The organism is Tropicimonas sp. IMCC34011 (genome assembly GCF_003390865.1).
Lineage (GTDB): Bacteria > Pseudomonadota > Alphaproteobacteria > Rhodobacterales > Rhodobacteraceae > Tropicimonas_B.
In genome coordinates, this window is record NZ_QMEJ01000004.1 from 281,933 (window position 1) to 394,379 (window position 112,447).

The following is a 112,447-nucleotide window of genomic DNA, read 5'->3' on the forward strand; positions in this document are numbered from 1 at the left end:
TTCATGGACGCGGAGCTTGGCAGGAGTATCGGGGGTGCCGTTCATCATCTCTCAGTTTCCGCCGGCGACATTATTTTCCGGCGGAAGCGCCGCGGTGACGATGAACTCGACGAGGACATCCGGCGCCCCCATCTCGCACTGGGCCGTTGCCCGGGTCGGAGCCGCGTTCGGCGCAGTCCAAGCATTCCAGACCTCGTTCATCTCGGCGAAGTCCCGGGTGATGTCCTTGATCCAGATCTGCGCCGTGAGCAGGCGGCTCTTGTCCGTCCCCGCCTCCGCGAGAAATTCCTCAACTTTCGCAAGAGCATCCCGGGTCTGCCCCGCGATCCCCTGAGAGCGATCGCTCGCCGTCATTCCGCCCACGAAGACCATGCCGTTGTACACAACCGCCCGGCTACGCCTTGCGTCGGTTTCGATACGGCGAATTTGACCGTTCATAAGATTTGTCCCTGTCTTTGAATTGTTGTTCGCACGGCAGTTGCGACCAGTTCACAAAGCGAGGTCCCGGATTGGACAATGCCGCTGATTTTCTTGACGATACGAACGGGGTCAGAGCCCGGCAAATATAAATGCTGATGGGGTATATACTATTCTGATATGCCACCTCTCTCCGCTGTCGGAGGCCTGTTTCGGACCGGCTTCACGCCGCGCGGTAGCGAGATTCGAGGCAGCGCGTCCCCCTCATGGGAGCCCTTTTCACCGGCATCACTGGAGGTTCCGAAGCCAAGATTTTCAGTCCCGAGGGCCGTCAGGTGACCGCCGCCCGCTATGAGGCGTAAGGCTCCAGGATCGGGCCCCGCGGACCTGCCCGGCTTTTGCGGAGAGCGTTCAGCGCACTTTCCGGGCATTTCTCTCGCAGCAGCCGCGCCGGCCGGTGCCTCCCGACCTGGTGGCCTCATCGACAAGGTCACGATGCATGCGCGGGCTGCCATAGGTCTCGTTCGACAGCGAGAAGATGGTGCGGATATGCGCCAGATCGACCATGTCCTGCCGCTGGCGGCGACAGGCCGGGCGGTCCTGCCAGACGGAGAGCCTATAAAATCAAAACTGAATAGGCCGCCAGATCAGGGCTGACCTTCATACAGCGCTGCTTGCGATTCGATTTGACTCGAGAACTCGCCGCAATTCATTCGGCAGCAACGGTTTTGACAGCATTGCCAGCGGGCGGATCAGAGCCGCTTCCGCTTCCGTCATCTCATGCAAGCTTCCGCTTACAATGACGGATGGCACCCGCATTTCGTTTCGCAGCACCAATGCAGCGTCCTGTCCGCGACTCCCATCGGCAAGCTTCAGATCAACCAATGCAAGGTCCGGAAACGTCTTGCGCGACATCTCGACTGCTTTGCTCGCTGTGGCGGCAATTCCGACGACGACATGGCCCATCTCCAGAATCTGAGCTTCAAGGTCGAGCGCGATAAAGGCATTATCTTCAACGATAAGCACTTTCAGGACCGCTGGCTCCTCATTCGGGAAATATGATCCGTGTTCGCCAGCCATTCGTCTTACCTTCCTCGATCGAGCCCCCCAACTGCGAGGCCATGCCCGCAATCAGGCGCTGTCCCAGACCTGACGATGCACTGGTGTCCCTTGAACGGCTGGCACTCTGGCCTGTTCCGTCATCTGATACTTCGAGAGCGATCATGGCGTCGCCGTCTCGCTTCACGCTCACCAGTACGGTGCCCTCGCCCTCCCAGCAGGCATGCTTGAACGAGTTGGTGACCAACTCATTCACCGCGAGTGACAGCGTCACCGCCTGGTCGCTTCGCAACCGGATCGGCTCCACATCGAGCGAGATCTGCACGTCTTGTTCGTCGCTCGACAAGGAACCTTGAAGATGCTCGCTCAATCGCTCCAGATACCGATCGATCTGCACCGTGGCGACATCCGCGTCCTGATAGAGCGAAGCATGTATTGCCGCGACAGCGTTCACCCGTGCCGTTGCCGCTTTGAGTGAAAGTCGCGCCTCGGGGTTCTTTGCCCCTGAAGCTTCAAGGTTCAGGATACTGGTCACCATCTGGAGTGAATTCTTCACCCGGTGGTTCACCTCTGCGATCAGCAAGTCACGGGCTTCGAGGGCGTCACGCAGGTTCGCCTCGTTCTCACGGATGGCGGTGACATCGAGTACGATGCCAACAATCCGCACGCTTCGCGTCTCGGGATCGCGGACCGACTCTCCTCGTCCGATCAACCAACGTATGGCCCCATCGGGCAGAACGACACGGAAGTCGAGCTGGAGATCGGCTCCGATCGTACGGGAGACCCGTTCCAGCTCGCTGAGCGCCAGTTCGAAATCATCAGCGCGCAAACGGTCATAAAAGGGTTGGACGGCAGGGCCGGTCTCGTTCGGCTCGAAGCCGAACAGTGCATCGATCTGAGGGGACCGGAGCAGGGTGCCGGCTTGGGGATCGAACTCGAAATAGCTCAGGTCAGCACCGCGCATCGCAGCCCTGCGCTTGGCGGCTTCGGCACGGTCTCCAAGAACGCTCCGAGTGACATCCTCGGCGGTATGGATCACATGAGTGACCCGACGTGGCGCGTCCGGGTCAGCGAAGATGGGAGAGTTCAGGATGCGCCAGTATCGGGTCCCGTAGTGGCCATCGGCTTCCAGCACGTCGTGCTGCCGCAGCGGCATTTCCTGTGCCTCGCCCGTGGCGACCACCGCGTCCGCCGACGCTTGCAGTTCTGCTTCCGCATCGGCCTCGGGATCGTCGGGATTGGCGGGAAAGGCTTCGAAAACACGCCGGCCGACGAGCTCCGCGGCCTGCCGATCAAGCAGCGCGCAGTAGAGCTTGTTCGCCGCCACGATCCGCAGGTCCGGCGTGAATACCAGCTGTGCCGTCGGTGCGTCGTTGAAAATCACACCAGGATCGATGCGGCTGGCGTCATGCATGGCGCATTCCTTCAGGCACGTTTCAGATCAAGTGCGGGCTACTCGCGTCGCTTGGCACATCCGTTCGCCAACGAGGTATGGTATCTTTACGCCCGGCGAAGGTGGCCAGTGGCCACTCTGCCAGCTTCCCGGTTTGAAACCCGGCCATCGACCTGTATCGTCGTTTGAGTTCGGGCACCATGATCGGATTCGCCTGGTAAGGGGGGGCCGCCATCAACGTCGCCATGCTACAGCAGATCGACCCTGCCGAAATTGTTGCCAGCTTGCGGGAAAGCCTTTTGGTGCTGACCGAGGATCTGGTCGTCGAATACGCCAACGACCGTTTTCTCCGAACGTTCGACGTCGACGCGGACAAGACCATCGGGTGCCGGCTCGCCTCACTCGGAGACGGACAGTGGAGTATCCCTGCTCTGCTCGAAGAGCTCGGAAAGATCCTGTCCGGCGGCGACGAGGTCGAGGACTTCGAGGTCGATCACGTGTTCGAACGGATCGGACGCAGGGTCATGCGGCTGAACGCGCGCAAGACCGTTCGGCCCGGCAACGGCTCCCGGCGCATCCTGCTTGCCATCGAGGATGTGACCGCGGAACGCGACGCGGCAACGGCGCTCGAACGCGAGCGTCTTCTTTCGGTTGGTATCGTCGAGACACTTCGCGAGCCGCTTCTCGTACTGGACGAGCGGCTCACCGTCGTCTCGGCAAGCCGGTCCTTCTACGCGACGTTTCAGGTCGACCCCGGCGCAACCGTTGGTCGCCGGCTGGACGATCTGGGCAACGGGCAGTGGGCGATCCCGGAGTTGCTCACGCTACTGACCGACATTGTTCCGAGAAATACAGTCGTCGATGACTTCGAGGTGCGGCATACCTTCCCCGAAATCGGCGAAAGGGCCCTTCTGCTCAACGCCCGCAAGGTTTTCCGCGAGGGCAACCACACTCACATGCTCCTTCTGGCGATGCAGGATGTGACCGAGGCGCGTCGATTGCAGAAGGAACGGGAGGCCGCGCTCGACCATGCCGACAGGCTTCTGGAGGAACTGAACCATCGTGTGATGAACAGCCTTTCGATGATTGGCAGCATCATAGCACTGGAAGGCCGCACTCTGAGCGATGCGGCTTGCAAGGCGGCATTTGCGCGGATGCGGGCCAGGATCGACGCCATTGCCAGTCTCTATCGCAGCCTCACGCAGACCAGTTCCGTCGATACGGTAACAGCCGGGTCCTATCTGACGGCACTCGTCGAGAATGTCGTCGCATCCTCCCAACAGGCTGACACACTTGCAGTGGAGTTCGACATCTCGGACGTACGCCTATCAACCCGGATCGCCGTACCGCTCGGACTGATCGTGAACGAACTGGTCACGAACAGCCTGAAATACGCCTATCAGGGAAGATCGGGCGGGCGACTGGGCCTGAGCCTGGCCATCGAAGATCAGACAATGGCGGTATCTGTCTGGGATGACGGCCCGGGAATTGATCCAAATGCGCGAGTGGATTCCGGATTGGGTCAGAAGTTGACTGATGCCTTCACCACGCAACTCAATGGAAGAATCGACGTCGACAGCGGAGCGGCCGGCACGCGACACACATTGGTCATGCCTCTGTAGAGACGCTGACGAAGATACACTCCGGCTTGAGTTTGAGGACAAACCTCTGCTTTCAGCAATCACCACCGTCGATCTCTCACCCGCGCCGGACGTCTTCTCTCCGACCGTTCTGAGGCTTGCTGTGGCAGCTTAGACAAGAACGTGGGTGTCATCACTCCGAGCAGAAGACTTCAGAGAAAGCGCCGGTAGTGACGCCGAATGGCTCGATGGTGCACCGCCGTTGCGGGGCAATGGTCTCTTCGCACCGCCATGCATCTCGCGAGCCGAGACAAACCAAGGTTCCGCAATCCGTGCACGCGCCCAAGACGCATCGCGGCGTCCCGGGTACGGGATAAGAGCCAACCCATTCAAAATACAAGATGTATCCAGATGGTCAGCGGCGACGGCGCAAAAAGCTATCCGCGCGCCTACATCGCCTGTAGGGGCGCGCGTAGTGCTTCGCTACGCCCCTTGAGATTTGAATGGGTTAGACCATCCTTTGCGCACAAAGGATTTCGCGGACTACGCACAAAGGTTTTCGCCGTCAGGTTTCAGCACGCACCGGCTCCCATAGTGGCTCTCCATCCCTACATTTTAGTCCTTTCACAGCGAGCATGGAAGCCCAGTACGCCTCGCGGCAGCTTCCCGGTCTTCATGAGAAATGGCAGGAGACACTCCGGGCCTGCATGCATTGGCTGAGCGGGATCCTCCCGGCGCTCGTCGCGCGTGCGCGCTTGTATCCGCATCCACCACGGCAATCTGGGTTAAGGCGGGCGGTGCGCGGTCATTCACTGTATCCGCATCCCCCGCGTCAGCCTCCCGGCTGACTTGGCGGACATGGAGACCTAAGGCATGTGCAGAAGCTACAAGTGTCTTCGCTGAACTGCGCATGCAGCATCTTGGCCCTAGCTCGCACCGTAGATGTCCATAAGAAGATCCGGATTTGTCCCTTGGCCGAGCAATTCCTCCTTGAGATCCCGTAGAATCGGCAAGATCTTGTCGCGTCGCCGCTGGAGGTTGGCACTCGGTTTACGGCGGCCAATAAGATCAACTTCGACTTTCTCGATGATCGCCAGGAAATCTTCGGCCAGGGGATCAATGCCAGACACCAGGGCCGTGGGGTCCTTGAGGCGCCACCTGAGAAGACCCGCGAGCAGAAAGGGCGCGTAGTTGAACATGGTGTATTCTTCACCGATGTTGCGCTTGAAATCCGCCAGTGTGCGGCTTGCCAATCTGTCCACGTCCTCACGAGACAGGAGCATCGGCGCCATGTCCGACCGCGACAGCAGAAAGGCCATGCACGCGCTTTGTCGGTTCCACACCCAGTTCTCGACGTCCGAGGACAGAAGCATCTGCACGACGCGCTCGACGGCCTCTTCATCGCGAAGGATCCGTCCCAGCCCCTGGTAGACGAGGACCCAGCTCATCTGGTGGCGCACGAAGGGGTGGGCTCGCCCACGCGTCTCGATGCACTCTGTCAGCCATTTGACCACGTCGGTCGGACAGCGCCGGAACTGCCAGGTCAGGAACTTCAAGGCCGCGTTGTCCTCGGTCCCTTGGCCCGTTTTGCCGGCGAGGCGTCTGCGTGTAACGGCCAGCGCCTTGTCCGTCAGGATATCGAGTCGCTCAATTTCCTCCCGGCCGATCTCGGCGGGAAGATCTCCATCGCTGGAGATGCAGTATTGCCCGAACGGCCGTTGCGACAGCTTCGCCGCGAGCGTTTCCCAATCGGGGTTGATGCGGAAGGGTTCCGATTGGAGGAGACTGAGCAGCCCATCGGCGCGAGCGGTGTCTTCCCATGCGGGCATCCCGCAGGGAAGAACCAAGCGCTGCGGGATTGAGACATGGTGCTGTTGGCTTTCGATGATCTCATCCCAAGATCGGGCATCTTCTTGTGCATCGTCCCAGTCGACCGTGAAGCTCCGACCCAATATTGGCGCTTCCATCAGGATCCTTGCCCGACCGGCCGCCGGCTTCTGCTCGACCCAGAGCGACACGGCCGCCTGTTCCTTCAGCGGCGTGCCGATCGCGATGGTCGCCTTTCGCGGTGGTGGTGAAGCTTCCTTCCGAAGATACACGGAGACATTCTCCTGCCCCGCCGGTATCGCCAGCGTTGCCGGGTTAGGGCTCCGATAAGTGCGGCCGGCTTCAAGCGTCTCTTCCGGTCTAATAAGGTCGAAATTCGCCGCGCCATCAGCCCCGTAGACAATGGTGGACAGCCTGGGCAAGAAGTCGAAAAAGATCGGCGCCCCGTTCCCGGCCCTATGCGCCGCAAGCAAGGCGCCGTGTGCCACGGCCGGTGCCGGCAGCACGCTAACGGAAACGGGCGACGAGCTCCCGAGACTTGCGGCGATGCGGTCCTTGAGAGCCCCTTCGGTCAGCGTCTCCAGAAGCACCACGTCGCAGCCCTGCAGGTCGAGAACCTCGTTGAATTCCGTCACCTTGTCGGCAGCTTGGTATCCGCTTAAATCGAGGAGCTCCCAGTCCCCGTTCTGGACCCGAACCATCTCGGGCGGACAAGTGAGTCCCAAGGCCATCTTTCCGACTGAACGTGCGATGGCGCGATGGGCTGTTCTCGATGTGAGGCCGACCTGACCGATTGCGGCCTTACGCGCGGCATGCACGAGATTTTCGTATCCGATACTCCCTGGCGTATGCGTCGCAGCCTCGCGCCTTTCCGGTGCCAGGACGCCGCGTGCCCCCCTGATGAGAAGGTGTTGAACGGCCAAGCCACGCCGGTCCTGGCAGACCACACCCAAGCGCTGTCCTTCCGCCACAAGACCATGCTCGATTGCATAGAGCGCTGCGAGAACAGGACGCCAGACAAGCAGGCCGTTCCGATACTTGCCGGCGGACAGTGCAGCGAGCAGGTGTTCCTGTGCCGTCTCGGACCCGTCGGGGCCTTCGTCGATTGACGCGATGTTGTAGGCGGCCCCCTGGGCCGATCCCGCGAAGCAGGACGCCAACTTTGTGACGTCCTCGTCCTTCATTTCGAGGAGCTCCCGGACCGAAATGCGGCGCTCTGGTGCTCCGACTTCACCCCACCCCCCACCAAGTCCGTGAGGGGCGGCGTCTGCCTGAGCGCCTCCGATCCAACGGCTTGTGCCAGCATTTCCGACATTAACAACAGAAGTGAGCGGGCCACTTGGAACGACTTCGACGGGGCCGACCTCGTCTTCCTCCCCCGGCCTTGAGCGCCAATTCCTGGCAACGAAGTCGCGCCAACCGTTTACGTCAAACCCGCAGAACTTCCTGGCTGTCATTTCGATGTCTCGTGGATCTCGCCCTGCACGAAATCGCGCACCGCCTGAAACCCCTGCGCAAGGTCATTGCCGGAAGGTCCGAGCGCAATGGCCCTGACTGCGACCTTGCCGCGAGTAACGCTCGTGGTTTCAGGTCGGCCCCGAGCGGGAGTAATGATGAGCCCATGGCGAAGCACCTCGGTCAGGGCCAGCGGCTGCATCTGGTTCAGAAGGGATGCCGCCTCGATGACGCATTCGTCGAGCTCCAGCCGTCGCATCGCGTGGGGCGTCCAGACCGCAACGCGTCGAGGCAAATCCGTTCGACTGGGATCGGAGATCCGCAATGCCACGTGAGATCGCGCGACGCTGAGCAGAGCTCCCGGTTTCTCGGGACGAGCCTGGACCTCCACGATCCGGTTCGTGTCGCGGAGCCAGAATACCGCGATCGGTCTATCCTGATCGAACCAACGCCCCCCTGCCGCTTCCTCGTTCCAGGATATCGGGGACTGAGCGACCAGTTCCGCTTCGTCCAGTTCATCGATGGCGAGGATGATCGCGAGGACGGCAAAATCGGTCCACGTCTCCGCCTGCCACGCCCACAGACCGTCTTCGGTCCTGCGCCGCAGCAGAAGCCGGAGCCAACAATCGTGAACCTCCCTATAGCTGCGGTCCTGCATCAGGACGTAATTGGGGGTGATGCCGGCAGGCGCGATCGCGACCCCGAGATCCGCAAGCGTTCTCGCCAGGGTCCGGCAAGATTTCCGGAATGCGTCGACCTGACCGTAGCGCGCGCTGGACTTGGCGCTTGGATGTTCCCGTATCCATTGCCGGGCCGCATCTACGGCCAGACGCGCATAGGCATGAAGAACGCGGTTTTCCAGAGTATCAAAGTTCTCGCGTCTCACGGTCGCAAGGATCCGCTGCGAGGCCCCTGCACGCTCCGGAATGTTTCGGCCGGGTTGCCGGCTGAGCCAGACCATGGATGCGCGGTCCATCTCTTGGACGCGGTCGAGAGGCGTCAGTTCCCGGTGTCTACGCAAGACCCGTCGAACCCTTTTCTCAAGGTCCCGAAGCACGGGTTGCATTCGCCGCGCCTGCCGAACGATTTCAGCCATCCTCGGGTCGGCCTCGTCCTCGGCGCGCTTCCAAGCCTCACGCAGGCGCTCCCACAAAATAGCTGGAACTTCGAGCGCTTCCTCCAACTCCTGGATGCGGGCGAGGACTTCGTTCATATGCTGAAGCGCGGCCGCTCCCTCTTTCTCGGCTTCCGTTACCGGGTCGTGGCCGAAGCGGGGGCGAATAGGGAAGCCTTCGCGCTCGGGTGCCACAGCACGGTCGCGCTTGGGATAGGGGACCAGCGCCAGGCCCGTGGGCGTGTTCCTCACCACGCCGCTGAGAAGCGTCGCGTATTCCAGGCCGCGCGGAGCCTGCCCCTGGAACTCGCCGAGCAGGCAATCGTTCGGCCCGAACGCTCCGCCTTCGCCCAAGGACTTGGCTGACCACGGCCGAGTTATCAGCCGCATCAACGCGAGACCCCTCTCCACACGAACTGCCCCGTGGCCTCGGACAGTCGCACAGACTCGTCGATCGCCTCGGCCAGTGGAGCATCGCCCAGATCGCGATCGACAAAGGTCATCAAGTTGGAGAATTGCGGAGCCGCCATGTCGACTTCGACGCCACGGAGCTTGGGCAGGAGGCGCATCTCGACCTGGTCAGCCAACGCGTCGTCGACGCCGCGACCGCCCTCGACCTCCGGGTAATTCGCCGCGTAGGCCATAATCGCGCGGCCCAGGCGATGACCGAAGGGACGCTGAAACTCACGCATTAAGTCGACCATCTGCTCGACCCTTGCGGTCACCCGGGCATCCCCGTCAACGTGGGCGCTCGAGTGGCCCCACCTCGTCCAGGTTTCTCGCGATAGAGCCTTGGTCGGTTCGACGTCGCCTTCCGCATGACCTTCTTTGATTTTCTTCGGCGCCGCGAAGCGCAGGATGTTCGCTCGGTCGACGACCTTGTCGGACAGGGACTGCGTGCTTTCGTCTTCGTTCATCGTGCCGGCGAACAGAAGGTTGTAGCCAGGGAAGATCCGGGGCGGCATCTGCATGTTTGGGATTTCGAGCTCAATCTCGGCATCCTTGCGCTCGTTCGCATCGCCGACATCACTCGGGCGCGGGCGGCTTTCCAAGCGGCTCAGGAAATCCGAGAAGTAGTATTCGACCCGCGCAAGGTTCATTTCATCCAGAAGGATCATCATCATGCGGTCCCGGTCCGCTTGATCATTGTGGAGTTCATCGACCGCCCAGAGCGCGCGCGCCATGTCCGTGGGCCGGAACTTGCCTTCGATGTAGTTGTAGAACCCCATGAGGTCCTGCGGGCTGTCCCAGCGCGGTTGAACCGGCACCTGTAGAAAGCCGATACCCATTCCGGCAGCGTATTGCCGTGGCAACTGGCTCTTACCTGTCCCGGAGATGCCGGCGAGCACGGCCATTTGCGTTGTCTCGTTAACCTTCATGGCGGTATGGAAGGCGCGCAGCGTCCGCGCTGGGTAATCGAGTCCTTTCGCGCGAAGCCGCCGCTCCACTCGCATGATTGCATCCGCCTCGTTCTCGCGCGGCGCAGGATCCCAAGTTCTCATTGCCACGACGACCGGCGGTGTTTCCTTCAGTTCGCGGAGCGGATCGGCATCACCTGTTTCACCATCTACGGAGCGCCCCTCGCTGCGCGCGATCTCGCCCTTCAGGTAAGCCAGCCGGGCATCGAGCGTGCTGCGCGTCCCCTCGAGCGTTTCGATCTCGCCGGTGATGCGGCGGACCTCCTGACCTTGCGCCGCGAGATCGGCCCCCAAGCGTCCGTGTTCGGTCTGAGCATGAGCCAATGCCTCGCGTTCGGACGCCACCCGGGTTTGCAGATTTGCCAGCTCGCTCTCCTCGGATGCCATGCGGCCCTCGAGGCGCGAAATGGTCGTCTCGAGTTCCTGAGCCCGGCTCTCGAGACCTGAAATCCTCTCTTTGGCCTCCTCAAGCTCCCGCTTTCTTTCGCGAAGTTCATTGACCTGTTCGGAAATCTCCTCGTATTCCCTTTTGAGCGCCTCGGTGCGCCCAAGTAGCTCCTCCGCCTTTTCCAGCCTTTCCTTAATGGCCAGGTATTCCGCGCGAAGTGGAGCGATCTCGCTCTCGAGCTGCTGACGTTCGATCACAGCCGCTTCGGTCTCCTGCCGCACGGCAGCGACCTCGTCCCGCCGTTCCCGTAGGCTCTCCCATTCCGCGAGCAGCTCCTCCTTCTGTCGCCGCAATCCGTCCACCTCGGCTTGCAGATCGGCAACCACCGCCATGGCTTGGCGCCGCTTCTCAAGCTCGTTCTCCAGCTCGTCGACGAGACGCTGCTTCTCCTCGAGACGTCTCTCGTAGATGGCGAGTTCCTCGATCGGGCCTGCGGCCGTCACCGCACGATCATGGCGCGCAGCGAGGAGCAGTTGCACCACGGCGAGCAATATGAGGACGCCCGCGATCGCGAGCACAAGTATCGTATTATCCGTTAGCATCTTCGATTACCTCACTCGTCCTCGGTCGCTGCAGCGGGCTCCGAATCCGGCACACCCCCCGGACTCTGGTCCCGCTCTTCGACGACATCCTCCCGCGGCTCAGCAGCGCGATCCCGATCCGGCCGCTCAGCGTCTTCCGGCTCCGGCGCCGCAGCAGACCGCGGGGCGGATGGCAGGGCCGCCCTGGCCGCCTCGGTCCGCTCCCGCAGTTCGGCGAGTCGCTCCTGTCTTTCAGTGAGGAGTTCATCCAAGCGTGACAGCTCGTCGCGTCGTGCTTTCACGAGTTCATCAAGCCGAGCTTGATCGGTCCGCAGCTCTGCCAAGGCTGCACGGGCCTCTTCGTTGGCCGTCTCAGCGGCCTCGGTCGCGACCTCAAGCGCGTCGCGGCGCTCCTGCAGTGTCTCAATGTCCGTCTCGAAGCTCGAGGCTCGCCCGGCAAGCTCCGCAACGCGCTCCTGTTCCGTCGCCGCATCCGCGCGTGCCGACGCCAGTGAGGAACGAGCCACTTGGGCCCTCTCTTCGAGATCAGGTAGGGATCCTTCCAACTCAGCCTGGCGGGCCTCCAGCCGATCAACCTCGGCCTGAAGGCGGTTCATTGCCGTGCGCCGCTCATCGAGCCCGGCCAGTTCCTCCTCGGCCGTTGCGATCTGATCTTCGAGGGTGGAAAGATCGGCGCTGCGCGTCGACAATTGTTCTCGCGCAGTGTCCAGAGCTTCTGCGGTCTCGGTGCGTTGTGCTTCTATCCTGCTCAATGCGCCCTGTGCCACGTCGGCTTCGTTTTGCAGTCGAGAAAGTCGCGCCTCTGCTCCAGAAACGCTGGCATCCAGATCGGACCGCTGTGCTTGGAGGCTTTCGATCTCAGATGTAATCGCGTCGACATTGGCTTCGGCCGTGGCGAGGTCCTGTTGGCGTTCACTTACTGCGTCGGCAGCCGATTTGCGCTCTTCCTGCAGGGCAGCCAATTCGTTGCGGATCTCCGCCTCGTTTTCCGAAAGCTCTGAAATGCGCTCCTCGAGACGCGCTTCATCTTGCCCCAATTGCTCAACACGGCGCTGCTGCGCGCGAAGATCTTCGACTTGCGGTGCGAGTCTGTCCACTTCGCTCTGGAGCTCGTCGCGCCTGACCCCGAGAGCTTCGATAGAAGTTTCGGCCTGGGTCCGCTGCACGACCAGTTCGTCTCGCCTTTCCTCAAGGCCCTGAACTTCCTCTTCGAGACTCGCAACCTGGCCTTCGAGATTGTTCCGTCGTGACAGTGCTTGTGTATTTTCGCGTTCGAGCCGCTGGGCCTGGGCAATTGTCTCCCGTGCCTGGGCCAAGCGGTCCTGAATCGATGTCAACTCGTTCTGACTCGCTTCAAGCCTGGCCTGCGCAGCCGCCTCACGTTGCGCCGCGCTTTGGCGGCTGCTTTCAGCAGTGGCGACCTCTTCCGCAAGGTTCTGACTTCGATCAGATAGCTCACGAAATTGCTCTCTGGCTTGTTCCAGCTGCTGCTGCGCTGATTGCAGTTCGCCTGTGTAGTAGCCGAGGTTTTCTTCGATACGTCCATATCTGCGGTCGAGGGAATTTACTTGCAGCACCAAAAATCCGGACGCGAGGATGGCTGCCCCAGCCAGGCCGAGAGCGATCACGGTATTTCTGGTAGATTTACGATAGGTCCTGTTCGACTCGGTCAAGGCATCCCTCCATGTCCCTCGAAAGTTCGTCCACCCAGAACCGGCGAACGCGCCATCCGAGAGACTTCAATTGATGATCCCGCCAGAGGTCCGACGTCTTCCGCCGGCCGTCCGGACTTTCGTGCCACCGCCGCCCATCCACCTCGAGATCGAGCTTCGTCCCATTTGCACCGAACAGCGCAAAATCGAGCCGCCGCCCTGCGATCTCGTATTGGGGGTGCGGTTCCAGGCCGCGCTCTTTCAGCGCGTGGTAGACCTTGCGCTCCCAATCGCTGTCGAAGACACCCTCGCCTTTTCTGGTCCGCGGCTCAGTGGCCACCGCAGCGAGCTTCCCGAGCGCCTTCGACTGACCGGTCCGCGCGAAACCGAGATCACCGAATACGATGGCAACGGCGCGAGCGCGAGAAATGGCGACATTGAGGCGACGGGTGTCCCTCTGGAAAAACGTCATCCCGGATTGCGGACTGCGTGGCCCGACACAAGGTGAAAAAAGGATCAGATCGCGTTCCTGTCCCTGGAAACCGTCGACCGTTCCGACCTTGAAGTCGCAGGCCGTCAGCTTGGGCCGGTCGATGGCCGCCAAAATCGCGGTCTCGAGCGCGAGAACTTGTGCTCGAAAGGGGGTGATTACACCAATGCTGCCACCGTATTCTTCGTCCTCCAGGAGCTTTCGCAAATGCCGCACGATCGCGGAGACTTCGGCGGGGTTGACATTACCAATCTGTGGGATCGCCGGCGCCGGCACATCCTCCCACGTGATGCCCGGTTTGACACCGGCCGGCACCACCAGCCCTCGCGGATCATGCGAGGTCTGCAGCTGGCCCCCGTAGAAGGTCTCGCTGATATAATCGACGATTGGCCCGGCTGACCTGTATTGATGGCGCAGCGTGATCCTCCGGGCGTCCGGAACCCGCGACGCGAACTCGAACAACGACCTACGGCTCTGCGCGAACCGCCCCATCCTGGAGACGGGCAAGCCCTGGGCTTGCATCAGGTTGCGATCTTGGGCCTGGCCGAGCTGGGGGATGAAGGACAGCTGCCTGTCGTCGCCCACCACGACCGCCCTTTTCGCTCGAGCGAAGAGGGGGATCGCCGTTGCGATATCGCACTGGCTCGCTTCGTCGAAGATCACGAGATTGAACAGGCCGTCGTCGAGCGGAATGCGCCGAGGCGTCCCGAGTATCGATGCGAGCCACAGGGGCCGATGGCCCATCAAGGCCATCGACAGGTCGGACGGCGGATGTCCCTTGCCGCCGCTGAAAGTCCAATCGTCGTAGATTTCGGATAAATCCCGCCGCTCCTCCTCGGACAGGCGGCACCGGGCCGCCAGGATCACGGGCAAGAGCTTACCTGTCGCCTCGCGGATCCTTTCGCCCAACTCGATCGGATCTTCCGGATCGCCGAGCCTTTCTCTCATCGAGCGCAGGGTCGCCAGTGTTCGCCGAAGGTCTGAAAGACTCATGCCGCGACGTTCGAGGTTGTCCGGGATAGCCGCTTCCCCCCGAACGGCTCGGTCGGTGAAGACTGATCGGAGCCAAGAAATCAGGCGCCGCAGGAGACCCGTGGACGCCTCTCGGGCTTGTGTTGGCGTGACCTCATCTCGGCCATGCGCTTCATGCAGGTCAATCCGTTCGAGGACGTCCGATATCTCGCATTCGAGCTCGGCAATACGATCGATCTCATCGACCGCATCCGTCCGCCGGTGCGCCGTATCGATCAGCTTGCCCAAGGCCAATTCGTCTACGGAGGTCGCCCGCGATCGGCTCTCGTTCTCCAAGAGTTTCCTGAGCGCATCCGAAAATCCAGTGTCCGTCTCGTCATTGGGATTGAGCGTGCGAACCGTGAACGGCACGTCCGGCGCGAGAGACCCGAGGCGATCCTCCACCGCATCAAGGGCCTGGTGGTTCTTGGACGCGACCAAAACGCTCCCGCCGGCCGCAAGGACCGAGGCCGCCATTGAGACGATCGCCTGGCTCTTCCCGGTTCCAGGTGGGCCGGTCACGACCGTGAGCGGCTCCTCGCAGGCACCGCGGACGGCGCGCAATTGCTCCGTGTTCAACGGGACCGCATCAATGGCCTCAACAGGATTCGGGTTCGTTCCGCCTTTGATCCCGAGCACTTCGCCGAGCGCCGTACGCGCGATCCGTTCCGATGGCCAAGTGCCGATCATGTCGAGGTCGCGCGCCGCGCCTGCAGTGAACGATGAGTCCGTCGGGAGGACAATCGCCGCGCTGTCATAGATGCCTTGAGCGGAGGGATCGAGCTGGGAGGCAAGATCCTCCCCCACCAGGCGCCCACGAATCTGGCTTGCGACGGCAACCCTGAGCTTATCCAGGAAATCATCCGCGCGTAGTCCGAGGCCATCGTCCGCGGAGAAAAGGTCAGCCAGATCTCCACGATTCCAGCCGCTCGCACGGGCGGCACTCCGCACCCAGTCCGGGTTCAAAAGGACGTCGTCAGCATCGACCGTCAGCACGAGTGTTTCGGCCTCCCGCTTCCAAGCGGCGGCCAACATCCCGACGGGCTGGAATATCGGCACGCCGCCACGGCGACCCACCGCGATGGGCCAGCCGATTGCGAGCGCGTTCTCATGGCCTTCTCGACGAACGAGAGCTTCCTGAAAAGCAGGGTCGATTGCAGCAAGATCAATCGAAATTCGAAGGCAACGGTCCTCTCCGGGGTTGATGGGGCCCCGCCCGGAAATGAGCGACCATTCGATCCCGTGCTTATCGGCCACTTGCGTGATTGCGCCACGTGGATCGGCACGCAGTGCAGAACGCCAGTATCTGATAAGCGCTTGAGGATCGACACTTCCATCTCCAGCGCTCTCTACATCAAACGGTTCTACCGAAAGTGGCTCAGACGCGAATGTTGCAGCGGCCGCATGAATGACGGTTTCCGAACCCGCGTCTTTTTGTTGCGTGGTTACCGCCACACTTGGCGCACCTGTCGCAAAGTTCATGCGCTTGGCGCGCCAACGCCCATCATGTGCCTTTTCAACAAGGCCATCTCTCAATAGCTGGTCCAGCTCAGCGATCGCAGCGAGCCGCTTGTCATGAGAAAAAGCAGCACCGACAAGCACAAGCAATTCTTCGGTAGTTCGACCTCGCGGAAAAGCCCGCACCATCTTCAATACCAAAGACACTTTTCAGACCTGAAAATTAAATGAGCTATTCCGTTCAAATAGCAGACGATCACGCTGTCGCGCGTGCAGAAGATAGGTGATGCACCATCTGATCATGTGGATTTCATTCGCCTTCCACTCCAAGGAGCTATAGCGAGTCTCGGGTTTCTGCGCGGAAACATTTGAGACTTCTTTCAACGATCCAGATACCGCGAGACGGCACCTTTGCTTCCGTCCGTAGCAGCGAGAGTCCGCACTCGAACACTTTCACAACGTATGACAAACGGGCTTTCTATACACAAGCTTTCAAGAGCAGTAAGCTCGAGAGCCGTTTATGAACCGGTCGTCAGTAATTTTGGCGCATCCAGCGATCTCCCGCCGCCAAGTTTCTGCCGAGTTACGAGGCCACACAATGCTGAAGACCAGCCGCACCTACCGCCAGATGTGTCACGCCGGTGGATTCCATCTGCTCCAAAACGAGACCAGCGGGTAGCACTCGCGTCTGATCCTGGGCACGGGCTTCGTCACTGCCGCACTCACGCCCTCCGACCACCTCGACATGATCCACGTCCACAGCGCCGTCCATCGCCTGCAACGCTTGAGAACAAGGAAATACCCGACCATGACGATCGCCGCCCCTGATGTGCTCGCAGCCCTGATCGCGATGCCGCCTCGCCCGACTGCAGAAGCGCCCGACGATTGCCGGGGAATCTACGGTCTTGTCGATCACGAAGGAAAGCTGCGCTACATCGGCTCGACAGCTGCTGCCGACGAGACCTTTCGCAAGCGGATACACCATCGCCATCGCACCGGCTCGGAAAGCCACAGCCACTACTTCTCCCGCATGTATAACACCGGGCGCATGTACCGGCTGCGAAACGATGCTGCTACAAAGGCGGACGGAGATGTGGCCAAGCGCTTGCGCAACGCCTTTATCTCGGAATACTGCGCCGCGGTCTGGGTGCCTTTGCCCGACGAGGCCGACATCGCCGGATTGGAAGCACAAGTCATTGCACTGGCACCACCCGCGGCGAAGGCATGGAACTTCCGCCGGACGGATTCCTATGCTGAACCCGAGGCCCTCGTCGATGCACTGATCGAGCGGCTTGGGCTAAGCCCCTTCGAGCGGGCCGCGCTCTCACGCCAGAAGGCCCGCTTCGAAGGCGGTGCCGTCGCGGCGGAGACTGTCTTGCCGCCGTTGCCCGAGGGCCCCTTTCGCTTCTTTGCCCTCGACGTCGAGACGGCCAACCACGACCGCGCAAGCATTTGCCAAGTTGGTGTCGCCTGTGTTCGTCCGGACGACAGCATCGTCACCTGGGTCACCCTTGTTGACCCGCAGACCCGCCATTGGTCGTTTACCGGGCTGCACGGGATCCACGGCGGCATGGTCGGGGACGCTCCGCGTATCAACGAAGTGCTGGAGGCCTTGGAGCCGCTGCTGTCGGGCAGTATGGTCTACCAGCACTCCGGATTTGACCGCAGCGCAGTCCGTGCTGCCTGTGCAGGGCTGGGGCGTTCCGAGCCAGATTGGCATTGGCTGGATAGCGTTGGCGTTGCCCGCCGTGCTTGGCCTGAGCTCAAAGGGAACGGTGGGCACGGTTTGGCATCGCTGAAACAGTTCCTCGGCCTGTCCTTTGAACATCACGATGCCGGCGAGGATGCCTGCGCTGCTGCTCAGGTGGTTCTGCACGCAGAACGCGGCACGGCCGGGCGGCACAAAGTGCCGCGCGCGCTCGTCGAGGAAGTCGAGACAACGGCCCTACCCCCCGCCGAGCATCTGCCGACTGGGTCAGTGCTTGGTCGGGCGATCCTCACTGCAGGCAACCTGAAGAACAGTCACTTCTACCTGCGTGCCTTTTTCGACAAGTTCCCGCCCGAACTCGTTGATGCGAGTAAGGCGCCCGGTATGGGCGGCCACGTCGCGACGGTGATCTGGGGTGACGGAATTTCCAGCCGAACCGACATCTGCCCACGCCACAAGTTTTTCCGCGACCGAGCAAACACCCGGGCCTTCTTCGCGCGCACCGGAGCCAAAGCCGGCGACGAGGTCGAAGTAGTCCGGTCGTCGCGCGGCGTCTATTCCGTCAGGCTCATCCGAGCCTGACAGCACGCAACCAGCCGTGACAACGCCATGCGAAGAGACAGAATCAATATCGCGGCATATTTCCCGAGTGCTATTACCGTTTCCCGCTTCGCTCAGCAGCCTCCCTCGACCTGAACGGCACGCAGCCATGCCCTTGCCATCCTCGCACTGTCCGGGCCCGCCCGATGGGGCACAGCCGACCGCTCGAAACGCTCATACAAGCTATCGAGGGATGCACCGTGGAAGAGGCTGAAGTTCACTTGATCAAAATCGAGAATCGGGCCTACCGCATGCGTGTCGGCAGCATTCATCAGTCGCTCAAGCCACCTGCTATCGAAACAAGGAGCATCGGAAACCAGCAGGCGACCTGCCAGCTGCGCTCTTAGTTCTGAGGCCACGGCCTCCGGCGTCGGCGCATCAGTCAGGGCATCGAAAGGGATCCCGTGCACCTGCTCACTGGCATGCGACCAATCAGACATCGGCCAATCGTCAGCAGGCCGGATCAATGACGACCACGAGACGACGTCGCCGCCCGCAAGCCACGACAACCCAACCTCGATTGGCCAGCTATCGGCTGACAAGGAAGACGCCTCGAAATCCAAGGCGACATACTTCTCAATGGCAGGGATCATGACTTCGGTGGCTCGGCCATGCCGGACTCGATGGTTACAACATCTCTCCAGCCTTCCGCCTTGAGGGGGATCGCCTCTTCGGGAGTTACCAATCGCGTCAGCGAACGTGCGCTCCCCTCGTGCCAGAGAAGCTGGGGGCCCTTTTCAAGAAGGTTCGCAAGGTCCGCCTCTGAAAGCCGAGCTTGCAAAACCAAGAGCACTCTGTCGGCAATTCCAATTGCCTCTATCCGCGGCAGGTGCTCGTCGCGAGGCAACCTAACCTTGAACTCTGCCAATCGATGCAAAGGGGCATTCTTGACGATTTCATCGATGTCATACGAGCGGCTGGGGCGGTCCGGCCGTCTGAGGCAGAGCAATGACGCCAGAAAGGCTGAGCCACTCAGAAAGAGAACAATCATGACGGCGACGAACTCGCTCATGCCGTCCCCCGTGGGTCCGGATCCGAGTCTGGCGCCATCTCAGTGTTCCGCATGACCTTCTGGATTTCCGAAAACGCCTGGAGGCGTTCGTGTTGCGACCGGCTTTGTGCCCGTCCGAAAATGGAACGGACATCGCGCCCCTCAGGCCTGATCGTCCAGCCAAGTGCCCGAAAGGCGGCTTCTGCCTCGCCACGAATGAGGCGCCTTGTTGCCTGATCCTTCACCAGCGGCACCACATGAGCGATCTCGTTGTCTTCGCACGAATAGTGACGCTGGACTTCGAGAGCCGACAGGCATTCCGGGTGACTGGCCTCAATCCAGCAGGCGATGCGCACCAGATCTTCTTTGAGGCGCTGCTCGGCCGCCATTGTGCGTTCCATCGCGGCGAGGGTTTCTGGGGAACGTTCAATCTCGGTCATGGGATGCGCTTACCGACCAGCCTGCCGTCGTAAGGTCCGCGAGCCTGATCAGGTGCCCTCGCCAGGCGGGGCCATCCCTGAACGCGCCGATTGGCTCAACATGCGCTTTTTTGAGGCGCGCCATCACGAACCGAGCAGTGGTCTTTGTCTGCTTGGCCAGGGTTGCTGCCGGAACATACTCTGCCTGGAAACGGATAAGGTCCTCCGCTCGTATCACACGCCCGACCCGGCCTGCGTGCTGGAAAGTCTCGTGACCAAGAAGGCCCAGATCGCACCAATGTGCGATGCACTGATGCTTCCAGCCTGTCATTCTCCCGATTTCCTGGACAGTGAAGCCGGGCCCGCGAAGGGCTTCACGCAGGACCGCCTCCACGGCAGCTCGCTCAAATTCGAACGCGGCGAGGTTTCCGGACGAACTTGGAAGCGCGGGCCGGAGCCTGCCATCGCGGATCGCTCGAAGAACGGCGAGAACGCCTGCTCGGTCCGTTGTGAACCGGAGATTGATGTCTCTTAGTGCGATCGTCTCGCCTTCAATCGCGATGGCACCCTCTGCAACTTGGCTGACCAATGCGCGGGCGGCCTCCAGATCATGGTTGCCGTCCACCAGCGGCGGGAGGTCCATTGCGACTACGGTCTCCATGAAACCAGACTCACGGAGCAGATCATATTGGTTGCGCGACACGCCGAGTAGATCACGCAGAGCCTTCAGGTCGCCGAAGCGACACCTGTTTGCGCGGACGGTATCGACCGTCGTTCTGTGGAGCACGGTGTGCCGGTGGCCGAAACCCCGGCTGTAGAGTTTGCCGTCGATTTGCTTGTTGGCGACAGCGTCTACGATGCGATCCGGCCGAATACCGATCATGCGCGCCGCCTCTGCAGCCGACACCCACTCCCGTTCGAGTTCTGGAGACAGATCAATGGCACCGACATAGGCACCGTCGAACTCCTCACCGACAACCTTTGCGAGCTCAGACCGGAAGTCATTATATGCCGGGTGACTGAACCGCATCAGACGTTGATACCAACGGCCGAGCCTTTCCGGAGCGGTCGAGGCGCATCGTTCTCCGCGCTGCAAGCGCGCCGAGGAATCTTGCCGGAATGCACCGGGCCAATCACAGATCAAATCTGTTGCTGTGGCGAGGAAACGCCTCGCTTCTTCGATCGTCTTCGGGATGGTCGTCTTCCCGTGCTTCCCGGACCGGGTTGCAGCACCAGATGCTGCCAGAAAGAAGACAAACTCGCCGATGTCGCCGGGAGTCCGGAACGCCAACGCTGGGGGCAGTGAGGACCGGCTCGGATGCATCTCTCCGCCCACGAGCGCGGAGATTGCGAGTTCTGCGTTGGTGGCTTTGTGTCGTTCGAGATGCAGGAGCGACCCGCCACATGCGCACGCGCCGTAGCCGCCTATTCCTGGCACGAGCGAATCCCAGCAGATCGGACATTGGTCTACCAGCAGGAGGTCGTGTTCCGTGCATGCGGTCACGAAAACATGCCGCCAGGATTGCCGATGTGGGCGCCCCTCGTTGATGCAGGCGGGACAAACCGGCGCACTGTGCAACCGCTCGAAGCGCCGGTTAAGGACGGGACTCTCAGCTCTCCACCGTGGACTAATCGCGGCAAGTAGACCCTGCTCCACGTTCAGGTTCTTCTCCACAGTCGCGAGGTCCTCAATCATCCTGTGGCCATAGCTCGTGCCGGCCTGCCCCAGGTAGTCAGCCACATCTGCCCAGAAGTCAGCTTCAGCAAGGCGCCTCAGAAAGCCATCAAGGCTCTCACCATCCTGGGGTTTGATCGATACATGCATCATCCCGCTTGAGTTCCCCACTCGACTCCCAGTCCCGCGAGGGTCTCTACGCCGAACTCAAGGCCAGCTTCCGACATGATGGCAGCGAAAGATCGCATCAGGTCGACCTCATCGGGATCGCGGGATTCAAAGAAACTCGCCGTGGGAATACAGGATTGCTGCATCGATGCGGCGGCACGATGGAGATCGGAGAGAGCTATCTCGCGAGGTTTCGCGATGCCGAGCGCGCACAGCTTGATAATGCGCATCATCATCGGAACACGGCCGCCCGAGGCCCCATAAAGCCGGCGAACGAAATCTTCGAACTCAAGACCGACCGGGAAGCCAGACCCTTCAAGACTGACGATCGCGGCATCGGCTGCCGTGGCGAAAGCCTCGCGGTCATCGGACACCTGCCAGTCGTAAGGTTTCAAAAGGATAGTGCCACTGGCGCGGTCGCGAAGTTGCTCGTTCTGATCGATGATGCGCTGAAACCGCGGGAGCCCATCGAGTATGAGCGTCACCCCGGTTTCATCTACAATTGTCTTCAGATGGTCGGCGGCAGCACGCGGGGACAGGTTTGAGCCACGTTCCGCAATGTGATTGACTTCATCGAGGACCACCACATCGATGTTCAGGGCCTCCAACCCCTGAAAACGCGGGCCTTGACGGAAGTGGTCACCTCGTTCTGGCGAGGCCGTCGGCCAAGCTTGTTCAAAATGGCGACATAGATGTCCCTGCCGTTCGTCTGGGCCGGTAACTTAGCGCGGATTACATTCTTCATGGGTGGCAGAGAACGCGCCGGCGCGGCTTTTTTCTCGAGGCGGCGCATAATCTCTGACTTCCCGACCCGTGTAGGGCCGAATACCGGGATGATGCTCCCTGTCCCCGGCAACCGTGTAGCAAGCCTCATGTCGATCTCGGCGCTGGCCCGCTCGAAGGCATCGTGACGAACGATCTGGGAAAGAAGGGGAAGAGCGGTGCTGGTCATGTGTTACTCCATCATATCCATGCGGGGCAGTGTGGACCGCCGCTTAATGGTCAGCTTGGGAGTAGGTTGGTTCGCCCGCTTCACCTCAGAAGCATCGCTGCCGGGGGGAACCTTAGATTTCTCGAGAATCTCGGAGTTCCTCCGCCGAGCCTGTTCCTTTAGCCGCGACTTCTTCAGATCTGAAATCTTGCCACGACCAAGGCTCACGGCTTTCCGCTACGCCTCCAGAGCCAGTTCGATCGCATTTGACCGCGCGGTAAGGTCTTGAGCCTTAGATTCGTCGGGAACCGCGCGCAGCATCTTGGCTTCGGCAAAGCTGATCGCCGGCATAGCCTCCATCTTCGTGCTCACGACCAGCGGATTTGGAAAACCATCCTCTTTGTGAATAACTGCAATCTCACGAGCGTCCTCGGGATCGTATCGAATCTCGAACTTGGACCCTGCGCCAACCTGGGAGATAAACCGACGCAGCTGCCCCTCATTGTCGTTGAACTGGACGCCTTCAACCTCAAAGCCATACCTCTGAAGAGTCCTTTCTACGGTCCTTGAGCAAAAGACGTTTCGGATTTCCTCTGGTGTTTTTACGCTCAGAACCCGGCATTCGAGCCGCTCCCACGATTCTGTGGGAGATTCCGCTCGACGAAGCGGTGAATGAATGCCGCGCCGGAGCTTCTTGGCATGGACGTCGTATACCCACTTGATCAGGATGGCTTCAAGTTCGTCCAGAGTCAGCGTTGCCTCCAGCATCGCTTTATCAGTCCTTGCTCGGTTCGGCAGTTCTTTCGATGTTGTCGCACCTGGCAGGGTATGAAGGAATTCGTTGACTTCCCTCATAGCTCTTTCGACGAACGGTTTTCGATCCGGGCATCCCGGAGTATTCTTAGCCCACTCCATGTTGAGGGACTCGACAATTCGGGACAGATCGTATCCGCTGTTCTCCGACCCTTGATCTGAATGAACCATCTGTGGTGCACCGACAATCCTGATACGGTTTTCGATTCCATACTTGTCGAAGAACTCATCGGTCCGCACGGTCATGGTGTCCTTGAAGGCTCGGATGGTAAGAGCCTCTCGCGGTGCCTGCAGACTGAGCTGGACAGACAGAATGAGGCCCGTGGCCGCGTCCACCGAAAGGCAAATATTCGGTCGACCGATACACACGCGATCTTCATCGACGACCATCATGTCGCCAGGCGTTGAATCGATCTCAACAAGGTCGAAGGGGGCCTCGATCCTATGGTAGAATTGGGCCTGAAGGCGCAGCTTTCGCGCCATCGCGGTATCGTGCCGCGCCTTGATTATGTCGTCGACCCGGATTGTTTTAAGAATCGCCTCCAGACAGCGCTTTCCGCAATCATCTGGTTCAATTTTGTCCTTGGTGCACTTCTTGAGATATTTTTCCTTAACGTTCGCCGCGATCTTTCCAACCGAGAGACGGTCGTTTGTAAGATACAGCTCTTCCAAGACATCCCATGCGATTTCCTCATAGACTGAGTCATATCTGCAATTCCGATTTCCGCATTTTTGCGTCTCTGGGAGGAGTGCAGCAGGCCCTTTTTCATTCCTTTTCTTGCGCCAGATTTGAAGGGTGCGCGGAACCAGTTTCTGCGGAGCGACCCGACAATATTTGCTGTGCCCGTTGAGCTCCAGCTTGATCTTTTTCGCAGCCGCCATCGCGGTCATTCCGCGCTCTCGCAACTCACGCTCACGTTTGACCGCGAAGAGTGCCATTTGTTGCTTCAGCAGGGCGGTCTCATCCGGCATGAACCCCAGTGATGTGTCACCTTCGGGCTGAAACGCATGGCCGCCAGCAACGAGGCTCCGATAGACGCCGACCGTCGTCTCGAACATCTGGTCATCCTGGCCCTCGAGAATGACAGTTTTGTCAGACTTGAAGACGAATTTCAGTTTCCAGCCACCGGTTATGTGGTGGCTGAACTGTTTATGAAGTGCAGCATGCATCGAGAGGCAGCTCCATAAGATGACTCGGCTTGTCCACGACCGTGCGGACGAGGGTGTTTTTCGTGATACGCTCACGCTGAACGTCGCAGGTGAGATGACCGCGCGCGAGGCAGCCCAGCACCAGGGCATCCGGGTATCCGCGGTCCCTCAGCGCGCCGAGCGATACGCAATCACAGCTTTCAGCCTGAAGGTTCGCGATCTCTGATCGGCCGGGCGAGTATGTCCAGGCCATGGTCAAAGCCCGGATGTTCCTTACAAAGGCGTCATGTAGAACGCGGTCATCGAGAATGACCAGCCGGAAGCCATAGCGAGCAAGTATGCCCGGGTAGGCCAAGATTTGGGGCGCTCGGGCGATCAGCTCGGCGTGCTTGACCTCAACCAAGATCGGCCCGGTCTGCAACCGGAGTTCGAAGTCCGGCGTGTAGACGATAGGCCGACTCCCGCTATCCCTCGCCCACTGAAAGAGGTCTTCCTTCGTCGGAAACCGGCGACCAGTTGCGAGGTCGAAGGTCATCGGTTGAGTGCGCGCGCTCATGACACGCGGATCAAGACCGAAGGCAGCTCCCGCGCTCGCTTCAAGCCTGCTTTCGTAGGCCGTCAGTCGGCCTCCCGCGGGCGCGAGGTAATGCACCTTCTTTTCTGACCCCGCTTATGGGGGCGCCTGGCGACTGAGGCACTTTTCCAATCGATTCTCATGGAGATTTACCCTTCGTGTGAGTAATACTAAAGTGTGGAAGTGACATTCTGGGAGTCTTTTCTGGTGCTGACCTCATGACCGCACGCAGCGTCGAAGCATTTGCGCAGGATCCCAATTGGATCAGGTTTGGGAGTTCACTCACTGAGGCGCTGGAGGTTCCAGAAAGTTACGGCTTCACGAGTTCCGAAAAGCTCATGGCGGAAGTCGCACGCTTGCGTGGCGTCGATCCCGCGAGCTTGCGCAACCCCGCTTGCAGCAGTAGCTTGGATGAACACCAACGCGTCGGAAGCGCTGCACGACGAGAATCTGCGCGTCCCGATGACTGGCGTGCTCCTCCTGTCGCAAATCTCAATTCTTGACAAAGAGTTAGCCTCGGAGATCTTGCCGAAGTTTTTTTCGGGCGATGTGACGCGCGAGGAAATGAAGAGCGCTCTCCGCCACCTTCAGAAAAAGCCTGGCGGTCGCAGTAGCAAGGCACATACCCGGTCCAAGAGAGTCGCGGCGTTCGAGGATCTTGTCTTTGATTTCCTCACATCCAATCCTGGAGCGCTGGGTCTTGAAGAGAGGGTGAAGCTTTCCCACAGCCCTCGGAACTCGGAGGCTCCTGCGGACTTCGTAGTCACGTGCGACGGAGAGATGATCGCGGCTATTGAGGTCAAATCTTTCCGACAGAAACGGCACCATCGTTACCTCGTCGAGACGCTGGCGATGACGGCGCTCGCTGCGAAAACGTATAACCGAGCCTTCCTGATTGTTCCCGCAGACTGGGGAGACGCAATCGACAAGGTCGGCGACCTGATCGAGTCGCTCGGACTCGACGGAGTTCAGCATGCTGTGTTCTCGGATACCGACGGCGGGAAGCTGCGGTTGTGCGGTCGTTCTGCGCAGGGTCTGTCGGAGCCCTCTAACACCAGCAAGGCGCCCGACAGCGGCTCTTTCGTGAATATGCATGACACGCAAATCGACACGACGGAGGAAAGCAGCGTGACTGATGCAGTGGACAGGCCGGGATCACCTGATCCTGCCAAGAAACGAGAGTTGGCAGCTGCCAACTTCGGGGCAACGACGGACCGGATCGTCGCGATCGACCCGTCACTGGTCCATTCGGCCGGCATGAAGGATCGAATGGACGGCGGCCTGGAGGACATCGACTCGCTGACCTCGAGTATTCGAGCAGTGGGCCAGAAGATCCCGATTATCGTCCGTCCACACCCGGGTCTTGAAGGTGAGTATCAAATCGTTGCCGGTCGAAGGCGACTTGAGGCCTGTCGGATCGCTGGCTTGCAGGTGCGAGCAGAAATCCAGGCCCTGGACGAAAAGGAACTCGTCTTGGGCCAGGCGATCGAGAACATCGCAAGGGAAGACCTGACCTACATCGAGCGTGCACGCATTGCGGTTCGGATGGCCGACGAAGCTGGTCTTCCTGAAGCGTCCATCGATGAAGCCTTCTGCTGCGGCAAGACGGACCGATCGAGATACTTGAAGATCGGTCGTGGGGTGCCCTCGGACATCCTTCGCTGGATCGGCAAGGCACCGTCGGTGGGGCGGCCCCGGTGGGAAAAGCTGGTCGGTTTGCTGAGGCTGGACCCAGAGGCAGAGCCCCGGGCAAGGCGCCATATGGCGGCGCTGGACGATGCGGCCGCCGACCTGAGCTCGGATCAGCGCTTCGCCCACGTGTGGCAAGCGGCCGGGCAACCACCTGTTCTAAATGAACCTCAGGCGGCGCTGGAGGAGCTTGTTTCGATTGACGGAATTAAAGGGCCGATCGCGCGCACAAAGAGGTCTTCGGAAGGCTTGGAGATCACCCTGTTCGACGGAAGCAGAGAGGGACTTCTTGAGTGGGTCGAGGCCAACCGGGTGTCCGTGATTGAGCAGATCATCAGGATGCACGAGGAAAAGAACTGAGCCGGATGGATACACGATCTGGGACGCGTTCGCCGCTACTTCATTCCCGCTTTGGCGAGCTGACGAGATCCGGAAGAAAACCATTCTAAACGGGGAATCGTCGCTCGCGGCCGAAAACCGCCATTGATCGAGACGGACAAAGGTGCAGTGCAGAATCGACGAAGCGGTCATTCGTCGCATTCCCAATATCAAAGCTTGCTCAGAAGTTTTTCACTTGCATCACGTCCTACGCCGAATGGCGTAGAGATTACCGACTGCAGAGACGGTTGTTTCAAGGCGGCTGTAAAATTCATCCAAGATGCTCGGCAAAGTCGCGTTTATCTTATTGTCGGTAGAGAAAAAGCTGCGTCTATTGCGTGAGGCATCAAATCGACCCTCGGTCATGTCCGGCGCAAACACAAAGCGCTCCATCAATCGACGCCTCTTGAAGAGCTCGTAAACGCGCGGTTCTGTATCAAAATGTCCATCGTGGATGATGCGGTCTCGGATTGACGATATTTGCCGGATCAGTTCGTCTTCGACGAACAAGGTGTTGTCCCTTGCGTTCATCGCGAGGTCCTTCCGGTCCCTATACTGTTTCGCGGCAGTTCGCAGTTTTGGATATGCAGAGAAGTCCTGCGGCGGCCGCTCGGCTTCAAGTGCCAGCTTAACTGTGTAGTCAAGGATCGTCCGCATCCGGGTGAACACTGATTCGAGATGCCCGTGCAAAGGAATTGCATCTCAGGACGAAGAAAACCTAAGACCCACTTTGCCTTGATCATTGTAGTGGTGAAATACGGCATCGTTTAGCAGGCCATAGAAAGCGCCTGCAAATTGATAAACCTGCGCGCTGGAACGCTGGATGTTACTTAAAAGAGCGGCGACGTCCTGATGATAGAGGAAACGGTGGAGATACTCATCCGGTCCGGATCGAGAGAGGAGCTGCTCGAACTGTGTTTTCGACAGTCGGCTCTCGGGAGTAAGACCTGCGTCGTATACCCAAGATGGCATCCGCTCGAAAAAGACCTTTGCCTCTGTCTCTGAAAGGATGGATCGTCTGATATGTGCATGTACCCCTGAGCTAAGACTGCCGAAGTCGAGATCGGCAGACGTATCGATCCGTCGCCAAAATCCTTGGACATCAAAAAAAATGCGGGTTTTCCATCGTTTCTCCGGGTACGTGTTGGCCTCCCGTTGAGGTTCTTTATGGGTCGATCGTCTTCCGGGCGCGGGACGAAGCCATTGATGCCCTCACCAGGTGCGGGACGAGCGATCTGCACCGTCGTCTGAAACCAACCCTTTGAAATCTTCTTTGGCATTGACCTAACCTGCGGACGCCTGATTGGCCCGGATAGGGAAATAGAGACTGTAATGCGTCTCATTCCGTTTCATCGCGATCTCTCTGGTTTCCCCCTCCGGCATTGCGGACCCTAAAGCCGCCAATATGTCGATGCATACGGCTGAAGCAAGGAGGGTTTGTTGAAATGTTGATGTCAATTCCCCGTTGTCGAAAACTCGCTCACTGATGCAGGCACTTTTGATCTGCACACTATTGGCCAGTCATTCAATCAACGGCCAGTGGATGAGAAGAAGTTCTAAATATACTTTCGGTAGTCGCCGCTCACCGTTTGCCTCTCTGGGACATACTTCAGCACATCGCCACCTTTTCGTGCCGCCCGTATGGGGATGGGTAGTCTTTGATTCATTTGTGTAGAGTTCCAATTCACCTTAGTGAGACTGAACACCTCTTTTGCGATCTGTTCGATTGTGCTCTCGCTTTGCGGGTGCGGACAGATCAAAAGAGGATTCGGGACATAAAGCCCTGGATAGGTGCCGTAGTAAGGAATACTACCGTTGGTATAGAGTAGCCCATTACCTTCCAGCTCAACGAAGGTACCTCGGAGAACGGGGAAGTCACCGTCGCGCAGCACCTTGACCGAATAATTCTCATGAATCCAAACGAGGTCACGCAGTTCCACTCCCGCCTCGTCGAGCGCCTCGCCAACGCCCTCAGCCTCATCTTCGCGAAAGCGCGAAGTCTTCATGACGATTACGCGCGCGGGCATCGTTCTGTGAACAGATTTGTATGCGGCCAAGGCGCTCTCGGTGAGTTTGTGAGCTTCCTCGATGGTTAAGTACGGGTGGCGACCCCGCGACTCTGATTGTGCGGGGCCGCCTCGAAGAATAAAACCTCTGCCCCGCTCATCGAACATTTGTGCGGCACTGGTCCATATCTCGTCGGTCTCGGCATCCTTGAAGAAGCTGATGCCAATGTAGCAGGCGGTGAACTCACCTATTTCGGGCATTCGGCGCCAGGGCACCTTGCCACTGCCCTTGTAGTAGAGCGTCGTCATAAGGTTCCATGCGAGGTCAGCTCGGTCTTGGGTTTGGCGATCAGAGTTCTCCTTGATCTTGCGGGGGATCTTTGCATCGGGATTGATGACATCCTCCCAGACAATCTGAATCGAGAACCTGAGCTTCATCGCTCTGGCTTTCAGTAGGCCGCGAAAATTCGGAGGGGTTTCTTTACCAGCTTTAGTATCGGCGTCTTCGCCCTCAATGACTCCGTCATCGCGTGCCCTTTCGTTCCCCCAGACGCGTTCGATCAGCTTGACAGGCAGCGACACCATGATCACATTCGGCCGTTCATGATGCGCTTCCAACTTTTCCAGTTGCGCCATAACTGCGTCGACCGGGAGATGCTGACTTGGCGGGCTCGAGAGACCGGGGTCGATTACCAGTTGTCACGAAGGTAGCGGAGCTTCCCCTTTCCCTCCATGGTGATCGCTGCCGAGGATGCACAGTGAGCCCAGGCACTCTGGCATCCCGCTCGACATCTCAAGGTCCGCCTGCAGCCGGTCATCGCATCCGCTCTACGCTCGCGACCTCGCACTCCTGGCAACTTCCTTCTATAGCGAATTGCTCAGCGTAGCCTTCATGGGCAATGGCCAATTCCAGGCCAGAACAGAAAGATACTGCCGGCCGCATCGCTCCGTAGAGGCTCTACGCCTGATCAGTTCGCGAAGTAGGTTGCCGCTTTTAAAGGATACGACAACCCACTGACAAGTATAAATATTTCAATTTTATTCCGTCATCCCTCCGCGAAAAACTACGCGCGCGCCTACATCGCCTCACGCGTCGAGGTTCTCCACGGAAAGCGCGTTGGACTGGATGAACTCGCGACGGGGCTCGACGACGTCGCCCATGAGCTTGGTGAAGATGTCGTCGGCTTCAGCGACGTCGTCCACGGTCACGCGCAGGAAGGTGCGGGCTTCGGGATCGAGCGTGGTCTCCCATAGCTGATCGGGATTCATCTCGCCCAGGCCCTTGTAACGCTGGAGCGACAGGCCGCGCTGCCCCTCCTCGAGGATCGCGTCCAGGAGGCCGAGCGGCCCCTCGATCTGGATGTGCTTGTCCTTGCGATGGAGCTGGGCGATTCCGCTGTAGATGTCCTGCAGGGCCTTGGTGTGACTGCCGAGCCTGCGCGCCTCGCCGGAGCGCATGACGTGACCGTCGAGGATCCGGGCCTCCTCGACGCCGCGGACCATGCGCGACAGGCGGATGCCCTTGTCCTGCGTGGGACGGCCTTGCCAGCCGCGCTCGTATTCCAGCGACACGAGGTCGAGCCGTGAGGCCGCGGCATCGGCCACGGATTGCTGGTCCTGATCGATACGGCCGGGCACGAAGGCTCCCGAGATGGCGGCCTGTTCGAGGATCCGGTGCTGATAATGCGTCGGGAAGGATTGCAGCATCCGGCGGATCTCGCGCGCCTCGGTGACGACGCGGACGAGGTCATGGCCGGTGATTTCCTCCCCCGTGGAAAGCCGCAGCATGGCGCCCTCCACCCCCATGTCGATCAGGTAATCCTCCAGCGCCGGATGATCCTTGAGATAGACCTCGGACTTGCCGCGGGAGACTTTGTAGAGAGGCGGCTGCGCGATATAGAGATAGCCGCCCTCGATCAGCTCCGGCATCTGCCGGAAGAAGAACGTCAGAAGCAGGGTCCGGATGTGGGCCCCGTCCACGTCGGCATCGGTCATGATGACGACCTTGTGGTAGCGCAGCTTGCCGATGTTGAACTCGTCCCGCCCGATGCCGGTGCCGAGGGCGGTGATCAGCGTGCCGATCTCCTGGCTCGACAGCATCCGGTCGAAGCGCGCGCGCTCGACGTTCAGGATCTTGCCCTTGAGAGGAAGCACGGCCTGGTTCTGGCGGGCGCGGCCCTGCTTGGCCGAGCCGCCCGCACTGTCACCCTCGACGAGGAAGAGTTCCGACTTCGCCGGGTCCTTCTCCTGGCAATCGGCGAGCTTGCCCGGCAGCGAGGCGACGTCCATCGCGGTCTTGCGGCGCGTCAGTTCCCGCGCCTTGCGGGCCGCCTCGCGCGCCAGGGCCGCCTCGACGATCTTGCCGACGATCATGCGCGCTTCCTGGGGGTGCTCCTCGAACCACTCGGCGAGCTTCTCGTTCACGAGGCTCTCGACCACGGGGCGCACCTCGGAGGAGACCAGCTTGTCCTTGGTCTGGGAGGAGAACTTGGGATCCGGCACCTTCACCGACAAAACGCAGGTCAGGCCTTCGCGCGCATCGTCCCCGGAGAAGTTGATCTTCTCCTTCTTCGCGATGCCGGACTGGCCGGCGTAGAGGTTGATCGTCCGTGTCAGGGCGCCGCGGAAGCCGGCGAGGTGCGTACCACCGTCGCGCTGCGGGATGTTGTTGGTGAACGGCAGGACCATCTCGTTGTAGCCGTCGTTCCACCACATCGCGACTTCGACGCCGATGCCGTCCCGCTCCCCTTCCATGAAGATGGGGTCCGGCATGACCGACGACTTGGAGCGGTCAAGGTAGCGCACGAATTCCCGCACGCCGCCCTCGTAGCAGAGTTCCACTTCCCTGACCTCGGCCGGACGTTCGTCCCGCAGGACGATCTTGACGCCGGAATTGAGGAACGCCAGCTCCCGCAGGCGCTTCTCGAGCGTCGCGAAGTTGTAGTCGAGATTGGAGAACGTATCGGTCGAGGCGAGGAAGCGCACCTCGGTGCCCTTCTCCCCCTCGGACTCGCCCGTCACCCTGAGGGGCTCCGCCGTCTCCCCACGCTCGAACCGGGCGTAATGGGCCTTCCCGTTCCGCCAGATGCGCAGCTCGAGGTAGTCGGACAGCGCGTTCACCACCGAGATGCCGACGCCGTGCAGACCGCCGGACACCTTGTAGCTGTTCTGGTCGAACTTACCGCCCGCGTGCAGCTGGGTCATGATGACCTCGGCCGCGGAGACGCCCTCCTCCTCGTGGATATCGGTTGGGATACCCCGGCCATTATCTCGGATGGAGACCGAGTTGTCGGCAAGAAGCGTCACCGTCACGGCATCGGCATGACCGGCAAGCGCCTCATCGATGCCGTTGTCCACGGCCTCGTAGATCATGTGGTGCAGGCCGGAACCGTCGTCCGTGTCCCCGATATACATACCGGGACGCTTGCGAACGGCCTCCAGGCCCTTGAGAACTTTGATCGAACTGGCGCCGTAGTCTTCGGGCTGCCGGGCGGGTTCGGACATCTGCACGATCCTTGTTATTCTGCTTGCCCGTATATCGCGAACCAGTGGGGATTGTCACGCAGCGCCCACAATATTTGGTGTCACCCGAACGCGATGGCGAGTGCGACGGCGAGAAGCATCCCGCCGGCGATGCGGTTCGTCCGCCGCACCGCGGCAGGCGAGGACAAAAGCCGCCGCGCGCGGTCCACGAACGTCGCCACCACGAGGTTGCCGAAGAGCGGGATGACGAAGGAGATGCAGGCGATAAGGGCGATGTCCGGCCCCGTCAGCGCATCCAGATCGAAGAAGCCCGGCAGCATCCCCATGTAGAACAGGATCGCCTTCGGGTTCGCGAGGATGACAGCGACGCCGGCAATGAACCCGGCGCGGCGGCCAGGGCGGGTCAGGCGGCTGTCCGAGCCCGCGGTCAGGACGGCAGGCTTTCGGATGAGCTGCGCACCCATGACGGCGAAGAGCACCACCGCAACCCAGCGAAGGATCTCGAGGAACCCGCCATAGACGGACAGGATCCAGGTCACTCCGAAGATCGCGAGGACCGGCCAGAGGAGATCCCCGATCGCGACGCCGATCGCGAGCGGCCATGCCGCGGAGAACCCGCCAGCGAGCGTGCGCGCCGTCAGCGCGACCCAGACCGGGCCCGGAGTAAGGAAAAGGGCCAGCAATCCTCCGGCATAGAGCGCGAGCTGTGCGGGGCCGAGCGTCATGTCAGATACCTCATCTCGGGCTCCTCACGTCACATCCTCCACCCGGGATATGCCATCTGCCTCGGTCACGTGGAGCCGTTGCGCCCGGCCCTCGAGAGGCTCGAACAGCTCCGGTCCCGTCCCCGTCATCCAGGCCTGCGCGCCGAGGCGAACGATCTCGTCGTAGAGCGCGGCGCGGCGCCCCTCGTCCAGATGTGCGGCGACCTCGTCGAGCAGGAGAAGCGGCGGCGCACCGGCATCCTCGGCCACGGCGCGCGCCTGCGCCAGCACGAGGCTGATGAGGAGCGCCTTCTGCTCCCCGGTGGAGCATTGCGCCGCCGGCACCCCCTTGGCGGTGTAGGTCGCGCCCAGGTCCGTTCGGTGCGGGCCGATGAGGGTGCGGCCGGCGTGAAGGTCCGCTGGGCGGCCCCGGGCAAAGGCCTCCGCGAGCGCATCCTCCTCCTCGGGCCCCTCCGCCTCGACGAAGAGATCCGCCGCGGGAAAGGCCGTCACGGCCCCCTCCTGCGCCGCGGCGATCCGGCTCAGGGCCGAGCGCCGCGCCGAAGCGATCCGCGCGCCGGCGCTCGCCATCTGCGCCTCCAGCGCCCCGTACCAGCCCGCGTCCCGGACCTGGTCCTTCAGGAGCCGATTCCGCTGCCGCATCGCCTTTTCGTAGGCGAGCGACGCCTCCCCGTGGCCGGGATCGAAGGCGAGGACCATGCGGTCGAGAAACCGCCGTCGCCCCTCGGAGGCCTCGATCCAAAGACGGTCCATGCTCGGCACGAGCCAGACCACGCGGGCGATCCGCCCGAGCGCGGCCTGCGGCGCCGGCTTGCCATCCACCTGCACGCTGCGCGGACCGCCCTCGGACCAGGTCTCGACGGAATGCCGGCCGGAGGGCGTGTCCATCTCCGCACCGATCTTCCACCCGAGCGCCTCGGGGCGCCGGGCGATCTCGTCTGCCCCCGCGCGCCGCATCCCGCGGCCCGGCGAGAGCAGGGAGACAGCCTCGATCAGGTTGGTCTTCCCCGCCCCGTTCGGCCCGAAGATCGCGACCGGCCGCGGCCCTGCCTCCAGAGTCATCCGGCGGTGGGATCGGAAATGCGACAGGGTCAGCTCGGTGACGGCCAGGCCGGGCATGGCGCCCCTTTATCTTGGCGAAGGACGGCGGCGAGCGCCGCCCCGTCCGGGCTCAGACCCGCATCGGCATCACGACATAGACGGCGGAGGTGTCGGACCCCTCGCGCATCAGGGTGGGATCGCCCGAGGAGTTGAACATGAAGACCGCGTTCTCGCGGTCCACCTGGCTCGCGATCTCCAGGAGGTACTTGGCGTTGAAACCGATTTCCAGCTTCTCGTCCGCATACGCTACGGCCAGTTCCTCCTCCGCCGCGCCGCTGTCGGGCGCGTTGACCGAGAGGACCAGCCGATCCTCGTCGAGGGAGAGCTTCACGGCCCGGGAGCGCTCCGAGGACACGGTCGCCACACGGTCCACCGCGCGGGCGAATTCGCTGGCATCCACTTCGAGACGCTTGGGATTGCCGACCGGGATCACGCGGGCGTAATCCGGGAACGTCCCGTCGATGACCTTGGACGTCAGCGTGATCTCGGGCGTCGCGAAGCGCACCTTTGTCTCGCTGACGGAGACGGCAATTTCGGTCTCGTCGTCGTCCAGAAGCTTGCGCAGTTCACCCACGGTCTTGCGGGGCACGATCACGCCCGGCATGCCATCGGCGCCCTCTGGCAGCGGCGCGTCGATACGGGCGAGGCGGTGCCCGTCCGTCGCCACGCAGCGCAGCGCCCGCCCGTCCTCGCCGTCCGCGAGATGCATGTAGACGCCGTTCAGGTAGTACCGCGTCTCCTCGGTGGAGATCGCGAACTTGGACTTGTCGAACAGCCGCCGCAGAACCGGCGCCGGAACCGCGAAATTCGCTGTGTACTCGGCGCTTGCCATGACCGGGAAATCTTCCCGCGGCAGCGTCGCGAGGTGGAAATGCGAGCGTCCGGCCTCGACGGACAGACGCTGGGAGGCGGTGTCGTCGACGAGTTTCACCAGCGCTCCATCGGGCAACTTGCGGACGATCTCGTGGAGCGTCACCGCCGATACCGTGGTGGAGCCGGCTCGCTCGACTTGGCCCGGCACCTTGTCCACGACCTCGATGTCCAGATCCGTGGCGCGGAAACTGACCGTGTCGCCGTCCGCCTCGATAAGCACATTGGCGAGGATCGGAATGGTGTTCCGGCGTTCGACCACCGACTGGGCATGGCTGACCGCCTTCAGAAGCGTGCCGCGCTCGATGCTGATCTTCATGACAGGCGCTCCATCTACCGCAGGGAGGCGCACGTTACCCGCTTCGCGGCGCCGCACAAGTCCCCGAAGGGACGAGAGGCGACGCCTGTTGCAGTCGCGCGAAAAGGTTGGGTCAGGATTGCAGGCGGCGGCGGAGGATATCGATGTCCTCGGCCAGTTGACGGTCCCCGACCATCAGCTCCTGGATCCGCTTCACCGCATGGATCACCGTCGTGTGGTCCCGGCCGCCAAAGCGGCGCCCGATCTCGGGCAGGGAGCGGGAGGTAAGATCCTTGCAGATGTACATCGCGACCTGCCGCGGACGGGCAATCGCGCGCAGGCGCTTCGGCCCGATCATGTCCGACAGGCGGATGGCGAAATGCTCGCTCACCGCGCGCTGGATCTCTTCGATTGTCAGCGCCTTCTCGGAGGACCGGAGCGTGTCCGACAGGCAATCTTGCGCCACTTCCAGCGTGATCTCCCGCTCGAGGAAACCGCCATGGGCGATGAGCTTCTTGAGCGCGCCTTCCAAGGTCCGCGTGTCGGCGGAGATGCGGCGCGCCATGAACTCGAGGACGTCCGGCTGAACCGAGAAGCCCGGCGCCAGCGAACGATATAGCTCGGCCTTCTGTTGCAGGATGCCGAGGCGCAGTTCGTAATCGGTGGGCAGAAGGTCCACCACGAGGCCGGACTGCATCCGGCTCGCGATCCGGTCCTCGAGCTTCTTGATGTCGCCCGGCGCACGGTCCGCGGAGAGCACGATCTGCTTCCGCTGGTCCACGAGGGCGTTGAAGGTATGGAAGAACTCTTCCTGCGTACTGTCCTTGCCGGCGATGAACTGGATGTCGTCCACCATCAGGATGTCCACCGAACGGAACAGCTCCTTGAACTTCATCGTGCCGTTCATCCGCAGCGCTTCGACGAAGCGCATCATGAATTTCTCGGCCGACAGGTAGACCACGCGCAGGTCCGGACGCTCGGTCCTGAGCTTCCAGGCGATGGCGTGCATCAGGTGCGTCTTACCAAGGCCCGTCGAGCCGTAGAGGAACAGCGGGTTGAAGGTGATATCCGTGGCGGAGGCGACGCGACGCGCGGCGGCATGGGCCAGCGCGTTGGACTTGCCGACGACGAACTCGTCGAAGGTGCAGCTGGGATCGAGAGGCGCGCTGGTGTTGTCGTGCTCCTCCGCCCTGGGGCGGGCCGGAGCGGCGTCACTCCGGGCGGGGGACGGCTTCGGCGCCGGCGGCGCGGCATCCACGAGCGCAAAATCGAGACGGTCCACCGGCGAGCCGGACTGGGCGAAGCCGCGCACGATCAGGTCGCCGTAATGGCGGGAGACCCAGGTGCCGAAGAAGCCCGTCGGAACCTTGAACCGGGCGACCCCCTCACTCACGCGATCGAATTCGAGCGGCTCGATCCAGCTCTTGAAGCTGCTCTGCCCCACCGATCTGCGCAACTGCTCCTGCACTTGCCCCCATGCTTCGTGCGTCATGCCCGACACGCTCCTGCGTCAATTTCTTGCCTCTTTGCAGAGCCTGCTTTGGTGCAAGGCCCCGGCAATTCACAGCAGGCCGGACATTCGGACGTAAGCAACCACCCGCTTGCCCAAGGACAAACGGTCAGTATGGACCGCACCCTACGCCGGTGCGTGTGTCTCCGGCTAACGGCCGGGTTGCTCATGTTCCGGACATGACCAGAGATCCGGCAATACGCGCCGAATGCTTGCTCGGATGCCGGGTACTCCGGCAATTCCGCTGGTCGACCGTGTCGCTCAACAAGCCGGACAAGACTTCCCCAAGACGTCCGGCGAGCGACTCGATCACTGTCCCCCCGGACGATGTGAATCGCTCGGACAAACTACCGTCCGGATCCGGGACTCGGCAACGCAAACCTGTACCTTGACTCTGTCCGGGCGCCCCCGAATCCGGGCAACCTATTGCGGCGCAAATCAAACAACCTTCCGACGCCTGGAGAGCGCCCCCGGGGCAGGCGCCCGGCAGACGGCTGAGCTCGCTTTTGCCCCGCGATGTGGCGCCCGAGCCGCAAATTTCGGCATCCGCCGAACGCACGGACCTCGCCGCCCGGATTTGCCATAAGACGCTGCGTCAGCGGAAAAAATTTTCCAAGCGAACGCCCCGCGTCGAATCGAACACGCACAAGAAAAAGGCCCGCCGCTGGTGCGACGGGCCTTCTCGAATTCGGGTGCTGAAACAGCGCTGGACGATCAGCCCTCAGCGCCGACCTTGCTCACGCGATGGGCCAGACGGGACATCTTCCGCGACGCCGTGTTCTTGTGGATGACGCCCTTGGTGACGCCTCGCATCAGCTCGGGCTGGGCGGTGCGCAGAGCGGTCTCCGCGGCTTCCTTGTCACCGGTGGCGATGGCCTCCTCGACGCGCCGGATAAAGGTCCGGATGCGCGAGCGACGGGCCTTGTTGACGGTGAGACGGCGCGCGGCCTGACGGGCGCGTTTCTTGGATTGCGGCGTATTGGCCATGTTCGGGTCCCTCGGATCGGGTCAGTTGCAAATCTTCGCACGCAAAAGTCCCGGGTTCGGTCCGAACCTGTCGATTCCAGCCTGAGCGGGCTCCACGCGCATGTGACGGCGGCCTATACGGCAATCCGCCCGGAGATGGAACCCCGGCCGGGCACCTTATTTGTCGCGGAAGGCAGGTTCGCGCTTTTCAAGGAAGGCGGACATGCCCTCGGACTTGTCCTCGGTGGCGAAAAGCGCGTGGAACATGCGGCGCTCGAAGAGGATGCCCTCGGCGAGCGGCGTCTCGTAGCTGCGGTTCACCGCTTCCTTGACCGCCATGACGGAAAGCGCGGACTTCTCAGCGATCTTGGCCGCGGCGGCCATCGCCTCTTCCATCAGCTTCTTGGCCGGAACCACGCGACTGACGAGCCCCGCCCTTTCGGCTTCCTCCGCATCCATGAACCGGCCGGTCAGGTGCATGTCCATCGACTTGGACTTGCCGCAGAGCCGGGTCAGCCGCTGCGTGCCTCCCATCCCGGCCATGACGCCGAGGTTGATCTCGGGCTGGCCGAACTTGGCGGTATCGGCAGCGATGACGAAGTCGCACATCATGGCAAGCTCGCAGCCCGCGCCGAGCGCGTAGCCCGCGACGGCCGCGATGATCGGCTTGCGAACGCGCTGGAGCGGCTGCGCCTCGGCGCCGAATATGTCCCCGCCGAACGCATCGACGAAGCTCATCTTGGACATCTCGGCGATATCCGCACCGGCGGCGAACGCCTTCTCGGTGCCGGTGATGACGATACAGCGCACCTTCTCGTTGGCATCGGCCTCCGTCAGCGCCTTCCCGAGCTCCCGCAGGAGCTGGGCATTCAACGCGTTCAGCGCCTCCGGCCGGTCGAGCTTGATCAGACAGATATGGTCCGACGTGTCGACGACGATCGTCTCGTACGCCATTGGGCGGATCCCCTTCACGGTGTCACAGGCACGTAGCCTTAGCAGCCACGCCCTCGCGTTCAAGCTATCTTTGGCAGACCGGGCAATAGAAGGTGGACCGACCCGACTGCACGATCCGGCGCACCTCGCCCGGGCATCCATCTGTCATGCAAGGCTGTCCCTCCCGGCCGTAGACGCGGAACGAGTGCTGGAAATAGCCCAGCTCTCCGTCCGTTTGGCGATGATCCCGAAGGGAGGAGCCGCCGGCCGCGATCGCCTCTTCGAGCACGGCGCGGATGACCGGAACGAGACGCCCCACGCGCTCCGCCGAAACCCGGCCGGCGAGGCGCTTCGGCGAGATGCGGGCGCGGTGAAGTGCTTCGCAGACGTAGATATTTCCAAGGCCCGCCACGACCTTCTGATCGAGAAGCGCCGCCTTGATCGGCGTCTTCCGCCCCGCGAGGCGCCGGACGAGATATGGCTCCGAGAAGGCATTGCCGAAGGGCTCCGGGCCCAGCCCGGCGAGGAGGGGATGCGCGTCCAGGTCCTTCGTCGCGATCAGGTCCATCGCTCCGAAGCGCCGAGCGTCGTTCATCGTCACCCGAGCGCCGCCATCCATGTCGAGGATCACGTGGTCGTGCTTCTGCGGCGTGCTTGCTTCGTGAACGAAATCGCCGACGGCATGGCCGGAGATCAGGATCCGTCCGGACATCCCCAGATGGATCAGCAGGGTCTCCCCGGTGTCGAGCTCGCCGAGGATGTATTTCGACCTGCGGCGCAGCGCGAGGACACGCGCGCCCGTCAGCCGTTCACCCATTTTCTCGGGCAACGGCCAGCGAAGGTCGGGCCGGCGGATGTCCGCCGCGACGATGCGGCGCCCCTCCATGGCCGGCACAAGGCCCCGCCGGACGGTCTCGACTTCGGGCAATTCGGGCATCGATCCTCGCTTCGTCGTTCGGGCCGTCCATTGTCTCCCGCCCCGGACGGCCTATAAGAAAGGGCGGTCTGCACCACGGCAAGGGCCCATGACCGATCATCCCCAGAGCGACCCGACGTCCCCCGAAACGCATTTCGGCGCACGCACCGTCCCGGAGTCCGAGAAGAAGGGGCTCGTACAGGGCGTCTTCACCTCCGTCGCGTCCCGCTATGACCTGATGAACGACCTGATGAGCGGTGGCGTTCACCGGTTCTGGAAGGATGCCATGATGGACTGGCTGGCACCGCGTCCCGGCCAGGTGCTCCTCGACGTGGCCGGCGGAACGGGGGACATCGCGTTCCGGTTCCTCAAGCGCGCGCCGACCGCGACGGCCACGATCTGCGACGTCACCACCTCCATGCTCGAAGCCGGGCGCGGCCGGGCGGACGCGGAGAGCTTCGCCGAGCGGCTGGATTGGGTCGCGGGCGATGCGATGGCGCTGCCGTTTCGGGCATCTTCCTTCGACGTCTTCACGATCGCCTTCGGAATCCGCAACGTCACGCGGCCGCAAGAGGCCCTGAACGAGGCGTTCCGCGTCCTGAAGCCGGGCGGGCGACTGATGGTTCTCGAATTTTCCCGCGTTCCGAACGATGCGCTGCGCCGCGCCTACGACGCCTACTCGTTCAACGTCATTCCCGGCATGGGCAAGCTCGTGACGGGGGACCGTGACAGCTACCAGTACCTCGTGGAATCGATCCGCAAGTTCCCCGATCAGGACACCTTCGCCTCCATGATCCGCACCGCTGGCTTCGAGCGCGTCGCGTATCGCAACCTCTCGCTCGGGATCGCGGCCCTTCATTCGGGGTGGAAGATCTAGGTGCGCGGACCCCACAATATCTGGCGGCTTATCCGCACCGGCGCGACGCTCGAGAGGACGGGCGCGATGAGCGTCGTCCTCGAAGCGATGGATGCGCCGCCGCGCCTGCGCGCCGTCGCGCGGATCCTGGGGCGGCCGTTCCGGTTCCTCGGGGACGAGGGCGATCCCGCGCTGCCGCCCGCGACGCGGGCCCTGACCGCGCTCGGTCCGGCCTACATCAAGTTCGGCCAGATCCTCTCCACGCGCCCGGACGTCGTGGGCGACGATCTCGCCCGGCAGCTCCGCGTCCTTCAGGACAAGCTCGCCCCGTTCCCGCGGAGCGAGGCGCTCGCCGCCGTCTCCGCGGAGCTGGAAGCAGATCCCGAGACACTCTTTTCGGAATTCTCGGAGCCCGTCGCCGCCGCCTCGATCGCGCAGGTCCACCATGCGCGCGTCGCCGAGACGGGACAGGAGGTCGCGGTGAAGGTGCTGCGGCCGGGCATCGAGCAGGCCTTCCGCCGGGATATCGATGCGTTCTACCTGATCGCGTCCGTGATCGAGACGCTTCACCCCGCCTCCCGTCGCCTGCGGCCGCGCGAGGTCGTGGAGCATTTCGAGAACACCGTTCTTGGCGAACTCGACCTGCGGATGGAAGCCTCGGCAGCCGCCGAATTCGCCGCGAACACCAAGGCGGACAAGGGGTTCCGGGTGCCGGGCGTGCATTGGTTCCTCTCCGGCCGGAGGGTGATGACGCTGGACTGGGCCGAAGGCATTCCCGCGAATGACCTGCCCGCGATCGACGCAATGCAGCACGACCGCGCGGCTCTCGGCGATCGGGTGCTGGAGTTGTTCCTCAACCATGCGCTTCGGGACGGCTACTTCCATGCGGACATGCATCAGGGGAACCTCAAGGTCTCTCCGGACGGGGACATCATCGCCCTCGATTTCGGCATCATGGGGCGGATCGACGATTACACCCGCCGGGTCTATGCCGAGATCATCTACGGCTTCATCCGCAAGGATTACCGGCGGGTTGCAGAGGTGCACTTCGAAGCCGGGTACGTCCCGGCCGACCGCGACGTGGACGAGTTCGCCCGCGCCCTGCGCGCCGTCGGCGAGCCGATCTTCGGCATGGACGCCTCCCGCATTTCGATGGGCCGCCTCTTGACCTATCTCTTCGAGGTCACGGAGCGTTTCGGGATGGAGACGCGGACGGAGCTGATCCTTCTGCAGCGCACCATGGTCGTGGTGGAAGGGGTGTCGCGGTCGCTCAATCCTCGCATCAACATCTGGAACACCGCGCAGCCCGTGGTCGAGACCTACATCCGCGACAATCTCGGCCCCAAGGCCTTCGCACGGGATCTGGCAAGGACGGCGCGTGTCCTGTCCCGGTTCGGCCCGCGCCTGCCGCATCTGGCCGAGGAGCTTCTGCGCGAAACGCAGAAGGACCGGCGGGATCAGGTGCAGGAGCAGGGCCGGAGGGAGGAGCCCAGGCGACGTGGTCTGTGGTTCGCGTTCGGCGCAGCCTCGGCGCTCCTTGCCGGGTGGGTCATGACTCTGCTCTGACGCCGGTCCGCTAGCGTCCGGCCCTGACCGCGGCGATCTCGGAGGCGGCGATTTCCGCGCCGCCGGCGAGCACCAGCCGGACCTCCCCCCCGGCGTTCCGCGCTTCGGTGACCGGGACGTAGACCTCCGCCGGGTCGGTCGAGATCACCTCGCCCGCCTCGTCCAGCGCCTCCGTCTCGAAGCTGTAGATCCCGGGCGCGGCCATCCCGCCCCCCATGAGTTCGCCGGTCCAGTCCAGCGGCGAGCCGCTGGCCCCGATGCGAACGCGGTCCCGCTCCACGCCTTCGGCATCCCGCACGACAAGATCGGCGGTGCTGGCCTCCGGCGGAGGAGACGGCACGACGGTGATCGGCCGCCCGGTGAACGCGGCCGGCGCCTCCGCCCGTGCCTCCATGCCGACCCAGCCGGCAAGCTGCGCCATGTTCCCGGCCCCCATCGACCGGGCCAGTCCCTCGAGCAGCTGGTTGGTCTGGACCTGCTGCTCGACGCCGGAGAACGTCGCGAGCTGAAGCGCAAAATCCGACGATTCCATCGGGTTCAGCGGATCCTGATTGGCCATCTGCGTCGTCAGCATCTTCAGGAACGTCTCGAAATCGGACGACAGGGCAGCGCTTGCCGTCTTGCTCGCGCTTGTTTGAGTGCCCTGAGAGGTGAGCTGTGCGGGCGAAACATCCATTATGGTCTCCTATACTCTGAGATCGAGGCCCGTGCCCGGCGCCATTCTGATCGAGGCGGCAGGCTCCGCTCCAGCTCCGTCCGGCAGAGCTCCCCCGGTCTGGAACGGCGCATCGTCGTCCCTGCCCTGCCGGGTGGATCCGCCGGAGAAGTCGAAGCTTGCAGAGCCATACCCGAGTCCAGCGAGATCGCGGGCGAGAAGCTCGGAATGGCGCCGAATGAGATCGAGCGTCTCCTGCCGGTCGGCGACGACGCTGACGCTCATCCCGTTCTCGCCACGGGAGAGGGTCAGGCTCACCCGACCGAGCTCCTCGGGATCAAGACGGATCTCCACGCGCCCATCGGGTTGGCGCCGCGCGGCGTCGGCGATCTGCTGGGTGATTGCCGCGGCCTGGGTCTGGGCCTGCGCCGGATTGGTCTGGGGGGCGGTCGCGGGACCGGCAGGAGACGTACTCTGCAGCGTGCCTGCGTCCCCGCCCCCTGCAGGCATCGCGGCCGTCTCTGCCTGCCCGGCCCCGATCCCCGGATCGACGGCGGCCAACTGGAGGAAAGCCTGCTGCGGCATGACCTTGACCTGTGGCGTCAATCGATCGGGCGCCGCGGCCCGAGGCGAGGGCTTGTCCTCCACCTCCTCGGGCGGCGCCCGCTCCGCCCGAGCCCGCTCTGCGTTCCTCTCATCCGCCAGAACACGCACCTGAACCTGTCGGTCCTCGGTCACGGCAAGACGATCGACCGAGGTCTGCCCGCCTACCACGCGTCCGGTGACGGCACGCGGCCCCTCTGCCGCGCGCGCATCGACGGCGCGCATATCAACCGAGCTGACATCGAACGGTTGCCCGGGTACGGGCGTGTTGCTCGTCACGGATCGGAGCTCCGGCTGCTGAGGTACTTCTGCTGCCTCGCGCGTCCCTCTCGGTATAGGCGTTTCGGCGGTCGCCTCGATCCGCGGGGGAGCCGCGAACTCGGCCCCGGCGGCACCGGCACGCAAGTCCCTCGTCCGATCCTCCGCCGGCTGGCCCTGCGCAGGGTCCATCGCCTCATCACCTTCGGGTTTGCCCCGATGCGACGGGACGTCCACCGGAGCGATAGTCTCACCGGACTCCACCACGATTTCCGCAACGTTCGCTGCCTCGACATCCGGATCGACATCCTGGTCGTTCGTCGGGGCACCCCCGGCAGCGAGGGCCTCCCCGTCAGGCAATAGCGCGCCCTGCTCCCCGTCCGGAACACCGACTTCGGGCATCATATGAAGCAGGAACGACACGCCCGAATCGCCCTTGGCCGCGTCCGGCGCGGTCGTTCTGGAGGGCTCGGGAGCCACGGACGGAACGGTCTGGGGCAGCGCGAGATACATCGGCTGTGGGCCTCTCTCGGGGTATCGACCACCGTCAGATATCCCAAGCCCCTTACCACTTCTTTACCGGCGGAACGGTAATAGCGCCGCCACACAGGAAAAGGAGTGGCAGAATGCTGATCGAGACGACCACCTCCGCCCCGCCGCAGGCGGACAGAAACGCGGCGATCCGGAAGGTCGCCACAGAGCTCGAGGGCGTGTTCCTTGACGAAATGCTGAAACACGCCGGCTTCGGCGAGGCGCGCGAGAGTTTCGGCGGCGGCGTCGGGGAGGCGCAATTTGCAGACATGATGCGCCGCGAACAGGCGCGTCATATCGCGAATGCCGGGGGGATCGGCCTTGCGGAACAGCTCTTTCAGCAGATCGCGGGGCGGAGCAATGAGTGAACGCAGCGCCAAGCGTCTCCTGCGCGTGCTCGAATCCGAACGCTCGGCCCTCCTGTCCGGTGACCTGGCACGGCTCGAAGAGATCACCGCGCGGAAGGAAGCGATCCTCGCCAAGGGAATCAGCCCTGCCGCCGCGCTTGCCGAAACGCTTGGACGGGTCGGTGCCGAGAACCATCGTCTGCTCAAGGCGGCGGCCCGGGGGATCGAGTCTGCGCTCTCTCGTATCGCAGAAACAAGCGCACCGCTCCGGACCTACGACGCCACCGGCTCCGCCCAAGGCACACCCTCAAGCGGTCGCCTCGAACGAAGACGCTGATTTTTAGTTCAATTCTTCCGTGTCTGATCCGTGCACCTTAGCCACCCGTTAGGGTTTGAGCGTCAGACATGGCCCCGCATCCAGCATGGATGGTCAGGCCATCGAAAGGGCCTGCCTCGGTCAGAACACCGACCACGCACCGCCCCCCGGCGGAACTTGCAAACAGGCGGAACACGCCGACCCACTTCAAGGACCTTACTCGTATGTCCAGCATTCTGACCAACACCAGCTCCATGGTTGCGCTCCAGACCCTCAAGGGGATCAATGCGAACCTGACCAAGACCCAGTCCGAGATATCCACGGGCAAGAGCGTTGCCTCGGCCAAGGACAACGCCGCGGTCTGGGCCATCTCGAAAGTGATGGAATCCGACGTGAAAGGCTTCAAGGGCATCTCCGAGAGCCTTTCCCTCGGCGAGTCCACCGTTGCCGTTGCCCGGCAGGCGTCCGAGACGGTCGTCGACCTTCTGAACGACATGAAGGGCAAGATCGTCGCGGCCCAGTCCGACAACGTCTCCCGCGCCACGCTGCAGGACGACGTCGATGCCCTGACGGATCAGATCAAGTCCGTGGTCGGTGCCGCGCAGTTCAACGGCCTGAACCTCGTCGATGGGTCCAGCAGCGCCTTTAACTCCAACGGCAATCTCGGTTCCGACATCCTGTCCTCGCTTGATCGCAATTCCAGCGGCGGCGTTGCCATCTCCAATATCGGCGTGGATGCCCAGAACCTCTCGACGACCGCCGGCACTGCCGTCACCGCCGCCACCAACAGCGTCGCGACGCTGACCGAGAACGGGGGCGCGAACGACACGACGCAGGTCGCCCTCGGCTCGAACTTTCTCGATACGTCCGGTGCCGCAACTGGAACGGCAGCACTGAAGGCGAGCGAAGCCGGTGTCGATACCTCTGTCAGCACGGGTCTCGTCGCCGGCGACGTCCTGCGTCTCAAGGTCGGCAACACCGAAGGCAGCTATACGGTGCAGGCCGGGGACGATAACAACGCCGTCCTGTCGGGGCTCAAGAACGGTCTGGCCGCAGCTGGCCTTGACGATACGAAGTTCAGCCTGACCCTCGGCGGCGGCACCCTCGACGTCGAGAACCTGACGAACGAGACGGGCATCGCCATCACTCTGACGCAGGAACGTGGCACGGGCGCCCTGGCTCAGCTCGAGAACCTGAGCGTTGCCACGGAGGCCGATGCGGAGACCGCGCTCGGAAATATCGAGGGCATGATCCAGTCCGCAACGGCCGCCGCGGCGGCATTCGGTTCCGTCCAGGGCCGCATCGAGACGCAGGCGAACTTCATCGACGAGCTGTCCGATGCCCTGACGGCCGGGATCGGTACGCTGGTGGATGCGGACATGGAAGAGACGAGCGCCAAGCTGCAAGCGCTGCAGGTGCAGCAGCAGCTGGGCGTCCAGTCTCTGTCCATCGCCAATCAGGCGCCGCAGTCCATCCTCTCGCTGTTCCGCTAAGGCAAAATCGGGGGCGCGGTCATTCGCGCCCCCGACCCGATCTAGTGTTCGAGTCACGAACATCCGGAAGGAAATCCAGTGAACGCAGTCGACATGGCCCGAATGGCCTACGGATCCGGATCGGCTCCGATCCGAACACAGCGCGGTACCGAATACGCCGTCTTCGCGGACGTCACCCGACGCCTACAATCCGCATGCTCTGCGGGCCCCGACGACTTCTCCGCCCTGGCCTCCGCCGTGCATGCCAACCGCCGCCTATGGATCATCCTGGCGGCTGACCTTGCTGATACGGACAACGGCTTGCCCCGCGATCTTCGTGCCCGCCTCTTCTACCTCGCCCGGTTCGTCGACCATCACAGTCGCCAGGTCCTGCGCCGTGAATTGGGCGCCGAGCCCCTCGTTGACATCAACAGGTCCGTCATGCGCGGCCTCGCACCGCAGGGGAAGGCGGCATGAGCGGGCTCGTCCTCAAACTGGGGCCCGGCGAGCGTGTGCTGATCAATGGAGCCGTGATCGAGAACGGCGAACGCCGCAGCCGCCTGAGCATCGTCAGCAAGAACGCAAATATCTTGCGGCTTAGAGATGCCATCCACCCGGAGGAAGCGACGACTCCGGTTCGCCGGGTCTGCTACATCGCGCAACTCGTCCTCGCCGGTGACGCGGCCCCGGACGAGGCCCAGCATCAGATCCTGCGTGGAATCGATCAGCTGTCCCAGGTCTTCGTTGCACGCGAATGGCTGCAGGTGCTCTCTATCGCAGGAGATCTCGTCCGCGAGAGGAATTTCTACCAGGCGCTCAAGATCCTGCGTCGACTGATCCCGGAGGAGGATCGCCTGATGTCGAGCGACGTGGCATGAGCTTTCAGCCGATTGTCGTGGGTGGCGGATATGGCGGCTGGCGTTTCCTGACGAGAACCCTCGAAAGCCAGCAGAAGACACATGCCGAGCATTCGAGCTCGTCGCGGGACAAGGCGTACTTCGCAGAGAAGATCGGATCGATCACCTCTGCCGCCGACCTCGTCGCGGACCGGCGATTGCTCGGCGTCGCGCTTGGTGCCTTCGGCCTCGAGGACGATATCAACAACCGTGCCTTCGTCGAACGTATCCTGTCTGATGGCACGATCGAGCCGGACGCGCTCTCCAACCGTCTTGCCGATAAACGCTACAGGAAATTTTCCGCCGCGTTCGGCTTCGGCAGTGGTCTTCCGCCTAAGACCATTCGCCCCGGCTTTGCAGATTCGATCCTGAAGGAGTTCGCGGTTCGGAGCTTCGAGAAGGACGTGGGTGAGCAGGATGCGAACCTCCGCCTTGCACTCGGCGCGCGGCGGGAATTGGGCGAACTTTCAAACGCCGGTGGATCAGCCAACACCGGATGGTACACGATCATGGGCAACAAGCCTCTGAGGGCCGTCTTCGAAAAGGCGTTCGGCCTCCCGGCCTCGTTCGGCGCTCTCGATCTCGACGCACAGCTCGACACGTTCAAGGATATTGCTGAACGACGTTTCGGAGCGAGCAGCGCGGCCGATTTTGCGGAGCCTGAACGCATGGAGAAGTTGATCCGCATATTCCTCGTCCGCGCCGACGCGGAGGCATTCGGTGCTACGACTGGATCTGCGGCCCTGACCCTCGTCAGTCAGGCCGCAACCCTTCAGGCAAGCTTCAGGCAGAGATAGAAAAGCGAGACCGTCTCTTGCTTTCTCTGCCCGGCCTCCGCTCCTTAGCGAGCGCGATATCCCTCTGGGCCGACCTTACAGTAGCCCTCCCGGCGCTAGCGCGGCGGACAACTTCAGGAAAGACGATGCGACGCAGTCCGAGGGTTCAGATACGAAGTGGTCGAGCGACGTCCATACCTTGATCGCAGCATCCGTGGCGGCATCCGAGCCCGGCTCGTAGAGGCCGGATTGGATCATGAGTTCTGCACGCGCATATGCGCCCAGCCTCTGTCGGGCGGTCGCAATGATCGCGTTTTCCCGCGGCGTCGCTGCCGAGGGCAAGCTCCGGGAGACCGACCGCAAGACGTCGATTGCCGGGTAGCGGCCGCGCTCGGCAATCTCGCGATCGAGAACCACGTGGCCGTCGAGTACGCCCCGTATCGTATCGGCGACTGGCTCGTCCATGTCCGAGCCGGCGACCAGCGTGGAGAAAACGGCCGTGATGTCTCCGTCGCATCCATACGCACCGGGCCCCGTCCGCTCGGCCAGGGACATCGTCGCATGGGCCATGGACGGCGGGAAGCCCCGCATCGACGCCGATTCGCCCGAGGCAAGTGCAACCTCCCGATGCGCTTCGGCAAACCGGGTGATCGAATCCGCCAGAAGAAGAACATGCTGCCCCTCATCGCGGAAATGTTCGGCCACCGTCAAAGCCGCCGGCAAAGCCAGCCGCCGGGACAGCGGAGGCTGATCCGACGTCGACACAACGACAACGGACCGGGCAAGGCCCTCGGGTCCGAGAACGTCGCGAACGAAGGAGCCGAGCTCCCGCCCCCGCTCCCCGACGAGCGCGATCACCACGACGTCGGCTTCGAGCCCCCGGGCGAGCATTCCGAGAAGGGAGGATTTCCCGACGCCCGACCCCGCGAAAAGCCCGATCCTTTGCCCCCGAACAACCGGCAGGAGCGTGTCGAACACCGCGAGACCCGTATCGAGGCGGGGCCCGAACGGTTTGCGAGCGGAGGCCGGCGGCGGCGCTGAAAAAAGCGCGCGCGGATGTGAGGACCGGCCGAGCGGGCGCCCGTCGAGCGGCTTGCCGTGAGGATCGACGATCCGGCCAAGCCACCCCCGATCCGGCGCGAGGCTGGGGGGACCGATGAGAACCGCGGGATCCCCAACCCTCAGTCCCGCGCCATCCCCGTCGGGGAAGACACTGACTGCACTATCGCATAGGCCAACGATCTCCCCCCGTATCCGCCCCGCGGCTCCTTCGAACCGAACGTGATCGCCGAGCGCCGCATCTCTCGCGAGACCTCCGACCTCGAACAGACCCCGTCCCGCCGACAGGATTCTTCCCGCCGGCCGAAATGCGCTCCGATCCCGGAATTCCGCGTCGAACAGGTTTTCTATGGTCGTTTCGGCCATTCTGAGCCTCCCCGTTTTGTTGCAAACGGTTTTTAAAGGAATCGGCCTTAAGAGAGTGTTGAAGCAAACGGGAGAACCCCGATGTTCGACACCTTGGACGTCTTCAGAATGGCCCATGGCATGGCGGCGCATGCCGGGCGTCGCCAGGCTCTTATCGCCGGCAACATCGCGCGCGTGGATATGCCCGGCGAGGTTGCCCGCGATATCGCGCCCTTCAGCGAAGTCTGGGACGCGACATCCCGGCCAGGCCCGTCACGAACGCGGGCGGGGCATCTCGTGACCGGCTGGAGCCGCTCTCCGGACGTAATGACCGAGACTTCAAACGCGGACCCGAACGGCAACACCATTTCCGTCGAGACAGAGATGGTGAAGTCCTCGGAGACGCGGCAACAGCACGAAATAGCGCTCGCGATCTACCGCAACGCGCTCAACGTCATCCGGCACGGCCTGGGGCGGTAAGGGATGAACGATCTCGCGCGCACCATGTCGCTCTCGGCGAGCGGGCTCAAAGCTCAGGCCGCCCGGATCAAGCACGTCTCGGAAAACATCTCCAACGTGGACACGCCCGGTTACCGGCGAAAGACCGTCGCATTCACCCTGGAGGAAACCGGCACCGAGACGCGCGCCGTCCGGACGGGACCCGTTCGGCTGAGCCAGGCTGATCTGGAGCGAATTCACGACCCCTCCCACCCCCTCGCCGATGCCAGCGGGACCTACGAGGGGTCGAACGTCGATCTGATGATCGAGATCGCGGACGCCCGTCAGGCCCAACGCAGCTACGAGGCCAATCTCAAGGCATTCGATCAGGCCCGGCAGATGATGGCCGGCCTGCTCGATCTGATTAAACGCTAAAGGAGATCCAGAATGGAGATCGCAGCTCTCGGCGCCCTCAGGGGCTATGCCGACGCACGCCCCGTCACCGCGCCCAACCCCGGTAGCGGCCCCGGCGCAGTTTTCGGCGATGCAGTGCGGAACATGACCGCCACCGTCGCGAAGGGCGAGGCGACGGCGAAGGCGGCGATGCTCGGCGAAGCCGACCCCCACGCTCTCGTGTCCGCCCTGGCGCAAACCGAGCTGGCCGTCGAAACTGCGGCAACCATCCGCGACAAGGTCGTCGAGGCCTATCAGGAAATCCTGCGGATGCCGGTCTGATCCCATGAGCGAGGCCGTTTTCTTCGACGTACTGCGCGAGGGTCTGAGACTGGCGGTCGTGATTTCCATGCCGATCCTCGCGGTTGCGTTGGCGGCGGGCCTCCTCGTCGGCCTCTTTCAGGCCCTGACCTCGGTGCAGGAAATGACGCTCACCTTCGTACCGAAGCTCCTCGCCATCGTTTGCACCTTCTGGATCTCGATGGGGTTCATGACCGGTGCGCTGACAAACTTCTTCACCGCGCGGCTCGTGCCGCTGATCGCGGGGATCTGACATGTCGTCCTATATTTCCCTGACCCGGCAGAGCGGCCTGATGGCCGAGATGCGAACCATCGCCAACAACATGGCGAACCTTTCGACGACCGGCTTCCGCCGCGAGGGGGTCATCTTCTCCGAATGGGTGTCCTCGGCCGGCGAGGGGCCGTCGACAAGCATGGGCGCGGCGCGGGGACGGACCGTGGACCTGTCACAGGGGCCCCTCAACCGCACAGGCGGAACGCTTGACCTGGCGATCGAGGGGGAGGGCTTTTTCGCTGTCGAAACTCCGGACGGCCCCCGCCTCACGCGGGCCGGAGCCTTTCAGCCCAGCGGCAACGGAGACCTCGTCACTCCGGACGGTCACCTCGTGCTCGACGCGGGGGGCGCCCCGATCTTTGTCCCGCCCGACGCTCGGGGGGTCGCAGTCGCGGCGGACGGGACGGTAAGCGCGGACGGCCGTCCCGTCGCGCAGATCGGTCTCGTCGTGCCACGCGACCCCACCGAGCTGGAGCGCACGGGCGATACGCTCTTCCGCGCCGAGGGCGGAACCGACCCCGCCGACAATGCCACGATCCTGCAGGGCTTCGTCGAGGGGGCCAATGTCAACCAGGTGCTGGAACTGGCCCGGATGATCGAGGTGCAGCGGGCCTACGAACTGGGCCAGGGCTTCCTCGACCGTGAGAGCAAGCGCGTTGCCAGCGTCATCGAAACGCTCGGCTGAGAGGACATATCTTCATGGAATCACTCAAGATCGCTGCAACAGGCATGACGGCCCAGCAAATGCGGGTCGACGTCATTTCGAACAACCTCGCGAACATGAGCACCACGGGCTACAACGCACGTCGCGCCGAATTCGCGGACCTGCACTACCGTCAGCTGACCCGCCCCGGCACGATCAATTCATCGGACGGGACTGTCCTGCCAGCAGGCGTCCAGATCGGGCTCGGCGTCCGCCCCTCGGCGGTGACGGTCAACGTGGCCCAAGGGGCGCTCAGCGCGACAGGCGGCGACCTCGACATCGCCATCGAGGGACGTGGATATCTCGAAGTGGAACTGCCGAGTGGTGCGTCCGGATATACCCGCGACGGCGCGTTGAAACGATCGCCGGACGGGCTCATCGTGACGGCGGACGGCTATCCCATCGTCCCCGGCCTGACCATTCCCGACGACGCACGGAGCCTGTCCATCAACGGCGAAGGCGAGATCTACGCCTACTTCGCGGATCGCGTCGAGCCGGAGCTTCTGGGCCAGATCACGCTCGCCAACTTCTCCAACGACAAGGGCCTCGAGGCGATGGGCTCGAACCTGTTTCTCGAAACGGAAGCATCCGGCCCCGCACTGGTGTCCACCCCCGGTGTCGATGGCCTCGGCACCCTGCGCCAGGGCTACCTCGAGGACAGCACCGTCGATGCGGTTCGCGAGATCACTGAACTGATCCAGGCCCAGCGCGGATACGAGCTGAACGCCAAGGTCATCTCCGCCGCCGACCAGATGCTCGGCGCAACCACGCAGATCCGATGACGGCCCTCGCGACATATCTCGCGCCGCTTGCGGCCCTACTGGTCTGCCTGCCGGCATCGGCCGAGACACTCGTTCCGACACGTGTCATCCGAGCCAAGACGATCATCGCTCCGGAGGATGTCGAGATCCTCCCTGGCGAGACCACGGGCGCACTGGAACACCCGGTAGAAGCGGTCGGCCTCGAAGCTGTGGTCACGCTCTATCCGGATCGTGCGATTCGTCCCGGGGACCTCGCGCCCCCTGCACTCATCGAACGCAACGCCCTGATTACGCTCGTCTATCGCGCCGGCGGCGTCGCGATCGCCACCGAAGGGCGCGCCCTCGACCGGGGCGCGGAAGGTGACCGCATTCGCGCCATGAACCTCAGCTCCCGCACCACGGTCACCGGCCGCGTAGACGGATCGGGGCGCGTCGTACTGAGCCCGAATTCGGACCTCGAACTTGCACTGGAGTCCCCTTGATGCGCGCGATCGCCGTCATTCTTCTCTGCCTGGCCGCAGCAGGCTGCAACCGTGTGGGCCACATTGGCCGCGCTCCGGATTTCACTTCGAATTCCGGGAATTACGAGCACCACGCCATGGTTGCCGCGCCCCTCGCCACGCCGCTCGAGCCGGAGGGCCCGGTGGACCGGGCATCGCTATGGAGCCGGGATCGCCAATCGCTCCTCGGCGATCGGCGCGCAGGCGCCCAGGGGGACATCCTGACCGTCGTGGTGGAGATCGACGAGAAAGCCGAGATCTCCAACTCGACCGAGCGCAGCCGCAGCGGCAGTGAAGATCTGGCGATCTCATCGCTTGTCGGCATTCCCCAGCGGGTCGATCCGCGTCTTCCTCTTGGCGCTAGCCTCGCGGACGCGGTCGATGCGACGAGCTCCAGCTCTTCCGCCGGGGACGGATCGGTCCGCCGGAACGAGAAGCTGACCCTGCGCGTGGCGGCGACCGTCACGGAGGTTCTGCCGAACGGCGCCCTTCGGGTGGAAGGAAGCCAGGAGGTGCGGGTCAACTTTGAGATCCGCGAACTGATCGTGTCCGGCTATGTCCGGCCAGAGGACATCTCCCGGCAGAACGAGATCACCTACGACAAGATCGCGTCGGCGCGCATTTCCTACGGCGGCCGCGGACAGATTACCGACGTGCAGCAGCCCCGGATCGGTCAGCAGATCGCCGATATCGTCCTGCCTTTCTGACGGAGCCAGACCCGTGAAGAAACTTCTCCTTCCCCTCATCCTTGCGCTCGTTGGCGGCGGTGGCGGTATTGCGGCGGGACTTGCTCTGAAGCCCGACGGCGAGGGGGAGGACTTGGCGGAGACCTGCGCTCCGCTCGACGGGGACGTGAAGCCCGCCGCGGCCCCGATCCCGGAACCGTCGAACGACACCGAGTTCGTCAAGTTCAACAATCAGTTCATCGTTCCGGTCATGTCCCGCGAGCGGGTCATCTCGATGATCGTGATGTCGATCAGCCTGGAGACCGAGCCGGCTCTTCAAGAAGAGGTTTATGCCCGCGAACCGAAACTGCGGGACGGCTTTCTGCGCGTCCTGTTCGACCATGCCAATGCCGGGGGCTTCAGCGGCAAGTTCACCGACGCTGTAATCATGAACGGGCTGAGACGCGATCTGCTCAGCGTTGCCCATGACGTCGTCGGGCCGAAGGTGGTGGACGTTCTAATCACGGATATCGCGCGGCAGGATTCCTGAAGGCTCCGCCCGGACGGGTAGCTCGGCGGCTTACCCGCCGGGCTTCTTCCCGCTCAGCTTCGACAGCACCGCGACGCGACCGAAGACCGGACGTGCCGCGTCCCGCTCGGCCATCGCTGCGGCCCGCGCGCGAGCCAGGGCCGCATTGCGCTCCCCACGCTCCGCCTCCGCCCATTGCATCCAACGGCATGCCGCCATGAACTGGGCGGGGGACGCGGAGCCCGCCCCTGACATCTGGGCGAGGCATTCCGCCTTCCGCGCATCCAGGTCCGCGACCGCCTCCGCCGCCTCCCGTTCCGCGGCCATGGCACGGGCCAGCTTTCTCTGCCGTCCCCGCCATGCCGCCTCAGCCGCATCGAGCAGGCGCGGCAAACGTGGATCGTCCGCGACACGGCGTTTCCCGGTCACAGCCCACGCGCCTTCTCGCGCACCCGCTCGGCAAACCGGATCGCGGCAGCGACCGGTTCGTAGAGGTCGGTGGGGATCTCGGCGCCAATCTCGACCGTTGCATGGAGAGCTCGCGCGGTCGGCGGATCGCCGTGGATCGGCACCCCGGCTTCGCTCGCCGTTCGCCGGATCTGCGCGGCAATCTCATCGACGCCCTTTGCCACGCAAACCGGTGCACCGGGCTGCGAGCGATCCCATTTCAGCGCGACCGCGTAGTGCGTGGGGTTCACGACGACGACTGACGCCTCGGGCACGTCCGCCATCATGCGGTTCGAAGCGATCGCCTGAGCCCGCTGACGGCGCTCCTGCTTCAGATGCGGATCGCCATCGCTCTCCTTTGTCTCGTCCTTGATATCTTCCAGCGACATCATGTTCTTGCGCCTGTGATCGAAGAGCTGCCACACGAAATCGATGCCGCCGATCACCAGTTGCAGCGCGGCGATCACCGCCAGGAACTCGAGGCCGGTTCGCAGAAGCAGGGCGATCGCGCCTTTCGCCGGGAGGCCGGCGCTGCCGATGAGTTCCTGGCTTCGCAATGAGAGAAACGATGCGAGGATCGCACTCACGACGATCAGCTTCACGAGGCTCTTGGCGAATTCGAAGAGGCCCGAGGGCCCGAACTTCTGCTTCATCGTCGATAGCGGCGAAATGCGCGACAGCTTGGGCTGCAGTTTTTCCGGCGCGAAGACGATACCTCGCCGAGCGAGCAGGAACACGGCCACGGCGCCGGCGGGGAGCGCGAAGAGCGGCGCGATAGCGAGCGCCGATGCGTTTAACGTGCCGCCCATGGCCGCCGTACCGCGGCCGTCGAGAAAAAGGGGGGCCCAGCGATCCGCCGCGCCGATGAAGCCGGCTCCGATGGCACCGATCGAGGCGAATGCCGATCCGCCGAACAGCGCCGCTCCGGTCAGCAATCCCCCGTAGGCCATCGCCGTGTTGAGATCGGCCGAAGCCGGGATCTCCCCTTTTCGCCGCGCATCGTCGAGCTTCTTCTGCGTCGGCTGAAAACTCTTTTCCGCTCCATCCTTGTCGCTCATCGTGGCATCCTGAACGGCTGCTCGAGGACGGACTCGAGTGCCCCGAGCCAGACCTGCAGCATGAGAGGTGCTGCCAGAGCGAGGAGGATGAGACCCGCGGCCGTGATCGCGGGAGCACCGACGAAGGTGACCATGAGTTGCGGCATGGCGCGGTTGATGACGCCCAGCGCGAGATTGTAGAGAAACGCGGCGATCATGAAGGGCGCAGCGAGGGTCACGCCGAGCGCGAAGGCCTCACCGATCCTGGCGATTCCCAGCTCCGCGAGGTCTCCCGAAGGAATGAGCCGACCGGGCGGGACCATGTCGTATGTCAGTATCATTGCCTGAGCGGCCCGCACGTGGAGATCCGCCATCACCGCAAGAGCGAGACCTCCGACGACGAGAACGTGACCTATGGCGGGCATCGGATCGGCGCCGGCATTCCCGAACATCTGCGACAGGGACGTCGATTGGGCCGCGACCGTACCGGCGATCTGCAGGGCATGCATCGTCAGTCGGATCATGATTCCGAACGCGAGACCGGTCAGCGGCTCGGTGAGATAGGCGCGGCCGCCGAGCGGCTCGTCCGGAAAATGGGGCGCGGCTGCCGGAAGGATAATCGCCGTGAATGCAATCGCCGCGACGAGACGGATGCGTTGCGGCACGCTGCGCTCACCAAAGGCAGGAAAGACCGCCAGGGCCGCTCCCACCCTGAGAAAGACGGCGATGGCCACGGTCAGGTAGGGCTCTATCGCCGGGACTATCTGCGCCAGGGCGGTCACGCCGGGATCTGCCCGATCATCGACGGACGCGCGTCCATCCCGACTTCCTCGTAGGAAAGAACCGGCGCCGTCAGCCCCCGCGCGGCGAGGACGGACGTGATGAAGCGTCGTCTTTGCAGCGGCGCAACGATGCCCGCGTTAATCCCGTCCCTCGCAGCCTGCGCGAGGCGTTCGGCAAGGCTCGTCGAGAGCCTGTCGAACTCGTCCGGCGGCAGCGCGATTTCGTGCGTTCCCTGCCGGGCATTCACTTGGCAGGCGCGGAAGCGGTCCTCCCATTCCGGCGCAAGTTGCAGGAGCGGCACGGTGCCGTCCGGCCGCCGAAGCGCGGCCACGAGCTGAAACCCGAGGCGCTGACGCACATGCTCGCAGACCGCTTCCGGCGTTGCGGCAACGGTACGCGCCTCGGCGATGGCTTCGAGGATCATCGGAAGGTTGCGTATTGAGACCCGCTCTTCCAGCAAGAGCCGCAGGACCGCCAGAAGCAAATCGACCGGAACCTTGTCCGGCACGAGCTCGTCGATGAGTTTCCGGTTTGCTTCCGAACGCGCCGGGTCCGACAGGTTGGTCAACTCGGACAGGGTGCGACGCAGAGCCTTCAGGGTCATCAGGCGCGGGAAATTCTGCTTCACCACCTCGAGGAGATGCGTAGCAAGCACTTCGGCCGGCGTCACGATCGTCACGCCGGCGAACGCAGCCTCCTCCCGGTCCTGCTCGCCGATCCAGCGCGCGGGCGCTCCGTAAACCGGCTCGGACACGTCCTCCCCCGGTGGCAACGAGCCGACCGCGTCGCCGACCAGCGCGAGAAGGTGGCTCGGGCGCAGCGTATCCGTCGCCTGGATGACCCCATGGATACGCACATTGTACGTCCCGGACGGGAGCGCCGTATTGTCCGTCAGCCGTATTTCCGGGAGCAGGAGCCCGAAATTGGAGGCGACATGGCTGCGCATGTTCGAGATCCGCGCATCGAGGCCAGTTGCGGGATCCAGGACCATATCGACCAGGTCCGCCGCAAACTCGACGTGGATATCGTCGAGATCGAGCATGTCCCCGATGGAGGGTTCGCGGATGTCTGCCGGTGGCTCCATCGATCTGGCCTCTTCGGTTTCGCGCACCTTCTCGCTCTTCATCGCGCGGTATCCCGCGATCCCGAGGATCGCCGCCCCGGCAACGAAGGGAAGGAGCGGCAGACCGGGCACGAGCCCCAGAAGCCCCATCAGGATCGCGACCGCGACAAGGGCTGTCGGGTGGCGACCGAGTTGGCCAAACACGGCCATGTCCATCGCGCCGCGCGCGCCACCCTTGGCGAGCAGAAGCGCCGCCGCGATGGAGATGATGACAGCGGGGATCTGGGTCACGAGGCCGTCGCCGACGGTCAGGATCGCATATGTCTCGAAGGCGAGACCCGCCGGCATGCCATGGACGAGGACGCCCATCATCAGGCCCACGACAAGGTTGAGCCCGGTGATCAGAAGGCCCGCAACGGCATCGCCCTTCACGAACTTTGACGCGCCGTCGAGCGATCCGAAGAACGTCGTTTCCTGCTGTTCGGTCTCGCGTCGACCTTTTGCCTCTTCATGATCGATGGCGCCGGCGGACATGTCGCTGTCGATGGCGAGCTGTTTGCCCGGCATGGCATCGAGCGCAAAGCGCGCACCGACCTCCGCCATGCGGGCCGCACCCTTCGTGATGACGATGAAGTTGACGATCATCAAAACGCCGAACGTGACGAGTCCCAGAAGGAGGGAGCCGCCCATGACGAAGTCGGCAAAACCCTGGATCACGCCGCCCGCGGCTGCCGTTCCCGTGTGTCCCTGGCCTATGATGAGCTTCGTCGACGACACGTTGAGCGACAGGCGCAGCATCAGCGACGCGAGCAGGATCGTCGGGAAGCTGGAGAAATCGAGGGGGCGCTCGATGAAGAGCGTCAGGGTGAAGATAAGGATCGCAAGTCCGAAGGACGCGGCCAGTCCGATATCGAGCACGATTGCCGGCACCGGCAGGATCATCATGACGATGACGCCCATCAGGGCGAGGGCAAGCAGGATCGTCGGCTTGAACACTTTCACGTCTGACCTCTCACCTCAGGGCCCCGAAGAGCGGACGCGCGCCCCCGGCCGTGGCGAACAGCGACCCGGCCGAGCGCTTGCCGCCATCCGCGACGAGGAGTGGGTAGCTGCTCGCGCGAGCATGTTGGCGCGCCGGGGCGGGCGCCGGCGGACCACCCGGTGTCACGCGTGATCGCGCGTCGCGGACCTTGGCGAGGTAGCGGGCGGATCTGACCGGATCGCGGGAATGGTAGGCCCCGATGGCCGCGTCCCAGTCACCGAATTCGCCGTGCAGCTCTTGCAGGTATGCCGCGGCGTAGAGGGCGTTCGCCTTCGGATCCAGCATGTCCGCCGGGCTCTCGAAGGCGGTACCGTGCCACCGGTAATTCACCTGAAAGCAGCCGGCATCCGTGCTCGTGCGGCCGGAGGCGAGGGCGGTGGCGAATGCCGCTTCGGCGGCAGCACGGCTCGGCAGGTAATGACCGGTGCCCTCGATGTTCAGCGTCCACGGCCAGGGGGAACTCCTCCCGTTCGCCGTTCGCCCGGATTCGACGGTCGCGACGGCCAGCAGAATATCGAACGGCACGCCCGTCCGAACGGCGGCGTTCCGGGCGGCCTCGCTGCATGGGTCCTGCGAAGCGGCCGCGAACGTGCTTGTCGCGACGCCGATCAGCAGGGCGAGGGTAAGCGCTCTAGCCATCTGCCCCCTCCCCGCTGAGCAGAGCCTCGATCCGGCTCCGCGTCGAACGTCCGGCCTCGAGGGCGGCGTTACTGCTTTTCAGGGAGACCGTTTCCGGACGGGGCGGAACGAGCGGCGGATTCGGCGTCTCTTCAGCCTCCGTGGGCTCGACCTCGCCGGTGGACAAGGCCTCTGCCAGACGACGATCCCCCCGATCGTCGGCGACGCGCGCGCGCAGCACATTGATTTCGGGCGAGTTCACCCCTCGGAGGCCCGTCATCGCGTCCTGTGCGAGGGCGGGCAAACCAAGCGTCAGGCTTCGTTCGGCAATGGCGATGGCGGGCCCCTCCGAAAGGTCCGGCAGGTAGCCTGCGAGCTTCATCTCGTAGACGCCGGACAGGAAAAGTCCGTCGGAGGGCAACTCGGCGATGGCGGCGGCAACCTTGTCCAGAAGATCGTCGGTTTCAGCCGCGGGCGCTCTTGCGGACAGATCGGCCAGGGCAGCGATGGCGCGAGAGGCCTCGCCACCGCGAGCGCGCGCCAGCGCGAGGGCCGCGAGCAGATCCGGCGTCACGTCTTCCTCGTCCCGCTCCTTGATGAAGGTTTCGGCTAGCGCGAGATCCTCCGAGGCCGGAATGCCGCCAGCCTCGAGGACGCGCTCCAGGATGCCGAGCAGGGCTGCCGGCGCCTCCGGCCCGCCCTCCCGGACAATGTCGCGGAGGCTCCGAGTGGTTTCCTCGCCTGCGTCTGGCTCGACCAGGCCAATCGGCGCGACGAGCCCCTCATCGAAGCGCAGGCGGGATTTGAGACGAAGGCGGCGCGCCGCCTCGGGGTGACCGGTGTCTTCCAGATGCACAGCGAGGCGCGGCCCGAAATTCCGCTGGAGTGGCGCGGTAAGGGAGGCGAAGGCTGCTTCGACCCCTGCAATGTCCTGCGTCAGAAGCTTCGGCGCACTCTTGGCAACGATGGCCAGAAGCGTCGTCATGCCGCCGCAATCATGGCTGTCGACAAAGGCGCGCGTTTCGTCGGGGCGCCCATCGACGAGCCGTGCCACCACCCGGCGGACGTCCGATTGCGGGCGTTCCGCGATATCGAGCGCCTGATCCGCTTCGGCACCGAAGCCGATGTTGAGATAGGTTTCGGCCAGAGCGACGGCAGCCGTCCGGTCCAGATCACCACGGCCATTGATGAGATCCGCCCTGGCCCGGGCAACAGCCAGAAGCGGATCGCCGTCATCGTCGGACACGACATCGAGGAACGCAGTGTCGGGGCAGGTCTTGTCACGGGTGGGGCTGGAGACCTGGCGGGAGCGTCCGGCGACCTCCGACTCCACCGGTGCAGGAACCTCGCCGACGTCCACATCCGACCGGGGCTCGGGATCGGGCAATGGCGTGGCGACCTTCACGTAGCCTGAGCTGGCAGCCCGCCCGATCTGCTCCAGAAGGTCGGACTCCATCGTCAGAAGGTCCGCATTCTCGGCGGCATCCGAAAGATCCTTGGCTGCCGGCAGGACCGGAGCCGGGCCACCCTCCGTCACCGCCGCGTCACTGACAGAGGCGGGAAACGTCGCGGGAAGCGCCGGAACGGGCTGCTCCGGGGCGGCACTTTCGCGATCGCCCGGCGCATCCTTCACATCGATGGCGACGGCGTTTCCGCCCGCCTCGAACACGGTCAGGCTGCAGGGACATTCGGGCCCGGTCTCGATGGCGAGCGTATCGCCCTTCTGACTGACGCCAGTGATGCGGTCCCGCGGAATACGGTCGAAAACCCTGTCCAGATCGAGGGCGAAGTCGTCGCGGTCGAATTGGACGTCATAGCCCGTCTCGGTCTCGGAGACGCTCCAACTGGTGGGCCCGTCGAAGATGAGGACGATGCGCGTGAAATCCGCATGTTCCCCGGAGAGGACACGCACCGGCTCTGCTGCCGCGCCTCCCGCGACGAAGGTGGCAACGATGGCGAGGCGTGCGATCATGCAGCCTCCCTCGTTTTCGCCTGTTTCAACGCTTCTTCAAGCTCGTTGAAACTTGGGCGAATATGGCCCGGCGTGTTTTGACGGCCGACCTCGATGCAGATGTTGGCGGCGTGGTTGTGAAGGTTGGCGACGAGCACCTCACGGATGAGCTGGTGAAAGTGCGCGTCTTCCTCGGTCACCATCTTCACCCTTGCGGCGAAGGGTCCGACGATGCCGTAGGCGAGAAAGACCCCGAGGAACGTCCCCACCAGCGCGCCACCGATCAGTTTACCCAGGATTTCCGGCGGCTGATCGATCGACGCCATCGTCTTGATCACCCCCAGGACGGCGGCGACGATGCCGAGCGCGGGCAGACCGTCGGCCATGGTCTGAAGCGCGTGGCTCGAATGAAGCGCATGGTGCAGATTGGCCTCCATGCGTTTCTCGAGCACCTCCTCGACCTGATGCGGATCGTCGTAGTTCATCGATGCGGAGCGCAGCGTGTCGCAGATGAGGCCGACGGCCTCGCCGTCAGCGAGGATGCGCGGGTAACGCATGAAGATTGCTGAACTTTCAGGATCTTCGGTATGCTCCTCGAGAGCGACCGGGTTCTGTCGTGCAAGACGGATGAGCTCTGACAGAAGGCAAAGCAGGTCCCTGTAATCCTCCGGCTTCCAGCGCGGTCCCTTGAAGACCTTTCCCACGTCCTTGAGCGTGTGCTTGATGGAGGACATGTCGTTCGAGATGAGGAACGCACCGACGGCGGCTCCCCCGATCATGGTGAACTCGAAGGGGAGCGACTTCATGATGATCCCCATCTTGCCGCCGGCGGCGAGATAGCCTCCGAACACCATGACGAAGATCACGACGATACCGACGATCCCGATCATTTCATGGACTCCTTGTAACGAACGCTGGCGAGACTCATTCGGTGGGCACCCCCGCATTCCTGCCCGCGAGGGACAGGCTGACGGCGTAGGCGGTTTCCGGCGGCAGGCCGGACATGATCGCCGCAGCCGATTCCGCGTTCATGCGGGCCAGGAACCCGGCGGCAAAGCTCACTTCCATTGCCTCGAACAGCCCCGCGGCCTCGGCCGGTTTCATCGCCTCGTAGACCTTCACGAGCCGGTCCACGTCGCTTTCCATGGCGCCATCCGCCGCGGCGATCGTGTCCTGAAGCGCCTGTTCGGCCTCCGTGAGACGCTGAAGGCTCGCCGCCAGCTCCTCCTCGGCAACCGCGATCTCGGCTGCGCGACCCGTCAGGGCCTCGTCGCGCGCGTCGAGTTCATTGCCCCGTGCCTTCAGATCGGCCAGCAATTCGGCGATCGCCGGCTCCGGCGTGCAAAGATCGTCTGAGACGACTTCACCATCACTCGCGAAAGCGGCGCCAGCTATGACGTCCGCATGCCCCACGAGGCGCACGGCGGCGCCTGTACTGAAGAGCACGGCGATCATCACGAGCGCCCCGCGGCGGGGCTTCCACCGGCGGATCATGCGAGCTCTCCCGTGCGCTCCCGGCGGCTGCGGCGCACGGTTCTCGCTGCGGATTGCGGTCTCGCCGGGGATTGCGCCTGTTGCGGCTCGGGTGCTTCCGTCGGCAGGTCATGCATGGACGCCATCAGCAGCTCCAGACCCCGCCGCGCGTCCTCTGCGCGGACGACGAGTTCGGACAGCGATTCGGCCGATTGACCCGCCGCGCTTCGCGCCTCCGCCACGGCCCGGGTCATCTCGTCCACCTGAACGGACAGGACGGCCACCGCACCGCCGACGCCCTTTTCGAGATCCGTGAAGCGGCTCAGACGGCGCGACAGGATCAGGCAGTAGAACGCTGCGGCGAGCGATGCGGCGACAAGGAGAAGATCTGCTATCAAAGCCATGAACGTCCTCAATTCGTGACGAATTCGGTAACGAGAAGATCCCGGACGTGGCCTTCTCCGACGACCAGCTGAACCCGGCGGAGCATCTGCGCCCGAAGGTTCACCAAGGCTCCGTCCCGCTCGAAATCCTCGAGCGAAAGCGCCCGAAGATACGTGTTCATAACGTCCAGAATGCGCGGCATCAGTCCTGCGACGGCCTCTTCTTCCCCCGGCGCAACCTCGAGCTCGGCTGCAAATTTCAGGTGATGCCGCCCGGCGCCGCCGATCGAGATGACCAGCGGCTCGATCGGTACGAAGGACGCCGCCTCGATCGGCTCACGCGCCTCCTCCGGCGTCTCCTCGCTGCCCGATTCGCTTCCGAGCAGTCCGGCATAAGCGGCAAAGAAGCCGCCCCCGCCCAGGACGAGAGCGAGCAAAAGCCCGAACAGCACGGGTTTCTTGGAGCTTTTCTTCGGCGCCTCGTCATCGGCGCGCGCTTCGTCGGCCATCGGTCCCTCCGGCATTTTGCGGATGACCCTCAATAAGCCGTCGGGAGCTAACCAAACCTTAAGGGCTGGCAGGCCAAATGAAGCGCATGGCCCAGAACGGGCCCGATGGGGAATGTGACGTGAACAACCTGCTGTCTGTATGGTCGGCGCTCGATACGAGGAAGAAGATCATTGCCGGCGCTGCCGCGGCCGCGATGTTCGCTGCGGTGCTGATGCTGTCCAACCTGGCGACGAAGCCGGGCATGGCGCTGCTCTACGCCGGGCTGGAAGGCGCCGCGGCGGGAGACGTGATCAGCGCGCTGGACCAGCGCAGCGTCCCGTACGAGGTGCGCGGAAACGCGATCTGGGTGCCGTCCACGGAGCGCGATTCGCTGAGGATGTCACTTGCCGGAGAGGGCCTCCCGGCCTCCGGCGGCGCGGGATACGAGTTGCTCGACGGTCTGTCCGGGTTCGGCACCACGGCGCAGATGTTCGATGCCGCCTACTGGCGCGCGAAGGAAGGCGAACTGGCGCGAACCATGGTCGCCAGCCCGCAGATCCGCGCGGCCCGCGTTCACATCGCAACGGGCGATTCGCGCCCCTTTGTGCGCGATGCCGGCGCTTCGGCCTCCGTTTCGGTGACGCCGGTTGCGGGGAGCGTCTCGACAGAGACCGCGCGCGCCCTGCGCTCGCTCGTCGCGTCCGCCGTCCCGAGCCTCAGCGCAGACGATGTGACCGTGATCGATGCCGCCACCGGCGCCGTGGTCGACGGCACCGATGCGGCCGGCGCGCAGAGCGGCGCGACCCGCGCCGATGAGATGGAACGCAGCATCGAGCGCCTTCTCGAGGCCTATGTCGGCCCTGGCGGTGCCATCGTGGAAATCAGCCTCGATACGGAAACCGACAGCGAGCAGATCGTGGAGCGCCGGATCGATCCCGATGAGCGCGTCGCGATCAGCACGGAAACGGAATCGCGCAATTCGTCTTCGTCAGGCTCCGAGGGGGATGTCACGGTCGCGTCCAACCTTCCGGACGGGGACGCCAACGCGGCCGGCGAGCGCCGCTCGACGGACACTGAATCGCGTGAGCGGGTGAACTTCGAGATATCGGAGACGACCCGTGAGATCCTTCGGGCACCCGGCACGATCCGCCGTCAGACGGTCGCCGTGCTGGTCAACGGCCGCGTGGAGACCGCGGCGGGTGGCGAAGAGACCATAGTACCCCGCAGCGACGAGGAGCTGTCCGAACTCCGCGAACTCGTTGAATCCGCTGTAGGCTACGACGAGGCGCGCGGGGACCGGATCACCGTGAAATCCCTGGCTTTCATGCCCGGCACGGAACTCGGCACCGCTGCGCCCGTCGGCTGGAGCCAGCGGTTCGCGATCGATGCGATGGCCTTGATGCAGTTGATCGTCCTGTCCCTCGTCGCTCTCGCGCTCGGGCTTTTCGTCGTCCGCCCCATTCTGGCGGGTAACCGCGGCGTCGCTGCTCTCCCATCGCCGGAGACCGCGACCGAGGAGATCCTTCCCGAAACCGCCCTTGATGCGAGACCCATTAGCCCTGAGCTCCCTTCTGCCGCAAATGAGCCCGGGGACGCGTCCTTCGGTCTTCCCTCACTAGGCGGCAGCGCCGCGCCCGCCCCCGCGCTTCCGCCCGCCGATCCGGTGGACCGCCTGCGAAGCCTGATGTCCGAGCGCCGTGAAGAAACGATGAAGGTCCTGCAAAGCTGGATGGACGACAAGGAGGACGCGTGATGGCACGCCCCTGGCTTCTGACGTCCTTCGATGATGATGCGTCGTGCCTGCCTGTCCCCGCCCCTGAGGAGGCGGCGACAGCACGCCAGGAAGCGTACGACGAGGGATACGCGGCGGCGCTGGCCGAGGCGGAGTCCGCTCGGGCTGCCGATCGTCAGTCCGCGGCCGCCGACCTCGCGGCGAGCCTGCAATCCATGGCCTTCTCGTATCATGAGGCCAGAACAGCGTTCCTCGCCGAGATCGAGCCCCTGATCGTCGGTATCCTGTCGCGTATCGTGCCCGAACATCTCGGCGCGGCACTCGGACAGACGGTCGCCCAGCTCGTGCGTACATCCGCCCTGGACCTCGCCCCGGTAGTCGAAGTTCGCGTTGCCCCGGAAAACGTCGAGACCGTTCGCGACATGCTGGACACGGACGAGAGCCTGCCCCTGCAGGTCATGGGCGAGGAGGGCCTCGGGGACGGGCAGGCCTATGTCCGGCTCGGCGACAGCGAACGGCAGATCGATCTCGATGCAGCGCTCGAGGGGATCCACGCCGTCATCTCAACCTATTTTACGACGTCTCGCGCGCCGGACACCGCAGACATGATCCAGAAGGATGCACACCATGGCTGAACCCGAACACCGCCTCGAGACCCCGGCGGACGATTCCCCGCTCGCCCGGGTCCAGGTCGAGGTCGTCGTCTCCGTCGGCCGCACCCGCGCCAAGGTACGCGACCTGATGCGGCTCGGCCCCGACTCGATCCTGCCGATCGATCGCCGTATCGAGGACCCCGTCGAGCTCTGGGTCGGTGATCGGCTGATCGCTCGGGGCGAGTTGCAGGAGCTGGACGGCGCCCGAGCCGGTCAACTCGCGGTTCGGCTCACGGACGTGGCGGGGCCGGACCGGCCGGAATGAGACACGCCCCCCTCGCGGCAGCCCTGATCCTTGCCGGAGGCCCCGCGCTGGCGCAGGATCTGTCCCTGTCCTTCGGAGACGGGTCCCTGACCGCCAGCACCCTTGGCCTGCTCGCCCTCGTAACCCTGCTTTCGCTGGCCCCCGGGCTGGCCATCATGGTCACCTGCTTTCCCTTCATCGTGACGGTTCTGTCGATCCTGCGTCAGGCCATCGGCCTTCAGCAGGCCCCGCCCAACATGTTGATCGTGACACTCGCGCTCTTTCTGTCCTACTTCGTGATGGATCCGGTTCTGACCGAGGCGTGGGAATCCGGCATCGAACCGCTTCTTCAGGAAGAGATCGAAGCAGAGGAGGCGTTCACGCGGACGCTGGCGCCTTTCCGGGAATTCATGGCGGCGCGGGTCGATCCGGACACGTTCGCCTCGATGGCCGATCTGCGACCGCCGGTTTCGGAAATTGAACCGGAGGCCGACTCGGCCCTCTCGATCCTCATACCCTCTTTCCTTTTGAGCGAGATCGAGCGGGCGTTCGAGATCGGCTTTCTCATCTTCCTGCCGTTTCTCATCATCGACCTCGTGGTTGCCGCGGTCCTGATGTCGATGGGCATGATGATGGTGCCGCCTGCTCTCGTCTCGCTGCCGTTCAAGCTTGCGTTCTTCGTCGTCGCGGATGGATGGTCACTGATCTCCGGGGCGCTGGTTCGAGGATACCTCTAAGGCACGGCGCCCGCCGCGACGTCCTTTCCAGCGCGTAGAGAGGGGGTGCATCGGTGCACTCCCTCTTTGCATTGCCCGGCCCGGATTGGGGCCGGCCGTGCCTTACCGAACGATGAAGTCCGCGTGCAGCGCTCCCGCGGACTTTATCGCTTTCAGGATGTCGATCATGTCCCGCGGCCCCACGCCGAGGGCGTTCAGACCGGCTACGACCTCGGACAGCGTCGTACCTTCGGGCACCTCGGCGAGACCGATCCCGGGCTCCTCCACAATCTCCGCTTCTGTCCGCGGAACAACCACCGTCTGTCCTGGCGTGAACGGGTTGGGCTGCACGGCCAGCGGCGCTTCGGCCACCTTGAGCGTAAGGTTGCCCTGGGAGACCGCGACCGCCGAGATTCGAACATCGGCGCCCATGACGATGGTGCCCGATGCCTGATCGACGACGACGCGCGCCGGGCTCTCGGGTTCGACGGCAAGGTTCTCGACGCGACCGAGAACGTGGGCGGGCGAACCGATCCCCGTCGCCAGGATGTCGAGTTCCACCGTTCCGGCATCGCGCATGACCGAGACGGGCGCGCCGAAGGACGCGTTGATCACACCTTCGATGCGCGCGGCCGTGGTGAAATCGGGCGTCCTCAGGGCAAGGCGAATCGTATCGAGACCCGCAAAGTCGAAGTCGACCTCCCGCTCGATCCGGGCCCCGGACGGAATGGTGCCGGACGTCGGAACTCCGGTCGTGACCGCCGCGCCATCGCCTTCCGCCGTGACACCGCCTGCAAGTATGGTGCCCTGGGCGACGGCGTAGATATCACCATCCGCGGCGGTCAATGGCGTCATGACCAGGGTTCCGCCAAGCAGGCTCGACGCGTCCCCGATGGCGGAGGCGGTCACGTCGATCTGGCTACCGGCACGTGAGAAGGGCGGAAGCGTCGCGGTCACCAGCACGGCGGCGACATTGTTGGGACGAAACTGCTCGCCCGTGACGTTGACGCCGAGCCGTTCGAGGATGCTCGACATGATCTCCTCGGTGAACGGCGCATTGCGCAGTCCGTCCCCTGTGCCGTTTAGGCCGACGACGAGACCGTAGCCGACGAGGTCGTTGCCACGCACTCCGTCGAACTCGACCAGATCCTTGAGCCGAACGGGCGCGGACATCGCCGTTTCCGGGAGGGCCAGCGCCGCTGCGGCCAGGATAGCGCGCACCACGCTCATCGCATGTACTCCATCAAGGACAGGTTGGCGCTTCGCACGGTCAGCGAATACAGCATCTCCAGTTTCGTCCGCACCGCTTCCAGTTCCGATGCGCGCTCGAAAGGATCGGCGCTGACGAGCTCCGTCCGCGCGATCTCGAGTGACGTTCGTTCGGCCGCGTTCCGCGTTCCGGCGCGTTCGATCCGAGCCTCGGCGCTTCCGACTTCCGCTCGTAGTTTGGAGAGTTCCGCGTCCGCGCTCAGAAGGTGCGCGCCGGCATAGGCGGCAAGGGCGACCTTCTCGTCGGGGTCGCTCAGGGTGCCGTCCGCCAGAAAGGTCGCCATCGCGTGGCCCGCCAGGACGTCGCGCAGCCGGCTATCCTCGGCCGTGACATCGATGCCCACGGTCGTCCCCTGCCCCACGGCGAATGGCCCTGCGGAGGTCGCGGATCCCAGGTAGGCTGCGTCGAACCCTCCGCCTGGCGCAAACCAGGCCTCGACGGCAGTCGTGATTGCTCCCGCGGTCGTGGCCCCCCCGACGGCGGCCCGTATGTCGTTCAGCATGTCGCCCGGCGCGGTAAGCGCTGGCGAATCCGGAGCCGCGCCGGCGAAGAGCGAGCGGCCCGCGGCCTGAGCATTGAGGGCCGCGACGGCCCCTTCAAACGAGGCCAGCGCGTCCTTGCCCACACTTTCGGCCGGCAGATCGCTCCCCCCGGAGCCAGCGACCAGGAGTGAGGCACCGAGGTTTTCGGACAGGCTCGCGACGGCACCGAGCGCGGATTGCATCCCGGCGGTGTAGGAGGCGGCCTCGCTGACGGCCATGTCGAACGAATCAAGGCGTTTGAGCGAGGCCTCCATCCCGGCGACGACCGACCAGTCGCCGCGAACCTTTGCGCCGAGATCTGCAATACGTCCGCTCGAGAGCTCATCGGTCAGCCGGTCAAGGCGCCCCTTCAATTCCGAATTGTGATTGCGCAGCACGAAGGTGCGGGCCAGATCGCCGATTGCCGTCATCGTCATGGCTCAGATCTCCATCAGCTGTTGCATCAATGTGTCCAGCGTCTGGATGACGCGCGCGTTCGCGGCATAAGCCTGCTCTATCGAGAGGAGGTTCTGCATTTCTCGGTCGGTATCGACGCCCCCTGCGAGGTGCTGTTCCGTCAGGGTCGAGGCGCGGGCGGCCTGGTAGCTCTGCTCCTCGACCGCGCCCTGCCGCAGGACGGAAACGGCCGAGACGATGTCCGCCGCGTGACCGGACGCGGTTCGCGCAAGACCGGCCGCCGGGCCGGAGGACGGGGCGCGTGTGCCGCCGAACGCGTCGGAAATTGCGTGGAGGAGACTCGGAGAGCCGGTGTCTCCCGGCAGCGGAGCTGCAAGACCGTCCCTGAGCCGCCAGCTTTCGCCGCCCGCATCCGGATCGATCGCCGCGTTCACCCTCAGACGCCCGGCGAGTCCCACTTCGTTCGCCGGGATGATCGCCGCGCCGGCATCCGTGAAGAGCCCCGGATCGCCGGGGCCGAGCGTCGGATCGACCGCAGTTCCCTGCAGTCGTTCCGCCAGATCGCGAGCAAGCGCGTCGAGGCCGGCTTGTGCGCCCGGAGCAATCCGGTCCCGCGTGTCGAACAGGGCGGCAAGGGTGCCGCCGTCCAACTGACCGCCGGGGTCCATGCTGACCGGAATATCGTCGACGATCAGCGGGGACAGGGCGCCCGATGCCTGGGTCAGATCCGCCGTGACGTAGCCGGCCGGAGCGAACTCGATCTTCGCCATGCGGCCATCCAGAAGGATCGTGCCGCCGGTGGTAAAGAGTGCGACCTGCCCGCCCTCTCTCGGCACCTCGCGGAGCGGAACGATGCCGGAGAGCTCGTCGATGGCGGTCTGCCGCTGGTCCATCAGGCCGGAGACATCCCGCCCGGAGTTCGACAGGCGAAAGATCTGTGCGTTGAGTTCATGGACCTGCTTCAGACCATCATTGAGCTGACCGACCTGCGAGGCGATCTCGGCATCGGCGGCGCGGCGCGTTTCCTGAACCTCGTCAGTGGCCGTGTTCAATGCCGACGCAAGTCGGTCCCCGGCCCGGACCGCGGCATCGAGCCGGATGGTCGAATCGGGACGGCTGCCCGCCTCGATCAGGGCGCCCTCGAAAGCGGCGAGGCGCGCCGGGATCGACCCGTCCGCGGTCGGATCGCCGATGGCCGTTTCAATCCTGGCGAGAGCGTCGGCGCGGGTGCCGGCATTGCCGGAGGCGGCCGTCCCGAGGCGCATGTCCCGCAAGGTCCCCGGGTCGACCTGCCGCATTACGCCGTCGATGCGGACGCCGCCGGAATAGGCGTTCACGCTGACGGACAGCTCTCTGCGGCCATAGCCCTCCGTCATCGCTCCGGCGACATTGGAGGCCGTGAGCTGGACACGGCGGGAGGTCGCGTTCAGCCCGCTGAGGGAACTGTTGAAGGCGGCGGCGATGGACATGGATCAGGCCCCCGATCAGCGTTTGATATTGGTGGTTTCCTGGAGCATCTCGTCCACCGTCTGGATGACCTTGGCGTTGGACGAATAGGCCCGCTGGGTCTGGATCAGGTCCGTCAACTCGCCGGCCACATCGGTGGAAGACTGCTCGAGGGCGCCCGATAGGAGCTTGCCGGTCGGGCCATCGCCGGCATTCCAGAGAAAGAAACCGCCGGATTCGGCCGTGGTGGCATAGGTCTGGTTGTCACCGGCCTGAAGTGCGTTCGGGTTGCCGATATCGACAAGGGGGATCTGGTAGAGCCTGCGACTGATGCCGACATCGAAATTGGCGACGAGGAACCCCTGTGAGTCGATCTCGATGCCGGTCATGTTGCCGACCGGCGAGCCGTCCTTGGAGATGGAGAGCGGAGCGTAGATATTCGACAGTTGCGTGATGACAGGATCGCCGCCGATCGCGCCGAAGTCGATGGCGATATCTCCGCTGGCCACGGTGACCGGCGCGGTTCCGGTGGCCGGGTCGTAGGCGCCTCCGGTCGTGGTCGAGACGGACAGAAGCTGACCCCCGTTTCCGCGGCTGTCATCGAAGGTCAGGACGTACTCTCCGACCGTGGCACCGCCTTGTGCCGAATCGCCGATTGTGACCGTCCACTCGTTGGACGCGCCGGTGGCCGGGACGGTGGGTGTCATCGTGATGTTCAGCGTCTGGGAGATGCCGAGATTGTCGAAGTACTCGACCGTCGCATTCCGGGCCATGCCGGAGGCGCCCGCCATCGTGTCCGTCGCCGGAAGGTTCACTCCGAGGGCCAGACGCGTGGTCGGAGAGCCGATGAGCTGGTTCTGGCTGACCTGGATCGGGCGGAGCGCGGCGGAACTGTCCCTCGGATAATCGGGTACCTGGCCGTTGGCATCTGCCGGGATGCCCATCAGGACGGTGCCCGATTCCGTGCGCAGGAAGCCTTCATCATCCAGGCGGAAGGAGCCGGTGGTGGCAAGGCGGGTCACGAAGCCGGTCCCGTCGAGGCCGATGGAGTTCACGTCCGTCACCGGGATGAATCCGTTGCCGCGAATCGCGATATCCGTCGGATTGGCGGTGGTCACGGTGGAGCCGGACTGGTCGATCATGCGCATCGTCGTGGCACGCACGCCGCCCGCGGAGTACTTCGACCCTCCGGTCGAGGTGACGACGCTGTGGAAATCCGTCTGGACGCGTTTGTAGCCGTAGGTTGCCGAGTTGGCGATGTTGTCCGAGATCGTGGCGAGGCGATTGGCGTTTGCGGCCAGCCCTGCGACGCCGGCATTGAGGGACGATGAGATGGTCATGGACGGAAACTTGCCTTTCTGATGCGATCCCCGAAGCGGTCCCTCAGGACATGCCATCACGCCCTTAAGATCGACCTAACGACGGCTGACTTCGTCAGTCTCAGCGCGGGATGTCGGAGCGCAGAAGCGTGACCTCGACGCGGTCGTGCCGCGGAGACATCGGATCCATCGCATCGCGGGAGGGACGCCTGTCCCCCTTGCCGGTGATACGTGCAAATCGTGCCTCCCCGAGCCTGCGGGCGAGTTCCTCGTGAACGACCTCCGAGCGGCCGACGGACCGATCCCAGACGGGATTGTCGATCAGCGTCAGAGGCTTCGCGCTTACGTGCCCCGTGACGGCGATGTCGTTCTCGGCGAGCGAGAACACCCGCCCGACCACGGCGAGCAGACTCGACAGAAGGGGCGTCGCCTGCGTTCCGTCCCCGGCAAAGAGCGGTGCGCCCTCGCGCGAGAAGAGCTCGACGACGAGGCCCTCATCGGTGATCCGCGTGACGATATGGCGACGCATCTCGTCCGACACGAGGCTTTCGCCGCTGTTCCCACGGAGAAGCTCCTGCATCTCGCCGAAGGCCTGATCCTCCGTACGGCGCTGCTCCTCATCGACCGCGCGGGAGGCGTCCTGAGCGCCACCGGTTCCGCTCTGGGCAAGATCGTCGTCGGTGAAGATCGTGTCCCCCCCGAGCGCACCGTCCCCTCCCCCGGACACACGGTTCACCGCGATCGTCGGGTTGAAGTAATCCGCGATTCCCTTGCGCTGCTTTTCCGTTGTCGCATTCAGCAGCCACATCAGCAGGAAGAAGGCCATCATGGCCGTCACGAAGTCCGCATAGGCGACCTTCCAGGCACCGCCATGATGCCCACCACCGCCGACGACCTTCTTCCGCTTGATGATGACGGCCGACGCATTGCTGCCAGAAGCCATTGCACCACCTTGCACTTTCACACCCCGGCCTCAGGGATAGGGACAAGGGGTAAGCGAATGCTAAAGGGTGGCCCCCGAGGGCAGCCTCAAATCGTGCGAGTTGTCTGGAAAATGGTGCCGATGAAGGGACTCGAACCCCCGACCCACGCATTACGAATGCGTTGCTCTACCAGCTGAGCTACATCGGCGACCGGTGGCGGCATACACGTCCTTGGGATCGGACGGTAGCCCCTATTTTTCCTTTTGTGCGTCTTCCGGCGCGTCGGCCGGCTCGGCTTCGGGCACCGCTTTCGTCTCGGCAGGCGGGGTATCTGCGTCCCGCGCGTGTGTGGGCGGCGTCACATCCACCTGCGGCGATGTCGCGAGAGCCGGGCCCGGCGCCACGGTGGCAGCGGTGGACGCCTCGGAGCCGACGAGGAGCGGGAGCATCTCGGAGCCCGTGGGACTGGAGAGCTGCCCCTCGGGCGGCTCGGCCCAGGCCAGGGTGTCAAACGCATGGCAATGCGGGCAGACGGGCGCCCATTCGGCCGCGACGACGTGACAGTTCTCGCAGACCCACTGGGATCCGCGCGGCGCGGTCACGGCGCGGGCAAGCCAGCCACGGACCACGGCATCGTCCGCCCCCTCGCCGCGCTCGATCGCGGCCATGATCGACAGCGACCGCGCGGTCGGATGCGCCGTCGGCAGATCTCCGAGCGCGCGCCGTGCGGCCGGGAAATCCTCGGCGGCGATCAGAAGTTCGGCCTGCAGCATCTTCGTCTCGGGATGCTCGGGCCGCACCTTCGTCAGCTCGGAGAATCGCTTGAGCCGCTTGGCCGGGTCCTCGCCGGGGGCGATATCGGCAAAGGTCGCGGCAAGATCGGGATGCGGCTGAGCCTCCCAGGCCTTCTTGAGCACACGGGCCGCGTAGCGCTGCTTGCCGGCGGAGATGTAGCTGCGCGCGGCGAGGACGGCGGCGGGGATGAGGTCGGGAGAGAGCCGGTTGGCCTCGATCGCGGCTTCCCGCGCCTCGATGTCCTGACCGTCGACCAACACGTCCCGCGCCTCGGACAGCGCAAGGACGGCGTCGCGGCGGCGATGAACGTCCCTCGGGAGGGCACCGGAGCGCAACTTGGCATCCAGTGTCTTGCGCGCGCCCTTCCAGTCGGCCTTCTCGGCCTGGAGGCGCAGGAGCGTATCCTGCGTCTCCTCGTGCTTGGGGCGGAGCGCGAAGGCCTTCTCGGACAGAGCGAGCGCGGTCTCGGTATCGCCCTCGGCCAGCCGCTGGCGCAGGATGCCGCGGATCCCCACGAAGCGGGTGCGCTCGTCGGCGAGGAGGCTCTTGTAGTTCTCCTCGGCGACCTTGTGCTGCCCTTCCATTTCGGCGCCCTGGGCATTGATCAGGGCGACCAGCTGCGGCTCGTTCAGATACTTCTTGGCCCGCTCCGCCTTGGCCATGGCCAGACGGCCCTCGCCCTCGGCCAGCGCCACCATGCCCTCGGCGAGGGCCCGCATGCCCTTGCGCTCGGAGCGGCGATCGAAGTGGCGCGAGAGCGCGGTCTCGTCACCGTTGAGGAAGCGCACCAGAGCGAAGAGGGCGCCAAGGATCTTGAGAACGAGCCAGACCGCGGCCACGATCACGAGGATCGCGATGATGGCCTGAACCGGGCCGAGATTGAGTTCCGTACCGCCGAAGGCGACGCGGATGCCGGCCCCCGTTTCCATGAGCCAGCCGGCGCCGATGGTCACGAGCGCGACGACCGCGACGAAGAGTATGATCTTGAGGAGGGACCAGAGCATTCGCGTACGTCCTTAATTCTCTGTCTCGGCGGAGGACATGTCCTCCAGCGCGGCAATGGCATCGGCCCGCTCGGTGGCGGCATCTGTCCAGGGCTGCATCTCTTCGGCGGGAACCTCGGAAAGCGATTGGACTTCGGTCACCGCCTCCTCCAGATCGCCGGAGCGCAGCGCGGCCTCCGCACGGCTGAGGATCGCATCGGGGTCGTCGCCCTCGCGCGGTGCGATGGAGCGGGCGCCGAGCTGGGAGCGGGCGAAGCGGGTCAGGGCGTTGCCCTCCCCGATGTCACCGGCATTGGCCGATGCGGCCAGTGCGGAGCGGGCATGCTCGGGGAAGCGGTCCTGAAGTTCGGCGAGGGTTGCCACACCCTCCGGTGCGGCGGCGGCCAGCGCCTCCGGCGGCGTCGTGTCCAGCTCGGAAAGAAGATCGTCGTAGGGCGCGCCCGTATCGAGCGTATCGCGGATCTGGGAGAGGAGCGCGGCGCGGCCGGCAGCGGCTTCGGCGCGGGACGCCGCTTCCGCGTTGGCGGAGGCTTCCTCCAGCTGACGCTGCATTTCCTGCGATTGCGCCGCGACATCCTCGCGGAGCCGGGCGACCTCGGCCCGGTAGGCGCTGAGGGCGGCCTCGATCTCCTCGTCGTCGCTGCTGTCCACCGGCCGTCGCTCGAGGGCGTCCACGCGCTCCGAGAGGTCGGCGAGTTGATCGTTCAGCGCCGACAGGGCCCCTTGCTGGTCAGCGGTCTGCGAATCGAGCCGCTCCGTCAGCGCGCCGATCTGTCCTGATTGCTCTTCGATTCGCGCCGAAGCGCCATCAAGGTCCGTCCGGACGGTTTCGATCTCTGAGCTGACCCCATCGAGCGCGGTGCCGTCATCGGCGCCCGTCCAGGTCGCGGGTAGAATGAACGGGGCGAGCAGCACCACGAGGGCGGCGGCGAGGATACCGCCGATCAGACCGCCCAGAAAGCCGCTGCCGCCTCCGGACCGCGCAGGTGTCGAAGGCGGTGGCGCCTGCGTGCCGCCGCGGGACGCCGAGGCATCGGACGGGGTGCGATCCTTGGACTTGGTCGGAGGTGTATCCTGCGCGGCAGGTGTTTCAGCCGCAGCGGGCTTGGCGGGCGCCGGTTTTGCCGCGGGCTTCGACGCGGCGCGCGTTCCGGCACTGGGAACGCTGCCCTCGGCGACCGGTGTCGCGGCGTCCGCCGGCTTGTCCGCTGCTGTATATCCTACACCGTGGGTGCGGCGCGCGGCGCCGTGCAAGCCGGCGGCCTCGTCTGATCGGGTCGTCTGATCTGTCACGCCGGTCCCTCTCCACTGGTGTTCGGCACGGCAGAAATCTGCCGGGCCCGGATCAACTTAGCTTGGGGTCCATGGGCCCTCAAGGCGAGCATGCGGTATTAATCAACGCGCCGAGTGCCCGGGCGACCCCGTTCGCATCGGGTTTGGGCGCGATCCGAACGGCGGCCGGGGGCGGTCCGGCCCATGCCTCGGCGGCCGCGGCACTGATCGCGGCGAGATGGAGAGGCGCACTCGCATGCCTCGGAAAAAGGGCCGCGCTGCGGGGCGAAAAGACCGGAACGAGGACCGGATCACGTCCGCCGAGAAGCGCCTGTGCCGCAGTTCCGATGGGCCGCGGCACCTGATCGTAGACGCAAACCGGATCGCAGCGCCATCCCGCCGCCGTTAGCCGCTCCGCCACGCGTCCACGCCTGTGCCGCCCGCCGACATGAACGAGGCGCCCCGCTTCGGGGGCCGCCGTCATCGTCGCCACGAGCTCCTCGGCGTCCCGCGCCACGAGCCGGACCGTGAACCCCGCCGCTTCGGCCGCCTGCGCCGTTGCGGGCCCGACGCACCATGCCGGCAGCCCCGCCCCCGGCAGACCAAGCGCCTCGACCGCGTTCACCGACGTGAAAACAATGCCGCTCGCATCCTTCAGCACGTCCCGCGGCACCGGCAGGCGCACGATCTCCATAAGGGGCGCGATCAGGACCGGCAGACCTCCGAGCGCAGGCCAGCCGCGCAGCATCGCGGCGAACCGCTCGGAGGCGGCGCGCGGGCGTGTGAGCAGAAGCGTGGTGCGGGAAAGGGACAAAGGCGGTTGGATCAGGTTCACAAGGGGGGCGGGTCGGTCTATCTGCGGGCCATCCTGCCCCGGAGCCGCCGCGATGACCATGCGCGATCCCTTCCTCATGCTCGGCATCGAATCGAGCTGCGACGACACGGCCGCCGCGGTGGTCCGAAGCGACGGCGAGATCCTGTCATCCGAGGTGACGGGGCAGGCCGCGCTCCATGCCGCCTATGGTGGCGTCGTGCCAGAGCTTGCCGCCCGCGCCCATGCCGAAAGGCTCGATATCGCGGTCGAGACGGCGCTTGCCGCGGCCCGGACCCGCCTTGCGGAGCTGTCCGGCATTGCGGTCACCGCCGGACCGGGATTGATCGGCGGCGTGCTCTCCGGTGTCATGTGCGCGAAGGGGATCGCGTTCGGCACCGGGCTGCCGCTTGTCGGGGTGAACCATCTCGCCGGGCATGCCCTCACCCCGCGACTGACGGACAATCTGCCCTATCCCTACCTCATGCTGCTCGTCTCCGGCGGGCATTGCCAGTTCCTGATCGTGCGCGGTCCGGACGACTTTCGCCGTCTCGGCGGCACCATCGACGACGCGCCGGGAGAGGCATTCGACAAATGTGCGCGGCTTCTCGCCCTGCCGCAGCCCGGCGGTCCGCACGTGGAGCGCGTCGCGGCTGGCGGTGATCCGGGAGCGATCCGTTTTCCACGCCCGCTTCTCGACCGTCCGGGCTGCGACATGAGTTTCTCGGGGCTGAAAACCGCTCTCCTCCGCGCGCGCGACGCCGATGTGGCGGAGCATGGCGGGTTGCCCGAACGCCGCCGCGCGGATCTTTGCGCGTCGTTCCAGGCCGCCGTCGCGGATGTCCTTGCCGAGAAGTCCCGCCGGGCCCTCGCGGTCTACATGGAGGAGGCGCCCGGGACCCCGTCCTTCGCCGTGGCCGGCGGCGTTGCGGCAAACGGGGTGATCAGGGCGCGGCTCGAAACCGTCGCGGCAGGTGCCGGCGCGCGCTTCGTCGCCCCGCCCTTGGCGCTCTGCACCGACAATGCCGCGATGATCGCATGGGCCGGGATCGAGCGAATGCGCGCTGGCCACCGGGACGGGATGGACCTCGGAGCCCGTCCCCGATGGCCCCTCGACACATCGAGCCCGGCGCTGATCGGCGGTGGGCGAAAGGGCGCCAAGGCCTGATCGCGGGTTGCGCCCCCTCCGACCAGGCGCCAGATTGCGCCGCTGACACGAACATCCCGGGAGGCCGCCATGCGCGTTGCCCTGATCTGCAAAGACAAGCCGAACAAGCTCCAGGTGCGCAAGGACACACGCGCCGCCCATCTCGCCTATATCGAGGCGACCGGCATGGTCGAGATGGCCGGGCCGCTCCTCGACGACAGCGGAGAGATGGCAGGCTCGCTCATCGTTCTCGATGCGCCGGACCTCGAGACCGCGCAGTCCTGGGCGAAGGACGACCCCTACAACAAGGCCGGTCTGTTCGCCGACATCGCCGTGTCGGAATGGAACAAGGTGATCGGCTAATGGCGTACTGGCTCTTCAAGTCCGAACCGAACGTCTGGTCCTGGGAGGACCAGGTCGCCAAGGGCGCCGAGGGGGAAGAGTGGGATGGCGTGCGCAACTACCAGGCGCGCAACAACATGCGGCAGATGAAGGTCGGTGATCTCGGCTTCTTCTACCACTCCCAGACGACACGGGAGATCGTCGGCATCGTCGAGGTCTGCGCCGAGGCCCACCCCGACAGCACCACCGAAGACGCGCGCTGGGAATGCGTCGACATCCGCGCGGTGGAGCCCGTTCCCACCCCCGTCTCGCTCGACATGTGCAAGGCCGATCCGCGCCTGTCGGAGATGGTGCTCGTCAACAATTCCCGCCTCTCCGTCCAGCCCGTGACCCCTGAGGAATGGGACATCGTCAAGGAGCTGGGCGGCTTCTGACCGGCGCGCGGGGCGTCAGGCGCCCCGCACCGCCTCGATCATGCGGTGGACATTGTCCGGATCGGCATCGGGCGTGATCCCGTGACCGAGGTTGAAGATGTGGGGGCCGTTCGAGAAGGCGTCCACGATGGCGCGGGTCTCCCGCACAAGATCCTCGCCGCCCGTGACCATGTGCCGCGAGGCGAGATTGCCCTGCACGCAACCATCGGTCTGGACGTGCGACGCTGCCCAGGAGAGGTCAGTTCCCTCGTCGAGGGCGACGCAATCGGCGCCGGTCGCCTTCGCGAACCCCTCGAAGCGGGCGCCCGCGCCGCGCGGGAAGGCGATGACCGGTACGTCGGGGTGACGCGCCTTCAGGGCGGCGATGATCTCCGCAGCGGGGCGGACGGCGTAGCGCTCGAAGTCTTCCCCCTCCAGCGATCCCGCCCAGGAATCGAACAGCTTCAGGACTTCCGCCCCCGCATCGACCTGCGCGGACAGGTACTCGATGGTCGCCGCCGTGATCTTCGACAGGAGCGCCTCGAAAACAGGGCGGTTCTCCCCCTTCAGCGCATGGGCCGGCCCCTGATCGGGCGTGCCGCGCCCGGCGATCATGTAGGTCGCGACGGTCCAGGGCGCGCCGGCGAAGCCGATCAGCGTCGTCTCCTTCGGCAGCTCTCCCTTGAGGATGCGCAGCGTCTGGTAGATCGGGGACAGCGTCTCGTGCACGTCCTTCGGATCGCCCAGCCGGGCCATGTCGGCCTCCGAGGTGATGGTGGACAGGCGAGGCCCCTCACCGGTCACGAACCACAGATCCGCGCCCAGTGCCTGCGGCACGAGGAGGATGTCGGCGAACAGGATCGCGGCGTCGAAGCCGTAGCGGCGGATCGGCTGAAGCGTGACCTCAGCGGCGAGCTCCGGGTTGTAGCACAGCGACAGGAAGTCCCCCGCCTTCGCCCGCGTCGCACGGTATTCGGGCAGGTAGCGCCCCGCCTGCCGCATCATCCAGATCGGCGGCACCGGAAGCGTTTCCCCCGCCAGCGCTCTAAGGATCGTCTTGTCAGCCATCGCGCCCTCCATTGCGACCGGAGGCCTCGCCGCCGGCGCGCCCGGTGTCAAGGCGGCTTGCCCGTGCGCGGCACGTTCCGTATCGAGTGGCCCCATGACACTCTCTCCCGACCGCCCGCTCCGCATCGGCACCCGCGGCTCCCCGCTCGCCCTCGCCCAGGCCTACGAGACCCGGGATCGGCTGATGGCGGCGCACGACCTGCCGGAGACCGCCTTCGCCATCGTGCCCATCCGCACCACCGGCGACCGCGTCATCGACCGGCCGCTGAAGGAGATCGGCGGGAAAGGCCTCTTTACCCGCGAGATCGAGCAGCAGCTCCTGACCGGTGGCATCGATATCGCTGTCCATTCGATGAAGGACATGCCCTCCGAACAACCCGCCGGCCTCGTCCTCGATACCTACCTGCCGCGCGAGGACCCGCGGGACGCTTTCGTCACGCTCACGGGCTCCGCCTTCGACGATCTGCCGCAGGGCAGCGTCGTCGGGACATCCTCCCTGAGGCGGCGGGCCCAGGTACTCAACAAGCGGCCGGACCTCACCGTGGTCGAATTTCGCGGCAACGTTCAGACGCGACTGAAGAAGCTGGAGGACGGGGTGGCGGGCGCGACCTTCCTCGCCTGCGCCGGCCTCTCGCGTCTCGGCATGGGGGACGAGGTGCCGAGGCAGCCCGTCCCGGTCCGCTCGATGCTGCCTGCCGTGGCGCAGGGCGCCATCGGGATCGAGCGGCGGATCGGCGACGAGGACATCGCCCGGCTTCTCGCCGCGATCCATCACGAGGAAACCGGCCTTCTCCTTGCAGCCGAGCGCGCCTTCCTCGCCACGCTCGACGGGTCCTGCGAGACACCCATCGCCGGCCTCGCGGAATTCGAGGACGGCGCCCTCCGTCTGACCGGTGAAGTGCTGCGCCCGGATGGCTCCGAGGCCATCGGAGAGACCCAGGTCGCGCCGGTCGAAGACGGCGCGGAGCTCGGCCGGGCGATGGCGCTGAGGCTTCTCGAACAGGCCGGCCCCGGCTTCTTCGACTGGCGGACCTGACCGCCGCCTAGAGCCATCCCGACAGGGCCGGCTCGAGAGCGTCCGCGACCTCGGCATGGGCGCGCAGGTTCGGCACCGCCTGCGCCGCGGGCTTCTCCATCAGCGAATGGAGCATCCCCCGCGTCCCGGCCGCGCGGGCGTGGGGTGAGATCACCACCTCGACATAGGCATCCACGGATGGCTTCAGCACGTCGATCATGCCCCGGTCCACGATCTGCGGCGCGCGCTTCCCGGCAATGTGCGCCCCGATGGGCGGAGGGGCAACCTCGCCGATCCAGAGCAGGATCTTCGGCGCGGCGATCGCATCGAAGATCCGCTTCATCCGCGCGACCCATGCGCATCTGAGCTCTTCCTCGAGTTCCGCCACCCGCTCCGGCGCGACCTCTCGCAGCCGCCGCATCAGGTGGCCGACGAAGGCGATCTCGGTGAAGTCGAACTCCGGGAAGCTCCTCCTCAGCCTGGGCGACGCCATGATGAACCGGTCGTTCCGCCGGGGATGGACCGAATAGAGACGATTGGAGACGTAGGGCGCCCCGGTGATCTGGATCACGCAGGCCGCCCCGTCGCTGGCGCGGGTGAGAAGTTCCTCGTCCAGCCCGTGGGCATCCGCACCCGCATTGTTCGCGGCCATGTTGATCATCGTCGCCCCGAGCCGCTCCTCCAGAAGCGCGGGATAGGGCCGTTCGACGAACTTGCCGAACGTCTCCGTCCCGCCGAGGAAGGTGACGTAATCGCCCTTGAAGCGGCGCATGGGGCCGCGGCACATCAGTTTCGATCGCCCGTACCGACACAGACCGTAGTCCAGTCGGATCGGACCCGGACGCACAAACGTCATGGATCTCATCCCTTCGCATTGTTTCGACTCACCCGCGCCCAACTTGCGCCGGGGGAATTGACAAACGGCTAAGGTGACAATGCGAGGGAAACCGGCCCGTTTGGGCGGGTTGAGCTGAGGGCCGCGGACGCTACACTCTGCAGCGCAGCAACGGAGCGTCAGGACCATGGATATCACGCGTGTGGGGATCGTCGGAGCGGGCCAGATGGGCAGCGGCATCGCCCATGTCTTCGCGCTCGCCGGATACGACATCCTTCTGAACGACATCGACCGGACCGCGCTGGACAAGGCGTTGGAGACCGTCACGAAGAACCTCGACCGTCAGGTCTCCAAGGAGAAGATCAGCGAGGAGGAACGGGACGAAGCCCTCGGCCGCATCGCCACCACGCTCCAGCTGTCCGACCTCGGCGGCACGGATCTCGTGATCGAGGCGGCGACGGAGCGGGAGGCGGTGAAGGTCGCGATCTTCGAGGAGCTCGTCCCGCACCTGAAGCCCGAGACGATCCTGACCTCCAACACCTCGTCGATCTCCATCACGCGCCTCGCAAGCCGCACGGACCGGCCGGAGAAATTCATGGGATTCCACTTCATGAACCCCGTCCCGGTAATGCAGCTGGTCGAGCTCATCCGCGGCATCGCGACCGACGAAGCGACCTACGAGACGCTCCTGGGGGTGGTCGAGAGCCTTGGGAAGACGGCCGCGAGTTCGGAGGATTTCCCCGCCTTCATCGTGAACCGCATCCTGATGCCGATGATCAACGAGGCGGTGTACACGCTCTACGAGGGCGTCGGCTCCGTCTCCTCCATCGACAGCGCGATGCGGCTTGGCACCAACCATCCAATGGGGCCGCTGGAGCTGGCGGATTTCATCGGGCTCGACACGTGCCTCGCGATCATGAACGTGCTGCACGACGGGCTGGCGGACACGAAGTATCGCCCCTGCCCGCTCCTGACGAAATACGTCGAAGCCGGCTGGCTCGGCCGGAAGACGGATCGGGGCTTCTACGACTATCGCGGCGAAACGCCGGTACCGACCCGCTGATCGGTCAGCGGCGCGCCGGGCCGAGGGACAGCGTTGTCTCGCGAAGCCAGCGCATGAAGTCCCGCGGCTTTCCGGCGTAGCCCTCGATCACGTCCCGCCCGATGACCTCGCCCACGACGGGGGCCTGCGGGCGATTGAGGGCGTGCTTCACCTCGTAGAGCAGCAGGCCCTGCCGAAGCGTTGCGCTCACGCGGTTGGCCATCTGGTACCAGCGGCTGTTCCGCCCCGGAAAGAAGATCGGCAGGACCTGCGCCCGGCTGCGCTGGATCATCTTCGCGGTGAAGGGATTCCAGTCCGCCTCGACGGCCGGGCCGAACATCGACCGGCTCGCGGCCACGACGCCCGAGGGAAAGAGCACAACGACGCCGCCATCGGCGAGATGCGCCATCGCACGGGCACGCATCTCGAGGTTCTGCTTCAGCGCGTCGCTTTCATGCGCGAAGGGGACAGGGATCATGAACTGATCGATTTCGCCGACGCCGGTCAGAAGGGACCGGGTCAGGATCTTGTAGTCGGTGCGCCGCCGCCCGATGAGATCCGCCAGCACCATGCCGTCCACCAAACCGTGCGGGTGGTTCGCAACGATGACGAGGGGGCCGTCCTTCGGGATGCGGGCGATCTGCTCCGCCGGGGTCGCGAGGTCGATCCCCATCACGTCGAGCGCCTGCCGCCAGAAGGCCTGCCCGTGGGGGACGCCCATCGCCTCGAACTTGCGGATGAGATGAAGCAGATGGAGCTTGCCCGTCAGAGCTTCCATCGTCTGGATCGACAGGCGCTGCCAGCGATTGTCAAAGGTCGAGGCGTAGGACAGACGGCGACGGTCATACGGCTGCTCGCCGAGATCGGTTCCGTCGCCCTGACCGTGCAGGGCCCGGGATCCATGCATCAGGATCGGTGGAGAAGTCGTCGGGCTGTCAACCAAAGCGTCGGGCCTTTCTTGCGGGGCGCTTACATGTCCTCGCCGAACCTGTCCTCGACCAGCGCGGCGAGCGCCTGCATCAGCGCTTCGGCCTCGGGGCCGCTGGTCTCTACATCAATAGAGGTTCCCCTCGAAGCTGCCAACATCAAAAGGCCCATGATGCTGTCGCCCGAGGCGGACATGCCGTCGCGGCTGACCTCGGCACGCGCGTCGAACCGCTCCACCGTCTCCACGAACTTTGCCGAGGCCCTGGCGTGCAGGCCCTTCTCGTTCACGATTGCCAGCTCGCGTCGCACGGTGCCGCTTGTCATCGCCTCTCCTCCTCCCGCCCGCGTCAGCCGGGCGCTCCGTCGAAGCTGTCGATATACTTGCGACCGGCGTTCAGGGCCACCGTCACGGCATCGGCGACGGGCATGTGTCGCGATTTGGCCAGCTTTATCAGCATCGGGAGGTTCGCGCCGAAGAGGATCCGGCGGTTCTGCGGGGCGCAGGCCCGCAGGGAGAGGTTGGACGGCGAGCCGCCGAACATGTCCGTCACGACGACCACGCCCGAGCCGTCGTCCACCGCGTCCGCCGCGTCGCAGATCTCGCCCTGCTTCTCGCTGCGATCGTGATCCGCCGCGATGGAGATCGCACGGATACCGTCCTGCCGGCCGACGACATGTTCCACTGCCGCGAGATACTCGCGGGCCAGCCCGCCATGGGCCACGATCACGATGCCGATCACGCCGTTGTCCCCGTGAGGGCGCGGCCCTGTCCGCCGGCCCGCCGTTCGATTTCCCTGTGACGAGTTGACACCTGCCATCCGCCGGCTGCAAGCGCCTTGGACACCGCCTCCACCATCGCGACGGAGCGGTGTTGCCCTCCGGTGCACCCGAATCCGATCCCGACATGGGCGCGTCCCTCCTCCGCCTGCGCCGGCAGGACGAGGTTCAGCAGTCCGAGAATCTGGTCGAGATACGGGCCATGCCGCGGATCGGAGGCGACATGTGCGGCAACCTCGGGCGACCGCCCGTCCAGCGGGCGCAATTCCTCGACCCAGTGCGGATTGGCCAGGAAACGGCAATCGAACGCGAAATCGAGCCCGCCCGGTATGCCCTGCCGATAGGAGAAGCTCTCAACGGACACGGACAGCCGCGTCTGTGCCGGGCCCGAGCGGAACCGCCGCTCCATTTCGGCACGCAGATCGTGCTGGGTCATCTCGGAGGTATCGATCACCATGTCCGCGCCGTCCCGTACGGGCGCCAGCAGCTCCATTTCGCGCAGGACGCCCGCCTCCGCCGTCTCGGCGCCGATCGGATGGCGACGACGGGTCTCGGAGTAGCGCCGCACGAGGATGTCGGTGCGGCTGTCGAGGTAGACGATGACCGTGTCCGGCCCCCGCGCCGCCAGAAGCGCCTCGGGAGAAAAGTCGCGGTTGCGCGTGCCGACCCCGATGACGACGCGCCGGTCTTCGGCGGTCGACTCGGCAAGCGTCCCGAGCAGCGAGAGCGGAAGATTGTCGATGGGTTCGAACCCGATATCCTCGAGTGCCCGGAGGGCAACGGTCCGCCCCGCACCGGAGACGCCCGTCACGATGAGGAAGCGGGGGACTTCGGGGCTGGACCGCACAGCGTCTGGCCTGGGATCGTTCACGCGGGCTTTCCGGCTAGCAGGTGATGAAGCGTCACGCAAAAATGTGACGATACCTCACCGCTATACAAGGTGACTGTAAGGCCAAGTAACTCGAATGTGCGGGGGTCGGGGTGCCGCGCGCCATGACCTTTCGTCAACTCGACCGCAAGGACGATCTCGGCCTGTGGGACATGGGGGATGTCGATGATCCCGACACCCCGTGCCTCGATCTTGCCGACAAGCTCCGGCCGCGGGCAGGAGGCGATGAGCACCTGATCGCGGCGCCGAACATGGACCATATCGTCGGAGACGAGCCGCCCCCCGAGAGCGGCCAGCCGGAGCGCGAGGCTGGACTTGCCGGAGCCGGACGGCCCCATCAGAAGCGCGGCGCGTCCATCTCGCGCGATGGCGGTGGCCCTGATCGTAGTGGTCGCGCCCTGGTCCCCCGCCTCCGTCATCGCTCAGATCGGCAGGCCGACGACGAAGCGCGCGCCGAGCGGGTCGGACGTGAGGTCCGCGTCGGTCGGGCGGATGTTCTCGGCCCAGATCACGCCGCCATGCGATTCGACGATCTGCTTGGAGATCGCGAGGCCGAGGCCGGAATGGTCCCCGAACTGCCCCGGCGGACGCTCCGAGTAGAAGCGGTTGAAGACCTTGGTGAGCGCCTGCTCGGGGATGCCTGGCCCGGTATCCTCGACAACAACGAGCACCCGGTTCTCCCGCCGCCTGACCCAGACGCGCACCGCGTCCCCCTCCTCGCAGAAGGAAATCGCGTTCGTGATGAGGTTGACGAAGACCTGCGCCAGCCGTGCTTCCAGCCCCATCGTCTCGACGCGGCCCGGCGGCAGGTCGGTGATGAACTCGACGCCCCGCTCCCGCGCCTGTTCGCCGAGGTAGTCGGTCAGGTTGCGGACCATCTTGATCAGATCGAAGCTCTCCTCCTCCTCCTTCACGAGCTCGCTGTCGAGCCGCGAGGCGTTGGAGATGTCGGACACGAGCCGGTCGAGGCGGCGCACGTCGTGGTCGATCACGTCGAGGAGCCGGTCCCGCTGATCCTCCCGCTTGGCGACGCGCAGCGTGACGACGGCGGAGCGGAGCGAGGCGAGCGGGTTCTTGATCTCGTGCGCCACGTCCGCGGCGAACTGTTCGTTGGCGTCGATCCGGTCGTAGAGCGCGGCGACCATGCCACGAAGCGCGCCCGAAAGCCGGCCGATCTCGTCCGGGCGCCCGGTCAGGTCCGGGATGCGCACGCGGCCGGGATTGAGCTTGCGCGAGTGGCGGTCCCGGCCGATCTCCGCCGCCGCGGCAAGGTCCGACAGCGGGTTGGCGATGGTGGACGCCAGAAGAAGGCTGAGCCCGAGAGAGACGAAGACCGCGATGAAGAAGATCTGAAGCGCCTCCTCGCGCTCGCTGCGCGCCAGCGAATCGAGGTCCGCCGCTGCATTGGTCAGACCGATGACACCGACGGTGCGGTCGCCTTGCATGATCGGAACGGCCACGGCGAAGATGGTCCCCTGCGGGCCGGCCGCCTCGATAGGAACCGACGCGGTGCCGTCCACTGCTCCCGGAACGAGCTGGCGGACGAGCGCCTCGGCGGCCTCCCCCGGACCGGGCTCGCCGCCGGGCGTGAAGATCCGGGCGAAGAGGCCCCAGACCGAGTTCAGCGCATCGGTCAGGACCGTATCGCTCCCGCCCGCTTCGGCCAGCGCGGGCCCTTCGGCCTCGGCGACGATGGTGCCGGCGGCGTCGAAGACGAAGGCCTGCGCCCCCTCCGCGAGATCTATAGCGCCAAGGGTGGCGCCTGCGTCGATCCCGTCACCGGTCGCGAGACTGACGGGCATGCCGCCCGGGAGCTGGACCTCGAAGGCATTGGCAATGAGCGCCGCCTCGCGTGCGAGCGCGTCCCCGCGTTGCAGCGCGAGGGGCTGGCGGAACGGGTCCAGCCAGAAGATGCCGCCGATGAGGATCAGCAGGGCGATGAGGTTGAAGGTGATGATCTTCCGGGCGAGCGGAGAGCGGTTCACCCTGAGCGGACTGCGCTCCGCGCGGCTGGCAGCGAGGCCGGCATCACCGCCGCCGGGGCTGACATATTCCTCGCCGAGGACCACGTCGCCGTCATATCCAGGTTTGGTATCGCGCAAGCGACAGGCCCTCCAAGGCCAGAACGGGACCGCCCCCGCCCGAAAGACACCCTCAGGAGAGCGTCCTATTCCTCGTTGTAGCGGTAACCGATTCCGTAGAGCGTCTCGATCGCGAGGAAGTCCTCGTCCACCGTGCGCATCTTCTTGCGCAGGCGCTTGATGTGGCTGTCGATGGTCCGGTCGTCGACATAGACCTGATCGTCATACGCGACGTCCATGAGCTGATCCCGGCTCTTCACGAAGCCCGGCCGCTGGGCCAGCGCCTGGAGCAGCAGGAACTCCGTCACCGTCAGCGTCACGTCCCGGCCCTTCCACTGGACCGAGTGACGCAAGGGATCCATGCGCAGGTGGCCGCGCTCCAGAACCTGGGACGTTTCGGGCTCGACGCCGGCGACATCGCCCGCCAGCGCGTCCTGACGGCGCAAGAGGGCGCGGATCCGCTCCACGAGAAGGCGCTGGCTGAAGGGTTTCTTGACGTAGTCGTCCGCCCCCATCCGCAGCCCGAGAACCTCGTCTATCTCGTCGTCCTTCGAGGTGAGGAAGATCACCGGCATCTGCGTCTTCTGGCGCAGGCGCTGCAGCAGATCCATCCCGTCCATCCGAGGCATCTTGATGTCGAGCACGGCCATGTCCGGAAGCTTCCGGTTGAAGGCGTCGAGCGCGGATTGCCCGTCATTGTAGGTCTCGACCTCGAAGCCCTCGGCCTCGAGCGTCATGGACACCGACGTCAGAATGTTCCTGTCATCGTCGACAAGCGCGATGCGTGACATGCACTCAAGCCCCTATACTACCCGTTATCGTTCTTTTCAGCCAACCTCCCGATTTCCGCGCGAGCGATCAACTCGGAAAGCCGATTCAGTGAGCAATCGCGCCAAGAATGAGGCGAAAAACACAAAGGAATGACTAATTTGCACCACAGTTGGCCCCGGCATCATCCAGCCGGATCGGACATGATTGCGCTAACCTGCACTTGGTTGCGCTAACCCCTCCCCGCTCCGGTTCCCTCGCCGCTCGGGGGTGATATATCGTCGGAACCGGGCCGGGAGGGGCTGGTCGGCGCGCATAATCCGCGCCGCTGACGGCAATCTACACATGGCACCGCGGGCCTCATGCGGCGCCAGGGAGCAGCAAAGACATGAGCACCGGACGCGTGAACCCGTCCCTGACACTGGACACGCAGGGCCTGACGGGCCTCGGCACGGTTCATTACAATCTCCCCGAGCCCGCTCTCGTTCAGGCCGCCATCGAGCGCCGCGAGGGAACGCTCGGCCTCGGCGGCGCTCTTCTCGTCGATACCGGCAAGTTCACCGGTCGCTCTCCCAAGGACAAGCACGTGGTCCGCACCGAGACGACGGCGGACACGATCTGGTGGGACAACAACGCCGCGATGTCCCCCGAAGGCTTCGACGCGCTCTACGCCGACATGCTGGACTACATGCAGGGCCGCGAGATGTTCGTGCAGGACCTCTTCGCGGGCGCCGATCCCGCCCTCCGCCTCGACGTGCGGATGGTGACGGAACTGGCGTGGCACGGCCTTTTTATCCGCCACCTTCTCCGCCGTCCCGATCCGTCCGAGCTCGACACGTTCGAGCCGGGCTTCACCATCGTGAACTGCCCCGGCTTCAAGGCAGACCCCGCGAAGCACGATTGCCGGAGCGAGACCGTCATCGCCATCAACTTCGACCGCAAGATGATCCTCATCGGCGGGACCGAGTACAGCGGCGAGAACAAGAAGTCCGTCTTCACCCTGCTGAACTACCTGTTGCCCGAGAAAGGCGTCATGCCGATGCACTGCTCGGCCAACCACGCGAGCGGCAACCCGGTGGACGCGGCGGTCTTCTTCGGACTGTCGGGCACTGGCAAGACCACGCTCTCCGCCGATCCCGGCCGCACGCTGATCGGCGATGACGAGCACGGCTGGTCCGACCGGGGCACGTTCAACTTCGAAGGCGGGTGTTACGCGAAGACGATCTCCCTCTCCCCAGAGGCGGAGCCCGAGATCTTCCGCACGACGTCGATGTTCGGCACCGTGATCGAGAACATGGTGTTCGATCGGGATACGCTGGCCCTTGATTTCGAGGATGACAGCCTGACCGCGAACATGCGCTGCGCCTATCCGCTGGACTACATCTCCAACGCATCCGAAACCGGTCTCGGCGGGCACCCCAAGAACATCATCATGCTGACCTGCGATGCGTTCGGCGTGCTCCCCCCCATCGCGCGGCTGACCCCGGCGCAGGCGATGTACCACTTCCTGTCGGGCTTCACCTCCAAGGTCGCCGGCACCGAGCGTGGCGTGACCGAGCCAGAACCGACCTTCTCGACCTGCTTCGGAGCGCCCTTCATGCCGCGCCGGCCTGAAGTCTACGGGGAGCTTCTGCGCGGCAAGATTGCCGAGCATGGTGCGACCTGCTGGCTGGTGAATACCGGCTGGACCGGCGGCGCCTACGGCACCGGGAGCCGGATGCCGATCAAGGCGACCCGCGCGCTGCTGACCGCGGCACTGGATGGCTCGCTTAACGATGCGGACTTCCGGAAGGACTCCAATTTCGGCTTCCAGGTGCCGGTCTCCGTCGAGGGCGTGGATGACGGTCTTCTGGATCCGCGGTCCACGTGGGATGACCCCGCGGCCTACGATGCGCAGGCCTCCAAGCTGGTGGACATGTTCGCCGAGAATTTTGAGCAGTACCTCGCCCATATCGATGACGACGTGAAGGCCGTGGCGATCGGCTGAACGATCCCGCGCGGCTCCGCCCGTCGGAGCCGCGCTCGCCCTATCCCGCCAGAGCCCGCCGGATGAGGTTCAGCCCGGCCACGACGAGGACGATGAGCGTGAACCGCCGGAAGCGGACCTGGTCCATGCTGTCCTGAAGACCCTGCCCGATCTTGAGGCCCAGAAGCGCCGGGACGACCATGGCGAGGCTGAGCGGCCAGGTCTGCGCGTTCAGAACGCCTGAATTCATGTGCGCCAGCAGAAGCAGGATCGAGGACAGCCCGAAGATCACACCCTGCGTCCGCACGGCCTCCGTCTTCGGCGTGTCGAGGGCGGTCAGGTAGGCCACGGTCGGCGGCCCCCAGACACCGGAAAAGCCGCCGACGGCGCCCGCGAAGGCCGCCGCGCTGATCTCGACCTTGCGCTTCGAGCCGGGCGTGATGCGCAGGCGCCACCCGCCAAGCTGGAAGATCGCGAAGAGCGTGATCGGCACACCGATCGCCAGGAAAATCACGCGCGGATCCAGCAGGCCGACGAGCTGGGCGCTCAGGATCAGGCAGATCGACACGACGAGGACGAAGAGCCAATGCGCCCGAACCGCGTCCCACGCCGCCGCCGGTCCTTCCCGGAACGCCTGAAACCCGTTCGTCACCACAGTCGGCACGATCAGCGCCGCGAGCGCGATCTGAGGCGGCAGAAAGGAGCCGAGCGTCGAGATCATGATCATCGGGAAGGCGAAGCCCGTGGCCCCCTTCACGACACCGGCCCCCACCGCGATGGACGCGGCAAGAACGAGAAGCGGGAGCGGGACGAGATCCAGAAGGCCGGTCATGCCACGGACTTACCGCGCCTGCCCACGTCCTGCGAGCCGTAAAGCGTCAGCGCGTGAAGGACAGCTGCGTCACGTGCGTCCACGGCTCGCCCGGATCGAGGCGGATGGAAGGAAACCAGTCGTGGTTCGGCGCATCCGGCCAGAACTGCGGCTCGAGCGCAATTCCGCACCGGTTGCCGTAACTCCGCCCGTCGAGGCCCGTGACCCCCTCCGCCTCGTAGCCATCCGCGGTGTAGACCTGCAGGCCGGGCTCAGTGGTGGAGATCGTCAGCTTCGGCCCGTCCGGCGCTTCAAGCGTCGCCACCTCTCGCATCGGCTCCCGCGCCTCGGACAGGCACCAGTTGTGATCGAAGCGGTCGTCCGGCCCGAGCTCCTTCGGTTCGCGGAAGTCGTAGTGCCAGCCGTAGACGTCCAGCGCGGCGCCGGTGGGCAGGACGGCGCTGTCGATATGCAGCACCCGGTCCGCGGCGATGGACAGCAGGTGACCGTCGATCGTGTCCGTCCCGGCGAGGTTCCACATCGAATGCTGCGCGATGTTCATCAGCGTCGGCGCGTCGGTCTCCACCGTCACGGTCAGCGTCAGCGTTCCATCCTCGCTGCCCGACCAGAGCGCCCTGAACGTCCGGTTGCCCGGCAGACCGTCTTCCCCGTCGCCGACCCAGGTGACCAGTTCGACGTGATTCGCCCCGAAATCCTCGATCGACCAGATCCGCGCGTGGAGGCCGTGGGGTTCGCTGTGCAGGGAGTGTCCGCCCGCCGCGAACGGCTCGAGCTCGATCTCGCGGCCGGCGACCTCGGCGCGCCCGCCAGACAGCCGGTTCGCCACGGGGCCGGCAATGGCGCCGAAATAGGCAAGCGGCCCCCCGTCATAGGCAGCCAGATCCTCGGATCCGAGCGTCAGAGAGTGCGGTACGCCCTCCAGCCGGACATCCTGCAGGATCCCCCCGAGGGTCAGGATCTTCGCCGTGACCGGACCGGCCTGCAGCGTCAGACGTTCGACCCCGTAACCGTCCTTGGTGATGCCGAAGGGCTTCATGTCAGTGATCTCCTCGCCTCGTTCATGCCTCGCAGCCACATCTCATCGGGATCCGCGATGGTGGCCGGTGTCCCCTGCCTCTCGAGCGCGGCGACATAGGCGCGCGCCGCATCGCCCTTGCCGATCACGGCGACCTCCTGCCCGAGCCAGTAGGGCCGCGCCGCCGCCAGTTCCGCACCGATCAGCGCGCCGAGAGCCGTGTCCGCAGCCCCGCCGGCGCCGGTCCTGAGGCGCGCCGCGGCGGATCCCAACGTCTCCGCCAGTCGTTCGGGCCGCGAGAGGGTCGCATCCAGCGCCGCCTCGAAGGCATCGCCGAACAGCGGCCCGCTCCCGTCCGAGACCGCCTCCGCGAGGCGCCCCGTGAGGGCAGTCCGGAACGACACGACCTCGCCGGCGCTGACCTCCGCCCAGTATGTCGCATCCGTGCCAGGAAGACACAGGATACCGTCGAACTTCGGATTGAAAGCCTGAAAGCCGGCGATCCGGACCTCGGGCCCCTCCATCGCCGCCACCGGATCGGCCTGCGTCAGTCCCTTGAGGACATGCGCGTCGCCGGTGCGCGTGGGCGCGGTGTCGAGCGGCGTGGCCGGCACGCTCCGCAGCGCGCGTCCGCCCTCGGGTGCAGGACCGCTGACGATTGCGGGCGCCTGCTCCGGCAGCTCCGCCAAGGCGGCCTCCGTCGACGCACCTGCGCATTCGGATTGCCAGAGCACCGCTCCGCCCGGTCCGATGCCGACAGCCACGAGCACGCCGCCGGACCAGTCCGCCGCGATCCAGTCTGCACTCATCTCGGGCGGGTCCCCCTGATCAAGACTGCCCCGAAACTGAAGCATACGGGCGCCGCCCGCAATGGGGTCACGCCGCGCGCCACCCGCTCTCGGTCCGGCTGTAGGCACGCGACGCGGCCCGATCGAAGGCGCGCTTGCCCTGCGGGGCGGTGTATCGCGCCACCTCGAGATCCGGCCCGTCGAACGTCAGCAGGTTGAAATCGTTCGGCTCGTCTCGCAATCGCGTCGACAGGGATGTGCCCGCCTGCACGAGCAGCACGCCGGCCGCCCCCTCGAACGGCTCCGCCCGCCACGAATGCAGGTGCCCGGACAGGACGATATCCGCGCCGCATGCCCCGAAGGACGCAACCGCGCGATCGGCGCCCCGCGTCGGCGCCTTGTCCACGTCCGGCCCCTGTTCAAGCGGGTGATGCAGGACCGCAATCCGCATCCGCTCCCCATGCCGTCCGTCGAACGCGTCGCACACCCGTTGCACGGCCTTCTGCCGGATCCGCCCGCGCTGCCACGAATAGGGGTTTACCGTGTTCACACCGGCCACGATCATTTCGTCATCCGAGAAGCGCGGCTCCATGTCTCGCGTGACGTGCGCCCGATACCGCCGCCACGGCCGGAAGAACCGGACGAAGAGGTTGTCCAGCGGCGTGTCGTGGTTGCCGGGCACTGCGAGCCACGGATGCTCGAGCCGGTCGAGAAACGCGGCGGCTTCCTTGTACTGGGAAATCCGCGCGCGCTGCGTGAAGTCGCCGGAGATGGCGACGAGGTCCGGGGAGAGCCCGTTCACGATCTCGAGGAGGGGATCCAGAAGCTCGGGGTTGTCACGGCCGAAGTGGAGATCCGAAAGATGAACGACGCGACGTGTCACTCGACCTCCCCGGCCGGAGCGATCAGCTTCAGCGCACCCTTGCGCATCTTGAAATGGAACGGCGCGGCCATCGCCTCGCGCTCCCCGTCCCGGGCCAGGAGCATCTTCTTCTGGCGCGGCGTGATGACGATCTCGTCCCCGCAGATCAGCTCCACATCCTTGCCCATGCGCATGTTGTGCACGGCGAGGCGCAGCGCCAGCATCATCAGCGCCCAGCGCCCGGTATCGGGCGCGAGAAGCAGGGCAAACTGGCCGCGCCGCACGCAATCGGCGCCATCGAGGCCGAACTGCTCGAGCTGGAACGCGGACCGCGCGACGAAAACCAGCGGCGTCTTCGTCCGGATCGACTTGCCGTCCACCTTCACTTCCATTTTCAGGCGCCGCGTGAAGCCGAAGAACGTCTTGATGACCGACCAATGCGCCGCGATCCGGCTGCGGCCCCAACGCTTGTAGATGGTTTCCCGCTGCCGAAGGATCGCGGGATAGACACCGAGAGACGCGTTGTTGAGGAAGATCTGACCGTTCACCTCGCCGACGGAAATCGCGTGATGGTCACCCACGGCGATCAGGTTCACGGCCTCCGCGGGATCCTCCGGGATGCCGAGGCCGCGGGAGAAATAGTTGAACGTCCCCTGCGGAATGACGCCAAGGATGTGATCCGTTCCGGTGACGTGGGAGGCGACGGCGCAGATCGTACCATCGCCGCCGGCTGCGACGATCGTCCCGAAGCCGTCCGCCATGGCGCGCTTCACCTCGCGCTCGATATCGTCACCGCCCTCGATCGTCCGCAGCTCGAACTTGCCGGGATGCGCGTCGAGCGCCTTTTGCAACTCGGCCGGAACGCCGTCTTCCTTGCCGGCTCCCGACCCCAGATTCAGAAGCACGACGGCCCCTGCCCTCGCAGAGCCGGACGCGCCGTCGGTTTCGGAGCCTTCTACGCCCCGGGTCGTATCATCGATGTCCGTGTCAACCATGGTGCCAGTCACGGCGACCCCCTGAATAGCGCTACGCCCGGCCAACGCGCGGAGCGCCCGGCGGTTCACCCGTATCGGAGGAAAGCCGAAGCTAGCCCTTTCGCCCGCCGTCAAACCAGCGCCGAGCTCCGGACGGGCGACTGCCTGCTTCCCTGTGGCGCTCGTCCCACATCGGGTCGAGGCGTCGCTCCCGGAACCGTCGCCAGCGGGCCCAGATGAACCAGACCAGCATCGCGAGGAGGATCAGGACGATGATGTTGAACCACGGGATGATCGTCACGTCAGGCCCGCTTACCGGGCGCACCGAGGTGGCATTGGGATAGATCGACAGGTATTCGTTGCGCCACCCGTAATGCCGCATCGCCGCCCATTGCGGCTCCGCCGAGGTCGATCGCAGGTCGGCGGACCGGGTTTGCAGGTTGGCAGTGTCGAACTTGAAGTAGGGGGGCCAGCCCCAGCCGGTATCCTCGTTTCGGTAGACGATCGGCTTCCCGTTGGTGCGGATCGCCTGGATGAAGAAGACGTCCCGATTGATCGTGCCGGTGGCGTTGCCGCTATCGGGGGAAGCCCAGAAGATGCTGTTCTCGCCGAAATCGACCCGACGCGTCTCGGTGTCGGTGATCCGGACGATATCCGTCTGCGGAAGCGTGTAGTGGAGGAACGCCGCGAAGATCACCCAGAAGACGATCCAGAACGTCCATTTCAAATATCGCAGCACCCGCCTCTCCCATGCCGTAAATCCGGTGGGGTCAAACCTACCGCATGCCGCTGTCCGCAGAAAGGCGACAAGGACGGGCGCGCGAGGGTCCCGCGTTCGATCCTCCCCTGCTCAGCGCGGCGCTGTGAGGGGCTGCGCCGGGCCCCGGGAGCATCCGCCCCGGCTGGGCCGGCGCGTCGGCGACGATGTCCGCCAGCTTTGCCAGGAGTTCCGCCTTGTCGATCGGCTTGCTGACCCAATGCTCCATACCCGCGGCACTGAACCGCGCGATCTCCTCCGGCAGGGCATGGGCCGTGACGGCGATGATGGGCGTCGCCGCGCACGGTCCGCCACCCTCCCTTATCGCGCGGGCCGCAGTCGGGCCGTCCATCACCGGCATGGAGATATCCATGAGGATCACGTCGAACCGCCGCGTTCCGGCCATCTCCACGCCGGCGCGGCCATCCGGCGCCTCTGTCACGCTATGGCCGTCGGCCTCCAGCATGGCGCGGGCAACGAACCGATTGACCTCGTTGTCTTCCACCAGGAGCAGGTCGAGCGGCCCCGCCGTCTGCCGGCCGGCGAGCTCGGTCGCTTCCGCCTCCTCGCCCCCGGAATCGAGCTTCAGCGGGACACGCAGTCGGAAGCAGCTTCCCTCGCCGAACGTGCTTTCGACATCGATGTCACCGCCCATCAGGTTCGTCAGGCGCCGGGCGATACCGAGACCGAGGCCCGTTCCGCCGGCCGCGCGGGTGTAGGAGCCGTCTAGCGTCTCGAAATCGTTGAAGATCTTTCCGAGATTCGCCTCCGTGATCCCCACGCCGGTATCGATCACGCGGAACTCCGTCACGCCGCAGGGCAACCTCTCGACCTCCACCGTAACCGTTCCGTCCGCTGTGAACTTGACCGCGTTGCCGACGAGATTGAGGAGAACCTGGCGCAGGCGTCGCACATCGCCGACGGCGCTCTCCGCCCGCTCCCCGATCCAGTGCCATCCGATCCGGGTGCCGCCCGCCTCAGCCATGGGCGCCGCCGTTTCGACGACGCCATCCAGCAGCGCCGTCAGGCTGAAGCGCTCGCTTTCCAGCTCCATCTTGCCGGCTTCGTATTTCGACAGGTCCAGCACGTCGTTGACGATGCTCAGGAGGTGATCGCCCGAGAACTTCATCCGGTCGAGTAGAGCCGTCAGGCCGGGCGACAGGGCCTGATCGCGCATGAGCTGCATGCATCCCAAGAGACCATTCAGCGGCGTGCGCATCTCGTGGGACATGACGGCGAGGAATTCGGCCTTGGTCCGCTCACCGGCAAGCGCCCTTTCGCGCGCCTCGGTCAGGTACGCCATGTCCGCCTTGCGCTGCGAGATATCGCGGATGTGGCTGACGAACTGCCGCCCCCCCTCGGCGCCCACGACGGAAAGCTCGGCGGGAAAGACGCGGCCGGCGCTGTCCACCGCGCGCGTCTCGATGCGGAGCTTCTTCTGCGGATCGTGCTCGTCCTCGAAGGCGAACTTTTGCGTCCGGAAGGATTCGGCGACGTCCGGGGGATAGAGGAGATCCTGTGCAAGCTGGCCGAGCGCGATGTCCCTGGTATGACCGAAGATCCGCTGCGCCGCGGGGTTGAACTCCTCGATGCGCCCGGTCTCGTCGGTGACGATGATCGCGTCGAGCGAGGCATCGACAACCATGCGCGTCCGCGCGCTGGCGCGCTGCACGTCGAGCGCATGACTCCTGGCCGCCTGCCCCATGCGCCAGAGCATCCAGCTGACCAGAACGAGGCCGACGAGGATGACACCGAGGACGCCCGCATGGCCCCACAGCATCGAGCGCAGTCCGCTTTGCCGGTCATCGGACGCTTCCGCGAAGAAGTGCAGCGCATCGACCGCGAAGGCCCGGATCGCGTCCCGCACCTCCATCGTCGCGGCATGGAGCTCGGGCAGTGCGGCGGTCAGCTCGGTATCGGGGCCGTCCACAAGGGGGACCGCATCCTGCAGGAACGCCATGACCTCCCCCTTGAGGGCGGCGTAGGCAGGCTCACTTCTGAGGTCGGCATAGGACCGGCCGACGTTATAATCGTTGATGCGGCTGTAGAGCAGGTCGAACTTGAGGCGCACATCCTCGAGATTACCCCGCCCCTGCTCCGCGCGGACGAGGCTCAGCGCCAATGCGAGCGCTTCCGTTTCCGCCTGTGCAAGGCCCCACTGGATGTTGTCAGAGGAGGACTGGGAGACTGCGTCGATCTCCCGCAACAGAACGACGGCGGAGGTCACCACGAGGGCGAGACACAGCACGACGGCTCCCATCGCGACGGTGATGCCAAAGCTCCCTTTGCGCCCGGCCTTGCCGGCCGAGGATCCTGCGAACTCTGCCATCTTCGGGGGCGCGGGTCTCAGCGTCCGACCACGATACGGTCGAGCTGCCAGATGGATCGGGACAGGATCGTCTCGGTCCGGTATTCGGGCTTCGAATCGAACGGATAGATGATCCAGAGCGGCCCCTTCTCCCGCCGAGACATCGGCGCGTCATCGGTGAGGAAAGCGACGATGGGGGCGCCGCGCGACCAGTCCCCTGCCGGGATCTCGACGGCGTAATCGTTGATCGCGGTCGCGTAGATCGAAACATCCGCGGCGCCGACCTCCTGCATGAGACGCGCGAGGGGAACACCCGTGAAGCGCTGAACGCCCTCCGTCCACACTGTCCCGGTCTCGTAGGTCACAGGCTCCATCGCCTCGAGCATGGCGCGATCGAAGACTGCCGCGTCTCCCTCGTTGGTCTGCTCGATCTGGCCGGTGATCGTCAGAAGCGGCTGACCTTCGGGCGCCTCGAGCGCACCGGCACCGAGCGGGAGGGCGAACAGGGCAAAAGCGATCAGAAGAAGGCGAAGCTGCATCTTTCATGTCTCCGGTGACGTGAACCCGGGAAGCAGCCCTAGCGACAATTCCTTTCCAGACGGCAAAGGCCCATCGGCAAATCCGCACCGTGCGGGCCGGTCGTCACCGCAAAGCTTCCCGCCCGCCCTGTTTCAGGTATAAAACGACAGCGCCTCGAACTGACCGGGAGACACACCGCGTGAGCATCGCTCCGACCATCGAGAAGACAACGCTCGCGACGCAGCGGGTGCGCCTCTGGCTCCAGATGCTGAAGGCGACGCGGTCCGTCGAAGGCAAGCTTCGCGAACGGCTGCGCACGGAGTACGGGATGACGCTCCCCCGCTTCGACGTGCTGGCCGCGCTCCATCATGCGCCCGACGGCCTCAGGATGAGCGAGTTGTCGAAGCAACTCGTCGTCTCGAACGGCAATGTCACGGGGGTGGTCGAGAAACTGGTGGCGGACGACCTCGTCGAGCGCGCGAACCTCGCCTCCGACCGGCGTGCGTTCCTCGTGAAGATCACGCCGCGGGGACGCACGCTGATGGACGAGATGAGCGCCGCGCATCGCACCTGGGTGGACGAACTCTTCTCCGACGTGTCGGAGCCGGACGTCGCCCGCGCGATCTCCATCATGCTCGACGTGCGGCACAAGCCGAAAGGGTAAGGCGCGCGCCGGTCCCGGCACGCGCCTCCTGGATCAGAAGACGCCGGTTTCCCGCGCCACGCGGCGATATCCGGCGCCTGCGGTGAAGCCGCCGTCGATCACGAAGTCCTCTCCCGTGATGAAGCTTGATGCGTCGGAGGCCAGGAACAGCACCAGCTGCGCCACCTCGTCCGCCTCGCCGCTGCGCTGCATCGGCGTCATCTCGATCATCGGCTTCAGATGCGGCGAGCCGCGGTTGAGGTCGGTGACGATGAGGCCGGGGCAGATCGCGTTGACCCGGATGCCGCGCTCGGAGAACTCGAGGGCGGCGGAGCGGGTCAGGCCTCGAAGCGCCCATTTGCTCGCAGTGTAGGCCGGATCGTAATGGCCCGAGAAACCGCTGTTCGAGGAGATGTTGACGATGCTGCCGCCGCCCGTTTCCTCCATCATCGGCACCGCGAGCTTGAGACCGATGAAGGCGCCCGTCGCGTTGACCTGAAGCACCTTCTCCCACTCGGCGACCGAAATCTTCTCGATCGGGTTGCGGTTGATGATGCCGGCGTTGTTGACGAGGATGTCGAGCCGGCCGGTCCAGTCCCGGATCTCGTCGAGGACGGATTGCCAACCGGCTTCCTTCGTCACGTCGAGCTTGGCGAAGCGGGCCTCGTGGCCGGCCTCGCGAAGGGCGGCGGCCTGCGCCTCGCCCTCCTCCTCGAGCACGTCGCAGAGCATGACGGAGGCGCCGCAGGACGCGAGCATTTCCGCCTCCACGGCGCCCTGCCCCCGGCCGGCCCCGGTCACGATGGCGGTGCGGCCGGACAGGTCCGTCATCGCCGCCTTCGCCTTGTCCATCGCAGCCGTCATGCCTGCACCATCGTCTGTTGCTGCTCACCGAGGCCCTCTGCGCCCAGGCGAACCACCTGCCCCTCGCGCAGGAAGGTCGGCGGCTTCATCCCGAGGCCGACGCCCGGAGGCGTGCCGGTCGCGATGATGTCCCCCGGCTCCAGCGTCATGAACTGCGACAGGTAGCTGACCACGTGGGCCACGCCGAAGATCATGGTGCGGGTATTGCCGGTCTGGCGCCGTTCGCCGTCGACGTCGAGCCAGAGGTCCATCTCCTGCGGGTCCGGGATCTCGTCGGCCGTGGCGAGCCAGGGGCCGATGGGCGCGAAGGTGTCGTGGCTCTTGCCCTTGATCCACTGGCCGCCGCGCTCGGACTGGAAACGCCGTTCGGAGACGTCGTTGACCAGCACGTAGCCCGCGATGTGGGAGAGGGCGTCCGCCTCGTCCACGTATTTCGCGCGGGTGCCGATCACCACGCCGAGTTCGACCTCCCAGTCGGTGCGATCGGAGCCGCGGGGGATCTCGACGTTGTCGTAAGGGCCGCAGATCGCAGTCGTCGCCTTGCCGAAGACCACGGGTTCAGCGGGCGGCTCCTTGCCGGTCTCCCGCGCGTGGTCGGCGTAGTTGAGGCCGATGCAGAGCATCTTGCCGACGCCGGCGACAGGCGCACCGAGGCGGGCCCCTTCGGGCGCGAGCGGCAGATCGGACGGATCGAGCGCGGCGAGGCGGGCGAGGCCCTCGGGGGAGAGAACATCCCCCGCGATATCCGCCACGGCGTCCGAGATATCCCGGATCTTGCCCTCGCGGTCCACCAGGCCGGGACGTTCTTCCCCGGCCTCACCAAATCTAACGAGTTTCATGTTGTGTCTTTCGAGCAGGAATCAGGAGCGACGATAGCCTTCGAGCTGCTCGTCCGGAACATCCTCGAGGTTCTTCACGAGGTTGTCGGGGGTGCGGCAGGTGAGCCAGACCAGCTCTTCCGTCGTGCTCATGTTCACCTCGACATGGGGCATGAAGGGCGGAACGAAGACGAAGTCCCCTTCGTAGAGGTCCATGTATTCCTTGTAATCCTTGCCGTAGTAGATCCGGCCGTGGCCGCGCAGGACGTAGCCCCCGGTCTCGGCCTCCTCGTGATGGTGCGGCGGGGAGCGGTGGCCCGGCTCGTTCGAGACCTGGCCGAACCAGATTTTCGTCGCAGGCGTGTGTTGCGGGCTGACGCCGGACTTGCGCACGCAATCGCCGGACTGTTCGGTCTGGTCGCCATAGGTGTTGGCGCGGGTGATAACGGGGACGTCGTGTTCGGCCATGGTAGGGCTCCTCCTCGGAAGTGGTCTGAGGCCGGCGCCGGCGGGCGCGAGGCCGCTGAAATTATGCTTTAAACTTGAACTCTTTTTCGCCCCTCATTTCAAGGGATCCCGTCACCTTCAGCACGATGGCGCCATAAGCCTCCGGATTGGCGGAGGAAACGCTGGCACTGCGGGCGGCTCTGTAGTTTATGTTTGAAGGAATTTGCCACGACGAAGAGGGACTGAGCCCATGCCGTTCGAGATTTCCAAACCGATGCGCTTCGGCGATTGCGACCTGACCGGGATCGCCTACCACCCCGCTTACCTCTCCATGCTGGTGGACGTGAACGAGGCCATGTTCGCGTCGATCGGGATCACCTGGAAGGAGATCATGCTGGAGCGCAACCTCGGGATGCCGGTCCTGAAGATGAACATCGAGTTCTACAAGCCGGCCTTCTACGGCGACATGCTCGACTTCTCGATGCACATTCGCCGGATCGGCAATTCCTCGATGGATCTGGAAACCATTGCGCGGGTCAAGGGCGAGGCGATCTGGAAGGTGTCCGAACGGGTCGTGCTGACCTCCACGGACACCCACAAGTCGCTCCCCTGGCCCGACGACATGCGCCAGGGCCTCCAGCGGTATCTCGATCCCGTCGAGGAGTGAGCCTCAGACCTCGCCGCCCGCGATGGCGATGGACTGGCCGGTGACACCCTCGCTGCCCGGTCCGCACAGCCAGAGGGCGGCGGCGGTCACTTCGTCCGGACGGGTGAGGCGCCGCTGGGGGCTCATCTTCTCGAGCTGGGCGCGCGCCTCCTCGGGGCTGCGCCCGGTCTTACCGGCGATGTTCTCGACCGACCGCTCCGTCATCTCGGTATCGAGAAAGCCGGGGCAGAGCGCATTGGCGGTGATGCCGGTGCGTGCCAGTTCGAGCGCCGCAGAGCGCACCAGCCCGACGACGCCATGCTTGGCCGCCGCGTAGGCGGAGGCGTAGGCGTACCCCTTGAGGCCCGAGGTCGAGGCAATTGCGAGCAGCCGGCCCCAGGGCGCGCCCTCCAGCCGGACCGCCCCTTCGCGCAGGGTGAGGAAGGCCCCGGTCAGGTTCACGTCGACCATCTGGCGGAACGTCGCCAGGTCCGTCTTCGTGAAGGGCGCGCTGGCGGAGGTGCCCGCATTCGCGATCACGATCTCGCACGGCCCCGCCTCATCGAACATGGCGCGCACGGAGGCCTCGTCCGTCACATCCGCCTCGACCGGGCGGATGTTCGGATGAGCACCGGCGACCTTGTCCAGCGGAGCCCGCCGGCGCCCGGCGATCCAGACCGTCGCACCGGCTTCTGCGAAGCCGCGCGCGAGATCGGCGCCGAGGCCGGTGCCCCCGCCCGTGACGAGGGCCGTCTTGCCGGACAGATCCGTCATACGCGGATCCCCAGGCCCTCGCCCCGCTCCGCGAGACGCCGGATCTGGTCACGCCCCGGCAGGTAGGGATCGGGCCAGGCCGTCTCCTCGTCCCCGAGGGCCGCGGCGGCGTGGAGCGTCCAGTAGGGATCGGCGAGGTGCGGCCGCGCGAGGCAGACGAGGTCCGCACGTCCGGCCATCAGGATCGAGTTGACGTGGTCGGGCTCGTAGATGTTGCCCACCGCGATGGTCGGGATGCCGCGATCGTTCCGGATCCGATCGGAGAACGGCGTCTGGAACATCCGGCCGTAGACCGGTTTCGCCTCGATGCTCGTCTGACCGGCGGAGACATCGACGATATCGACGCCGGCATCGTGGAACATCTGGGCGATCTCCACCGCCTCCTCGCCGGACACGCCGCGCTCGCCCGTCCAGTCCGTCGCGGAGATGCGGACGGACATCGGCTTGTTCTCGGGCCAGACCGCCCGCATCGCCCGGAAGACCTCGAGCGGATAGCGCATCCGGTTCTCGAGGCTGCCGCCATACTCGTCCGTCCGCTCGTTCGAGAGCGGCGAGATGAAGGAGGAGATGAGATAGCCGTGGGCGGCGTGGAATTCGATCATGTCGAAGCCCGCCCGCGCGGCCATCTCGGTCGAGGCGACGAACTCGTCGCGCACGCGGTCCATGTCATCCCGGTCCATGGCCTTCGGCACCTGGTTCCGATCGGACCACGGGATCGCCGAGGCGGAGAGGAGCGGCCAGTTGCCCTCCTCGAGCGGTGCGTCCATCTCCTGCCAGCCGAGCTGCGTGGAGCCCTTCCGGCCGGCATGACCGATCTGCATGCAGAGCTTCGCATCGGTTTCGGCATGGACGAAATCGCACAGGCGCGTCCACTGGGCCTCATGCTCTGGCGCGTAGAGGCCGGGGCAGCCCGGCGTGATCCGCCCCTCGGGGGAGACGCAGGACATCTCGATATAGACGAGGCCCGCGCCGCCTTTCGCGCGCTCGGCGTAATGGGTGAAGTGCCAATCCGTCGGGCAGCCGTCCACGGCCTTGTATTGCGCCATCGGAGAGACGACGACGCGGTTCTTCAGGCGCATGTCCTTCAGCTGGAACGGCGCGAACATCGGCGCGCGGTGCACACCGTTGGCGCCGGCCTGGCTCTGGAACCACTCCTCCGCCTCGCGCAGCCACTTCTGGTCCCGCAGGCGCAGGTTCTCGTGGCTGATCCGCTGCGAGCGGGTGAGCAGGGAGTAGTTGAACTGGACGGGATCGAGATGGAGGTACCGGTCGACCTCCTCGAACCACTCGGTGGAGTTCCGCGCGGCGGATTGGAGGCGCAGCACGTCGAGGCGGCGCTCCTCCTGATACTTCTCGAACGCCTTCTCGAGGGTCTCTTCCTTGTCCACCAGCTCCGCGAGCGCGATGGCGGATTCGAGGGCCAGCTTCGTGCCGGAGCCAATGGAGAAGTGCGCCGTGGCCGACGCGTCCCCCAGAAGGACGATGTTCTCGTGGTGCCACTTCTCGCAGAGGACACGGTCGAAGTTCAGCCAGGCGGAGCCGCGCAGGTGCTTGGCGTTCGAGACGAGCGGGTTGCCGTCCAGATGGTCGCCGAAGATCTCCTCGCAGAGCGCGATGGCCTCGTCCTGGGACTTGGTGTCGAAGCCAAGTCCGCGCCATGTGTCCTCGGCGCATTCGACGATGAACGTCGCGGTGTCCGCATCGAACTGGTAGGCATGCGCCCAGATCCAGCCATGCTCGGTTTTCTTGAAGATGAAGGTGAATGCGTCGTCGAACTTGGCCTTCGTGCCGAGCCAGACGAACTTGCAGACCCGCCGGTCGATCTCCGGCTTGAAGGCCTCCTTGTAGGCGGTGCGGGTCTTGGAGTTGATGCCGTCCGCGGCGACGACGAGGTCGTACTCCTTGCGGAGCGCCTCGATGTCCTCGACCTCGGTCTCGAAGCGCATCTCGATACCGAGCTCGCGCGCCCTCTCCTGGAGCAGCAGCAACATCCGCTTGCGGCCGAGGCCGCAGAAGCCGTGGCCGGTGGAGGTGATGGCGACATCCTCCTTCACCACCTTGATGTCGTCCCAGTACGCGAAGTGATCCCGGATGAGCTTCGCGCTCTTGGGGTCGTTCGCCTCGAGATTGTCGAGCGTTTCGTCCGACAGGACGACACCCCAGCCGAACGTGTCGTCCGCCTTGTTGCGCTCGATCACGGTGATCTCTGCGTCAGGCTGACGAAGTTTGAGGCTGATGGCGAAATAGAGGCCGGCGGGGCCGCCTCCCAGACAAACGGTCTTCATCGCGCGCACTCCTTGGGCTCGTGTCGCCTGCGATGTTCGGGGGAAGCGCGAGAAACTTCAAGTCTAAAGTTTTACACTTGAAGTCCGGGCTCGCCTCGGGAATTGTCGTTCGGCAAGGGAGCGGGCCATCGGCCCTTCCAGAGAGAGAATGGACGAGGCCTCGGCCATGGCAATCTTCGAGATGAAAACCAAGGTGTTGTTCCAGCACTGCGACCCCGCCGGGATCGTGTTCTACCCGCGCTACTACGAGATGGTGAACGCGGTGGTGGAGACCTTCTTCGACGAGGCGGTGGGCTGGTCCTTCGCCCGAATGCATGCCGAGGACGGCATGGGCGTGCCCATGGGCCGCATCACGACCGAATTCGAAAAGGCCTCCCGCCTTGGCGACGTACTGGACTGGACGCTTCAGGTGAAACGCATCGGCACCAGCTCCTGCGATCTGCGAATCGCCGCGTCCGGCTCCGGGGAGCTCCGTATGACCGCCGAGGGGACCATCGTCTGCGTCCGCCTCGCTTCGATGCGCGCCGAGCCCTGGCAGGACGACGTGCGCGCGACATTGACCACTTACATGGAGGGGGACGCGTGAGCACCATCACCATTCAACCCGACGGCTGGAAACCTGCGAAGGGCTACGCCAACGGCATCGTATCCGAAGGACGCATCCTGCTCGTCGGCGGTCAGATCGGCTGGACCAAGGATCAGGTCTTCGAGGCGCACGACTTCATCGGCCAGATGAAGCAGGCTCTCGCGAACATCCGCGACGTGGTCGAGGCCGCCGGTGGCACGGTCGAGAATATCGGCCGGCTGACGTGGTTCGTCACCGACAAGTCGGAATACGTCGCCCACCAGAAGGAGGTCGGCGCGGCTTACCGCGAGATCATGGGCTATCACTTCCCGGCTATGACCATGGTGGTCGTGTCCGCCCTGGTTGAAGACGAGGCGAAGATCGAGATCGAAGCGACCGCCGTTCTTCCGAGGTCCTGAATAAAGCTTTGAGCTTGAAGGACCTGCGCTTACGCTGACCCTCTGTTCATCAGAATCGGAGGGTCACATGCGCAGTTTTCTTTCGTCCGATCATTTCAAGCTTGGTACATTCTCTTCGAACTGCTCCAGCGGCATGACGGTGACGAAGGTCGACCGCCGCTGGGACAATTCGTGGGAGAACAATCTCCGCCTCGGCCGGATGCTGGACGAGGCCGGGATCGACTTCATGCTGCCGATCGCCCGCTGGATCGGCTATGGCGGCGAGACCGATTTCCACCACAACGTCCTCGAGACGCTGACCTGGGCCGTCGGGCTTCTGGCCAAGACGGAGAACATCACCGTCTTCGCCACCATGCACACCGCGGCGAACCACCCCGTCGCCGTCGCCAAGCAGATCGTCACTGCGGACCATATCAGCGGCGGCCGCATCGGGCTCAACGTCGTGGCGGGCTGGAACCGGCCCGAATACGAGGCGCTCGGCCTCGACCTGCCCCACGATCACGAGACGCGCTACGCCTACGCGCAGGAATGGCTCTCCATCGTCGACAAGCTCTGGACCTCCGAGGAGCGGTTCGACTGGGAGGGCGACTTCTTCAAGCTGAAGGGCATCCTCGGCGCGCCCCGTCCGGTGGACGGCCGCCCGCCGATCCTGAACGCCGCCGGCTCCGGCCTCGGGCGCGACTTCGCCACCCGCAACGCCGACTACCTCTTCACCCCGGCCATCGACCTCGAGCGCAGCCGAGGCGAGGTGCAGGAGCTGAAGGACCAGGCCCGGGAGAAGGGCCGCAAGATCGGCGTCCTGACCTTCTCCCACATCTGCTGCCGGGAGACCGAGGCGGAGGCCAGGCGGGAGCATGAGTGGTATGCCAGCGAGAACGCGGACTGGAAGGCGGTGGACAACCTCGTCGATCTGCAATTCGCGAATGCCCAGAGCTTCCCGCACGATCTGCTCGCCCTCATCCGGGACCGCATGGCCGCCGGGCATGGCGGCTTCCCCCTCGTCGGCACGCCGGAGCAGGTCGCCGAGGGGATCGCGTCGCTGGCCGACGCGGGGTTCGCGGGCTCTACGATTTCCTTCCTCGACTATGCCGAGGAGTTCCCCTTCTTCCGCGACCGGGTCATGCCGCTGCTCGCCGAGAGGGGTCTCAGGCCGGCGCCGAAAGTGACCGCGCCCGCCTGAGAGGGTCGGCAGGGAGGCCTCAGGCCTGCCCTGCCGTCGTCATGGAGCGGACCGTCTGGAGCGCGCCGTCGAGCGCCTCGCCCTTGGGGTCCTTGAGTGCCGCGGTCAGCAGTCGCGCGGTCCAGGCCGCCGCATCGTCCCGACCCTCGACCAGTGCCGCACCGGACATCACCCGGTCGAACTTCGCGACGCCGCGGGCATGGGTGTCGCTGTAGCCCTTGATGAGCCGCCGGACTTTCAGCGTCTCGGTGGCATGCGCGTAGTCGCGCGGTAGACGCGAGGTAGCGGCGCCCAGCCACTCGTCCACATGAGCCATCTCCCGCTTGTGGCGAAGAGAGCGGCGGCGGATACGGCGGAACCCGGCGACCGTGTAGAGCATGAGGAAGGCGGGCAGCCGATCCGTCCTGAGACGGCGCCCCTTGTTCACCAGCTTGTCGATGCCGGCGAACAGCTTCGGCTTGGACTCGATCCAGCCGCCGAGACCGGCGGGCAGCAGGCTCACCATCTCCTCGGCGCGGGGGTGGAAGTACTCGGTCACCTGGACGAGCGTTCCGTCGCTGGCCCGCATCTCCTCGGAGATCCGCGCGTCCCGCCCTTTCCGCGTCTTGAGGTCGGCGACGCGGGGGATGTCGTCGTAGCTCATGGCGTTGGCGAGATATTTCGCAGCGTTGGCGGTGAAGTCGAAGTCGTGCTCCTCACCGCCCGCGGCGCGATCCTGGCGCAGAAGCTCGTCCAGACGATCGAGGTACTCGGTGCCGTAGGCGAGATCCTGGTAATCCACCACCTTCTTCAGGCCGGCACGGGCGAAGGGCAGAACCGGCTCCGGCAAGGCGTCGGCGCGGGCCGACAGGTCCCGCCATTCGCCGAGCATCTTCTCGGGCCCCGCCATCGGCTCGGGCTCGACATGCTCCTCGACCGGCGTCGCCGCGGGAGGCAGGACGCCGCCCGGCTCCGGCGCGTCATCCACCTCGCGGGCCTTGGGAGCGCGATGCTCTTCGGCAGCGATGCGGGCCTCGTCGAAGGCCGCGATGGACGCGTCCACGCCGCGACCCGAGGCCCGGATGGTCTCGCGGTAGCTTTCGGGCTCGAAGGGCAGCATGCCCGATCCCGCCAGCGCCCCGAACAGGCTGGAGGAGATGACCGAGCCTGCCTCGCGCGCAACCGCCTCCATGTCGAAGCAGATGAAGTTGCGCGCACTTTCGGCGGCGGCCCGGCGCACGGCGGCGCTGTCCGCGATGCCGCTGCCGGGATGGATCTTTTCTGACGTCGCCAGCGCCCTGTGAGAGGAGGCGATGAGCGTCGTGCGGTCGGGGGTGACGAAGCCGCGCATCATCGCCCGGCCCGCTTCCATCATTTCAGCGGCGATGAGGATGTCGACATCGCCTTCCGCCGGAGCGAGGGCGAAGACCGGGGTCCGGCCGGTTTCCGGCATCATCTCGACGTAGTAGATCGTCGCGCCGGTCCGCTGGGCGACACCGGCGACGGAGGTGGCCTGCACCGCGTACCCATTGCGCTCCGCGAGATCGACGATCCAGTTGGAGAGCACACCGCCGCCCTGACCGCCAACGGCGAGCACGGCGAGCTTGATGATGTCGCCGAGACGGACGTCCGGCGCCTTCGGGGTGAGGGCGAGATCGTTCATCGCACCGCCTCCCGCGCCAGACGCTTGCCCGCGCGCCGCTCCTGAAGCCATGTGATGATCCCCTTTTGCCACCGGGCCATGCGCTGCTCGGTCTTGCCCGGATTATGAACGAGGTCCGCCTGGTAGAAGGACGGGCAGAGCACCGCCGTGTCGGCGACCTCGCCGCAATTGCCGCAGCCGACGCAGGTCTGGTCGATATGGGCGATGGGATCGTCCCTGAGCGGATCGTCCGGCATCTTCAGCGTGAGCGAGGGGCAGCCCGAGAGCCGCATGCAGGCGTGATCGCCGGTGCAGACTTCCTCGTCCACGCCGAATTTCGGCCGCTCGACGCGCCGGCCCTCCTTGATCGCCTTGGCCATCAGCGGCTTTTCGCGCCGCTGCCGGTTCAGCATGCATTCGGAGGATGCCACGATCACCTTCGGACCTTCATGATCCGTCGTCAGCGCCTCGCGCAGCGTGTCCCGCATCTTGCCGACATCGTAGGTGCGGTCGATCTGACGGACCCAGCCGACGCCGACGCCCTTGAGCGCGTTCGAGATCGGGTTGTTGGTCGCCTTGGTGTCGTTCTTCGCGCGGCTCGACAGGATGTCCTGCCCACCGGTCGCGGCGGAGTAGTAGTTGTCGACAACCATGATGACGCCGTCGGACTTGTTGAACACGGCATTGCCGACCGAGGTCGACAGGCCGTTATGCCAGAAGCCGCCGTCGCCCATGATGGAGATCGGCCGACGCTCGCCGCCGCCGTCGAACGCCGCGTTGGACGCGGGGCCGAGACCGTAGCCCATCGTCGTGCCGCCAATCTCGAACGGCGGCATGATGGAGAAGAGGTGGCAGCCGATATCGGCCGTGATCTGGTGCGGGCCCATCTCCTCCTCGACCATCTTCATCGCCGCGAAGATCGGGCGCTCGGGACAGCCGGTGCAGAAGCCGGGCGGGCGGCCGGGGACGACCTCCGACAGGTCCGGAACCTCCGGCGGACGATTCGGCGCCCGGCCGCGATCGGGCAGCAGATCGCCGCCATGCTTCACGAGGAAGCTCTCGATCCCTTCCAGCATGACCTGGCCGGTATATTCACCGGCCATCGGCAGGACGTCCTTGCCGGACACCTTCACCGGGTGCCCCTGCTTGTGGAGAATGGAGCGCAGCGTCTGCTCGATGTAATCGGGCTGGCCCTCCTCGACGATCAGGACGGCATCCTTGTCCGCGCAGAAGTCGATGAACTCGTCCTCCACCAGCGGATAGACGACGTTGAGGACGTAGAGCGGGATATCGGTATCGCCGTGAACGTCGGCGAGGCCGAGCCGCTGAAGCGCGCGGATGACGCCGTTGTACATGCCGCCCTGCAGCACGATCCCGACCTTCTCCTTCTCGGGGCCGAACCGCTCGTTGAGCTTGTGCGTGCGGATGTAGTCGAGCGCGGCGGGCCACCGCTTCTCGATCTTCTCGTGCTCGTGCTTGAAGGAGGCGGGCGGCAGGACGATGCGGTCCGTATCGCGCCGCGGATTGCTCAGAGCATCCTTCACCGTGAGGGACGGCGCGACGTTGTCCTTCGCTTCGAACGCGCCGTGCACGTGGCAGCAGCGGATCCGCACCTGAAGCATGACGGGGGTATTGGACGCTTCGGAGAGGTCGAATCCGTGCTTCACCGCATCCGTGATCGAGGGGAGGTTCGGACGTGGATCGAGCAGCCAGATCTGCGACTTCATCGCGAAGGCGTGGGACCGCTCCTGCATGATGGAGGAGCCTTCGCCGTAATCCTCGCCGACGATGATGAGCGCGCCGCCCGTCACACCGCCCGAGGCGAGGTTCGCCAGGGCGTCGGAGGCGACGTTCGTGCCGACGGTGGACTTGAAGGTCACCGCGCCGCGGATCGGGTAGTGGACGGACGCCGCGAGCATGGCGGCCGCGGCGGCTTCGGAGGCGTTCGCCTCAAACCGGATGCCAAGCTCGCCCATCAGCTCCTCGGCATCGGCGAGCACGTCCATCAGGTGCGAGATCGGAGCGCCCTGATAGCCGCCGACATAGCCTACCCCGTTTTCGAGCAGCGCCTTGGTGATCGCGAGAATGCCCTCGCCGCGGAACGTCTCGCCCGCGCCGATCCTGAGCTGCTCGACTTCTTTCTTGAAAGACCGTTCGGCCATGGTCGTCTCCCCTGGGTCGCTGGGGAAACTATATCCATTTGCATGTATATTGAGAAGGGTGGAATTGCTCGGCGAGCGAGCGCTCGCACGATATGCTCAGATTTTGTGCTGCCTGACGTTCTTCAGGACTTTCTGCAAAGTCCCCACGAAGGCATTGCGCTCCTCCGAGGCGATTCCGGCAAACATTTCCTGGTATTGCGCATGCATAAGGGGCCAGACGCGGCCGAACTCGTCCTGCCCCATCTCGGTCAGGAAGATCTCCCGGACCCGCGCATCCTCCGCACGGCCCTGCCGCCGGACGAGGCCGGCCTTCTCCATCGCGTCGAGCGTGCGCGACATGGTCGACTGCTCGGTCACGGCATAGACCGCCAGCTCGTTGATCGTCAGGCCGGGCACGACCGAGAGAATCGCCAGCGTCCGCATCTTCGCGGTGCTGAGGTTCCGCTCCTTCAGCGCCTCATGCATCTCTGCATTGTAGCGCCCCATGATGCGGTTCATCAGGTACGGCGCGAACTGCCACAGGCCAAGCTCGCCGAGCGTGCGGTCCGGTGGGGGGATTTCCGGTGCATCGGGCCGATCATCTGCCATGGCGTCTCGTCCTGTCTCGAAAGCGGCGCACGTGGAGGTTTAGGGCCGGGCGGCCAGAGGCGAAACCGCGAGTGGTCCGGCGTGACCTCGCGTCGCACATGAAACGGGCCGCCACCGCGGCTTTCGCGGAAGCGGCCCGAAATAAGAAGACGAAGCGCCCGGCCGGGCGCCCCGGCTTACGCGCCGACGATGGCGAGGGCGCGGATCGGGCTGCCGGTGCCGTTCTCGATCTTCAGCGGCGCCGCGATCAGGATCGCGCCCTTCGGCGGCAGCTTGTCGAGGTTGGCGAGGCTCGCGAGACCGAAGCAGTTGTCCCGGTGCAGGAAGTTGTGGGCCGGGTACGGCGGGTCCATCTCGCCTGCCTTGCCCGCATCGGTGCCGATGCACTGGGTGCCCCACCCGACTATCTTCTTGGACAGCAGGTACTCCACGCATTCCGGTGTCGGTCCGGGGGAGTGGGGGCCGTTCTCGTCGGCGTTGAGATACGCATCCTCATCCCCGGCGCGGCGGTCCCAGTCGGTGCGCATGACGACCCATTCGCCTTCGCCGATCTCGCCGTTCTCGGCTTCCCACTTCTTGACGAAGTCGGGCGTCAGGAGGAAATCGTGATCCGCCTCGGATTCCTTGGAGCAGTCGATCACGTTGACGGGCGCGACGACGCGCTGGATGTCGAGGCTGTCGGTGTAGCCCTCTTCGTAATCCTTGCCGGTGATCCAGTGGTGCGGCGCGTCGAAGTGGGTCCCGGAATGCTCGCCGAGCTTCAGCCAGTTCCAGGCGAAGAACGGGCCGTCCTCGTCATATTCGCTGATCTTGTGAATCTCGACCGGCGGCGTGTTCTTCGCGAAATCGGGCGGCAGCTTGAGAAGCGGCGTCTTGGGGCCAAGCGTCCCCGACAGGTCGACCACGCGGATTTCGCCGCTCAAGAGCTTGGCGCCCAGTTGCTTGATAAGATCTGCGGACATGGAGAACTCCCTGGTCTGTCTCGTTCGGCCGAAGCGTAACCGAGGCGTATGCATTTGCAAGATTTAATGCCGCGCGGTCGCGCTTCGCCTGCGCTGCCGCACAAAGTTGCGGCACGGGCCACCCGTCGCGGGCGGATCACGTTCGGGGAACAGGCGCATCGCCGCTGCCAGGATCCCGGAACGATGCCGGCCTTGATCTGAATTGCCGTGCGAACCTCGCCGAGCCGGCGTCAGTTTCCGCCCTGCAGGACGTCCGCGAGAAGCGATTGCGTCGCGAGGATATCGCCGTACACGGTGTCCCGGAACTTCTCCCGATCCCCCTCGGCGAGGGCATCGAGCATGATCTTGTGGTACTTCGCGAAGTCCTGCGCGTAGCTCGTCTTCAGAAGCTCGCCCATCCGGTCGGACAGGAAGCGGACATAGGCGCCGCTTCGGAGCCAGAGGTTCTCGATCTGACTGACGAGAACCGGGCTGTCCGCGGCTTCGTAGATGAAGAAGTGAAAATCCCGGTTCGCGCCCAGCATCGCGGAGATGCGTCCGGCCAGTCCCTCCGCCTCATGACGGGTCTGGAGGGCCTGCAACTCGCCCTGGCGCGTGCGCAATGTATCGAAGGCGAGGTCCGCCGCGGCCGGCTCGATGATGCCGCGGGCCCTGGTGATGTCCAGGAAC

Annotated in this window: 108 protein-coding genes, 1 tRNA gene and 2 pseudogenes (2 of these 111 cut by a window edge); 35 read left to right on the plus strand and 76 right to left on the minus strand. The window is 64.8% G+C overall.

What is annotated here, in order from left to right:
- The 5 genes and pseudogenes from DQG15_RS13365 to DQG15_RS13380 all read right to left on the minus strand — a co-directional run.
- Window positions 1-45, minus strand: partial view of an ABC transporter ATP-binding protein gene (locus DQG15_RS13365; RefSeq protein WP_232830848.1) — the 5' end (the start) only. The gene continues 1,065 nt to the left of window position 1, outside the view; 45 of the gene's 1,110 nt are visible here — the first part of the coding sequence; the start codon lies at window positions 43-45; its stop codon lies off the left edge, out of view.
- 6 nt (window positions 46-51) lie between these two features.
- Entirely contained in the window at window positions 52-438 is a 387-nt protein-coding gene (locus DQG15_RS13370; RefSeq protein WP_116085979.1) for a RidA family protein, read from the minus strand.
- 370 nt (window positions 439-808) lie between these two features.
- Window positions 809-1,023 (minus strand): annotated as a pseudogene (locus tag DQG15_RS18215) (IS3 family transposase); the annotation flags it as partial.
- A gap of 54 nt (window positions 1,024-1,077) precedes the next feature.
- Window positions 1,078-1,497: a response regulator gene (locus DQG15_RS13375; RefSeq protein ID WP_116085981.1), complete on the minus strand. Its 420-nt coding sequence runs from the start codon at window positions 1,495-1,497 to the stop codon at window positions 1,078-1,080.
- Window positions 1,463-2,890, minus strand: a complete 1,428-nt coding sequence (locus DQG15_RS13380) for a sensor histidine kinase (protein ID WP_116085983.1) — start codon at window positions 2,888-2,890, stop codon at window positions 1,463-1,465. Before DQG15_RS13380 ends, DQG15_RS13375 begins: the two co-directional genes overlap by 35 nt.
- 224 nt (window positions 2,891-3,114) lie before the next feature.
- Between DQG15_RS13380 and DQG15_RS13385 the strand changes: the two genes are divergently transcribed.
- On the plus strand, window positions 3,115-4,491 hold the full coding sequence (locus tag DQG15_RS13385; RefSeq protein ID WP_116085984.1) for a sensor histidine kinase: 1,377 nt from the start codon (window positions 3,115-3,117) through the stop codon (window positions 4,489-4,491).
- A gap of 884 nt (window positions 4,492-5,375) precedes the next feature.
- Here DQG15_RS13385 and DQG15_RS13390 read toward each other — a convergent pair.
- From DQG15_RS13390 to DQG15_RS13410, 5 genes are all read right to left on the minus strand, one after another.
- On the minus strand, window positions 5,376-7,460 hold the full coding sequence (locus DQG15_RS13390) for a hypothetical protein (protein WP_116085986.1): 2,085 nt from the start codon (window positions 7,458-7,460) through the stop codon (window positions 5,376-5,378).
- A gap of 269 nt (window positions 7,461-7,729) precedes the next feature.
- Complete coding sequence (locus DQG15_RS13395) at window positions 7,730-9,235, minus strand: hypothetical protein (RefSeq protein ID WP_116085988.1); 1,506 nt, start codon at window positions 9,233-9,235, stop codon at window positions 7,730-7,732.
- A complete protein-coding gene (locus tag DQG15_RS13400) occupies window positions 9,235-11,229 on the minus strand; it encodes a chromosome segregation ATPase-like protein (protein WP_232830849.1) in 1,995 nt (664 codons plus the stop codon). Before DQG15_RS13400 ends, DQG15_RS13395 begins: the two co-directional genes overlap by 1 nt.
- A gap of 35 nt (window positions 11,230-11,264) precedes the next feature.
- A complete protein-coding gene (locus DQG15_RS13405; protein WP_157968996.1) occupies window positions 11,265-12,926 on the minus strand; it encodes a hypothetical protein in 1,662 nt (553 codons plus the stop codon).
- On the minus strand, window positions 12,898-16,008 hold the full coding sequence (locus tag DQG15_RS13410) for an AAA domain-containing protein (RefSeq protein WP_198665150.1): 3,111 nt from the start codon (window positions 16,006-16,008) through the stop codon (window positions 12,898-12,900). Before DQG15_RS13410 ends, DQG15_RS13405 begins: the two co-directional genes overlap by 29 nt.
- Window positions 16,009-16,672: 664 nt before the next feature.
- On the opposite strand from DQG15_RS13410, the gene DQG15_RS13415 reads away from it, so the two are divergent.
- Entirely contained in the window at window positions 16,673-18,154 is a 1,482-nt protein-coding gene (locus tag DQG15_RS13415; protein ID WP_116085994.1) for an exonuclease domain-containing protein, read from the plus strand.
- Between the two features lie 92 nt (window positions 18,155-18,246).
- Here the strand turns inward: DQG15_RS13415 and DQG15_RS13420 are convergent, their stop codons facing one another.
- The 7 genes and pseudogenes from DQG15_RS13420 to DQG15_RS18420 all read right to left on the minus strand — a co-directional run bounded on the left by DQG15_RS13420 (window position 18,247) and on the right by DQG15_RS18420 (window position 24,853).
- Window positions 18,247-18,765: an exonuclease domain-containing protein gene (locus DQG15_RS13420; RefSeq protein ID WP_116085996.1), complete on the minus strand. Its 519-nt coding sequence runs from the start codon at window positions 18,763-18,765 to the stop codon at window positions 18,247-18,249.
- A complete protein-coding gene (locus DQG15_RS13425; RefSeq protein ID WP_116085997.1) occupies window positions 18,762-19,184 on the minus strand; it encodes a hypothetical protein in 423 nt (140 codons plus the stop codon). Before DQG15_RS13425 ends, DQG15_RS13420 begins: the two co-directional genes overlap by 4 nt.
- A complete protein-coding gene (locus tag DQG15_RS13430) occupies window positions 19,181-19,603 on the minus strand; it encodes a hypothetical protein (RefSeq protein ID WP_157968997.1) in 423 nt (140 codons plus the stop codon). The genes DQG15_RS13425 and DQG15_RS13430 overlap by 4 nt, the downstream gene beginning before the upstream one ends.
- On the minus strand, window positions 19,590-21,410 hold the full coding sequence (locus DQG15_RS13435; RefSeq protein ID WP_116086000.1) for a TniQ family protein: 1,821 nt from the start codon (window positions 21,408-21,410) through the stop codon (window positions 19,590-19,592). The genes DQG15_RS13430 and DQG15_RS13435 overlap by 14 nt, the downstream gene beginning before the upstream one ends.
- Window positions 21,407-22,377 (minus strand): annotated as a pseudogene (locus tag DQG15_RS13440) (ATP-binding protein). The gene DQG15_RS13435 and the pseudogene DQG15_RS13440 overlap by 4 nt, the downstream one beginning before the upstream one ends.
- A 216-nt stretch (window positions 22,378-22,593) precedes the next feature.
- Entirely contained in the window at window positions 22,594-24,339 is a 1,746-nt protein-coding gene (locus DQG15_RS13450) for a Mu transposase C-terminal domain-containing protein (protein WP_198665151.1), read from the minus strand.
- The gene (locus tag DQG15_RS18420; protein WP_232830850.1) at window positions 24,320-24,853 is read right to left on the minus strand and encodes a Tn7 transposase TnsA N-terminal domain-containing protein; all 534 of its coding nucleotides are present in this window, start codon (window positions 24,851-24,853) and stop codon (window positions 24,320-24,322) included. The genes DQG15_RS13450 and DQG15_RS18420 overlap by 20 nt, the downstream gene beginning before the upstream one ends.
- A 450-nt stretch (window positions 24,854-25,303) precedes the next feature.
- Here DQG15_RS18420 and repB point away from each other — a divergent pair, with 450 nt between their 5' ends.
- Window positions 25,304-26,941 carry a plasmid partitioning protein RepB gene (repB, locus tag DQG15_RS13455; protein WP_116086006.1) on the plus strand — a complete coding sequence of 546 codons (1,638 nt, stop codon included), beginning with the start codon at window positions 25,304-25,306 and terminating at the stop codon, window positions 26,939-26,941.
- 219 nt (window positions 26,942-27,160) lie between these two features.
- On the opposite strand, the gene DQG15_RS13460 is transcribed toward repB, so the two are convergent.
- The 10 genes from DQG15_RS13460 to mutM form a co-directional block, all read right to left on the minus strand.
- Window positions 27,161-27,628 (minus strand): hypothetical protein, encoded by a 468-nt coding sequence (locus tag DQG15_RS13460; RefSeq protein ID WP_232830851.1) that lies wholly within the window; start codon window positions 27,626-27,628, stop codon window positions 27,161-27,163.
- Window positions 27,629-28,515: 887 nt separating this feature from the next.
- Window positions 28,516-29,601 (minus strand): hypothetical protein, encoded by a 1,086-nt coding sequence (locus tag DQG15_RS13465; protein ID WP_198665153.1) that lies wholly within the window; start codon window positions 29,599-29,601, stop codon window positions 28,516-28,518.
- A 450-nt stretch (window positions 29,602-30,051) separates the two neighbouring features.
- Window positions 30,052-32,469, minus strand: a complete 2,418-nt coding sequence (gyrB, locus tag DQG15_RS13470) for a DNA topoisomerase (ATP-hydrolyzing) subunit B (RefSeq protein WP_116086009.1) — start codon at window positions 32,467-32,469, stop codon at window positions 30,052-30,054.
- A gap of 80 nt (window positions 32,470-32,549) precedes the next feature.
- Window positions 32,550-33,173 (minus strand): LysE family translocator, encoded by a 624-nt coding sequence (locus DQG15_RS13475; RefSeq protein WP_116086011.1) that lies wholly within the window; start codon window positions 33,171-33,173, stop codon window positions 32,550-32,552.
- Between the two features lie 24 nt (window positions 33,174-33,197).
- The gene (recF, locus tag DQG15_RS13480; RefSeq protein ID WP_116086013.1) at window positions 33,198-34,292 is read right to left on the minus strand and encodes a DNA replication/repair protein RecF; all 1,095 of its coding nucleotides are present in this window, start codon (window positions 34,290-34,292) and stop codon (window positions 33,198-33,200) included.
- Window positions 34,293-34,344: 52 nt separating this feature from the next.
- Entirely contained in the window at window positions 34,345-35,463 is a 1,119-nt protein-coding gene (gene dnaN / locus DQG15_RS13485; RefSeq protein ID WP_116086014.1) for a DNA polymerase III subunit beta, read from the minus strand.
- Between the two features lie 112 nt (window positions 35,464-35,575).
- Window positions 35,576-36,934, minus strand: coding sequence for a chromosomal replication initiator protein DnaA (gene dnaA / locus DQG15_RS13490; protein ID WP_116086016.1), 1,359 nt, complete (start codon window positions 36,932-36,934; stop codon window positions 35,576-35,578).
- A gap of 732 nt (window positions 36,935-37,666) precedes the next feature.
- Window positions 37,667-37,939: a 30S ribosomal protein S20 gene (gene rpsT / locus DQG15_RS13495; protein ID WP_116086018.1), complete on the minus strand. Its 273-nt coding sequence runs from the start codon at window positions 37,937-37,939 to the stop codon at window positions 37,667-37,669.
- Between the two features lie 156 nt (window positions 37,940-38,095).
- The gene (locus tag DQG15_RS13500) at window positions 38,096-38,872 is read right to left on the minus strand and encodes an enoyl-CoA hydratase (RefSeq protein WP_116086020.1); all 777 of its coding nucleotides are present in this window, start codon (window positions 38,870-38,872) and stop codon (window positions 38,096-38,098) included.
- Between the two features lie 64 nt (window positions 38,873-38,936).
- A complete protein-coding gene (gene mutM / locus DQG15_RS13505) occupies window positions 38,937-39,788 on the minus strand; it encodes a bifunctional DNA-formamidopyrimidine glycosylase/DNA-(apurinic or apyrimidinic site) lyase (protein WP_116086021.1) in 852 nt (283 codons plus the stop codon).
- Window positions 39,789-39,876: 88 nt separating this feature from the next.
- Here mutM and ubiE point away from each other — a divergent pair, with 88 nt between their 5' ends.
- Both ubiE and ubiB read left to right on the plus strand, forming a co-directional pair.
- Complete coding sequence (gene ubiE, locus DQG15_RS13510) at window positions 39,877-40,644, plus strand: bifunctional demethylmenaquinone methyltransferase/2-methoxy-6-polyprenyl-1,4-benzoquinol methylase UbiE (RefSeq protein ID WP_116086023.1); 768 nt, start codon at window positions 39,877-39,879, stop codon at window positions 40,642-40,644.
- Window positions 40,645-42,189 (plus strand): 2-polyprenylphenol 6-hydroxylase, encoded by a 1,545-nt coding sequence (gene ubiB, locus DQG15_RS13515; RefSeq protein WP_116086025.1) that lies wholly within the window; start codon window positions 40,645-40,647, stop codon window positions 42,187-42,189. It begins immediately after the preceding gene.
- Between the two features lie 10 nt (window positions 42,190-42,199).
- Here the strand turns inward: ubiB and DQG15_RS13520 are convergent, their stop codons facing one another.
- On the minus strand, window positions 42,200-42,865 hold the full coding sequence (locus DQG15_RS13520) for a flagellar hook capping FlgD N-terminal domain-containing protein (protein ID WP_116086026.1): 666 nt from the start codon (window positions 42,863-42,865) through the stop codon (window positions 42,200-42,202).
- A 9-nt stretch (window positions 42,866-42,874) separates the two neighbouring features.
- Complete coding sequence (locus DQG15_RS13525; RefSeq protein WP_116086028.1) at window positions 42,875-44,218, minus strand: flagellar hook-length control protein FliK; 1,344 nt, start codon at window positions 44,216-44,218, stop codon at window positions 42,875-42,877.
- Between the two features lie 113 nt (window positions 44,219-44,331).
- On the opposite strand from DQG15_RS13525, the gene DQG15_RS13530 reads away from it, so the two are divergent.
- The 6 genes from DQG15_RS13530 to DQG15_RS13555 all read left to right on the plus strand — a co-directional run bounded on the left by DQG15_RS13530 (window position 44,332) and on the right by DQG15_RS13555 (window position 48,064).
- Entirely contained in the window at window positions 44,332-44,604 is a 273-nt protein-coding gene (locus tag DQG15_RS13530; RefSeq protein WP_116086030.1) for a rod-binding protein, read from the plus strand.
- The gene (gene flgN / locus DQG15_RS13535) at window positions 44,597-44,920 is read left to right on the plus strand and encodes a flagellar export chaperone FlgN (RefSeq protein ID WP_116086031.1); all 324 of its coding nucleotides are present in this window, start codon (window positions 44,597-44,599) and stop codon (window positions 44,918-44,920) included. The genes DQG15_RS13530 and flgN overlap by 8 nt, the downstream gene beginning before the upstream one ends.
- 203 nt (window positions 44,921-45,123) lie before the next feature.
- Window positions 45,124-46,392, plus strand: coding sequence for a flagellin (locus DQG15_RS13540; RefSeq protein ID WP_116086033.1), 1,269 nt, complete (start codon window positions 45,124-45,126; stop codon window positions 46,390-46,392).
- 78 nt (window positions 46,393-46,470) lie between these two features.
- The gene (flaF, locus tag DQG15_RS13545) at window positions 46,471-46,848 is read left to right on the plus strand and encodes a flagellar biosynthesis regulator FlaF (protein ID WP_116086034.1); all 378 of its coding nucleotides are present in this window, start codon (window positions 46,471-46,473) and stop codon (window positions 46,846-46,848) included.
- Complete coding sequence (gene flbT / locus DQG15_RS13550; protein ID WP_116086036.1) at window positions 46,845-47,249, plus strand: flagellar biosynthesis repressor FlbT; 405 nt, start codon at window positions 46,845-46,847, stop codon at window positions 47,247-47,249. Before flaF ends, flbT begins: the two co-directional genes overlap by 4 nt.
- On the plus strand, window positions 47,246-48,064 hold the full coding sequence (locus DQG15_RS13555) for a DUF1217 domain-containing protein (protein ID WP_116086038.1): 819 nt from the start codon (window positions 47,246-47,248) through the stop codon (window positions 48,062-48,064). Before flbT ends, DQG15_RS13555 begins: the two co-directional genes overlap by 4 nt.
- Before the next feature lie 75 nt (window positions 48,065-48,139).
- Here the strand turns inward: DQG15_RS13555 and DQG15_RS13560 are convergent, their stop codons facing one another.
- Complete coding sequence (locus tag DQG15_RS13560; RefSeq protein ID WP_116086040.1) at window positions 48,140-49,468, minus strand: FliI/YscN family ATPase; 1,329 nt, start codon at window positions 49,466-49,468, stop codon at window positions 48,140-48,142.
- Window positions 49,469-49,549: 81 nt separating this feature from the next.
- Between DQG15_RS13560 and DQG15_RS13565 the strand changes: the two genes are divergently transcribed.
- Genes DQG15_RS13565 through DQG15_RS13605 form a run of 9 tightly spaced genes read left to right on the plus strand, consistent with a single transcriptional unit; the run spans window position 49,550 to window position 54,091 of the window.
- Window positions 49,550-49,927: a FlgB family protein gene (locus tag DQG15_RS13565; protein ID WP_116086041.1), complete on the plus strand. Its 378-nt coding sequence runs from the start codon at window positions 49,550-49,552 to the stop codon at window positions 49,925-49,927.
- A gap of 3 nt (window positions 49,928-49,930) precedes the next feature.
- Window positions 49,931-50,320, plus strand: a complete 390-nt coding sequence (gene flgC, locus DQG15_RS13570) for a flagellar basal body rod protein FlgC (RefSeq protein ID WP_116086043.1) — start codon at window positions 49,931-49,933, stop codon at window positions 50,318-50,320.
- Between the two features lie 12 nt (window positions 50,321-50,332).
- Window positions 50,333-50,620 (plus strand): flagellar hook-basal body complex protein FliE, encoded by a 288-nt coding sequence (gene fliE / locus DQG15_RS13575; RefSeq protein WP_116086045.1) that lies wholly within the window; start codon window positions 50,333-50,335, stop codon window positions 50,618-50,620.
- Window positions 50,621-50,624: 4 nt separating this feature from the next.
- Window positions 50,625-50,891 carry a flagellar biosynthetic protein FliQ gene (locus DQG15_RS13580; protein ID WP_116086046.1) on the plus strand — a complete coding sequence of 89 codons (267 nt, stop codon included), beginning with the start codon at window positions 50,625-50,627 and terminating at the stop codon, window positions 50,889-50,891.
- 1 nt (window position 50,892) lies between these two features.
- Entirely contained in the window at window positions 50,893-51,597 is a 705-nt protein-coding gene (locus DQG15_RS13585) for a flagellar hook-basal body complex protein (protein WP_116086048.1), read from the plus strand.
- A 14-nt stretch (window positions 51,598-51,611) separates the two neighbouring features.
- Entirely contained in the window at window positions 51,612-52,397 is a 786-nt protein-coding gene (gene flgG, locus DQG15_RS13590; RefSeq protein WP_116086049.1) for a flagellar basal-body rod protein FlgG, read from the plus strand.
- Window positions 52,394-52,858: a flagellar basal body P-ring formation chaperone FlgA gene (flgA, locus tag DQG15_RS13595; protein WP_116086051.1), complete on the plus strand. Its 465-nt coding sequence runs from the start codon at window positions 52,394-52,396 to the stop codon at window positions 52,856-52,858. The genes flgG and flgA overlap by 4 nt, the downstream gene beginning before the upstream one ends.
- The gene (gene flgH, locus DQG15_RS13600; RefSeq protein ID WP_116086053.1) at window positions 52,858-53,583 is read left to right on the plus strand and encodes a flagellar basal body L-ring protein FlgH; all 726 of its coding nucleotides are present in this window, start codon (window positions 52,858-52,860) and stop codon (window positions 53,581-53,583) included. The genes flgA and flgH overlap by 1 nt, the downstream gene beginning before the upstream one ends.
- A gap of 13 nt (window positions 53,584-53,596) precedes the next feature.
- Complete coding sequence (locus tag DQG15_RS13605) at window positions 53,597-54,091, plus strand: flagellar basal body-associated FliL family protein (RefSeq protein WP_116086054.1); 495 nt, start codon at window positions 53,597-53,599, stop codon at window positions 54,089-54,091.
- 30 nt (window positions 54,092-54,121) lie between these two features.
- On the opposite strand, the gene DQG15_RS18220 is transcribed toward DQG15_RS13605, so the two are convergent.
- From DQG15_RS18220 to fliL, 10 genes are read right to left on the minus strand one after another with little or no spacing between them, the layout of a single operon-like run.
- The gene (locus DQG15_RS18220) at window positions 54,122-54,499 is read right to left on the minus strand and encodes a hypothetical protein (protein WP_157968999.1); all 378 of its coding nucleotides are present in this window, start codon (window positions 54,497-54,499) and stop codon (window positions 54,122-54,124) included.
- Entirely contained in the window at window positions 54,496-55,575 is a 1,080-nt protein-coding gene (locus DQG15_RS13615; RefSeq protein ID WP_116086056.1) for a flagellar biosynthesis protein FlhB, read from the minus strand. Before DQG15_RS13615 ends, DQG15_RS18220 begins: the two co-directional genes overlap by 4 nt.
- Window positions 55,572-56,336, minus strand: a complete 765-nt coding sequence (locus DQG15_RS13620; RefSeq protein ID WP_116086058.1) for a flagellar biosynthetic protein FliR — start codon at window positions 56,334-56,336, stop codon at window positions 55,572-55,574. The genes DQG15_RS13615 and DQG15_RS13620 overlap by 4 nt, the downstream gene beginning before the upstream one ends.
- A complete protein-coding gene (flhA, locus tag DQG15_RS13625; protein WP_116086365.1) occupies window positions 56,333-58,360 on the minus strand; it encodes a flagellar biosynthesis protein FlhA in 2,028 nt (675 codons plus the stop codon). Before flhA ends, DQG15_RS13620 begins: the two co-directional genes overlap by 4 nt.
- Window positions 58,361-58,412: 52 nt before the next feature.
- Window positions 58,413-59,081, minus strand: a complete 669-nt coding sequence (locus DQG15_RS13630; RefSeq protein ID WP_116086059.1) for a transglycosylase SLT domain-containing protein — start codon at window positions 59,079-59,081, stop codon at window positions 58,413-58,415.
- The gene (locus DQG15_RS13635) at window positions 59,074-61,032 is read right to left on the minus strand and encodes a hypothetical protein (RefSeq protein WP_116086061.1); all 1,959 of its coding nucleotides are present in this window, start codon (window positions 61,030-61,032) and stop codon (window positions 59,074-59,076) included. Before DQG15_RS13635 ends, DQG15_RS13630 begins: the two co-directional genes overlap by 8 nt.
- Window positions 61,029-61,901, minus strand: a complete 873-nt coding sequence (gene motA, locus DQG15_RS13640; protein ID WP_116086062.1) for a flagellar motor stator protein MotA — start codon at window positions 61,899-61,901, stop codon at window positions 61,029-61,031. The genes DQG15_RS13635 and motA overlap by 4 nt, the downstream gene beginning before the upstream one ends.
- 34 nt (window positions 61,902-61,935) lie before the next feature.
- Window positions 61,936-62,505, minus strand: coding sequence for a MotE family protein (locus DQG15_RS13645; protein WP_116086064.1), 570 nt, complete (start codon window positions 62,503-62,505; stop codon window positions 61,936-61,938).
- Complete coding sequence (locus DQG15_RS13650; protein WP_116086065.1) at window positions 62,502-62,888, minus strand: DUF6468 domain-containing protein; 387 nt, start codon at window positions 62,886-62,888, stop codon at window positions 62,502-62,504. Before DQG15_RS13650 ends, DQG15_RS13645 begins: the two co-directional genes overlap by 4 nt.
- An 8-nt stretch (window positions 62,889-62,896) precedes the next feature.
- On the minus strand, window positions 62,897-63,376 hold the full coding sequence (gene fliL, locus DQG15_RS13655) for a flagellar basal body-associated protein FliL (protein WP_116086067.1): 480 nt from the start codon (window positions 63,374-63,376) through the stop codon (window positions 62,897-62,899).
- A gap of 77 nt (window positions 63,377-63,453) precedes the next feature.
- Here fliL and fliF point away from each other — a divergent pair, with 77 nt between their 5' ends.
- The 4 genes from fliF to fliP are packed head-to-tail and all read left to right on the plus strand — an operon-like array spanning window position 63,454 to window position 66,722.
- Window positions 63,454-65,109, plus strand: coding sequence for a flagellar basal-body MS-ring/collar protein FliF (gene fliF / locus DQG15_RS13660; protein WP_232830852.1), 1,656 nt, complete (start codon window positions 63,454-63,456; stop codon window positions 65,107-65,109).
- Window positions 65,109-65,723 (plus strand): hypothetical protein, encoded by a 615-nt coding sequence (locus tag DQG15_RS13665; RefSeq protein WP_116086069.1) that lies wholly within the window; start codon window positions 65,109-65,111, stop codon window positions 65,721-65,723. Before fliF ends, DQG15_RS13665 begins: the two co-directional genes overlap by 1 nt.
- Window positions 65,716-66,006 (plus strand): FliM/FliN family flagellar motor C-terminal domain-containing protein, encoded by a 291-nt coding sequence (locus DQG15_RS13670; RefSeq protein ID WP_116086070.1) that lies wholly within the window; start codon window positions 65,716-65,718, stop codon window positions 66,004-66,006. Before DQG15_RS13665 ends, DQG15_RS13670 begins: the two co-directional genes overlap by 8 nt.
- Entirely contained in the window at window positions 66,003-66,722 is a 720-nt protein-coding gene (gene fliP, locus DQG15_RS13675) for a flagellar type III secretion system pore protein FliP (protein ID WP_116086072.1), read from the plus strand. The genes DQG15_RS13670 and fliP overlap by 4 nt, the downstream gene beginning before the upstream one ends.
- A gap of 102 nt (window positions 66,723-66,824) precedes the next feature.
- Here the strand turns inward: fliP and DQG15_RS13680 are convergent, their stop codons facing one another.
- The 9 genes from DQG15_RS13680 to DQG15_RS13720 form a co-directional block, all read right to left on the minus strand.
- Complete coding sequence (locus DQG15_RS13680; RefSeq protein ID WP_116086074.1) at window positions 66,825-67,931, minus strand: flagellar basal body P-ring protein FlgI; 1,107 nt, start codon at window positions 67,929-67,931, stop codon at window positions 66,825-66,827.
- Entirely contained in the window at window positions 67,928-68,929 is a 1,002-nt protein-coding gene (locus DQG15_RS13685) for a flagellin (RefSeq protein WP_116086076.1), read from the minus strand. The genes DQG15_RS13680 and DQG15_RS13685 overlap by 4 nt, the downstream gene beginning before the upstream one ends.
- Before the next feature lie 3 nt (window positions 68,930-68,932).
- Window positions 68,933-70,378, minus strand: coding sequence for a flagellar hook-associated protein FlgK (gene flgK / locus DQG15_RS13690; RefSeq protein WP_116086077.1), 1,446 nt, complete (start codon window positions 70,376-70,378; stop codon window positions 68,933-68,935).
- Window positions 70,379-70,393: 15 nt separating this feature from the next.
- The gene (locus tag DQG15_RS13695) at window positions 70,394-71,695 is read right to left on the minus strand and encodes a flagellar hook protein FlgE (protein ID WP_116086079.1); all 1,302 of its coding nucleotides are present in this window, start codon (window positions 71,693-71,695) and stop codon (window positions 70,394-70,396) included.
- Between the two features lie 100 nt (window positions 71,696-71,795).
- Entirely contained in the window at window positions 71,796-72,617 is an 822-nt protein-coding gene (locus DQG15_RS13700) for a flagellar motor protein MotB (protein WP_116086080.1), read from the minus strand.
- Window positions 72,618-72,729: 112 nt separating this feature from the next.
- A tRNA-Thr gene (locus DQG15_RS13705) sits at window positions 72,730-72,805 on the minus strand.
- A 43-nt stretch (window positions 72,806-72,848) separates the two neighbouring features.
- The gene (locus DQG15_RS13710) at window positions 72,849-74,396 is read right to left on the minus strand and encodes a heme biosynthesis protein HemY (RefSeq protein ID WP_116086082.1); all 1,548 of its coding nucleotides are present in this window, start codon (window positions 74,394-74,396) and stop codon (window positions 72,849-72,851) included.
- Window positions 74,397-74,408: 12 nt separating this feature from the next.
- A complete protein-coding gene (locus DQG15_RS13715; protein WP_116086084.1) occupies window positions 74,409-75,689 on the minus strand; it encodes a COG4223 family protein in 1,281 nt (426 codons plus the stop codon).
- A gap of 79 nt (window positions 75,690-75,768) precedes the next feature.
- A complete protein-coding gene (locus DQG15_RS13720; protein ID WP_232830853.1) occupies window positions 75,769-76,581 on the minus strand; it encodes a uroporphyrinogen-III synthase in 813 nt (270 codons plus the stop codon).
- Here DQG15_RS13720 and tsaD point away from each other — a divergent pair.
- From tsaD to DQG15_RS13735, 3 genes are all read left to right on the plus strand, one after another.
- Complete coding sequence (gene tsaD / locus DQG15_RS13725) at window positions 76,562-77,647, plus strand: tRNA (adenosine(37)-N6)-threonylcarbamoyltransferase complex transferase subunit TsaD (protein WP_370454190.1); 1,086 nt, start codon at window positions 76,562-76,564, stop codon at window positions 77,645-77,647. The two genes, DQG15_RS13720 and tsaD, sit on opposite strands and share 20 nt — an antisense overlap.
- Window positions 77,648-77,716: 69 nt before the next feature.
- A complete protein-coding gene (locus tag DQG15_RS13730; RefSeq protein ID WP_116086088.1) occupies window positions 77,717-77,989 on the plus strand; it encodes a YciI family protein in 273 nt (90 codons plus the stop codon).
- Window positions 77,989-78,402: an EVE domain-containing protein gene (locus DQG15_RS13735; protein WP_116086090.1), complete on the plus strand. Its 414-nt coding sequence runs from the start codon at window positions 77,989-77,991 to the stop codon at window positions 78,400-78,402. Before DQG15_RS13730 ends, DQG15_RS13735 begins: the two co-directional genes overlap by 1 nt.
- 15 nt (window positions 78,403-78,417) lie before the next feature.
- Here DQG15_RS13735 and hemE read toward each other — a convergent pair whose 3' ends face one another.
- Window positions 78,418-79,449, minus strand: coding sequence for a uroporphyrinogen decarboxylase (hemE, locus tag DQG15_RS13740; RefSeq protein WP_116086092.1), 1,032 nt, complete (start codon window positions 79,447-79,449; stop codon window positions 78,418-78,420).
- Between the two features lie 94 nt (window positions 79,450-79,543).
- Here hemE and hemC point away from each other — a divergent pair, with 94 nt between their 5' ends.
- On the plus strand, window positions 79,544-80,485 hold the full coding sequence (hemC, locus tag DQG15_RS13745) for a hydroxymethylbilane synthase (protein WP_116086094.1): 942 nt from the start codon (window positions 79,544-79,546) through the stop codon (window positions 80,483-80,485).
- 7 nt (window positions 80,486-80,492) lie between these two features.
- Here hemC and DQG15_RS13750 read toward each other — a convergent pair whose 3' ends face one another.
- Window positions 80,493-81,320, minus strand: coding sequence for a DUF6473 family protein (locus DQG15_RS13750; protein WP_116086095.1), 828 nt, complete (start codon window positions 81,318-81,320; stop codon window positions 80,493-80,495).
- Window positions 81,321-81,486: 166 nt separating this feature from the next.
- Between DQG15_RS13750 and DQG15_RS13755 the strand changes: the two genes are divergently transcribed.
- Window positions 81,487-82,362: a 3-hydroxybutyryl-CoA dehydrogenase gene (locus DQG15_RS13755; RefSeq protein ID WP_116086097.1), complete on the plus strand. Its 876-nt coding sequence runs from the start codon at window positions 81,487-81,489 to the stop codon at window positions 82,360-82,362.
- Between the two features lie 4 nt (window positions 82,363-82,366).
- Here the strand turns inward: DQG15_RS13755 and DQG15_RS13760 are convergent, their stop codons facing one another.
- The 7 genes from DQG15_RS13760 to DQG15_RS13790 all read right to left on the minus strand — a co-directional run bounded on the left by DQG15_RS13760 (window position 82,367) and on the right by DQG15_RS13790 (window position 87,806).
- Window positions 82,367-83,248: a lysophospholipid acyltransferase family protein gene (locus DQG15_RS13760; protein WP_116086099.1), complete on the minus strand. Its 882-nt coding sequence runs from the start codon at window positions 83,246-83,248 to the stop codon at window positions 82,367-82,369.
- A gap of 62 nt (window positions 83,249-83,310) precedes the next feature.
- A complete protein-coding gene (locus DQG15_RS13765) occupies window positions 83,311-83,592 on the minus strand; it encodes an HPr family phosphocarrier protein (RefSeq protein ID WP_116086100.1) in 282 nt (93 codons plus the stop codon).
- A 23-nt stretch (window positions 83,593-83,615) separates the two neighbouring features.
- Window positions 83,616-84,008 carry a PTS sugar transporter subunit IIA gene (locus tag DQG15_RS13770; RefSeq protein WP_116086102.1) on the minus strand — a complete coding sequence of 131 codons (393 nt, stop codon included), beginning with the start codon at window positions 84,006-84,008 and terminating at the stop codon, window positions 83,616-83,618.
- Window positions 84,005-84,916 (minus strand): RNase adapter RapZ, encoded by a 912-nt coding sequence (gene rapZ, locus DQG15_RS13775; RefSeq protein ID WP_232830854.1) that lies wholly within the window; start codon window positions 84,914-84,916, stop codon window positions 84,005-84,007. The genes DQG15_RS13770 and rapZ overlap by 4 nt, the downstream gene beginning before the upstream one ends.
- A complete protein-coding gene (locus DQG15_RS13780; RefSeq protein WP_116086103.1) occupies window positions 84,913-85,353 on the minus strand; it encodes an HPr kinase/phosphorylase in 441 nt (146 codons plus the stop codon). The genes rapZ and DQG15_RS13780 overlap by 4 nt, the downstream gene beginning before the upstream one ends.
- A gap of 3 nt (window positions 85,354-85,356) precedes the next feature.
- On the minus strand, window positions 85,357-87,036 hold the full coding sequence (locus DQG15_RS13785; RefSeq protein WP_232830855.1) for a sensor histidine kinase: 1,680 nt from the start codon (window positions 87,034-87,036) through the stop codon (window positions 85,357-85,359).
- Window positions 87,037-87,101: 65 nt separating this feature from the next.
- Window positions 87,102-87,806, minus strand: coding sequence for a response regulator transcription factor (locus tag DQG15_RS13790; protein WP_116086107.1), 705 nt, complete (start codon window positions 87,804-87,806; stop codon window positions 87,102-87,104).
- Between the two features lie 365 nt (window positions 87,807-88,171).
- Between DQG15_RS13790 and DQG15_RS13795 the strand changes: the two genes are divergently transcribed.
- The gene (locus DQG15_RS13795; RefSeq protein WP_116086108.1) at window positions 88,172-89,770 is read left to right on the plus strand and encodes a phosphoenolpyruvate carboxykinase; all 1,599 of its coding nucleotides are present in this window, start codon (window positions 88,172-88,174) and stop codon (window positions 89,768-89,770) included.
- A gap of 40 nt (window positions 89,771-89,810) precedes the next feature.
- On the opposite strand, the gene DQG15_RS13800 is transcribed toward DQG15_RS13795, so the two are convergent.
- The 8 genes from DQG15_RS13800 to DQG15_RS13835 form a co-directional block, all read right to left on the minus strand.
- Window positions 89,811-90,581: a sulfite exporter TauE/SafE family protein gene (locus tag DQG15_RS13800; protein WP_116086110.1), complete on the minus strand. Its 771-nt coding sequence runs from the start codon at window positions 90,579-90,581 to the stop codon at window positions 89,811-89,813.
- Between the two features lie 46 nt (window positions 90,582-90,627).
- On the minus strand, window positions 90,628-91,617 hold the full coding sequence (locus DQG15_RS13805; RefSeq protein ID WP_116086112.1) for an aldose epimerase family protein: 990 nt from the start codon (window positions 91,615-91,617) through the stop codon (window positions 90,628-90,630).
- A complete protein-coding gene (locus DQG15_RS13810) occupies window positions 91,614-92,405 on the minus strand; it encodes a 2-dehydro-3-deoxygalactonokinase (protein WP_157969000.1) in 792 nt (263 codons plus the stop codon). Before DQG15_RS13810 ends, DQG15_RS13805 begins: the two co-directional genes overlap by 4 nt.
- 67 nt (window positions 92,406-92,472) lie before the next feature.
- Complete coding sequence (locus tag DQG15_RS13815; protein WP_116086115.1) at window positions 92,473-93,267, minus strand: metallophosphoesterase; 795 nt, start codon at window positions 93,265-93,267, stop codon at window positions 92,473-92,475.
- The gene (locus tag DQG15_RS13820) at window positions 93,264-94,241 is read right to left on the minus strand and encodes a diacylglycerol kinase family protein (RefSeq protein ID WP_116086117.1); all 978 of its coding nucleotides are present in this window, start codon (window positions 94,239-94,241) and stop codon (window positions 93,264-93,266) included. Before DQG15_RS13820 ends, DQG15_RS13815 begins: the two co-directional genes overlap by 4 nt.
- 91 nt (window positions 94,242-94,332) lie before the next feature.
- The gene (locus tag DQG15_RS13825; protein WP_116086371.1) at window positions 94,333-94,956 is read right to left on the minus strand and encodes a DUF1523 family protein; all 624 of its coding nucleotides are present in this window, start codon (window positions 94,954-94,956) and stop codon (window positions 94,333-94,335) included.
- Between the two features lie 40 nt (window positions 94,957-94,996).
- Window positions 94,997-97,306: an ATP-binding protein gene (locus tag DQG15_RS13830; RefSeq protein ID WP_116086119.1), complete on the minus strand. Its 2,310-nt coding sequence runs from the start codon at window positions 97,304-97,306 to the stop codon at window positions 94,997-94,999.
- Window positions 97,307-97,323: 17 nt separating this feature from the next.
- The gene (locus tag DQG15_RS13835) at window positions 97,324-97,824 is read right to left on the minus strand and encodes an oxidoreductase (RefSeq protein ID WP_116086121.1); all 501 of its coding nucleotides are present in this window, start codon (window positions 97,822-97,824) and stop codon (window positions 97,324-97,326) included.
- A 179-nt stretch (window positions 97,825-98,003) separates the two neighbouring features.
- Between DQG15_RS13835 and DQG15_RS13840 the strand changes: the two genes are divergently transcribed.
- A complete protein-coding gene (locus tag DQG15_RS13840) occupies window positions 98,004-98,468 on the plus strand; it encodes a MarR family winged helix-turn-helix transcriptional regulator (protein WP_232830856.1) in 465 nt (154 codons plus the stop codon).
- Between the two features lie 33 nt (window positions 98,469-98,501).
- On the opposite strand, the gene DQG15_RS13845 is transcribed toward DQG15_RS13840, so the two are convergent.
- Genes DQG15_RS13845 through DQG15_RS13855 form a run of 3 tightly spaced genes read right to left on the minus strand, consistent with a single transcriptional unit; the run spans window position 98,502 to window position 100,597 of the window.
- Window positions 98,502-99,311, minus strand: a complete 810-nt coding sequence (locus DQG15_RS13845) for an SDR family NAD(P)-dependent oxidoreductase (RefSeq protein WP_198665154.1) — start codon at window positions 99,309-99,311, stop codon at window positions 98,502-98,504.
- Complete coding sequence (locus DQG15_RS13850; protein ID WP_116086122.1) at window positions 99,308-100,150, minus strand: fumarylacetoacetate hydrolase family protein; 843 nt, start codon at window positions 100,148-100,150, stop codon at window positions 99,308-99,310. Before DQG15_RS13850 ends, DQG15_RS13845 begins: the two co-directional genes overlap by 4 nt.
- A gap of 21 nt (window positions 100,151-100,171) precedes the next feature.
- Window positions 100,172-100,597, minus strand: coding sequence for a cupin domain-containing protein (locus DQG15_RS13855; RefSeq protein ID WP_116086124.1), 426 nt, complete (start codon window positions 100,595-100,597; stop codon window positions 100,172-100,174).
- Between the two features lie 229 nt (window positions 100,598-100,826).
- Here DQG15_RS13855 and DQG15_RS13860 point away from each other — a divergent pair, with 229 nt between their 5' ends.
- Window positions 100,827-101,243 carry a thioesterase family protein gene (locus DQG15_RS13860; RefSeq protein WP_116086126.1) on the plus strand — a complete coding sequence of 139 codons (417 nt, stop codon included), beginning with the start codon at window positions 100,827-100,829 and terminating at the stop codon, window positions 101,241-101,243.
- Between the two features lie 3 nt (window positions 101,244-101,246).
- Here DQG15_RS13860 and DQG15_RS13865 read toward each other — a convergent pair whose 3' ends face one another.
- Both DQG15_RS13865 and DQG15_RS13870 read right to left on the minus strand, forming a co-directional pair.
- Window positions 101,247-101,996: an SDR family NAD(P)-dependent oxidoreductase gene (locus tag DQG15_RS13865; RefSeq protein WP_116086128.1), complete on the minus strand. Its 750-nt coding sequence runs from the start codon at window positions 101,994-101,996 to the stop codon at window positions 101,247-101,249.
- A complete protein-coding gene (locus tag DQG15_RS13870) occupies window positions 101,993-104,281 on the minus strand; it encodes a bifunctional salicylyl-CoA 5-hydroxylase/oxidoreductase (RefSeq protein WP_116086129.1) in 2,289 nt (762 codons plus the stop codon). Before DQG15_RS13870 ends, DQG15_RS13865 begins: the two co-directional genes overlap by 4 nt.
- A 166-nt stretch (window positions 104,282-104,447) precedes the next feature.
- Here DQG15_RS13870 and DQG15_RS13875 point away from each other — a divergent pair, with 166 nt between their 5' ends.
- From DQG15_RS13875 to DQG15_RS13885, 3 genes are all read left to right on the plus strand, one after another.
- Window positions 104,448-104,867, plus strand: a complete 420-nt coding sequence (locus DQG15_RS13875) for a thioesterase family protein (protein WP_116086377.1) — start codon at window positions 104,448-104,450, stop codon at window positions 104,865-104,867.
- A complete protein-coding gene (locus DQG15_RS13880; protein WP_116086131.1) occupies window positions 104,864-105,265 on the plus strand; it encodes a RidA family protein in 402 nt (133 codons plus the stop codon). Before DQG15_RS13875 ends, DQG15_RS13880 begins: the two co-directional genes overlap by 4 nt.
- Before the next feature lie 67 nt (window positions 105,266-105,332).
- Window positions 105,333-106,445: an LLM class flavin-dependent oxidoreductase gene (locus DQG15_RS13885; RefSeq protein WP_116086133.1), complete on the plus strand. Its 1,113-nt coding sequence runs from the start codon at window positions 105,333-105,335 to the stop codon at window positions 106,443-106,445.
- A gap of 19 nt (window positions 106,446-106,464) precedes the next feature.
- Here the strand turns inward: DQG15_RS13885 and DQG15_RS13890 are convergent, their stop codons facing one another.
- From DQG15_RS13890 to DQG15_RS13910, 5 genes are all read right to left on the minus strand, one after another.
- On the minus strand, window positions 106,465-108,087 hold the full coding sequence (locus DQG15_RS13890; protein ID WP_116086134.1) for an indolepyruvate oxidoreductase subunit beta family protein: 1,623 nt from the start codon (window positions 108,085-108,087) through the stop codon (window positions 106,465-106,467).
- Window positions 108,084-110,228 (minus strand): indolepyruvate ferredoxin oxidoreductase subunit alpha, encoded by a 2,145-nt coding sequence (locus DQG15_RS13895; RefSeq protein WP_116086136.1) that lies wholly within the window; start codon window positions 110,226-110,228, stop codon window positions 108,084-108,086. Before DQG15_RS13895 ends, DQG15_RS13890 begins: the two co-directional genes overlap by 4 nt.
- 96 nt (window positions 110,229-110,324) lie before the next feature.
- Complete coding sequence (locus DQG15_RS13900; RefSeq protein WP_116086137.1) at window positions 110,325-110,816, minus strand: MarR family winged helix-turn-helix transcriptional regulator; 492 nt, start codon at window positions 110,814-110,816, stop codon at window positions 110,325-110,327.
- Window positions 110,817-110,992: 176 nt separating this feature from the next.
- On the minus strand, window positions 110,993-111,778 hold the full coding sequence (locus tag DQG15_RS13905) for a cyclase family protein (protein WP_116086139.1): 786 nt from the start codon (window positions 111,776-111,778) through the stop codon (window positions 110,993-110,995).
- Window positions 111,779-112,008: 230 nt separating this feature from the next.
- Window positions 112,009-112,447: the 3' portion of a GntR family transcriptional regulator gene (locus tag DQG15_RS13910; RefSeq protein ID WP_116086140.1), read on the minus strand. The gene runs 251 nt beyond the window's last position; only the last 439 of its 690 coding nucleotides appear in the window; its start codon lies beyond the right edge, outside the window; it ends in the stop codon at window positions 112,009-112,011.

Excerpts from the sequence above, each read along its gene's own strand:
- DQG15_RS13755 (WP_116086097.1), top strand. The coding sequence starts at position 81,487 with ATGGATATCACGCGTGTGGGGATCGTCGGAGCGGGCCAGATGGGCAGC.
- DQG15_RS13730 (WP_116086088.1), top strand. The coding sequence starts at position 77,717 with ATGCGCGTTGCCCTGATCTGCAAAGACAAGCCGAACAAGCTCCAGGTG.
- DQG15_RS13830 (WP_116086119.1), bottom strand. The coding sequence starts at position 97,306 with ATGGCAGAGTTCGCAGGATCCTCGGCCGGCAAGGCCGGGCGCAAAGGG.
- DQG15_RS13465 (WP_198665153.1), bottom strand. The coding sequence starts at position 29,601 with ATGGCGCAACTGGAAAAGTTGGAAGCGCATCATGAACGGCCGAATGTG.
- DQG15_RS13390 (WP_116085986.1), bottom strand. The coding sequence starts at position 7,460 with ATGAAGGACGAGGACGTCACAAAGTTGGCGTCCTGCTTCGCGGGATCG.
- DQG15_RS13750 (WP_116086095.1), bottom strand. The coding sequence starts at position 81,320 with ATGACGTTTGTGCGTCCGGGTCCGATCCGACTGGACTACGGTCTGTGT.
- repB (WP_116086006.1), top strand. The coding sequence starts at position 25,304 with ATGAACACCAACGCGTCGGAAGCGCTGCACGACGAGAATCTGCGCGTC.
- DQG15_RS13585 (WP_116086048.1), top strand. The coding sequence starts at position 50,893 with ATGTCGTCCTATATTTCCCTGACCCGGCAGAGCGGCCTGATGGCCGAG.
- flbT (WP_116086036.1), top strand. The coding sequence starts at position 46,845 with ATGAGCGGGCTCGTCCTCAAACTGGGGCCCGGCGAGCGTGTGCTGATC.
- DQG15_RS13645 (WP_116086064.1), bottom strand. The coding sequence starts at position 62,505 with ATGATCCGCCGGTGGAAGCCCCGCCGCGGGGCGCTCGTGATGATCGCC.
- DQG15_RS13685 (WP_116086076.1), bottom strand. The coding sequence starts at position 68,929 with ATGACGATGACGGCAATCGGCGATCTGGCCCGCACCTTCGTGCTGCGC.
- DQG15_RS13850 (WP_116086122.1), bottom strand. The coding sequence starts at position 100,150 with ATGAAACTCGTTAGATTTGGTGAGGCCGGGGAAGAACGTCCCGGCCTG.
- DQG15_RS13735 (WP_116086090.1), top strand. The coding sequence starts at position 77,989 with ATGGCGTACTGGCTCTTCAAGTCCGAACCGAACGTCTGGTCCTGGGAG.
- DQG15_RS13860 (WP_116086126.1), top strand. The coding sequence starts at position 100,827 with ATGCCGTTCGAGATTTCCAAACCGATGCGCTTCGGCGATTGCGACCTG.
- DQG15_RS13395 (WP_116085988.1), bottom strand. The coding sequence starts at position 9,235 with ATGCGGCTGATAACTCGGCCGTGGTCAGCCAAGTCCTTGGGCGAAGGC.
- DQG15_RS13555 (WP_116086038.1), top strand. The coding sequence starts at position 47,246 with ATGAGCTTTCAGCCGATTGTCGTGGGTGGCGGATATGGCGGCTGGCGT.
- DQG15_RS13615 (WP_116086056.1), bottom strand. The coding sequence starts at position 55,575 with ATGAGCGACAAGGATGGAGCGGAAAAGAGTTTTCAGCCGACGCAGAAG.
- DQG15_RS13430 (WP_157968997.1), bottom strand. The coding sequence starts at position 19,603 with ATGACCGAGATTGAACGTTCCCCAGAAACCCTCGCCGCGATGGAACGC.
- DQG15_RS13530 (WP_116086030.1), top strand. The coding sequence starts at position 44,332 with ATGCTGATCGAGACGACCACCTCCGCCCCGCCGCAGGCGGACAGAAAC.
- flgG (WP_116086049.1), top strand. The coding sequence starts at position 51,612 with ATGGAATCACTCAAGATCGCTGCAACAGGCATGACGGCCCAGCAAATG.
- mutM (WP_116086021.1), bottom strand. The coding sequence starts at position 39,788 with ATGCCCGAATTGCCCGAAGTCGAGACCGTCCGGCGGGGCCTTGTGCCG.
- fliP (WP_116086072.1), top strand. The coding sequence starts at position 66,003 with ATGAGACACGCCCCCCTCGCGGCAGCCCTGATCCTTGCCGGAGGCCCC.
- DQG15_RS13450 (WP_198665151.1), bottom strand. The coding sequence starts at position 24,339 with ATGCATGCTGCACTTCATAAACAGTTCAGCCACCACATAACCGGTGGC.
- DQG15_RS13580 (WP_116086046.1), top strand. The coding sequence starts at position 50,625 with ATGAGCGAGGCCGTTTTCTTCGACGTACTGCGCGAGGGTCTGAGACTG.
- DQG15_RS13650 (WP_116086065.1), bottom strand. The coding sequence starts at position 62,888 with ATGGCTTTGATAGCAGATCTTCTCCTTGTCGCCGCATCGCTCGCCGCA.
- DQG15_RS13630 (WP_116086059.1), bottom strand. The coding sequence starts at position 59,081 with ATGGCTAGAGCGCTTACCCTCGCCCTGCTGATCGGCGTCGCGACAAGC.
- DQG15_RS13790 (WP_116086107.1), bottom strand. The coding sequence starts at position 87,806 with ATGTCACGCATCGCGCTTGTCGACGATGACAGGAACATTCTGACGTCG.
- DQG15_RS13890 (WP_116086134.1), bottom strand. The coding sequence starts at position 108,087 with ATGAACGATCTCGCCCTCACCCCGAAGGCGCCGGACGTCCGTCTCGGC.
- DQG15_RS13780 (WP_116086103.1), bottom strand. The coding sequence starts at position 85,353 with ATGACGGAGGCGGGGGACCAGGGCGCGACCACTACGATCAGGGCCACC.
- hemE (WP_116086092.1), bottom strand. The coding sequence starts at position 79,449 with ATGGCTGACAAGACGATCCTTAGAGCGCTGGCGGGGGAAACGCTTCCG.
- DQG15_RS13800 (WP_116086110.1), bottom strand. The coding sequence starts at position 90,581 with ATGACCGGCCTTCTGGATCTCGTCCCGCTCCCGCTTCTCGTTCTTGCC.
- DQG15_RS13875 (WP_116086377.1), top strand. The coding sequence starts at position 104,448 with ATGGCAATCTTCGAGATGAAAACCAAGGTGTTGTTCCAGCACTGCGAC.
- DQG15_RS13370 (WP_116085979.1), bottom strand. The coding sequence starts at position 438 with ATGAACGGTCAAATTCGCCGTATCGAAACCGACGCAAGGCGTAGCCGG.
- DQG15_RS13895 (WP_116086136.1), bottom strand. The coding sequence starts at position 110,228 with ATGGCCGAACGGTCTTTCAAGAAAGAAGTCGAGCAGCTCAGGATCGGC.
- DQG15_RS13805 (WP_116086112.1), bottom strand. The coding sequence starts at position 91,617 with ATGAAGCCCTTCGGCATCACCAAGGACGGTTACGGGGTCGAACGTCTG.
- DQG15_RS13900 (WP_116086137.1), bottom strand. The coding sequence starts at position 110,816 with ATGGCAGATGATCGGCCCGATGCACCGGAAATCCCCCCACCGGACCGC.
- DQG15_RS13560 (WP_116086040.1), bottom strand. The coding sequence starts at position 49,468 with ATGGCCGAAACGACCATAGAAAACCTGTTCGACGCGGAATTCCGGGAT.
- DQG15_RS13665 (WP_116086069.1), top strand. The coding sequence starts at position 65,109 with ATGGCACGCCCCTGGCTTCTGACGTCCTTCGATGATGATGCGTCGTGC.
- rpsT (WP_116086018.1), bottom strand. The coding sequence starts at position 37,939 with ATGGCCAATACGCCGCAATCCAAGAAACGCGCCCGTCAGGCCGCGCGC.
- DQG15_RS13680 (WP_116086074.1), bottom strand. The coding sequence starts at position 67,931 with ATGAGCGTGGTGCGCGCTATCCTGGCCGCAGCGGCGCTGGCCCTCCCG.
- DQG15_RS13765 (WP_116086100.1), bottom strand. The coding sequence starts at position 83,592 with ATGACAAGCGGCACCGTGCGACGCGAGCTGGCAATCGTGAACGAGAAG.
- recF (WP_116086013.1), bottom strand. The coding sequence starts at position 34,292 with ATGCCCGGCCTGGCCGTCACCGAGCTGACCCTGTCGCATTTCCGATCC.
- DQG15_RS13520 (WP_116086026.1), bottom strand. The coding sequence starts at position 42,865 with ATGGATGTTTCGCCCGCACAGCTCACCTCTCAGGGCACTCAAACAAGC.
- DQG15_RS13720 (WP_232830853.1), bottom strand. The coding sequence starts at position 76,581 with ATGAGGAAGGGATCGCGCATGGTCATCGCGGCGGCTCCGGGGCAGGAT.
- fliF (WP_232830852.1), top strand. The coding sequence starts at position 63,454 with ATGAAGCGCATGGCCCAGAACGGGCCCGATGGGGAATGTGACGTGAAC.
- DQG15_RS13425 (WP_116085997.1), bottom strand. The coding sequence starts at position 19,184 with ATGAGCGAGTTCGTCGCCGTCATGATTGTTCTCTTTCTGAGTGGCTCA.
- DQG15_RS13845 (WP_198665154.1), bottom strand. The coding sequence starts at position 99,311 with ATGACGGCTGCGATGGACAAGGCGAAGGCGGCGATGACGGACCTGTCC.
- DQG15_RS13810 (WP_157969000.1), bottom strand. The coding sequence starts at position 92,405 with ATGAGTGCAGACTGGATCGCGGCGGACTGGTCCGGCGGCGTGCTCGTG.
- DQG15_RS13415 (WP_116085994.1), top strand. The coding sequence starts at position 16,673 with ATGACGATCGCCGCCCCTGATGTGCTCGCAGCCCTGATCGCGATGCCG.
- DQG15_RS13855 (WP_116086124.1), bottom strand. The coding sequence starts at position 100,597 with ATGGCCGAACACGACGTCCCCGTTATCACCCGCGCCAACACCTATGGC.
- flgC (WP_116086043.1), top strand. The coding sequence starts at position 49,931 with ATGAACGATCTCGCGCGCACCATGTCGCTCTCGGCGAGCGGGCTCAAA.
- DQG15_RS13695 (WP_116086079.1), bottom strand. The coding sequence starts at position 71,695 with ATGACCATCTCATCGTCCCTCAATGCCGGCGTCGCAGGGCTGGCCGCA.
- DQG15_RS13795 (WP_116086108.1), top strand. The coding sequence starts at position 88,172 with ATGAGCACCGGACGCGTGAACCCGTCCCTGACACTGGACACGCAGGGC.
- DQG15_RS13500 (WP_116086020.1), bottom strand. The coding sequence starts at position 38,872 with ATGGCGTACGAGACGATCGTCGTCGACACGTCGGACCATATCTGTCTG.
- flgA (WP_116086051.1), top strand. The coding sequence starts at position 52,394 with ATGACGGCCCTCGCGACATATCTCGCGCCGCTTGCGGCCCTACTGGTC.
- DQG15_RS13700 (WP_116086080.1), bottom strand. The coding sequence starts at position 72,617 with ATGGCTTCTGGCAGCAATGCGTCGGCCGTCATCATCAAGCGGAAGAAG.
- flgN (WP_116086031.1), top strand. The coding sequence starts at position 44,597 with ATGAGTGAACGCAGCGCCAAGCGTCTCCTGCGCGTGCTCGAATCCGAA.
- DQG15_RS13905 (WP_116086139.1), bottom strand. The coding sequence starts at position 111,778 with ATGTCCGCAGATCTTATCAAGCAACTGGGCGCCAAGCTCTTGAGCGGC.
- DQG15_RS13380 (WP_116085983.1), bottom strand. The coding sequence starts at position 2,890 with ATGCATGACGCCAGCCGCATCGATCCTGGTGTGATTTTCAACGACGCA.
- DQG15_RS13635 (WP_116086061.1), bottom strand. The coding sequence starts at position 61,032 with ATGATCGCACGCCTCGCCATCGTTGCCACCTTCGTCGCGGGAGGCGCG.
- fliE (WP_116086045.1), top strand. The coding sequence starts at position 50,333 with ATGGAGATCGCAGCTCTCGGCGCCCTCAGGGGCTATGCCGACGCACGC.
- DQG15_RS13835 (WP_116086121.1), bottom strand. The coding sequence starts at position 97,824 with ATGCAGCTTCGCCTTCTTCTGATCGCTTTTGCCCTGTTCGCCCTCCCG.
- flgH (WP_116086053.1), top strand. The coding sequence starts at position 52,858 with ATGCGCGCGATCGCCGTCATTCTTCTCTGCCTGGCCGCAGCAGGCTGC.
- DQG15_RS13420 (WP_116085996.1), bottom strand. The coding sequence starts at position 18,765 with ATGATCCCTGCCATTGAGAAGTATGTCGCCTTGGATTTCGAGGCGTCT.
- dnaN (WP_116086014.1), bottom strand. The coding sequence starts at position 35,463 with ATGAAGATCAGCATCGAGCGCGGCACGCTTCTGAAGGCGGTCAGCCAT.
- DQG15_RS13885 (WP_116086133.1), top strand. The coding sequence starts at position 105,333 with ATGCGCAGTTTTCTTTCGTCCGATCATTTCAAGCTTGGTACATTCTCT.
- DQG15_RS13710 (WP_116086082.1), bottom strand. The coding sequence starts at position 74,396 with ATGCTCTGGTCCCTCCTCAAGATCATACTCTTCGTCGCGGTCGTCGCG.
- motA (WP_116086062.1), bottom strand. The coding sequence starts at position 61,901 with ATGATCGGGATCGTCGGTATCGTCGTGATCTTCGTCATGGTGTTCGGA.
- fliL (WP_116086067.1), bottom strand. The coding sequence starts at position 63,376 with ATGGCCGACGAAGCGCGCGCCGATGACGAGGCGCCGAAGAAAAGCTCC.
- ubiE (WP_116086023.1), top strand. The coding sequence starts at position 39,877 with ATGACCGATCATCCCCAGAGCGACCCGACGTCCCCCGAAACGCATTTC.
- dnaA (WP_116086016.1), bottom strand. The coding sequence starts at position 36,934 with ATGACGCACGAAGCATGGGGGCAAGTGCAGGAGCAGTTGCGCAGATCG.
- DQG15_RS13435 (WP_116086000.1), bottom strand. The coding sequence starts at position 21,410 with ATGATGCATGTATCGATCAAACCCCAGGATGGTGAGAGCCTTGATGGC.
- DQG15_RS13760 (WP_116086099.1), bottom strand. The coding sequence starts at position 83,248 with ATGCATGGATCCCGGGCCCTGCACGGTCAGGGCGACGGAACCGATCTC.
- DQG15_RS13375 (WP_116085981.1), bottom strand. The coding sequence starts at position 1,497 with ATGGCTGGCGAACACGGATCATATTTCCCGAATGAGGAGCCAGCGGTC.
- DQG15_RS13865 (WP_116086128.1), bottom strand. The coding sequence starts at position 101,996 with ATGACGGATCTGTCCGGCAAGACGGCCCTCGTCACGGGCGGGGGCACC.
- DQG15_RS18420 (WP_232830850.1), bottom strand. The coding sequence starts at position 24,853 with ATGACCTTCGACCTCGCAACTGGTCGCCGGTTTCCGACGAAGGAAGAC.
- DQG15_RS13540 (WP_116086033.1), top strand. The coding sequence starts at position 45,124 with ATGTCCAGCATTCTGACCAACACCAGCTCCATGGTTGCGCTCCAGACC.
- DQG15_RS13525 (WP_116086028.1), bottom strand. The coding sequence starts at position 44,218 with ATGTATCTCGCGCTGCCCCAGACCGTTCCGTCCGTGGCTCCCGAGCCC.
- DQG15_RS13385 (WP_116085984.1), top strand. The coding sequence starts at position 3,115 with ATGCTACAGCAGATCGACCCTGCCGAAATTGTTGCCAGCTTGCGGGAA.
- flgK (WP_116086077.1), bottom strand. The coding sequence starts at position 70,378 with ATGTCCATCGCCGCCGCCTTCAACAGTTCCCTCAGCGGGCTGAACGCG.
- DQG15_RS13870 (WP_116086129.1), bottom strand. The coding sequence starts at position 104,281 with ATGAAGACCGTTTGTCTGGGAGGCGGCCCCGCCGGCCTCTATTTCGCC.
- flhA (WP_116086365.1), bottom strand. The coding sequence starts at position 58,360 with ATGGGCGTCATCGTCATGATGATCCTGCCGGTGCCGGCAATCGTGCTC.
- DQG15_RS13565 (WP_116086041.1), top strand. The coding sequence starts at position 49,550 with ATGTTCGACACCTTGGACGTCTTCAGAATGGCCCATGGCATGGCGGCG.
- gyrB (WP_116086009.1), bottom strand. The coding sequence starts at position 32,469 with ATGTCCGAACCCGCCCGGCAGCCCGAAGACTACGGCGCCAGTTCGATC.
- DQG15_RS13475 (WP_116086011.1), bottom strand. The coding sequence starts at position 33,173 with ATGACGCTCGGCCCCGCACAGCTCGCGCTCTATGCCGGAGGATTGCTG.
- tsaD (WP_370454190.1), top strand. The coding sequence starts at position 76,562 with ATGCGCGATCCCTTCCTCATGCTCGGCATCGAATCGAGCTGCGACGAC.
- hemC (WP_116086094.1), top strand. The coding sequence starts at position 79,544 with ATGACACTCTCTCCCGACCGCCCGCTCCGCATCGGCACCCGCGGCTCC.
- DQG15_RS13670 (WP_116086070.1), top strand. The coding sequence starts at position 65,716 with ATGGCTGAACCCGAACACCGCCTCGAGACCCCGGCGGACGATTCCCCG.
- DQG15_RS13820 (WP_116086117.1), bottom strand. The coding sequence starts at position 94,241 with ATGGTTGACACGGACATCGATGATACGACCCGGGGCGTAGAAGGCTCC.